This is a genomic window from Nitratireductor aquimarinus (assembly GCF_017255295.1).
In the GTDB taxonomy this organism is placed as follows: Bacteria; Pseudomonadota; Alphaproteobacteria; order Rhizobiales; family Rhizobiaceae; genus Nitratireductor; species Nitratireductor aquimarinus.
Genome location: NZ_JAFKDE010000006.1, coordinates 169,420 through 280,236, shown reverse-complemented (window position 1 = coordinate 280,236; position 110,817 = coordinate 169,420). Strand labels below are relative to the sequence as shown.

Genomic DNA, 110,817 nt, shown 5'->3' with positions numbered 1-110,817 from the left:
CCGACCGGCATCGAAGTGAAGCAGAAGACCGACACCGTGGCCTTCACGCCCTATGCGACCGTCAAGGACGCGTTCGCCATGGTCGTGTTCATGCTGCTGTTCGCCTACTTCGTCTTCTACATTCCGAACTACATGGGTCACCCCGACAACTACATCGAGGCTGACGCTCTGAAGACCCCGGCGCACATCGTTCCCGAATGGTACTTCCTGCCGTTCTACGCGATCCTGCGTGCGATCACCTTCAACATCGGACCGATCGACTCCAAGCTGGGCGGCGTTCTGGCCATGTTCGGCGCCATCGCGGTTCTGTTTGTCGTGCCCTGGCTCGACACCTCGAAGGTTCGTTCGGCTGTCTACCGTCCGTGGTTCAAGCTCTTCTTCTGGCTCTTCGTCGTGAACGCCGTCTTCCTCGGCTGGCTCGGCTCGCGTCCGGCAGAAGGCATCTATGTGGCGATGGCACAGGGTGCGACGCTGTACTACTTCGCCTTCTTCATCGTGATCATGCCGGTTCTCGGTCTGGTCGAGACGCCCCGCCGTCTGCCCAATTCCATCACGGAAGCGGTGCTTGAGAAGAAGTCCTCCGCCGGCGCGCCGGCCACCGAACAGGCAAAGGGCTGAGCGAGAGAATGCGCAAAGGGATTTTCGAAATGAAGAACGTCCTCAACGGATTGGCCGCGCTCGGTCTCGGTCTGGCTGTCGCTACGGCAGCCGACGCCGCCGAGTTCCCGATCAAGAAGCCGGTCGAGCAGGACTGGTCGTTTGCCGGCCCGTTCGGCACCTACGACAAGGGCCAGCTGCAGCGCGGCTTCAAGGTCTACCGCGAGGTCTGCGCGGCGTGTCACTCGATGAATCTTGTGGCGTTCCGCAACCTCACCGATCTCGGCTACTCCGACGCCCAGGTGCGTGCGATTGCAGCCGAGTATGAGGTCGAGGACGGTCCGGATGATGCCGGTGACATGTACATGCGCCCGGCAAAGCCGTCGGACCGCTTCCCGGCTCCGTTCGCCAACCCGCAGCAGGCTGCCGCCTCCAACAGCGGTGCAGTCCCCCCGGACTTCTCGCTGATTGCCAAGGCGCGCGCTGTCGAGCGTGGTTTCCCGACCTTCGTCTTCGACATCTTCACCCAGTATGCCGAGGCAGGCCCGGATTACATCCACGCCCTGCTGACCGGTTACAGTGACGATACCGAGGGACACGAAGTTCCGGCTGGCACCTACTACAACCCGTACTTCCTCTCCTCGGCTTCGCTGGCCATGGCGCCGCCGCTCTCCGAGGGCATGGTGACCTATGATGACGGTGCGCCCGAGACGGTCGATCAGTATGCGCGCGATATCTCCGCGTTCCTGATGTGGGCAGCCGAGCCGCACATGGAAGCACGCAAGTCCACGGGCTTCGTGGTCATGATCTTCCTTCTGCTCTTCGGCGGTCTGGTCTATCTGACCAAGCGCAAGATCTGGTCTGACGCACACTGACGCGCCGTCCACATAAAGAGATTTGAAAGGGCGCCGCCGGCGCCCTTTTCTTTTGCGCGATGATGCAGTTTACAGTCAGGTGAAAACGCCTGATCTCGCGCAGACAGGGCAACAGCAGACCATCTGCCGTTTCATCGTTCTGTGTGAAAGGTGAAGCGGACAATCAGGCGAAACAGGGCAGGGCACATGGCAGCTTCGCAGACACTTCAGGAAACCCTTCTTTCCGCAATCCGCACGATCCCGGACTATCCGAAACCCGGCGTGATGTTCCGCGACATCACCACGCTTCTGGGCAATGCACGCGCCTTCCGCCGTGCGGTGGATGAACTGGTGCACCCCTATGCCGGCACCAAGATCGACAAGATCGCCGGCATTGAGGCGCGTGGCTTCATTCTGGGCGGCGCCATGGCGCACCAGCTGTCGTCGGGTTTTGTTCCGATCCGCAAGAAGGGAAAGCTGCCGCACGACACCGTGCGCGTGGCCTACAGCCTTGAATACGGCATCGACGAGATGGAGATGCACAAGGACGCGGTGAAGCCGGGCGAGAAGGTTCTTCTGGTCGATGACCTGATCGCCACCGGTGGCACCGCCGAAGGCGCGGTGAAGCTTCTGACCCAGATGGGTGCGGAAATCGTCGCAGCCTGCTTCGTGATCGATCTTCCGGACCTGGGCGGCCGCGCCAAGCTCGAAGCGCTTGGGGTCGACGTCCACACCCTGATCGCCTTCGAAGGCGATTGAATACTGTTGTTCCTTGAAGTTTTTCAGTATACCCTCATAAGGAGTTGTTTTTATTTAATTATATTATAATTTAGATATATATAGATGAGATTGTCTTTTTTGTTGGTGCTCTTCGCTATTGGCGGAGAGCTCTCCACTGCGTGTTTGGCGCAGGAGGGGGCCGTCATTCATTTTCCTGTCGGCTCGACGGGAGACGCGGAAACCGATGCTCAGTGGGGGCTTGCCCGGATCAATGCCCACCTGGCTCACAGGGCCGGGTTCACGGGCGGGGGCATCCTGGTCGGCTTGCTCGACAGCGGAGCCGACGCTTCTCATCCAGAGCTTTTCGGGCGGGTTTCATCGAAGTCGTTTGATCTTCGTGGCCTCATGTATGGCAGCAGTGACCCTGTTGGACACGGCACGATGGTGGGGAGTGTTCTGGTCGGGAACAGGGACGGAAACGGTATGCATGGAGTGGCCTATGACGCCACGCTCATGTCCGTTCAGTTGTCGCACTCCGACCCTCTCGACCTCACATTCGCTTTCTCCTTCATGTATGCGCTGGAGATGGGGGTCGACCTCATCAATGCTTCGTTTGGGCTGCAGACCTACGTGCCTCTGTACCCCGACGATGATCCCGGGGTTCTCAGCCCTTTGAGTTACACTCTGTTTGCGGTGCATGAAGCCGCCGGTGCGGGGATCCTGACAGTTTGGGCGGCGGGCAATCATGGCCGTGGATCTGTTGCGCTTCTTCCGAGCCTCCCGCTTGTCTTTCCTGAACTGGAAAGCACCACGCTTGCCGTCACCGCAGTCAATACGGATGGGCGGCTCGCCTATTACGCCAACAAATGCGGCTTCGCCGCCCGTTGGTGTCTGGCCGCGCCTGGCGGAGAGGCCGGTGCATCAAATGGCATCTATGCGGCCCGGACAGGGGGAGGTTATCTCTCCGGCATGGGCACTTCGCTGGCTGCACCGCATGTCACCGGCGGGCTCGCAATCGCGCGTCAGATGTTTCCGCAGGCTGATACGCGCGACATACGCAAGCTGATCCTTCACACTGCGCTAGATATCGGTGATCCGGGCGTCGATCCGGTTTTCGGCTGGGGCCTGCTTGACCTGGGCAATCTGACGGAAACCATTTCCCCGGCCGGGCGCAGTATTTTTGCCGCTTCTTCCCGCAGCAGGCACATGGCGATGGCGCAGGCGGCACGCGCGCCTTTTGACACCATGCGGCGACGCGTGCCGCTAAACGACCGGCTCTGGATGAGTGGCAGTTTCTTGCATTCCAGAACTTCCGTCTCACCCGGTTTTCCAGAGGCGCGAGCGAGCATCAGGACGCTCTACACGGGTGTCGATCTGATCGATCAGGTCAATGTTACCGCCGGCTTTGGCGTTGGCTACGCTGAGGTGGACACCAGTGAGCGTGCCACTGCCAACACCGCGCATGCGAAAGGCGTGCATGGTTTCGCCTATGGGACCTGGGATATTGGCGACTGGCGCCTGCGGGCCAGCGCGGGCGTCAGCCGTTTCCGCCAGACCCACACGCGGCGCACCATCCCGGGGCTTGCCGGCACGGTGACCGCGCTGGGCCAACCGGTGGCGCAGTCGCACAATGTCGCCCATGGTGGCTTCGGAACGATGGAGACCGGTTATCGGCGGGCTTTCGGTTGGGGGGACGCAACGCTCTTTGCGCATTTGTCGGGGATCACCCAGCGCTTTGGGCCGGCACATGAAACGGGGCTGGAACTGCTCGGTCAGACTGTGAGCGCCGGCCGCACCACCACGGTTGAAACCGGCCCGGGCATCCGCCTGTCCGGCAGGTTCGGACTGGCGGACTGGGAGGTCGAGCCGGGGCTGGAGCTCGCTTACGCGCGTGCTCTCAAACCGGGCGCTTTCGCGGTCGATACCACGCTTCTCGGCCGTGTGCTGGAAGCGCGGGCCGAAGGGGTGGGGCGTGACAGGCTTGATATCGCGGCGAAGCTGGATCTGCATTTGCCGGAAACCGGTGCGTCCGCCAGAATTGGCTATGCCGGCGCGTTTTACGGGGCCGGCAATCAGCACCAGGTTTCGCTCGGCCTGTCGGTCAGCTATTGACTGCGGCCTTCATCAGAACGCCGTTGTCGAACTGCATCACCGTTTCGCCGTCGCCATTGCAGGCGGCGGCCATCAGCGTCACCAGATGCCAGCCGGGGCGTGAGGCGAGCGGACGATGCGCCGTTGCCGTGCGCGTGAAGGTGATCGTGTCGCCTTCAAAGACGGGCTTTAGCCATTTCAGGTTGGAGAAGCCGGGGGAGGGGCCGAATTCGGGTTTTTCGCCGGGGCCGTCCCATGCGCCATGGGCGTCGCGTTCAATGCCTTCGAGATTGTAGCGCATCCACATGGAGCAGGTGTGCCAGCCAGAGGCGCACAGCCGCCCGAACACGCTGTCGCGTGCGGCTTCCGGGTCCGTGTGGAAAGGCTGCGGATCATAGGCGCGGGCGAAGGCGATGATCTCCTCGGCGCTGAATGTGTGCGTGCCCAGCGTCACGGTTTCGCCAAGCCGCAGGAAACGGTCGATACTCATGCTGCCGCTCCCGTCGCACGCATCCTGAACATGATCGGGTTCTCCATCTCCATCACCGTCTCCCCGCGCTGGTTGGTCACCAGATGGCGAAACGTCACCAGGCCGATGCCCGGGCGCGATTTGAGCGGACGGCGCTCCAGCACCGTTGTCTGGCCGCTGAGCGTATCTCCGGCGATGACGGGGCGCTTCCAGCGCGCGTCGGTGATGCCGGGCGAGCCCTGAGACGTGGAATCGACCAGAAACGCGTCATAGAGCATCCGCATGAACATGGCGCAGCTGTGCCAGCCGGAGGCCGCCAGACCGCCCAGTATGCTGGCCTTGCCGGCTTCTTCGTCCAGATGCATGGGTTGCGCGTCGAACTGTCTTGCAAACGCGATGATCTCTTCTGCGCTCACGGTCTTCTCGCCGAACGGGATTGTCAGCCCCGGCTCAAGATCCTCGAACGCCCACTTCTTGTCTGTCATGATTGCTTCCTGTTCAGGCTTGAACCTTATGGCCGCAAGCGCGGCCTTCTTCAAGGACCTGGGGCTGAGGCATTTAGGGTCAGGACCCATTAATCAGGCCGACCATTGCGTATTAATGGGGGCCTGGCCCTAGAGCCAGCCGCGCCCCTTGAAATACCAGAAGGGAAGCACTGCCGAGAGGACCATCACGACAAGGGCCAGAGGGTAGCCATAGGTCCATTGGAGCTCCGGCATGAACTCGAAGTTCATGCCGTAGATCGATGCGACGAGGGTGGGCGGCAGGAACACCACCGCCACCACCGAGAAGATCTTGATGATGGCGCTCTGTTCGATGCTGATCATGCCAAGCGTGGCGTCGAGCAGGAAGTTGATCTTGTGGGAGAGGCTGGAAGCATGAACGGAAAGCGCTTCAACATCGCGCGACAGCGTCTTGATATGGGCGCGCAGCTCCTTGCTGTTCTTTGCCGATACGGCGCTGAAGAAGGTGGCAAGACGCTGCATCGTGAGCAGGCTTTCCTGCAGGTTGGCGAGCAGGTCTTCCTTGCCGCCGATCCTGCGCAGAATGATCTGAAAGCTGCGGTCGCGGCTGGACGCTTTCTTTTCCGACGGATGGAAAATGCCCTTGGAGAGTTCCTGAACTTCGCGGCCGGCGCGTTCGAGAATGTCCGCGAGCCGTTCCACCACGGCGTCGAGCAGGTTGATCAGAACCGCCTCGCCGGTGGCGCAGCCAAGGGCGCTCTTCTCCGCCCGTTGCGGAAATGTCTGGAACGCGCGGGGCTCGTGAAAGCGTACGGTGACCAGCGGCTTGCCCGGCGACAGGATGAACGTCACCGGCCCCATCTCGGGCTGATCCTTCTCGCTCTGTGCGGGCAGGGTGGTGGTCATGAAGTGCGCGCCGTCTTCGCTGTAGAGGCGGCTGGAGACCTCGATCTCCTCCATATCCTTGCGGTTTGGCACGTCGATGCCGAGCCAGTCCTCGACGGTTTTTTCTTCTTCGTCGGTCGGGGCGAGCAGGTCTAACCAGACGATTTTTTCACGCTCGGCGTCTGCAAATTCGACAGGCTTAAGGCGTTGGTTCTCAAAAATAAAAGTCTTAATCACATCTACTCTCCTGCAAAATCCCGGGGGCGACCATTTCCGGCTATTGTGACGCCGTCAAGACATGATGCCGGGATGTGCAGAAGACAGGGGGTGCAGCCTGTCGGCGACACCCCCGTTTTTCATTGTGGTCCGTGGTGCCTCAGGTGTTGAACTTGAACAGCATCACGTCGCCATCAACCACGACATATTCCTTGCCCTCGTCGCGCGCCTTGCCGGCGTCACGGGCGGCGACTTCACCGCCGAGGGTCACGAAATCATCATAGCCGATGGTCTGGGCGCGGATGAAGCCGCGCTCGAAATCGGTGTGGATCACACCGGCAGCCTGCGGGGCCTTGGCACCCTTGTGCACGGTCCAGGCGCGGGTTTCCTTCGGGCCCGACGTGAAGAAGGTGATCAGGTCGAGAAGTTCGTAGCCGGCCCGGATGAGGCGGTCGAGGCCCGGCTCTTCCAGTCCCATGGCGTCCAGATACTCGACGGCTTCTTCATCGGAAAGCTGGGCGACTTCGGCCTCGATGGCGGCGGAGATGACGACGGTGCCGGCACCCTGCGCAGCAGCCATCTCTTCCACGCGCTTTGTCTGGGCATTGCCCTCGGCTGCGTCGCCTTCCGCCACGTTGCACACATAGAGAACGGGCTTGGAGGTGAGAAGGTTCAGGCTGCGCAGGATCTTCAGATCTTCGGCTGCAATGCCGTCGAGCAGCACGCGCACCGGCTTGCCGTCCTGCAGCAGTGCAAGCGACTGCTCCATCATCGGCAGAAGCGTCTGGGCTTCCTTGTCCTTGCCGGTGGCGCGCTTCTGCATCTGCTGCGTGCGGCGCTCAAGGCTCTCCAGGTCGGCAAGCATCAATTCGGTCTCGACCGTCTCCGCATCGGCGACCGGGTCGATCCGGCCTTCCACATGGGTGATGTCGTCATCCTCGAAGCAGCGCAGCACATGAACGATGGCGTCCACTTCGCGAATGTTGGCGAGGAACTGGTTGCCGAGCCCTTCACCCTTGGACGCGCCACGCACCAGGCCGGCGATGTCGACAAAGGAAATGCGGGTCGGGATGACCTCCTTGGAGCCGGTCACGGCGGAGATCTTCTTCAGGCGCGGGTCGGGCACCGCCACCTCGCCCGTATTGGGCTCGATGGTGCAGAAGGGGTAGTTGGCGGCCTGTGCGGCTGCCGTCTTGGTGAGCGCGTTGAAGAGCGTCGATTTGCCAACATTGGGCAGACCGACGATGCCGCATTTGAAACCCATTTCCTATTCCTTCTGGCCGAGGAGTTTCTTCAGCATGGCCGCCATGGGGCCATTTTCCGGTATTGAGGCCGATGGCCCCTGTTGCCGCGCCTGGCGAATGTGGCTCTGCTTCCGGGCGGGCTTCTTTTCCTGTTTGACGGCCGGCTCAGCGCCGGACCCTTTCACCGCGAGGCTGACGCGGTTCATGAAACCCGACTCGTCACCCTCGGCCAGCATAGCGATGTTGTCTGCCACCGTGTCGAGAAGCGGTTCGAGCCAGGCCTGGTCCGCCTTGGCGAAATCACCCAGAACATGCGCATTCACACGCGCCTTGTCGCCGGGATGGCCAATGCCGATGCGCACGCGGCGATAGTCCTTGCCGCAATGGGCGTCGATGGACTTGATGCCGTTGTGTCCGCCCGAGCCGCCGCCGGTCTTCAGGCGCAGCTTGCCGGGGGCAAGGTCCAGCTCGTCATAAAAGACGATCAGGTCTTCAAGACCGACCTTGTAGAACCGCATGGCTTCGCCGATCGCCTGGCCAGAAAGGTTCATGAAGGTCTGTGGTTTGATCAGCAGCACCTTCTCGCCGCCGATGCGCCCTTCGGCCACCAGCGCGTTGAATTTCTTTGACCATGACGAAAAATTATGGCGGCGCGCAATCGCGTCCGCCGCCATAAAACCGACATTGTGCCGGTGCCGTTCGTATTGCTGGCCGGGATTGCCGAGCCCTGCAATAAGCAGCATGAGATCTTGCAGGAAAGGGGAGGATTACTCCTCGCCCTCGCCCTCCTTCTCTTCCGAACCGGCTTCTTCGCCCTCGGCAGCTTCTTCCGACTTGAGGCCGGCCGGTGCTGCGACGGTTGCGATGGTGAAGTCGCGGTCGGTGATGGTGGGTTCCACGCCTTCCGGCAGCTTGACTGCGGAGATATGTGCGGAATCGCCGATATCCATGCCAGCCAGATCAACCTCGATGTACTCGGGGATCGCCGTAGCCGGGCAGGTGAACTCGACTTCGTGACGAACGACGTTGAGAACGCCGCCGCGCTTGATGCCGGGTGCGGTTTCTTCATTGATGAAGTGAACCGGCACGTTGACGGTCACGACGGTGCCCTTGCCGATGCGCAGGAAGTCCACATGCATCAGGAAGTCGCGGACGGGATCAAGCTGGTAATCCTTCGGGAGGACCTTGATCTTCTTGCCGTCGACGTCGATCGTCGCGATCGTGGTGAGGAAGCCACCGGCGTGGATCTTCATGAACACTTCCTTGTAGGGAAGCGTGATGGAGATGGGGGCATCCTTGTCGCCGTAGATCACGGCGGGAATCTTTCCGTTGCGCCGAATAGCCCGGGCGGACCCCTTACCGACCCGTTCGCGCGCCTCGGCCTTCAGCTCATAGCTCTGGCTCATGGCCTGTCCTTTCATGTTGTGGAGCGCTTTCAGGCGAACCTGAAAACGTGAAAGCTGTCCGAAACGGCACCTGACGGCGCTACAAGCGCTGCCTGAAGACCGAATTGTATCGGGCGAACTTCCATCCGCGGTGCCTCCAAGGGTGTCTACGCGGACGGCGGGTCTATAGCCGATGGAGGGGGCGTGCGCAAGGGCGCAACGCCTTTTACGGCACGGCGGCGGGCTGTATCGGCTGTGTTTTCTGCCGGTCGGGCTTCTCGCCGCCCGTGCGTGCATCATATGCAGCGCGTGCGGCCTCCATCCGGCCCGCATTGTCGAGTGCGAACTGTTGCAGCACGGAAAGCGGTTCGGCGAGTTCGTGGCCGAACGGGGTGAGTCGGTATTCCACGCTGGGCGGCACCGTCGGATATTCGATGCGCTCCACGAAACCGTCACGCACCAGCGCGCGCAGCGATGCGGTCAGCACCTTCTGGGAGATGCCGTCCACGCGCCGTTTCAGCTCGTTGAAGCGTAGCGGTTCCCCGCGCAGGCGTCCGATGATGAGCGATGTCCACTTGTCGCCGATGAGGGACAGGATTTCGCTGATCGGGCGGCAGCTCTCGGATATGTGCCCATGACGCGGTTTCATAAAGGTGCCTTCTTGCAACGGGTTTCCTGCTGTCAGATATAGGCCTGGTTACCAAAGGATACCACCGGGATTTTGACCCCGGCCGGACAGAGGAATGAAAATGAAGAAAGTTTTGGTTCTCGTCGGCTCCAATCGCAGGGAGTCGATCAATCTCAAATTCGCGCAGGCGCTTGAGAAGCTTGCGGAGGGTCGGCTCGAATTCGAGTATTTCGACCTGTCCACGCTGCCGATGTACAATGATGACGACGCTGCGGATTATCCTGCGGCTGCTCAGCACCTCAAGGATCGAATCGGCGCAAATGACGGTCTTCTGATCGTCACGCCGGAGCACAACCGTTCCATTCCCGCCATTCTGAAGAATGCCATCGACTGGGGTTCGCGTCCCTGGGGCATGAACAGCTGGACCGGGCGGCCGACCGCCGTTGTGGGCGCCAGCCCGGGCGCAATGGGCGCCATCGCCGCGCAGATCCACCTGCGCTCCATTCTGGTAAGCCTTGGCGCAACGCTGATGACCAGCCCCGAGGTCTATCTGCAGATGAAGCCCGACCTCATCGACGGGAACAACGACATCACCAATGAGGACACCAGGGCCTTCCTGGCCGGGTTCGTCGACAGGTTCTCTGCGTGGGTCGGCGCTGATGCGGAGCGCGCCGCCGCCTGACTTCATCAGGCAAGAGCCATAAAAAAAGCCGGCCACAGGGGCCGGCTTTTTTGTGTCGATAGCATTGGTTCAGTCGAACAGGCTCGAAACCGATTCTTCCGATGCCGTGCGCGAGATCGCCTCGCCGATCAGGTCGGCAATGGTGATCGTGCGAATGTTTGGTGCTGCTTCCACCGCAGAGCTCGGCTGAATGGAGTCGGTGATGACCAGCTCCTTGAGCCGTGAGCCGCTGATGCGCGCTGCTGCGCCGCCCGAAAGCACACCATGGGTGATGTAGGCGGTGACGCTGGTTGCGCCATTGTTGAGCAGTGCGTCGGCCGCGTTGCACAGCGTGCCGCCCGAGTCGACGATATCGTCGATCAGCAGGCAGTCCTTGCCGCTCACATCGCCGATCACGTTCATGACTTCAGACTCACCCGGCCGGTCGCGGCGCTTGTCCACGATGGCAAGCGGCGCATCGATGCGCTTTGCCAGCGAGCGCGCCCGCACCACGCCGCCCACGTCCGGCGAAACCACCATGACGTTGGAGAGCGTGTAGTTCGCCTTCACGTCGCGCGCCATCACGGGCACGGCGAAAAGGTTGTCGGTGGGGATGTCGAAGAAGCCCTGGATCTGGCCTGCATGCAGGTCCAGCGTCAGAACGCGGTCAGCGCCTGCCTGGGTGATCAGGTTCGAGACCAGCTTTGCCGAGATCGGCGTACGGCCCGATGTGCGCCGGTCCTGCCTTGCATAGCCGAAATAGGGCAGCACCGCAGTAATGCGGCGGGCCGAAGAACGGCGGAAGGCATCGATCATGATGAGAAGTTCCATCAGGTGATCGTTGGCCGGATATGCGGTCGACTGCAGGACGAAGACGTCCTCGCCGCGCACATTTTCCTGGATTTCGACGAAAATTTCCTGGTCCGCGAAACGTTTGACCGTCGCTTTGCCAAGAGAAATGTTGAGATAGCGGGAGACGGCCTCTGCCAAAACCCGGTTGGAATTGCCCGCAAAGAGCTTCATGGAATGTCCTCGGAGAACGCCTTGACGCTTGCCCGCGCTTTTAACGGGGTGAGACTGTATTGCAAAGGGAATGACGGAAAAAAACGCATTTTAAGGCAGAACTGTGTGGAAATGTCCCACCTGCTGTTCTTCGCGTCTGTTATCCGGTTTTCTTCCCGAACCAGTTTTTGTCGGCTATCGAGTTGCAAAGGCAGTTTAGGCCCCTCGGAGGGCTTGGGGCTAGCCCTGCCGTTGCGCGAGCCAGGCGGTGAGCTGGCTCATCGTGGAGTCTGCCACAGCTTCCATCGTCGTGCTGGTAACGGAAGACCAGCCATCGCCGCTGCCGCCGGGAGCTGCCTGCTGGCCCTGAATGCGGTGGAGCCGGTTGCCGGACGGATCGAGCACATCCCAGACATAGATCACCGTGGTCTTGCCGCCATCGGCGATCGCCGAGAAATAGCCTTTCATCACCATCGGTGCGCTCGTGCCCTGCGGCACGATTGCTATGCCGCTTTGGCGGGCCCGCGCTTCCAGACGGCGTGAGAGCGCCGGTACGGCCTGCGCGGTCGCGCCGACAACCGGGGCGAACTGGATCCGCTGGTTGCCCGTGACGGCCTGAATGGGCGCTGCGGCAGCCTGTGTGGCGGGATCGGACGTGGCTGCGAGCGCAGTCGCCAATGGTGCTTCCTGTGGTGTCGCCGCCTGCTGCGTAGCCGCGCCGGGAACGGATGCTTCCGGCGTCGGCCCCGAATTCATGTCGAGTACGGAGCCCGTGTTGCAGCCGGCAAGGCTTGCAGCACCCAAAAGGGCAAGGCCCGTTATGATGCGCTTTGCGTGAATGCGACGGTCCCCCGGATACTCTTGGTTGTACATCGTCATATTGCCTCTACCGGGTGATCAGGTCCAGCCCGTAGCGCGAAAGCGGCTCGGGGGCTTCATCCGTTGTCAGGTAGGTGCGGCCAAGGCACATGGCGTTGCCGGATTCCGAATCCATGATGATCATGTGCGCGAACAGTGTCATGCCCGGCGCGATGGGTTCGCTGTTGCCGGCATAGAACATCTGCGGGTCCATCCACGAGGGCGAAAAGCGGGCACCAAGGGAATAGCCGCAGGCATTCAGCCGATGCTTGGTCAGGCCATGGGCCTCCATCACGCGGGCGTGCGCGTCAAACACGTCACCGAATGTGTTTCCGGGCATCATCGCCTTCTGCACGGCGGTCAGCGCATCGCGCGCGGCGTCGAACAGTTCCTGATGGCGCTTGGAGACCTTGCCGGTCAGCACGGTCTGCATCATCGCCGCGTGGTAATGGTGATAGACGCCGGCCCATTCCAGTGTGAGCTGGTCGTTCTTGTTGAGCTTGCGGCGGCCAGCCTTGTAGCGGCACAGAAGCGCATCTTCGCCCGAACCGATGATGAACTCATTGGCGGGGTAATCGCCGCCACCGGCCAGAACCGCACCCTGCATGGCGGCGAGAATGGCGGCCTCGTCGCCTCCCTGCTTGATCAGGGGGAGGGCGGCGTCCAGCGCCTCGTCACCGAGTTTGGCGGCCCGCTTCACCTTTTTGATCTCGGCCTCGCTCTTGAAGAGCCTGAGGCGGCTCACGAGGTCGGAAGCGTCTTCGATCTTGCCGAAGGTCTGGAGTTGTTCGTCCAGCAGGCGCGTGTTGCGACCGGTCAGGCCATGTGTGTCATATTCCACGCCGATGCGCGCGCCCAGAAGATCGAGATCATTGAGGAGATTGCGCAGGTCGGCGGCCGGGTTGGCGTCGTGCCGGTCGGTCCACAGAACGATGTTCTCGATGGTGGAGGTGTGCCGCGCCTGCCGCAGATCGGCCGAACGCGTGAGAAGCACCATCGAGCCATCGGCCTTCACCACAAGGCACTGGAAGAAGCAGAAGCCGAACGTGTCGTATCCGGTCAGCCAATACATGCTCTCCTGAGCGAAAAGCAGCATCGCATCGAGCTTGCGCTCGGCCATTTCGATAACGAGGCGATCGCGTCGGGAATCGAATTCTGCCTGTTCAAAATGAAGCGCCATCAAATGTCCTCCAAGACGATCGCTGAAATCTGGCGTCCGTAATCGGCTTCACCGCGATGCGTGGCGCGGCGATAGGAATAGAAATGCTCTTCTTCTTCATAGGTGCAGCGGCCAAGCTGTGCGGCGTTCACGCCCGCCGCCGTCAGCCGCGCCACCGTGTAGCCGTTGAGGTCGAACAGCGCGTGGCCCGGCTTGTCCGACGCGCGAAACCAGATCTGATTGGCCGGATTGTGGTTCACGAACCGCTCGACGAACTCCGGCCCCACTTCATAATTTGCCTGACTGATGGAGGGGCCGAGCACGGCGGTGATGTTCTCCCGCTCCGCGCCAAGCAGCTCCATCGCCGCAATCGTGTTTTCCAGAATGCCGGTCAGCGCGCCTTTCCAGCCGGCATGGGCGGCGGCGATGACCCGCGCCGTGTCGTCAGCAAACAGGATCGGCCCACAATCGGCGGCCAGCGCGCCAAGCGCAAGGCCCGGCCGGTTTGTCACCAGCGCATCGGCCTGCGGGCGTTCGGAACCGAATGCACCGTCGACGATGATCGCATGCGGCGAGTGAACCTGATGGACTGTCAGGAGATTGTCGGGCGCAACGCCCAGCCATTCGGCCACGCGGCGGCGGTTTTCCGTCACCGTTTCGCGCTCGTCGCTGGACCCGTAGCCGACATTCAGCCCGTCATAAAGTCCGGTCGAGACGCCGCCTGCACGGGTGAAGAACCCGTGCGCCACGCCATTTTTCCCGGCGCGGTCCAAAAGCGGCGACCGCAGGGGCTCCGGTCTCGTATTTTCGTGCATGCGCCGCCTTCTCAGATAGTCTCAAGCGGGCGGATCGTGAGGCAGGGGCGAAACCAAGTCAATGCGGCGAAACGAATGGTGGAACCGTCACTGTGGATGACGTTATGGCCAGAACCTTGAACAGCGTGCCCATCTGCTCAGGCCCGGCCAGCCGCTCCACGGCGTTGCGGATCGCCTGCTGTTCCGTGCCGTTCTTGTCGGCGCCCAGTCGCCCGGCGCGCTCCAGAATGCCAAGCCCGATGAGGAAGTCGCCCTGATCCATCAGCGCTGCGGCAAGCCCTTCGTCTCGTGCAGCGCGTGCAAGGGCGGAAAAATCCACATGCGCGGTCAGGTCAGCCTTGCCCTGGTCCTTCAGGATATTCGTGTAGGCATGGCTGCGCATGGCCTGAAGCGTGTCGCCCGGTGCGGGTTTGGCATAGCCGTAATCGATGAAGAGGGCCGCGCCGCCCTCAGTGCGAATGCGTTCCGCCATGCGTGTCAGCAGCGCGTTGCGTGCCGGTGCGAGCTCGACAATGGCTCCAGGGGGCGCTTCTTTTGCGCCGGGCGGCAGAAGCGTCTCATCGGCTGCGCCTGCGCCGGCCATGAATGAAAGCCGGTCATTGGCGTCGAGGCCGACCGTGCGTTCGCGCCAGCCCGAATCGGTCTTTACGTACTGGCGCACCGGAATGGCGTCGAAAAGCTCATTGCCGATGATGAAGAGCGGGCCGTCCGGCAGCGCGTCGATATCGGTGATCCACCGGGGAGAAGCGCCGGATGCCGCGAGCGTCTTGCGCTGCACCTCGCTCAGCCTTGGGCTCGCTTCGATCATGAAGAGGCGCATCTGCCGGCTGAACGCCGGGTCGATCTTTGCCCAGGTTCGCAGCATGTCCTTCATGAGCGTGCCCCGGCCGGGACCAATTTCCGCAAGAATGGGATTGCCCGGCGCACCGCTGGCCTTCCACGCGGTGTAGAGCCAGACGGCGCACAGTTCGCCGAACATCTGGCTGATCTCGGGCGCGGTGGTGAAGTCGCCTGCCGCGCCAAAAGGCTCGCGCGTCGTGTAGTAGCCCTGTTCGGGGTCGAACAGGCAAAGCGCCATGTAATCCGCGACGCTCATCGGCCCCGTCGTCGCGATCTGCGCCCTGATCCGCTCTTCCAGTGTTTTCATAGGGCTGTCGCCGGAGCGGCCTTGGCCCGTGCCCGCAGCATTGCCCAGACGCCCACCAGCACCATCGGCGTCGAGAGCACCATGCCCATGGTGAGCCAGTCGCCCGCCAGATAGCCGATATGCGCGTCCGGCTCGCGGAAGAATTCGACAATGATGCGCGACAGGCCGTAGCCGCACACAAACGCGCCGGCGACGAAGCCGGGCATCTTAAGCTTCAGCCCCTTATGGGTGAGAAGGCGCAGAACCACGAACAGCACCAGCCCTTCGAGTGCTGCCTCGTAAAGCTGGCTTGGGTGGCGCGGCTCCGGTCCGCCATTGGGGAAGACGAAGGCCCAGGGCGCGTCCGTCACCCGGCCCCACAGTTCCGAATTGATGAAGTTGGCGACCCGCACGAGGCCGAGCCCGATGGGCACAACGGCGGAAATCGTGTCGAACAGGCTCCATGCATTGATGCCGCGCTTTTTCGCAAAGAGAAGCATGGCGAGCGTGACGCCGATCAGCCCGCCGTGAAACGACATGCCGCCTTCCCACACGGCGAGAATGTCGAGCGGGTTCGCGATGTAGCGGGGGAGATCGTAGAAGAGAATGTAGCCAATGCGTCCGCCGGCCACGATGCCGATGGCGGCCCATAGAACGAAATCGTCGAGATCCGTGACCGTCATCGCCGGCTTGCCGCCGGCCCAGAGACGCTCGTTCGAAACCAGCCGGCGCGCATACCACCAGCCGAGCAGAATGCCGACCACATAGCCAAGCCCGTACCAGTGAATGGCAAGCGGTCCCACTTGTAGCGCCACCGGGTCTATGTTGGGAAAGGGCAGGGCGGCCAGCGGCGTCATCAGATAGTCGGTCAATCGGGCCTCCCGGCGCGTGAATTCAGACGCGGCAGGTATTGCGGAGCATCGGGGCGAGGTCAAGGCGCGCAGTGCCGCGGCTTCCCATCTTCAATCTGGAGAAGGCGCTAAGGCTTTCAGCCTAGTCGCTACCTCAAGTCCCGAGGCGTAGAATTCCGGCTCCTCAGTCTCGGCAACAGATTTCTCGATAAGGAGCAGTATCAACCCCGGGAGGTAATGATGACCGATACCAAGTGGATGATCAGGGGACGTGAATTTATTCACTGCAACTGCGCTTATGGATGTCCATGCCAGTTCAATGCCCGGCCCACACATGGAGGCTGTCACGCTGTCGGGGTGGTGCATATCGATGAAGGCCGGCATGGCGACGTCAAACTCGACGGTCTGAGCATGGCCATGATCGTGTCATGGCCGGGCGCCATTCACGAAGGCCATGGGAGTGTCGTGCCCATCATAGATGAGCGCGCGGATGAAAAGCAGCGCGAGGCAATGCTGCGGATCATGAGCGGTGAGGACACGGAGCCCGGCGCAACCTTCTTCCAGGTTTTCTCAACCACCTATGAGAAAGTGCATGATCCGGTTTTCGCAAAGATCGATTCCGATGTGGACGTCACTGGCCGCTCGGCGACGTTGAACGTGCCCGGCTTGATCGAGGCGCGCGGTGAGCCGATCATCAATCCGGTTAGCGGCCAGCCACACAACGCACGCATCAACCTGCCGAACGGCTTTGAATATGATGTCTGCGAGGTCGGACGCGGCTGGGCGGACACGCAGGGGCCGATTGCAATGTCGATACCCGACTCGCACGCCCACTTTTCCAGGGTCCACATGACCGGCGAGGGCGTTGTTCACTGACCTGATCCTTCGAGGAGGACAAAGGCATGGCTTCCACCGCACTGGAAATCACTCTGCGGCGTGATCGCCTGATTGTTGGCGCGGCCCTTGCCGCGCTGACGGTCGTTTCCTGGCTCTACATACTGTGGCTGGTCGAGACCATGGATATGGGCATGACCATGCCTGCAGGCGACATGACCTCGTCCATGCAGGACGCTGCGTCGATGAATGACATGGCGATGAGCGACATGGCCATGGGCGAGACGGTGATGGCGGGCCTGCATCCGTGGAGCTTCACCTATTTCGTCTTCATGTTCGTCATGTGGGCGGTGATGATGGTCGGGATGATGACGCCATCCGCCGCGCCTATGATCCTCATCTATGCCCGCGTCGGTCGCGCCGCTGAAGAAAAGGGCAGGCCGCTTGCGGCGACCGGTTTCTTTGCCAGCGGCTATCTTCTTGCCTGGACCGCATTCTCCCTTATCGCGACTCTCGGCCAATGGGCGCTGGAGCAGGCGCTTCTTTTGACACCCATGATGGCAAGCGCGAGCGCGCTCTTCAGTGGACTTGTGCTCATTGCCGCCGGTCTGTTCCAGTGGACCCCGCAGAAGGATGCCTGTCTGAGCCATTGTCAGGCGCCGCTTGCCTTTGTCCATGCCCATGGCGGCTTCCGGCGCGAGCCTCTGGGCGCGCTGGCGCTTGGCTTCCACCACGGGCTTTACTGCATCGGTTGTTGCTGGGCGCTGATGGCGCTTCTGTTTGTCGGCGGCGTGATGAACGTTCTCTGGATTGCCGCCATTGCGATCTTCGTGCTCGCCGAGAAACTGTTGCCGCCGCGCTGGCCGGTGTCGCGCGTGGCCGGTGGCGTTCTGATTGCGCTCGGCATCTGGGTGCTTGCCGGCGGCGCGCTTTAGGCTGCGTTCTTGATGGCGCTGCGACAGCAAATGACCTTGCATTCGGCGCGCGGGCCCACTACCTCAAATGGATCAACCTGAAAGGCGCGCCATGACCAACGGAAGCAACCGGATCCTCGACGAATTCGCCAAGCTGATGACCGATGCCGCAGGCGCGGCCCAGGGCGTGCGCCGCGAGGTGGAGACCGCATTTCAGGCGCAGGCCGAGCGGGCCCTGAACGCGATGGACGTCGTTCAGCGTGAAGAATTCGAGATGGTGCGCGAAATGGCGCTCAAGGCGCGCGAAGAAAACGCTGCCCTGACAGCGCGTATCGAAGCACTTGAGGCTCAGCTTGCTGACGCCGGAGCGTCCAAGGCTGCGAAAACTGATTCTAAGCCGGCGTCATCCACCCGGACGAAAAAATAATTTTTTATTACCGTCGCCTGTGTATGGCGTCGAAAAATCCTTGTTCGAGAGTCGCTTACGCCGCGTTGCCCTTGGCAGCGCGGCGTTTCTATCCACACGCCCCCGGTCCTTTCGGCAAAAAAGGTCTGGTCACGCGACTCTGCATCAATAGACTGAATTTACAGCGTGATTCGTAACTGGTCATGCAGTTGGGCAGGGGCGGGCCTGTAGTAGTTCCATGCGTTGTCGTTGTCGCTCCACAATGTGTTTCAGGTTTGAAACGTCTTGCGGGGGAACCCTCCCGCCGTGGATTCTTGCGGGGTGCTTCGGTGCCTCCAGATACGGGAAAGCAGATTAATGAGCCTTCTTGAACTCGACATGACCCGTGATGCGCATCCCGTGGATGTCATCGAACATGTCGCGAACACCAATGACTGGAGCTTCGAGCGCAATGGCGACGACGAGATCGCCATCGCCGTGGCCGGCACCTGGACCGACTACAACGTGTCCTTCTCCTGGATGGAGGAGTTCGAGGCGCTGCATGTGGCATGCGCATTCGATCTGAAGGTGCCGGCGAAGCGCACGCTCGAGGTCATGCGGCTCCTTTCGCTCATCAACGAACAGATGCTGTTCGGTCATTTCGATCTCTGGGAGCGTGAGAACGTCGTCATGTTCCGCCAGGCGCTCGTTCTGTCCGGTGGCGTTGAGCCCACGGGCCAGCAGGTCGAGACCATGCTGAACAGCGCCCTTGAGGCATGCGAATGCTATTATCAGGCATTCCAGTATGTCATCTGGTCCGGCAGCACCGCACAGGAAGCGCTCAACAGCGTCCTGTTCGAAACGCACGGCAACGCATAAGCTGCAGGGCAGGGGAGCGGGCATGTCCTCCGACAAGACACCGGAAATCACCTTTGACGATTTCCTGAAGGTCGATATTCGCATCGGCACGGTCGTCGAGGCAGAGCCCTATCCCGAAGCCCGCAAGCCGGCGATCAAGCTGAAGGTCGATTTCGGTCCCGAGATCGGCATCAAGAAATCGTCGGCGCAGATCACTGCTCACTACACGCCGGAGGCGCTCGTCGGTCGCCAGGTTGTGGCCGTGGTCAACTTCCCTCCGCGCCAGATCGGCAAGTTCATGTCCGAAATCCTAGTCATGGGTTTTTCGGATGAAGACGGCGCGATCGTTCTGGCAGGCTCCGACAAGAAGGTGCCGAACGGCAGCCGCCTGCACTAGATCGCCATGCGTCCGTTTGGGTGCATGAAGGACGATCCAGACTGCTGCCCGCGCATCTGGCGTCAACGGTCGCAGTCGCCGATTTTCTCTTCATTGCGGCGCCCTGAGCGCTCAGCCGATCACCGGTCTCTGGCTGATGCTGGCGAAGCCGGTTTTCTGATCCGCCAACTCCTTGCTGAACCGACCGTTCTTCGCGCATGAAAAAGGCCGTGCGGAGGTCCCATTCCGCACGGCCCCAGACGACCTTATGGGCCGAATGCAGTGATTTGCGTCAGGCGAGTTCTTCGTCGCGCTGGTTGACGAAAATCAGAACGCCGAGGATCGCGACGTAGAACTTGAAGGCAGCGTCCTGGCCGTTCCAGATCTTGGACTGCCACATCAGGAACCACTCGCCGCCAACAACCATGAAGCCGAAGAACCATACGAGGAAGCCGATGGTTGCACCCGCGATCATCAGCTTCTTCGAAGCGTTGAATTCTGCGGCGGAGCCGTTGCGGGCGCCGAGCATCTTCAGGCCGCCAAGCAGGAACAGGACGAAGGTCAGGCCTTCACCCGCGATGATAAGCCAGTAGCCGGCATGCCAGAACGCGGGCGTCGTGATCGCGCGGTACATGGCCGAATTGCCTTCGAACGTCGTGTCCATGCTGAACACGTGCTGCACGAACGCGAAGTTCGAGCCGTAGTCGGTGATGTTGTTGAACGTAACCATGAACGCGAAAGCCGCGAGGGCCAGCGTCATGGCGATTTTTGCGTAACGTGAGGTCATTTGCCCCTTCCCTCCGATAAGCGACCGGGCAAAACCATTCGTCTGTGGCCCGGGCGCGACTCAGTGTGTTAGACGAAAGGCGTAGGTGCAATCTTTTGTAAGCAAAACGTCAAGCGCGCGCGTATTTTTCGACAAAAGTTTCGACAGTCTGGAGCGGAATTCTTGAAAACGGCTATTGAATTGACCCAAACCGCGCGCCGGAAGGTGGACGCTGAAGGCCACGGTGACCGTGTCGCCGGGCTGGTGCTGGGCGAATGGGCGCAGACGGGAGACTTCGTGGAACTCGCAGGCGATGGCGGGGTTCTGGTCTTCATCATCCACGCGCGCCGCATCCGCATTGAGGCTGATGGCCGTCAGACGCTTGTCTTCAAACTGGATCATCCAGCGCGGCCGGTCACGCGCTGAACCGGACGGGGCGGGTCCTGCGGCCCGGCCTCAGGCCGGAACCCGGATCACCGCCCGCAGACCGCCAAGCGGACTGTCATCCAGCGACACGTCGCCGCCATGGCTGCGTGCAATGTCGCGCGCGATGGACAGGCCAAGCCCGGTGCCGCTCTCATCCTGATTGCGCGCCTCGTCCAGCCGCACGAATGGCTTGAACACGCTTTCACGCATGTCCTGCGGAATGCCCGGCCCGTCATCGTCCACGGTGATGGTCAGAATGCCGTTTGCATTGCGCGCCGTGATCTCCACCTTGTCGGCATAGCGGAACGCATTGCCGATCACATTGTTGAGCAGGCGGCTGAAGGCATTGGGCCGCACATGCAGAAGCGTGTCGCCCGTTGTCACGATCTTCAGCTCGCAGTCGCGCAGGCCTGCTTCTTCCTGCGCGCGCTCGAAGAAGGCGGCGAGATTGAATTCGCCCGGATCTTCCGCCGCCTCGCCACGGGCGAAGGCAAGATAGCCCTCCAGCATTGAGCGCATGTCCTCGATGTCCTGATTCATCGCCTCAATGTCTTCCTTGCTGCTGGCCACGGCCAGTTGCAGCTTGAAGCGGGTCAGGATGGTGCGCAGATCGTGGCTCACGCCGGTCAGCATGGCCGTGCGCTGTTCGATCTGTCTTTCGATGCGTTCGCGCATCAGCAGGAAGGCGCTGCCGGCGCGGCGCACTTCCTCCGCGCCGCGTGGGTGGAAGCCGCTTGGCGTCGGCCTTCCCTTGCCGAAACTGTCGGCAGCCTCTGCCAGTTGCAGGATCGGACGGATCTGGTTGCGCAGAAAGGCGACGGCGATGGCGATCAGGACAAGCGATGTGCCCACCATCCACAACAGGAAGATGTGCGTGTTCGAGGCATAGGCCTGGCTGCGCCGCGCAAAGACGCGCAGAACCCTGTTCTCGAGCTGGATGCGGATCTCGACAATGTTGGAATTGCCCACCGTGTCCAGCCAGAAGGGGCGGTTGATCTGCCGTGTGATCTCTTCGCCCAGCGTCTGATCCAGGATGGAGAAAAAGGGCTTGGGCCCGGGGGCGGGCAGGGGGTCGGGCGGCAGGAGGTCGATCTTCAGCGCCAGCCGCTCCTGCGCAATGCGGATCACCTGGGCATAGCCGTCATCGTCGGGATAGGTCTCGATCATGTCGATGATCGCGGAAATATCGCGTGTCACCGCCTGGCTGAGGCGCTGCGTGACGGTCTGCCAGTGACGTTCCATGAACACGAAGGCGATGACCGACTGTAAAAGCAGCATCGGCGCAATCACGATGATCAGCGAGCGCGCATAAAGCTGTTTTGGCATATAGCGCGAGATGACGCGCCAGAAGCGCCGCCATGGTCTGCGCATCGCCCCCAGTGCCTGCTTCAGGCGCGCCAGCGGCGTGATCTTTTCGTTCGAGTTAACCTGCAAGTTCGCCTTCCGCCCTGTGGGCGCCCATTCCCGAGATGCGATTTCGGTTTGATCGTAGAGCATCAGGCCGAAAAGTGGAATCCGGTCTTGCCACATCAGGTACCCGAAACACTGTCTTTCCAGCAGCGGGCAATCTCTGCGCTTGACTTCAAGTCGACTTGAACTCCGACACTCTGCCTGTCGGTGGATGGGCTGCCGGCATTTCAGAAGGAAAGATGCATGTCGACGATTTCGACAGATGCCGCGTTCGCACCGGTCTACCGGGTCGACAAGTTTGCCGTTCCGGCGGCCGGACGTCAGGAATTTCTGGAGCGCGTATCAGCGACCCACGATGCCCTGCGCAGGCAGGATGGTTTTGTGCGCGATGTCGTGCTGGAGCAGGCCTCGGGGCCGGGCGACTTCAATTTTGTCACGCTGGTGGAATGGCGCGATGAAGCAGCCTTTGCCGGAGCCTCACAGGCTGTCGCCAGCATGCACCAGGAAACCGGGTTCGACCGTCATGAAATGATGGAGCGTCTGGGTATCCGGGCGGACATCGCCAATTATCGGGCGTTGCCGGTCTAAGACTATTCCACGCTCAGCCGGTAGCCGATGCCGCGCACGGTCTGGAGATAGACGGGGTTGGACGGGTCGCGCTCGATCTTGCGGCGCAGGCGATTGATCTGCACGTCGATGGTGCGCTCGCCCACTTCCGAATCCTCGCCCACAAGCTCGTGCCGGGGCACGGTCTCTCCGGCGCGTTCGGCAAAGATGACCATGATGTCGCGTTCGCGATCTGTCAGCTTCACGAGCTTGCCCGTGTGCTTCAGTTCGCGCTTGGCAATCTGGAACGAGTAGGGGCCGAAAACGACCTGTTCCACCTTTGGCGTGGTTTGCGGGCTGCTGCGGCGCAGGATGTTGTTGATGCGCAGAACCAGTTCGCGCGGGTCGAAAGGCTTTGGCAGATAGTCGTCCGCGCCGGCTTCCAGCCCCGATACGCGGCTGTCGGTCTCCGAGAGCGCCGTCAGCATCAGGATGGGGGTTTCCTTTTCCTCACGCAGAGATTTGGTCAGCGAGACGCCGTCTTCGCCCGGCATCATCACATCGAGAACCACCAGATCGAAGTCGAGCCCGACGAGCTTGCGTCGCGCTTCGGCGGCATTGCTGGCGATGGTGACGCGGAAACCGTTTTCGCGCAGGAAGCGGTTGAGAAGGCTGCGAATGCGTGTGTCATCGTCCACGACCAGCAAATGCGGCGCATCATCGCTCAGGACCGTCTTGTCCTTTTCGAGATTGCCGGTTTCGCTCATCGTGATGACCTCCTGAACTCGTGGCGCCTGAATCGGTGCCTTACTTAGAACGCCCGTTTGGCAGTTTGTCCATCTGGGGGCGCAGTTCCGGGTTCACCATGGCGCGCAGGAAGCGCTCCACTGCGGCGACGTCGCCCGGCTCCGCCTCTTCAAGTGCCGCACGGATGCGGCGGGACTGTGGCAGGGCGAGCTCCATTGCCAGGTCACGCCCCTTCTGCGTGGGATAGAGCTCGCGCTGGCGGCGGTCGCGCGGGCCGGGAACCTGCACGATGTAGCCATCATCGATCAGCTGTTTCAGAACGCGCGCCAGGCTCTGCTTGGTGATCCTCAGAACATCCAGCAATTCCGCCACGGTCAGGCCGGGCAACCGGTTCACAAAGTGCAGCACCCGGTGGTGCGCCCGCCCGAAACCATACTCGGCAAGGATGGCGTCCGGATCGGCGGTGAAGTCGCGATAGGCGAAGAAGAGATGCTCGATAACGGCAAAATCCACGCCATCGTCCAGCGTCAGCGGGGTTTTGATCGGCTCATCGTCGATTGTGCTCATGGGCTGCTTGCAGTCGATTTCATTTGTTGGCGAAGAAATTATGTCAGCCTTATTGACATAATTTCGGCGCGTTGATAATTTTTGACAACGTTTTAGGTCTGTAGCGCACAAATTGGTATCTGGAAGAAGCTTTTACGGAACTTCCTTCAAATTCCTGTCCGCCACAGGTAGGCTAAGACGATTGAAGGCGCCGCCCGAGGGGCGGCATTTCGGTTTGTCCGGTCGTTGGAATACGGACCGGCAGGAGAGGTTACATGGCAGCGGTTCCTTTTGATCAGCTCGAGGGCTTTATCTGGCTCAATGGTGAATTCGTCAAATGGGCAGACGCCAAGATTCACGTACTGACCCATGGCTTGCATTATGCAAGCGCGGTGTTCGAGGGCGAGCGCGCCTATGATGGCGAGATCTTCAAGCTCACCGAGCACACAGAGCGTCTGCATGAATCGGCGCGGATTCTCGGCTTCACCATTCCCTGGTCGGTGGAAGAAATCGACGATGCGTGCCGCGAGCTTCTGGCGCGTCAGGGCTTCTCCGATGCCTATGTGCGCCCGATTGCCTGGCGCGGCAGTGAGCTGATGGGCGTTTCGGCCCAGCAGAACCGCATCAACCTCGCCATCGCCATCTGGCAGTGGCCGAGCTATTTCGATCCGGAGCAGCGCCTGAAGGGCATCCGTCTCGATATCGCAGAATATTGCCGTCCGGACCCGCGCACTGCGCCGTCCCGGTCCAAGGCTGCCGGTCTCTACATGATCTGCACCCTGTCCAAGCACGCCGCAGAGGCCAAGGGTTATGCCGACGCGATGATGCTCGACTGGCGCGGTCAGGTTGCCGAGGCGACCGGTGCGAACATCTTCTTCGTCAAGGACGGCGTTCTCCACACGCCGACCCCGGACTGTTTCCTGGATGGCATCACCCGGCGCACGGTGATCGAACTCGCGCGCCGTCGCGGCATCGAGGTTGTCGAGCGTGCGATCATGCCCGAAGAGCTGGAAGGCTTCGAGCAGTGCTTCTTATGTGGCACGGCCGCCGAAGTTACGCCGGTTGCAGAGATCGGGCCGTACCGTTTCGAAGTCGGTGAAATCACGCGTCTTCTGATGAACGACTACGCCAGCGAGGTTCGTCCGAGCCTGCGCGTCGCTGCGGAGTAAAAGGGATGCAATCAGAGGTTTACCCTCTGATTCTATACACCCTTTATTTGACATGGGCCGGATTCGCGTTTTCATGGGCGCGCCGGCCACGAACGGTCGGCTCTACATGAGGGACCGAATATGGAAGCTCTACTTCCGATTATCATTCAGGCGGTAACGGGTGTGCTCGGTGGCGAAGCCATCGGAACAGTTGTGAAGAAAGCCGCGATGGGCCATGGCGCCAAGATTTTGAGCGGCATCATTGGCGGTGTTGGCGGCGGTGCTCTGCTGTCGGGCATGGGCGGTGACGCCGGCGCGCTGAGCGGTCTGCTCGGCGATGCCGTTGGCGGCGCTGTCGGTGGCGGTGTGTTGACGGGCCTTGTCGGTGTCGTTATGGGCGCCATGAACAAGAGCTGAGTTCTGTCGAATTCTCGAAGCGGGCAGCCTTGCGGTTGCCCGTTTTGCATTTTTGCCGCATTGCGGCATCTGTAACCTGGAGGGCTTCATGGGAAATCTTCGCGCCGGTGTCATTCCCGTGACGCCATTTCAGCAAAACTGCACGATCCTCTTCGATGAAGAGACGAAGGTTGGTGTCGTTGTCGATCCCGGTGGCGAGGTGGATCGCATCCGTGCCGCGATTGAGGAAAACGGCATTGCCGTCGAGGCCATCTGGCTGACCCATGGTCATATCGATCATGCGGGCGGCGCGATGGACCTGAAAGAGGCGCTTGGCGTGCCGCTGATCGGGCCCCATGAGGATGACCGCGAACTCCTCTCCAATCTGGAAAATCAGGCGCGCATGTTCGGGCTGGATCAAAGTGTGCGCAACGTCACGCCGGATCGCTACCTGAACGAAGGCGAGACGGTTTCCTTCGGCGATCATGTCTTCGAAGTGTTTCACTGCCCGGGGCATGCGCCGGGCCATGTGGTGTTCTTCAATCGCGATGCGCGCTTTGCCCATGTCGGCGATGTGCTCTTCAATGGCTCCATCGGCCGCACCGACCTTCCGGGCGGCGATCACGACGCTCTGATCCGGTCGATCAAGGACAAGCTCCTGCCGCTGGGCGATGATATCGGCTTTCTGTGCGGGCATGGTCCCGGCGGACGGTTTGGGGACGAGCGCCGCAGCAATCCCTTCCTTGTCTAGTTCCAGGCAGCGTTTCGTGGAAACGCTGCTTACGCCATCTCTCCTTACTGCTCGCGCATTCCCGCGAGGGCCGGTTATCTGGCTGACTTGCGGGTTGCTTCGTACGTCAGGCCCGGTTCGGGTTCAGTCGTGCGAGGCCATATCCCGCCAGGGCAAGGGCGATGCCTGATGCAATCGTTCTCGTCTGGTTCCAGAACTGCCAGCGCGAAGAATAGTCGGTCCAGATTTCCCGCGCCGCATCCAGCTCCTTGGGCACGACGACAAGAGCCAGCGCTTCGTTCATCGGCACGTTGATTGCCGCTGTCAGCAACAGCCCCAGTGCGAGATAGACAAGCGCTCCGACGCCGAAAAAGGCTGCGGACGTCTTCTGCCCGCTGCGCAGGATCAGGAACGCGGCAAGCCCCATCACCACCGGCGTCAGAAAGAATGCCGGGAAGAAAACCGTGTTGCGCACGGAGGCGTTCATCGCCTGCATGGCCTGGATTGCCACGCGGGGATCTGCCTGATCGAGCCCCCACATGGTCGAGCAGACCCAGGCATAGAAGAAGCCGAAAATCGCCCCCGCAAACAGGATCGCGGTTACCGAAACGGCAGTGGTCAATGCGCGCATCATCATCTCCTTGATTTTCGTACACATATGTACGGTTTTGTAATTCCGTACATTCATGTACGATTTGAGTCAACGAGACCGGAGATTCGGATGCGGGACGAAACGAGGGCGCAGAGACAGCTCCAGATAGAAGAGGCTGCCTACGCGCTGCTTGGCGAGAAGGGGTATGGCGCAACATCGATGCTCAGTGTCGCCAGAGTGGCGCGGGCCTCGAATGAAACGCTCTATCGCTGGTATGGCGACAAGCGCGGGCTCTTCAAATCGATGGTCGAGACCAATGCGCGTGATATCCGGGCCGCGCTCCGCGATGCAATCGACAGCGGGGCTGATCCTCTGGCCAGTCTTGAGAAAGTCGCGCCGGTTCTCCTCACCATGCTTCTTGGAGAGAAGGCGGTTTTGCTCAACCGCGCGGCCGCTGCCGATGAAACCGGCGAGCTTGGAGCGGCGCTGGCAGAGGGAGGGCGCAATGCGGTTGCGCCGCTGATCGAGGCGCTGCTTCGCCAATCCATGGAAAGCGGTGCGATCCGGGCCCCTTCCGCTGCGACGGCGGCCGAGTGGTTTCTCGGGCTTCTCATCGGTGATCTGCAGATCAGGCGGATCATCGGGGTGCTGCCAGAACCCGGTGCGGACTTTGTTGCGGACAGGGTGGCTGGCGCTTTGGCTGCTTACAGGGTGCTATGCGTCAATGCGTCTCAGGGTTGAATTTTTTATTAAGAATCATCTATAGGTAAATTCTGCATCCTGAGAATGCAGAATTTGTTCCGAGGATCGTATTTGTCCCGAAAATCGCATTTGTCCGTGTTGGCGATTTCCGGAGTGGCGACGCGTAATCTGTCCCGCGTCAGTCTCTCGTGTTCTGATCTCGTTTTACGCATGCGTGTTATCCGGGCTGTGTCTTGACGCCCTGATCAGCTTTTTAATGAAGAAAGGCCGGGCAAAGCCCGGCCTCTTTTTCTGGAGCAGGGAAACTCCGGGTGTCTAGCGCGGCTGGCAGAAATGCCGGTTTCCATCATATCCCATGAAGGTGCCGGTCCGGCCGTCGAAGCTGCGGTAGCGGTTTGAGCAATAGCGGAACCATTCACGCGACCAGGGCTCCATGCTCGCCCGGTAATGAACGGGACGTTCGCGATAGGCCGGGCGTTCGCGGTAGGCGGGTGCGCTCGGATAGTAATCACGGTAGACCGGCTGGTAATCCGGGTAGCGCGGACGACGCGGCGGATCGATATAGACGCGCTCATTTCCGCGGCTCGATTCCGAGAGCAGACCGCCGACAATGGCGCCCGCAGCCAGGCCGAGTACGCCTGCGGCGATGGCGTCATTGTTGTTGTTGTGCCGGTGGCGATTGCGGTGGCCGGCGTCGGCCGTCGAGATCGCCCCAAGCGTTGTTGCAGCCACGGCAAGCGAAAGAATGCCCGTCTTCAGGATGCGTTTCATGACCTTACCTCTTCAAGTGTCGCTGCCGTGTTCAGGGGGAGGGGGGCAGCTGTCACAGAGGGTTTATTCATTGGCACCTGAATGCTGCCTGAATAAGGCTGCCATCTTGTGTTCAACCGTTATGAAGGGGCCACATATTCCGTGTTGCCGCGAGGATGGCTGTACGGGGGCGGTCGGTGCGGGTATCGCGATTGTCATTTCCGCGTCGTCGCGCCTGCGCTAGAATTCGATTCCGGTGCGGCCCGCGCCTCCTCCCTCCATCGGGAAAGCACAGTTCATGCAAGGGCGTTCCCGTTTCGAACCGACTGTTCGGGCAAGCGCATAAGGAGGGATTGCGAAATCCGCTCGCGATAGGAGGTTTCAGATGAAACTCACTGCACCGCTCTATGTCCTGAAACGCAGGGCGAAACTTATCTCCCGCCGTGATGGCCTGCCGCTTCATGCTGCTCTCGACCGCATTGCGAAAGAAGAGGGCTATGGCGCGTGGAGCCTGCTGGCAGCGAAAATGTCGGCGGCTTCGCCGGCCTCAAGGCTGTTCCCCGTCTTGCACCCCGGCGATTGCCTTCTGCTAGCTGCGCGTCCCGGGCAGGGCAAGACGCTTCTCGCTTTCGAGCTTGTAATCGAGGCGATGCGGAATGGACGCCAGGGCGTCTTCTTCACGCTTGAATACACGCAGCGGGATATTGTTGAGCGCTTCGGTTCGCTGGCGGCGCAGGCGGATGGCTTCGCAGATCGCTTCACTTTTGACAATTCGGACGGGATCTGCGCCGGGCACATCACGCGCGTGCTCGCCAATGCCGAGCCGGGCGCGCTTGCCGCCATCGATTATCTTCAGCTGCTCGATCAGAAGCGTTCCAACCCGGATCTTCTGGATCAGGTGCGTGCGCTGCGTGCTTTTGCGCGCAGGCGGGGCATCGTCTTTGTCTTCATTGCCCAGATTGATCGCTTGTTCGATCTTTCCGGTCGGGCCATGCCGGGCATGGCCGATATCCGTCTGCCAAACCGGCTTGATTTGGCCCTGTTCAGCAGAGCCTGCTTTCTGCATGACGGCGAGATCCGGTTTGAAACGCTGATGTGAAGTCGTGCCAGATCTGCTGGCGCGGGGTATTCGCATAACTGTTAAAAGGATGGGGCGTTTGGGCCGGGCACGGTTCGGGCTGACGCTGCCGCGATCTTCTCGCTCGCCTCGTCTTTACCGTCTTGATTTGGCCGGGCTTCGCTGAGGCAGCGCCTGAACTTCAACGCCTCAAGTTCAATGTGCTGGAGAAGCCCAAATCTGACCGAATAGAACCGTCGCGCGACCATCTGCCGGTCGTGCGTCTTCACCCTCTCCGGGTGCAGGTGGGCCTGCCACGGAGGGCAGGCAATACGGCGCCTCAGGCGCCGCAGGCCCTGGTCAGGAGGCAACCATCAGGTTGACGGCCTTGGGACCTTTGCCACGCTTGTCGGGCTCGGTCTCGAACGTGACCTTCTGCCCGTCTTCCAGTCCCGCCAGACCGGAAGCCTGAACTGCTGAAATATGAACGAAAACGTCCTTCTCGCCATCATCCGGGGTAATGAACCCGTATCCCTTGGCTTGGTTGAAGAACTTTACTGTACCACTCTGCGACATAGGAAGGAGTCCTTTCTCCCTTTATGCTGGTTTCGGCGGGCCAACCTCTTGAAGGGTTTTAGGCCCATGGCGTCATCGGTCGTTTACTGGGGGAGAAGAAACAGTCAGCTTCGCGCCTCGCAGTGGGGACCCGTGATTGTGGGCTCTTCGCCCGCACAAGCATATTGTCCTCTTACTATCGGTGCGACTTCCCAGACGGGCCTAAATGGACCCGCTATTGGGGCATGCCATTCCAGTCTCCGGGCCCGCAAATGCCCGAATGGCAGGGAGCTTCCCCGATTTTTTCAAGGGTATCAAGAGAAAGTTTTATGAATAATACGAATTGCGAAGGTGTCTGCGTCTGCAATTCCAGCGAGCAAAGAAAAAGCGCGGCGTTTGCACGCCGCGCTCAAACTCTACAACCGAGATAACCCGGTATTAGGCAGCCGAAAGGTTGACTGCCTTCGGGCCTTTGCCCATGCGATCGGGCTCGACCTCGAAGGAAACCTTCTGGCCATCGGTGAGCGTGGTCATGCCGGAGCGCTCAACTGCGGAGATGTGTACGAAAACGTCTTTCGCGCCATCGTCCGGGGTGATGAAGCCGAAGCCTTTGCTCGCATTGAAGAATTTAACGGTGCCTGTCTGGGCCATTGGGAAACTCCTTTTCCCTTTGAGAGTTCGCGCCTGCGCAACGTGCACAGATTAGCGGTGGTTCGAGAGTTTGAAGAAAATCGGGGAAAGGGGCCGTCCAAATCATAAAGCTTCCAGTCTCCGGGTCTGCAATCACCCGAGCGCGGGGAATCTATGACACGAAAGGGAAATGGCTACAAGACTGCGTGTACTAGCTAATTGTCTATGATTTACGCATGCTGAGCCGGCTTCAATCGCGGGCTGCGGCCTCCAGCAGCGCGATGTCGAGCTTCACCATTTCCAGCATTGCCTCCGTCACCCGTCTCGCTTTGGGGCGGTTGGGATCGCTGATGAGGGCGTTGAGCATTGCGGGAACGATCTGCCAGCTCAGTCCCCAGCGATCCCTCAGCCAGCCGCATTGCTCTGTCGCGCCGCCTTCGCTCAGCGCCTCCCAGAGCCTGTCGATCTCGGCTTGCGTTTCGCACTCGGCGACGATGGAGAAACTGTGGTTAAAACTGTCGAGCGGCCCGGCTTCCAGCGCCCGATAGCGCTGGCCTGCAAGTGTGAGTTCTGCGATTTTCACGCTGCCTGGAGGTCCGGCCGGCGTCTCTGCCGGCAGCGTGGTGACGTTGTCGATCCGGGAATTGGGTATCAGCGACGTGTAGAGGCCGATTGCGGCCTCCATGTCTTTCTCGAACCAGAGGTGTTGTGTGATGTTCATGGTCACGTCCTTTCCTTCTGGTTTGCCTTGGGGGGGGACCCCAAGGACGAAGGAGAGGGCGGTTTTCCGACAAAAGGATGCCCTGCCGGTCGTGGCTGATGTTGTTTCAGTCGCTGGCAGTGAGTGTCAGCAGGCTTTCGGCATAACCGTTGCCGGCAACCGATGAGCAGAGCGAAGTCCATTCGCAGCCAAGGCATGCCTGGCGTGTCGCGCCTCTGGCGAAGCTGGTCCGCATCCGGTCGAGGAGCTTTCGGTCGGGCGTCAGCAAATGGCCGATTTCGACTGGTTGTCCCAGCCAGCGTGTCAGCGCCCCTGCGGCGCGCCGGTCGCGTTCGCGGACGCTGCCATTCAGGCAATGCGGCGTTGCCTCTTCCGCGATGAGGGGCTGGCAGATGTCGTCCGGACCGTCGACGATCAGGATCTGCTCACCTGCGTTGAGGCGTTCGATGATCCGGTCGTAATTGGCGGTGAAGGCGGGGCTGTAGCCCCGCCCGACATAGGTCAGCATGCACAGGAGATGGTGTGCACGCAGCCGCACCGTCATTACGCATCGCCCCGTTTTGCGGTGCGCGAGAGCGCCACCAGCGACGCAGCGCCCAGTGCCGATTTCAGGATTGCGCCGATAATAAAGGGGGTGACGCCAAGCATGATTGCCTTTTCGAGGCCGATCATGCCGGCAAGCCACAGACCGCCCATGGCGAGGCAGAGGGCGTTCGCGGCCAGCATGGAGGTGAAGGCAAGGAGCGGGCGCTGCGCATTCCAGCCGCGTTCCGTGAGTGCGCCGACGAGCAGCGCCATAAGCGGGAATGAGGCGAGATAGCCGCCCGTCGGGCCTGCGAAATGCGCAAGGCCGCCTGCGCCGCCGGCCAGAACCGGCATGCCGATCATGGCTTCGCCGAGCCATGCGAGCACCGTCAGGGTGCCGAGCCTTGCGCCGTAAAGTGCGCCGATCATGGCGACGGCGAATGTCTGCATGGTCACGGGGACGGGCACCATTGGAACTTCGATGCGTGACGCCACTGCCAGAAAGAGCGTACCGAGCACGACTGCGCCGGCCTTGAAGGCGAGCGACTTCTCGTTGAGCCGGAGTGCGCCGGCATGGCCGATGAGGCCGGTGGTCTGCTGTGAAGCTAAGCTATGAGGCATGGTCTCTCTCAAATTATAGATAATTATGAGTGTTCATCTATTATTGAGTCCATATTCGCGCCGGCTTGGCAAGGGGGTGTGCAAAATCTCACGCATTGCGTCTTCTGCGCTGCGCCCAGACGCAATTGCGCCACGGCAGTGCAGTGTGACGCTCGGAGAACAGGTTGGACGCGATTTTGGTGGTGGCCGTCGGGCCGGAATGAGCCTTAATTAGCCTTCGATCACGAAGGCTTCGCGTCGCTTGCCGGATGCGGTTTCAACTGGCCTGCGTCCGATCCATTGCACATGCCGCGCGAGCACGGCCGAGGCCGCATCCACTTCGCCGCGCCGCAGGTGCTCAAGGATCGCGCGATGGTCGCGGTCCGTGCGGGTTTCCCAGTTCGAGCGCCAGGCCGAAAAAAGAAAGCGCGCGCTTGCCGCATGCAGATCGTCGATCGCCGCCAGCAGGCGGGGCATGCTGCACGGCGTGAGCAGAAGCCTGTGAAACCGCCGGTTTGCGGTCTCCCACGCGATCACGTCGCGCGCCTGATCGCCTTCAAGGATTGCCTCTTCCGCAGCTTTGAGGATTGCCGGTGTCAGGTGCTGTGCTGCGTTGCGCAGGGCGAGAACTTCGAGCGCGGCGCGCATCTCGGCCACTTCGCGCACCTGGTTCAGATCGAACGCCGCCACCCTCACGCCGCGGCGCGGTTCGCTCTTGGCGAGCCCCTGCGCTTCGAGCAGCCGAAAGGCCTCGCGCACGGGCACATGGCTTGCGCCAAATTCTTCGGCTATGTGGTCCTGCCGCAGGCGTGCACCCGGCTCCAGCGCGCCGGAGACGATGCGGTCGGCAAGCGTGCGCGCGATCTGTGCGGCTTTGGTCTCTTTGCGATCACTCATGATTATAGATAATTTGCTTCGCGCTGATTTGTCGAGCCATCTTTCTCGCTTCCCCGTTCGGCTTCGGATAGATGGGCGGCTCGCCCGACGCTTGACGGATTTCATATCCGGGATAATTTCTCAAATATGGATTCTATCTCGATACCCGACCCCGCGATTGATCAGCGCATTGCCGGGCGCCTGCGGGCGCTGCGTCAGGAGCGTGGCTGGTCGCTTGACGATCTTGCCGGTCGCAGTGGCGTCAGTCGCGCCACGCTTTCGCGGCTTGAGAATGCGGAGGTGAGCGCCACGGCCAATGTGCTGGGCAGGCTCTGCGCCGCTTATGGCATGACGCTCTCGCGGCTGATGCATCTCGTGGAAGACGATTTCCCGCCGCTGGCGCCACGCGCGGCGCAGGCGCTTTGGGAAGATGCGCAGTCCGGGTTCGTTCGCCGCGTCGTCTCGCCACCGGCCCGTGCGCTTGCCGGAGAGGTGATGGAGGGGTGCCTGCGTCCGGGCGCTTCCGTCTCATATGATGGTCCGCCGCGCCCGGGCCTGGAGCATCATCTCGTCATGCTTGAAGGTGCGCTCCGCATCACGGTCGATGGTGCTGTTCATATGGTTCATCCGGGCGATTGCCTTCGCTATCAGCTGCGCGGTCCCAGCCGTTTCGAGGCCGGGAAAGAGGGCGGCGCGCGCTATCTCCTCTTTACGGTGTGACCATGCAGGAGGCCGCCGCCTTTTCGATAGACCGTCTCGACGCTCCACAGGCTGAAGGAATGCTGCCCGAACTGGCGTCCCTTCTTCATGCATGCGTGCATGACGGGGCAAGCGTCGGCTTTGTCCTGCCCTTTGATGTGCATGAGGCGGAGGGCTTCTGGCGTGAAAAGATCCTGCCTGCGGTCAGATCCGGTGATCGCGTGCTGTTCGTGGCGCGACAGGGGGCGGTGCTCGCGGGAACGGTTCATCTTGTGGTGGACATGCCGCCCAATCAGCCGCACCGGGCAGAAGTCTCCAAGCTTCTGGTCAGTCCGGCGTTCCGTCGTCGCGGGCTCGCCCGCTCCTTGATGCTCGCGCTCGAGGCCGAAGCCCGCATGCGTGGCCGCAGCCTCATCACGCTCGACACCCGCACGGGCGACAGCGCCGAGCCGCTTTACGCAGCACTTGGTTACGCGGTTTCGGGCGTCATTCCGGATTTTTGCCGCGATCCCTTTGATGATCGTCTCGACCCAACGACGGTGATGTACAAGCGGTTGGAGGTCTAGGGTCAGGGCCCTGTTTTCCGTGGGCGGACGGTGCTCCACCTCACGCGCCTGACACCGTTGCGAACAGATCGTGATGGCGTTGATGGAACCCGCACATGGTACCCGCGCTTGTCCACGGGGGTGGTTCCAAGTCTGCGGAAGAGAATATGCGACGCCTGGAAATACTGGACGGCATGCGAGGATATTTCCTCGTCTTCATGGTGTTGAACCACCTGACCTTTGCCGGCGGATATCTGCTGGTCAAATTCAATCACGGCGAACTGGGATATGTGCAGGATGCGCAGGGCTTCGTGTTCCTGTCCGGCCTGCTTGTCGGCATGGTCTATGCGCGCCGCATGCTCCGCGATGGTTATGCTGCGGGTGCGGCGAAGGTGAGAAAGCGCGCTTTCGAGATCTATCGCTATGCGGTGGCCTGCCTCGCGATCGTCTTTCTGCTCGGCTTCGTGCTCAGCGCCTCTTCCACCTATTGGGAGCCGTGGCTCTGGGATCTCGCCGAACACAATCCGTTCTATGCGCTGGCCTCGCTGCTTCTGCTCTACCAGCCCACCTATATGGATATCCTGCCGCAATACATCGTCTACATGCTGGTGTCGCCGCCGCTGATCTGGCTTTGCGTCACCGGGCGCTGGATGTGGGTTGCGGCACTGTCCGCGTTTCTCTGGGCGGCCGTTCAGCTGGGCCTTCACTTCCCCGTTGCAGGCGGCATTCGCGCGCTGCTTGAGCGGGTGCATGAGGGCGAGATGTTTCGCACGGCCTTTAATGTGCTTGCCTGGCAGGCGGTCTTCATGTCGGGCCTCGTTCTCGGTGCGCTCACCGCTACCGGCAGGATCGACTGGGAAAAGGTGATGAACCCGAAGCGCACGGCGCTCGTCTGGCTGGCCTTCGCTCTGGTGCTGGTCTTCATGGGTTTCCGCTTCGGTTTCACTTTCAAGCTTCTGCCCGAGCCGATGATGGAGCGCTTCAGGAGCCTCGACAATCGAACCGAGTTCAGCTTCGTCTATCTGGTGAACTTCATGGCCACCGGTTACCTCGTGGCCTGGATGGTCATGGCGGGGTCACTCGCGGACAACCGGATCGTGCGGGCGCTCGGCAATGGCCTGCGCTGGATATTCAGCCTTTCCTTCCTGCGGCTGATCGGTCGCCATTCACTGCAGGTCTATGCCTGGCACGTGATCGTCATCTACCTCCTGAAAGGGTTCGAGCATCACTATGGTCCGTTCTCGGAGTGGACCAAGACGGCGATTGCGCTCTCGGCCATTACTTCGCTTGCCGTGCCGGCGCTTTATCGCGAGCGCGCAACCTATTTCGGCAGGGTTCCTTTTCTGCGTGACCGGGCCTCGTCTGATGACGTGAAAGCCCGGGCCGCACCCGCCAAGTGATCCGCCGTCCGGCGGTTCGCGCAATTTCACTCCAGCATTTCATGAATGAGCAAGGGACTGTACATCCATGACCGATCTTAACCGACGGGATTTTCTTTCGTTCGCGCTGTCGTCTTCTGTGGTCGCAGGACTGTCGGGCAGCGCGTTTGCCGCAGCCGAAGCGCCGGGGCTGACCTTCGGTCCCGCAAAGACCTTCAGCTTCGATGCACTGAAAGAAGAGGCCGGGGCGCTGGCCGCGGCCCCGTGGCAGGATGGCCGCTCGCCCCATGGCGAGATCCTTGAGCAGATCGATTACGACGCCTTTCAGAAGATTCGTTTTCGCAAGGATCATGCGCTCTGGGCGGATGGGAAAGGCGGCGCGCCGGTGCAGTTCTTCCATCTCGGGCGCTACTTTCAGGAACCGGTTCTCATGCATGTCGTGGAGAATGGCGAGGCGCGGGAAGTGCTTTACCGGCCGGATTATTTCGATCTGCCCGAAGATCATCCCGCGCGCGAACTGCCCGACAATATCGGTTTCTCCGGCTTCCGCCTGCATGAGCCGTCGCAGAAGACCGACTGGCTGGCATTCCTCGGCGCATCCTATTTCCGGTCTTCAGGCGAGCTGAACCAGTATGGTCTCTCCGCGCGTGGTCTTGCCATCGACACGGCCCTGCCGAAGCCGGAGGAGTTTCCCCGGTTCAGCCGCATCTGGCTTGAGCGCGTGGAGGGAGAGCCGGACCGCGTTCTGGTCTATGCGCTGCTCGACAGTCCCGGTATCACTGGCGCATATCGTTTTGACTGTGCGCGGGGCGACGGCCCGGTGATGGATGTCTCGTCCTGGCTCTATCCGCGCAAAACCGTCGAGCGGCTGGGCGTTGCGCCGCTCACCTCCATGTACTGGTATTCCGAAACGAACCGAAAACAGGCTGTCGACTGGCGGCCGGAAATCCACGATTCCGACGGGCTTGCCATCTGGATGGGTAATGGCGAGCGCCTCTGGCGGCCGCTCAACAATCCGCCCGAAACCGTCACCAATGCCTTCATGGATGAGCGCCCGCGCGGTTTCGGCCTGCTGCAGCGCGACCGTGATTTCGACCACTATCAGGATGACGGCGTCTTCTACGAGCGACGTCCCTCCGCCTGGATCGAGCCGGTCAATGAGTGGGCTTCCGGTCAGGTGCAGCTTGTCGAAATACCCACCGATGACGAGATCCACGACAACATTGTCATGTATTGGGTGCCGGATGCTCCGGTCGAGCCGGGCAAGCCGCTCCAGTTCGATTATCGTCTTTACTGGACGGCCGACGAGCCTTTCCCGGCAGAGCTCGGGCGCGTCATGGCGACCTATACCGGCACTGGCGGCATTCCCGGCCAGCCGCGTCCGGAAAACACGACCCGCTTCGTGGTTGACTATCGCGGTGGAGAGGTGGGCGCGCTGGAGCGCGGCGATGCCGAGCCGGTGGTTGATCTCTCACGCGGCGAGGTGACGCTGGCGGACGCCCATCCCGTTGTCGGTCAGCCGGGCCTCTACCGCGCTTTCTTCGATGCGCGGATTGAGGGTACGGACCCCGTCGATATGCGCATGTATGTGAAGGGCGGGGATGACCGCGCGCTGACCGAGACATGGCTCTATCAGTATTTCCCGAACCGGGATGATGTCAGAGGCGGGGCCTGATCCGGCTCATCCTCCGGTGAGCCAGTTCGTGCCAAGTGCGGCCAGATAAAGCCCGACACCGAAGGAGGTGTGGGCGATGAGGCTGCGCAGTCTTGCCGTGTTGGGCGCTGGTGTCTTCGCTGCGGCGATGCCCGCGCCCATGCCGGGCTGCAGGATGAGAAAGGGCGCAAGCACGGTTATGATGCCCATGGCGAGTGCGGGCAGAAAGCTTGGCTGGCGCGCCCAGCCCAGCCCTGCCATTGCGATCAGAATACCGGCGAAGAGCACGCCGATGGCATAGTGTGCGGCCCAGCCGATGGCGCGCTCGCCGGGGATGGGCCGGGCAGCGCCGATAGCCTGATGGCAAAGGGTTCCCGAGCCGAGATGTCCGATCCAGCGTCCCACCATTGCGTAGTTGAGGGCGGGAATGCCGAAGGCCCGTTTCTGAAACAGCGCCCATAGATCCATGAAGGCGGTAGCGCCCACGCCGATCAGAAATGCGCGTATGCTGAACTCGATTGCTTCGGCCGTCATGCTTGTTCCGTTTTCTCGTTGCCCTGACCGGGCGTTGCTTTTTTTTGCCGCACATGGCCGTGTCCAGCGTTTGGGTAGGCGCGCGCAGCAGCACATTTCACTTGGTGAAAGCACTTCATATAAACATTCAATTGTTTTATTGATTGATTGCGTAATGAAGGAGGACTTGTCAATGGCGGATCGAACCGGGCAGCAGCTTTATGCCCAGGCGGCGGAGCTTGCCCGCGCGCTCGCAAGCCCGCACCGCATTGCGCTCTTGGAGCATGTTGCTCAGGGTGAGCGCCCGGTGGAGCGGCTCGCCGCGCTGACAGGGCTTTCCATGGCCAATGCCTCGCAACATCTGCAGCATCTTCGGCGTGCCGGCCTCGTTCTGGCCCGGCGCGAGGGCAAGAATGTGCTTTATCGTCTGGGGGAGGGGCCGGTGGTGCCGCTTCTGGCAGCCCTGCGTGCGCAGGTGGCGCATACTCATGCCGAGGTTATGGCGCTGGTCACCGGGGGCGAAAACGGCATGGGGGCGGTGGAAACCGTCTCGCGTGACGAGCTTCTCTCGCGCCTGCGCGACGAGACGGTTCTTTTGCTCGATGTCCGCCCGGAGGAGGAGTTTGCGCAGGGGCATCTGCCCGGTGCGGTGAATGTGCCGCTCGATGCGCTGGAGAAGCGCCTTGCCGAATTGCCGCGAGACCGCGAGGTCATCGCCTATTGTCGCGGCCCCTATTGCATGCTGTCGCTGGACGCCGCCCTTCTGCTCCAGCGTGAAGGTCTGGCGGCCAGCCGTCTTTCCGATGGTTTCCCGGACTGGAAAGCGGCTGGCCTGCCTGTTGAACGACTGAACTGAGTTTCAGTTCGTGTCAAAGGCTGGCGCCGCCAAGCGCTCCAGATGTGTTCTGAGATCTTTCGGCCAGTTGCTGATCCGGCTCTTGAAGGTTTTTGCATCGCCTGCATAGAGCGCGCGCCGCTTCCTCGTAGCCGGGTTTGTCGCCGAGCATCGCCATCATGAACCTGTCGGCCGCGGTCTTCGCCCTGCGGATCTGCTCGCGCGGCATATCGGCTGTGCGGGCCGCGTCCACCAGTTTGCGCAGGGTTGCCGACGCGCCGCCGGGCTGTTCACTGAGCCATTCCCACTGGCGCGGCAGCAAGGTGATCTCACGGGCCACCACGCCGAGCCTCGGGCGCCCCGGCGCGCGCTTCTCGGGCGCTGCCTCCTGCGGTTTCGGGGCGAGCCGCTCCAGAACCTCGGCCTCGCTGCCCGTCAGGTTGAAGTCGGTCTGCCGGCCAGTCGCATCATTGAAGATAAGCACATCCGCGCCGGGATAGTCGCTGAGCAATGCTTTGGCTGCCAGGGCAACCTCGGTTGCGGTGCCGCTGGCGAGAAACTTCTCGCCATGAAAACCTGTGAAGCTGGACATCGGGGTGGGGCTCCGTTGAATGTCGAATAGCTTTTACCCGGGTATAATATTTCTGTCAATATACCCGGATAAAATACAGCCTTGACGCTGGCTGAGCCTCTGTGCCTAGCGTTCTGGCGCGCTTGAAGGCTGATTCAACGCGTTTCTTGGAGGGCGAATGAAAGAGCTTCTGCTTTTACGGCATGCGAAATCGAGCTGGGATGAGCCCGGCCTGAGCGATGCCGAGCGTCCGCTTGCGCCGCGTGGACGACGCGCCGCGCCACGCATGGGGCGAGAACTCGCGCAGCGTGGCTGGTTGCCGGATCTGGTGCTGGTGTCGCCGGCGCGCAGGGCGCAGCAGACATGGCGACTGGTCTCGTCAGCGCTGAAGGGGCCTGCTCCGGCGATTGGCGATGGAAGCGGGCTTTACATGGCAACGCCCGGGCAATTGCTGGCCGCTCTCCACAAAGTGCCGGAAGAGGCGGGGCGCGTGCTCGTTGTCGGGCACAATCCGGGCATGGAGGACTTCGCCAGCCTTTTGGCCGGAAACGGTTCCGGGGAAGACGCGCTGGAGCGCATGCGCGAGAAATTCCCCACCGCTGCGCTTGCCCGGTTCGCCTTTGATGGACAGTGGGACGCTCTGGCCTTTGGCGGTGCGCGACTGCTCCATTTCATGAAGCCGAAAGACTTCAGCGCATCGGCCTGAAAATCGGAACAGGTTTTCGGAAAGCACCATGCGCAGGTTCAACAGGTTAGAGCGTCCTTTGTGCGTTCGAATGGACGCACGGCGCTCTAGCTGACAGCCGGCGCAATCGAAAAACGATAGATCGTTTCGTCCGTGTCGCTGCTTTTCTCGATGTTCTCCGCACCGGCGGCAATGATCGCTTTTGGCCAGAAGATCTGTGCTGCCTGATTGCCGGCCATGATGCTGACCTCCCACGTGCCGGGGTGCCGGTGCATGGTGCTCACGGCCATCGACCGGCCAAGTCCTCTGCGGCGTGCGTTCGACAGAACCGCGAACTCCGCCATGGAGAAGGTGACGCCATCTTCCTCCAGCGCCCGCACGAACGCGAAACCGGTAACGGTCTCGCTGTCGCGGAAGAGATAAGGCCAGCGCCTGTCGGTCTCCTGCCAGTAGAGGTCCAGATAGGGATAATCGTCATCGACGCCGCCATGGGGCGAGAGTTCTTCAAGGTATTCCCGCAGCATCCGGTCGATCAGCGGCTTGTCGGTCTTTTTCGCGAGGATCAGTTGCATGAGAAGTGGCGCTCGACTGTTCTTGTGGCGCGCAGCATATCACCCTCACATGTCCGCGCGTGGCTTCTGCAAGCTTGCCTTTCCTACATGATCGCGCTAGATCGCGCCAAAATGTCTGGAGGTTTTATGTCCCGGTGAAGCGGGGGCGGGTCTCGCCCCGGAAATGGATGATGGATGGCGCAGTTCCGTCCCGCGCATCCGTTTCGCTTTCAAACCAAATTATTCTGCAGTGCGCGTGTCGTTGTCGACGCGCTTGATGCTGCATAGCTGGACATAAACGAAAATGATCAAGACCTATCAACCCGGCGTCGATGACGACGCCATTGTCGACATCTGGCTCAAGGCGAGCCGGCTCGCCCACGCGTTTCTGGATGATGATTTCCTGACGCGCGAAGCCGACAACATCCGCAATGTCTATCTGCCCATGGCTGACACCCGCACCGTTTGGGCGGATGACCGGCTTGTCGGCTTCATCTCGCTTCTGGGCAACCAGGTGGGTGGCCTCTTTCTCGACCCGGATTGTCACGGTCGGGGGCTGGGCCGGGCGATGGTGGACGATGCGGTTGCGCGCATGGGCGCGCTGGAACTCGATGTCTTCGTGAAGAATGACATCGGCAGGCGCTTCTATGAACGCTACGGCTTTGCGGAAGTGGAGCAGCGCATCGACGAACCCACGGGCGAGCCGGTTCTGCATCTGCGCTACCCGGCCTGATATCCGGACAGGCGGGGGCTCCTGACACCCTTGTGTCAGGAGCTGTGCGGGGTGATGCTTTCCCCATGCGTCACCCCTTTCCATTTGGGGGCAGCGATTCCATATTCAGGGCATGGCCAAATCATCCGAGAAGAAGAATGGCGGCTTCGCCGAAGCCCCGCAGCCCGAGCTTTCGGGCACGCCGCTGACCGGTTCCATCGCGGACTGGGCAAGCGAGATTGCGCAGGAAGCAGAGAAGCCCGCGCGGGCGAAGGCCAGGGACAAGGCGAAGAAACCGAAGAAAACGGCTGAGCGTTCCGCCGGCGGCTCGAAGACCGCGCGCGGCACCTCCATGGGCGGCGCGGCCTCTGCGCGAGAGCGCGCGGCTGCCGGCATGATGCCCGTCGCCGGTCTCGACGTCACGCTGGAGGAGGCCGAGGGGCTGTCTTCCTCGGGCGTTACCGCTACGGTCGCCGCTCTTTCGCGGCTGATCGAGGGGGGCGATCCCAACCTTCAGTCCAACTGGACCCCGCACCGCCCCTCCCGGCCAGCAAAGTCGGAAGGCGGCGTGCCGATCAAGATGGTCACGGAGTTTACGCCCTCCGGCGACCAGCCGACGGCCATTGCCGATCTGGTCGCGGGCGCGAACGAGAACGAGCGCACCCAGGTGCTGCTCGGTGTTACCGGCTCGGGCAAGACCTTCACCATGGCCAAGGTGATCGAGGAGACGCAGCGCCCGGCCATCATCCTCGCGCCGAACAAAACGCTGGCCGCCCAGCTCTATGGCGAGTTCAGGTCCTTCTTCCCCGACAATGCGGTCGAGTATTTCGTTTCCTACTACGATTACTATCAGCCGGAGGCCTACGTTCCGCGTTCCGACACATTCATTGAGAAGGAATCCTCGATCAACGAGCAGATCGACCGCATGCGCCACTCGGCCACGCGCGCGCTGCTCGAGCGCGATGACGTGATCATCGTCGCTTCCGTGTCCTGTATCTACGGTATCGGCTCTGTCGAAACCTACACGGCCATGACCTTCCAGATGCAGATTGGCGACCGGCTGGACCAGCGCCAGCTACTGGCCGATCTGGTTGCCCAGCAATACAAGCGTCAGGACATCAATTTCGTGCGCGGCTCCTTCCGGGTGCGCGGCGACACGATTGAAATCTTTCCTGCCCACCTTGAGGATCGCGCCTGGCGCATTTCCCTCTTTGGCGATGAAATCGAGACCATCACCGAGTTCGATCCGCTTACCGGCAAGAAGACCGGCGACCTGGAGTCGGTCAAGATCTACGCCAACTCGCACTATGTCACGCCGCGCCCCACGCTGAATCAGGCTGTGAAGGGCATCAATGCCGAGCTGAAACAGCGTCTGGCGGAGCTTGAGCGCGCCGGCCGTCTGCTGGAGGCGCAGCGCCTCGAACAGCGCACCCGCTTTGATCTGGAAATGCTGGAGGCCACCGGCTCCTGTGCCGGCATCGAGAACTATTCGCGCTATCTGACCGGCCGTGCGCCGGGCGAGCCGCCGCCGACCCTGTTCGAGTACATTCCCGACAATGCGCTGGTCTTCATCGACGAGAGCCACGTCACCATTCCGCAGATCGGTGGCATGTATCGCGGCGACTTCCGCCGCAAGGCGACGCTTGCCGAATACGGTTTTCGTCTGCCCTCCTGCATGGACAACCGTCCGCTGCGCTTCGAGGAATGGGACGCGATGCGCCCCGCCAGCGTCGCCGTTTCGGCCACGCCTGGAAACTGGGAGATGGAGCAGTCTGGCGGCGTGTTCGCCGAGCAGGTCATTCGCCCCACGGGTCTCATCGACCCGCCCGTCGAGGTGCGTCCCGCCAAGACCCAGGTGGACGATGTTCTGGGCGAAATCCGCGAGACCGCAGCCAAGGGCTATCGTACGCTGGTGACCGTGCTGACCAAGCGCATGGCGGAGGATCTCACGGAATATCTTCACGAGCAGGGCGTGCGCGTGCGCTACATGCACTCCGACATCGACACGCTGGAGCGCATCGAGATCATTCGCGATCTGCGTCTTGGCGCGTTCGACGTTCTGGTCGGCATCAACCTTCTGCGCGAGGGCCTCGACATTCCCGAATGCGGACTTGTCGCCATCCTCGATGCCGACAAGGAGGGCTTTCTCCGCTCCGAAACATCGCTCATCCAGACCATCGGCCGTGCGGCGCGTAATGTCGATGGCCGGGTCATGCTCTATGCCGACCGCATCACCGGTTCCATGGAGCGCGCGATGGAGGAGACCAACCGCCGCCGCGACAAGCAACTCGCCTATAATGAGGAGCACGGCATCACGCCGGCTTCCGTCAAGAAGAACATCGCCGACATTCTCGACTCCGTCTATGAGCGCGACCATGTCCGCGCCGATATCGGCGGTCGCGGCAAGGGCGAGGACCTCAACAACCTCGTGGGCAACAATCTTGCCGCCCATCTGGAGCATCTGGAGAAGGCGATGCGCGATGCGGCTGCCGATCTCGACTTCGAGGAGGCCGCGCGCCTTCGCGACGAGATCAAGCGCCTCAAGGAGACCGAGCTCGCCATCATGGACGACCCGCTGGCCCGCGACGCCGGTGTGGAGAACACCCAGAAGTCCCGCCGCGACAAGGCGCGCAGCAGGAAGGCACCGCAGAAGCAGGCGCAGGGTGAGGGGGGAGCGGCCTCCGCTTCCTCTCTCTTCCACAAGCCGGATCTTGATGAGATGGGCACGTCCGGCGCGCATGCAGTGCCGGCTGGCAAGGGGCTCTTCCGCAAGAACGATCTGGATGAAATGACGGTCGGGCGCACGGAAAAGCCGGTCCGCAAGCCGGTTCCGCAGAAGCCGGAGGATGACGCCAAGCCCGTTCGACGCCACAAGATCGGCCTTGGCTCTTATGAAGACCCAGCCGACGACCGCGCCCGCAAGCGCCGGCCAGGAAAGACTGGGCGGCCGGGACGGTAGGGAGCTGGGTTTTCGCTGCAGTGCATGGGGGCGGATGTTTCATCTGTGGTCGGTGCCTGGCTCTATCCAGTACGGACACCTATCGAACAGCGACTGAAATCGAGTGCATCATGAAACGTATTATTGCCTGCGCCTTCGCGCTTCTTCTGTCGGGCGCGGTGGTGGCGCAGCCGATTGATGATTTTGATTCACTGTCCACGCCGGAGCTGATTGACGTCGCGCCGGAGGCACATCCGGCTGCACTCTACGTTCTTTCTTCGCGCCTCATGGCGCAGGGGCGCGGACTGGAGGCGGCAAAGTGGATGTATGCCGGCCAGTTGCGCTACCGGTTTCTTGTAACGGCGCTCGGCGATGCCGGGCAGGATGAAAACATCCTGCTTTCCGCCCTGACGGAATCCGTCGGGCGTCCGGTGAACGAATATATCGCCGCCGATCCGGATGAATGGATCGAGGCGATGAAGTGGGCGCTGGACTGGGACGCCGCCCATGGCAATGCCCTGACCTCGAAAACGACCCATGCCTCGGATCTCGCCGCGATCCGCTCGGGACTGCGCGACTTGATCGTGCAGGTGGACGGAAACCGCGATCTTATCCGCAAGAGGCGCAGGGAAGCTGGTCTGCCTGTCCGATGAGGGACGGGCGCCGGATGCGGGGCCGGTTCAGTGTGGCTGGTCGTCTTCCCGGTTCCGCTCGTATCGTTCTTCAACCGGAAAGGGCGGGAGCCAGGCCTCGCGCCTGATGCTCCACAACTCATAGGAGGGGCTCAACTGGTTGGGTTCGTCCAGCGTGCCGAGATGCACCTCGGTTTCATCACCGGTCTTGGCGAAAACGGATGAACCGCAGCGCGGGCAAAAATGCCGCCCCTCATAATCGCGTGTCTCGCCGGTGATGGTCACCCTGTCCTGCGGGAAGACCGCCGCAGCATAGAACAGCGCGCCATGGTGCTTGCGGCAGTCAAGGCAGTGGCAGATCCCGACCCTGTCGGGCTGGCCCTTCGCTTCGACGCGCACGGCGCCACACAGGCACCCTCCTGCAAAATGATCCATGCCGCCTTTCCTTCGCTGTCGATACGTTGCGCGAACTCTGACGCCTGATCAGAAAGGCTGCAAGCGTTCACGGGGGCTGTGAGGCAGGGGGGGAGAGGGGCTGGTCTGTCTCAGCGCTTGCCCGCCAGCTTATGTAATCCTGAAGCAGATCGGCTGAACGGCTGAAAAACCGCCCGTCACCGCGCCTTTGCGCGCTGCGTATCGAGATCAGCGGGAAAGGGGCATTTGGCATTACCTGCCGGTGTTTTGGGGAATGACTGTCTTCGCCGGGCCAGAACTTGCCGAACATGAGGCCGGCTTTCGTGTAGTCCCGCTTCAATGGCCAGTGCAGCGCGCCGAGAAAGGATGCGTGATCGGTGTTCTCCGGCAGGCCGGCGAGAAGCACATTGTAGCAGAGCAGGCGTCCCGGAACGCGGTCAAGCCTGCTGCGCTCGGCAAGGAAAGTGTGGGTCAGACCGTGGAGAGCATCACGAAAGAGCTCCAGATGCGCCGTGCCGGCGGCGCATGTGGGGTCGTATGTGGGGTCGCATGCGGCGTCGCGCTGCGCCAGCTTGAACGTTCTGATCGTGCCCGCAGCCCGTGCCTGCTGGATGAAGGGGCAATAGCGGGCGGAGGCGGTGAGAAAGCCGTCAATCTCGGCTTCTCCCGTCTCCGCAAGTCGCATCCGTGCCCGGACTTTGCGCATTGCCGGGCCTACCCGCCGCGCGAGGAGGTTTTCTTGTCCTTGTCGCTGTCGCGTATCGGCTTGGGAGGTGCTGTCTTCCCGCTGTCCTTGCCGTCATCCTTTGGCCTGCGTTCCATCGGATCGGGCTGAAGCGGGCTGCAATCCCATGAGGCGATGACCATGCCTGTTTGCAGATAGTGGTCGCGGGCAGGGCGATCCACCACACCGCCCTCGTTCATGAACCAGATCTCGGGCAGTTTCCCAAACCGCTCTTCATATTCAGCAGTCCATGAAATCAGCCCGTGGCCCTTGCCTTCGGCGTGGATGATGCGCCGGCCGCATGCCTCGATGCAGAACCGGTCATAGGCTTCATGGGCTTTCGAAGAGGATGTGCCCGGCTCGGCGGTCTCGCTGCCGGGCAACATGTCGTGCCAGTGCCTGTCGATGCGCTCCGACCACATTTCGATCGGGCGGTCGAGCGCGACATGGAGTTGGAAGAAGCGCGCCAGTTCTTCGGCAGCTGCTGCGTGATGTGTGTCTTGTCCGGGCATTTTCATACTCCCTCAGCAGCCATTTCTTCCGGATCCACGCTGTAGAAGCGGGGCGCCACCAGTGTGAGGTGCAGGATGTGGGGATGGCTCACCGAGAGTGCGCCCAGATGCCAGTAATTGTGCGCGGCGAGGTGTTCCCACAGGGCTCCATAGGCCGGAAAGCGGCAACCGGATGGGGTTGGCTGGTCCCACTTGGCCACATCGAAGGCGTTCAGTGCAGCAATCGTTCGGTACTGCTCATTGGCGAAGGCGTTCTCGATCTCTCGCCTTGTGCCGAAGCGGTCGCGGTCTTCATCGTAAACGGCGCGCCCGCCCTTGAAGGCTTCGCGGGACGCGCGGTCGACCCTTGGTTCAACACCGCCAAAGACGCGGTTCCGCGCCCAGTCCTGCAGCGTAAAGAGATGTGTCAATGTCCAGGCCATGGAGCCGCCATTGGCGGGCTCATCGAAAAAGCCGTCGTCCGAAAGTGTCTTGGATACACGTAATAGCAGTGTTCCACTCGTGTCGATCTGACGCCTGATGGCATCCTTGATTCCGCTCAAATTCCCCTCCCATTGGATGTTCGCCCGGTTTTCCGTTTCCGGGTAAGCGTGAGGTTGCACCCCATGATTGAGGTGCCCCCCGGTAGAGGAAGTACTCTGGAGGCAATTTTACGGGTGCGTTACGCGCTCTGAATGGAGGAGGCAGGGCCGGAAAGCGTCGGCAGGGTTGTGCCAAAAATGCGCTGGAGCGGCGTCAGAAGCGGAGAGTGAAGCGGGTTTTCAGCGTCTGCTTTCTGCCGCTGCCGCGCGTGTCGGCGCTCAGGCCGTAATCCGTGGTCAGCGTTGCGCGCGGATTGAGCGCCCAGTCGAAGCCCGCCCGGGCCGTGATCTTTGCGCTGTCTTCCAGGCGGCGCACCTTCTGCGTTGCGACGGGCGCGGTGCGTTCGCTGCGGGCAGCGCTCCATTCCAGACCTGCGCGCGGCGTGACCCGTCCGCGCCGGGTTTCAATCCGGGTTTCGCCGGTCAGGCCGAGTTTCATCTTCGCCGCTTCATTGCGGTGGCCGCTGGCCGCGCCGCTGAAGCGCATGTGCGAAAACGTGGCTTCACCATAGCTGTGCAGCTTTAGCCGATCCAGTGTGAAGGCGCGGCTGGCGCGCAGCATGGCGAACAGTCGGTCGCCATCGCCGCCCGGAGCCCGGACGCCAAGCGAAGACCATCCTGAAAAGCTGCTGCGCGATGCGCCCAGCGCCACATCCAGATAGGTCCGGTCGCCGGTAAACAGCGTACCATAGAGGGTCTGGCTCAGGATGCGTGTTGAATAGGTCATGTCGGTGGCAAGCGGCGAGCGGTCATAGGCAAGGCCCGTTGCATGCCCGATCAGGAGCCGAGGGCTCACCCGGTAATCTGCGCCAAACGCCAGCCCCTTGGTGGAAAACGCCGAAGCGCGGCGGTCATTGGCGCGCGTCTCGCTCAGCACGGCCTTGCCGCCCATCCAGCGGGCGAGCCTTGGTGTGCGTCGCAGCTTCTCCGCCGCGACGATCCGGCGGGTGTCGAGCAGCCGGCTTTCAGCATCATGACCGTGCCTGCGCTTCACATGCAGCCGCACGAGGCTTGCCTCGGCATTGCCGCCACGCGCCCTGAGCTGGCGCGTATTGGCCATCCGCTCACGAACGATGGAGAGCTGCCGCGCTTCGCTGTCAGCCGCGCGCGCCCGCTGCCGCGCATGGATCGCCGTCATGTCGAACGACAGTTCCGCCGCACGTGCTCCTTCCGGAGGCGCGGATGATAATGCGACAGTCATGGCGAGCGCTGCCACCACGGGGGTGGAGCGTTTGCGGGCGAAGAACATTCCTGAAAGGCCCCGGTCATTGTTTGGGACGAACACGCCCACGAAGATAGAATGATCGGAGCGCGAGCGGAATGATCACGGCGTGTTTCTGTGTGAAATACTCCGTTTTCGCCCGGCCCTGTTGTCGATATGCCATAGGAGGCAATGCAGGGGCTCCTCAGCAGGCCCGGGGTCCCGGGGGGAAAGGCGGGAGTTCTCTTGTTCCGGGCAGGGGATGATCGCCTTCTTCGCATCGGTTGCCTGTTGGCGCATGGCGAAGAGCCTGATGTGCGGTCGCAATGGCTGGCGGCCGGACTGCGCCGTTACGCCATCGGAGTTTCTGAATCTGGAGTGCGTTTCGATTGCAGCGCTGCCATGGTTGCTGGCCGCACTGCTTGTAATTCTGGCCTGACGGCGGGCAAAGCGAGAGACGCAGTCATGGACAGCGTCCGCTGGTTCTCCGAGAGTTTTCGGGGGAGGAGCTGGGCGCAGCAAAACCCTTTCGCGCCACGGCGCGTCGGGCAGTCTCTGTTCGGCTGATGCTCTAGGCTTCCAGCCGCGTTCCGCCGTCCAGTCCGGCCTGAACCAGGTTGAGCGGTGTGCGGCGTCCATCGGCCCATGATCGCATGACATGTCCTGCCACACGTTCGCGGGTCTTGTTGTCGCTACGCTTTATGCCAAGTTCGCTGCAGACAGCTTCGATGGCGCTTTCCATTTCAGCCATCTCTGCTGCGTCATAGATGCCGGCGCTGATATGCGGTACTCCAGACTTGGCCATCGTCCGGCCCTCCTCTGTCGTTGAGCTGCGGTCGGCGTGCGTTACCTCCTCTGCCGCCGTCCACCTTCGCCCCACGCTATACGGTAACACGTTTATTTCCTCTTTCCATTATGGCGAATCTATGTTGCGCCCACGCGACAGCTCTGGAGGCAAAAAAATGCCCGGGCGCGTGAACCTTTTCGCTTACCTCCGCGACAGACGCATATCGGACGGCCGGGATGGCCGGCCCTTCATTGCAAAAGGAGGATGATGAAATGACCCTGACCCTGAAACGCACTGTTACCCGTGGCCTGCTGGCTCTCGCGCTCACCGCTTCCGCGCATTCGTTTGCGCCGTCTGAGAGCCGCGCCGGCAGCCTGTCTCCGGGTGAGGCGGCTGCGATTGCCGGGCTTGGCGGCTTCATCGCCGGTGGTCTGATCGCGGACTCCCGCGCCCGGTATTACGGCCCTGCACCTGTTTACGGCGTTCCTTCCGCCTGGGACCGCCATGTGGCGCGCTGTCATGCGCGGTACCGCTCTTATGACGCCTACAGTGATACGTTCCTTGGTTACGACGGCTACCGTCATCGCTGTCGCCTGTAACCCTCATTTCTGAAGTGCAACAAAGGAAAGGAGGTGCAAGCGGACGCCGGATGACCGTTTTATCCCTCTCTCCCATTCATCGCGGTCATTCGCGGGCCGGCGCTTCCCTCAGGCGCCGGCCCGATTCACGTGTCGGGTGCGTTCGGTAACCGTTGTTTATCGGGCTTTGCCCGAACGCGGAAAAACACGCGCGGATGTGATCGCGCATTTCATGGATTTTGTCCGCTTTGCAGCACGGCATGATTGAACCATTGGCGCTGTTGCGCGTTGTTCGGCGGTGAGTGCCCGCCGCAGGGGCGATTGCGGCAAAGCTTTGGCGCAGGCCGTGTTTTGGATGGTCACTCTGATTGATTTGAGATTGGCGGTGTTCCGCCCCATCTTTCTGTCCGTCGGCCTGGTTCCCGCTTCCCCCAAGAACTGTCACCGGGGACTGGGCCGACAGTTGAGCAACAAAGGGAGTTCTGTTGATGAAGAAGATCCTCGCAACCCTGGCCGCCACCGGTTTTCTCACGCTCTCGGCCTATGCCGCCGAAGTGCAGGGCACGGTGCAATCCGTGGATGCGGAGACCCGGACGATCGCGCTTGACGACGGCACGGTCTACACCGCTGGTGAGGGCGTCGATCTTGCCAGCATAGCGTCCGGAGCGGCGGTTACGCTGACCATCGATGACACGACCAATGAGGTGACGTCCGTAGACGCGCAAATGTAATCCTGCCCACTCTCACCTGAACGGAAAGCCGGTCTCCACGCGAGGCCGGTTTTCTTTTGTTTGTTGTTTCGGAACAAACTGTCATAAAACTTTGCTAAGGGGGCTCTCTGAAAGGGAATCGAATGGTTCCCATAGCCCGATGCTTTGATTACCGGAGGCAGAATTCCATGAAGATTGCAGTTCTTGGCGGCGATGGATTCGTCGGCTGGCCGACCTCGCTTCACCTGTCGGCACGCGGACATGATGTTCATATCGTTGACAATCTGTCCCGGCGCTGGATCGACACCGAGCTCGGTGTCCAGTCGCTGACCCCGATGGATTCGATCCAGGAGCGCACGCGCATCTGGCATCAGGAGACCGGACGGCGCATCCATTTCCACCTGATCGATCTTGCGCGCGATTACGATGTGCTGAAGGCGTGGCTCGATGAGCATCGCCCCGACGCCATCGTGCACTTTGCCGAGCAGCGCGCCGCGCCCTATTCGATGAAGAGTGACCGGCACAAGAATTACACGGTCAACAACAACGTCAACGCGACGCACAATCTGCTCAACGCGATGACGGAGATCGGCCTCGACGCGCATCTGGTGCATCTGGGCACGATGGGCGTTTACGGCTATTCCTCGGTCGGCGCAGCCATTCCCGAAGGCTATCTGCCGGTTGGCGTCGAGACGCTGTCGGGCGATACGGCTTCGCTCGATATCCTCTACCCGACCAATCCGGGCTCCATCTACCACATGACCAAGTCGCTGGATCAGCTTCTGTTCCAGTTCTACGCCAAGAATGACGGCGTGCGCATCACCGACCTGCACCAGGGCATCGTCTGGGGCACGCACACGGAAGAGACGAAGCAGCATCCGCAGCTCATCAACCGCTTCGATTACGACGGCGACTATGGCACGGTGCTCAACCGCTTCCTGATCCAGGCGGCCATTGGCTACCCGCTGACCGTTCACGGCACGGGCGGTCAGACACGCGCTTTCATCCACATTCAGGATTCCGTGCGCTGCGTGGAGATTGCGCTCGCCAATCCGCCCAAGCGCGGCGACCGCGTCGAGATCTTCAACCAGATGACCGAGACGCACCGCGTTCGCGATCTGGCCGAAATGATCGCCCGCATGACCGGCGCCGAGGTGGCCTATCTGCCCAACCCGCGCAAGGAAGCCGCTGAAAACGAACTCGTGGTCAAGAACGACAAGTTCCTTGCGCTGGGCCTCAACCCGATCACGCTTGAGGAAGGGCTCTTGGCCGAAGTGGTGGATGTGGCGAAGAAGTTCGACTACCGCGTCGACCGTTCGCGCATCCCTGCCGTTTCCGCATGGACCAAGGACATCGCGCCGACAATCGAGCGCGATCCCGAGGGCAAGCGCCTCAAGAGCGTCGGTTAAGCGGCGCTCCCAATGCCGAAACAGGCCTATGTGACGCTCGTCACCAATGCCGATTATGCAATGGGCGCACTGGCTCTGGTGCGCTCCCTGCGGCTGACGGGCACCGATGCCGATCTTGTGGTGATGCACACCGGCGGCACGCCGGCCGAGGCGCTGGAGCCGCTTGCGGCTCTTGGCGCGCTTCTGGTGCCGGCGGAGCTTCTGCCGACCTCTGATGCCTTCAATGAGCGGCATCAGCGGGCGCGGCTTCACGCCAATGCGCCCTTCACCAAGGGCAACAAGCCGGCCTTCCACACACCGCTCGACAATTTCGCCAAGCTGCGCCTGTGGCAGCTCACCGAATATGAGCGGGTGGTGTTCATCGACGCCGACGCCGTTGTCGTGCGCAACATCGACCGGCTGTTCGGTTATCCCGAATTCTCCGCCGCCCCCAATGTCTATGAGGGGCTGGCGGATTTTCACCGGCTGAACTCCGGCGTGTTTGTCGCGCAGCCTTCGCAGGCGACCTTCGCTGCGATGCTTGAGCGGCTCGACCGGCCCGACGCCTTCTGGCGGCGCACCGACCAGACCTTCCTGCAGGATTTCTTTCCCGACTGGCATGGCCTGCCGGTGTTCTTCAACATGCTGCAATATGTCTGGTTCAACCTGCCGGAGCTGTGGGACTGGACGTCCGTTTCCGTGGTTCACTACCAGTATGAAAAGCCGTGGGAGCGCGATCATCCCAGGGCGGGCGAGCTCAAGCCGCTCATCGATCTCTGGCACGCCTATCATTCGGGCGAGAACATTCCCGACATCGATACGCTGGCGAACCCTGCGCCATGAGCATGCCGCACAGCATCGTCTCCGGCGGAACCGGGCTTGTCGGCCGCTTCATCGTCGAGGCGCTGCTGACGGCCGGGCACCGGGTCACAATCATGGGGCGCAACGCTCCGCCGGATGGTTTCTTTTCTGAGCCCGTTGCCTTTGCTCCGCTTCGCCTCGAACCGGCGTCGATATCGACTGCCCTTTTCGAAGGGGCGGATTTCTTCGTGCATGCAGCCTTCGACCATGCACCCGGAAAATACCGGGGCGGCGAGGGTGATGACGCGGAAGGGTTTCGGCGGCGCAATCTCGATGCCAGCCTTGCCCTTTTTCGCGCGGCAAGGGCCGCTGGGGTTTCCCGAACGGTGTTCCTCTCCACGCGCGCTGTCTATGGGCCGCGCGCGCCCGGCGTGATGCTGGACGAGATGGAGACCTGCCTTCCCGATACGCTTTATGGCGAGGTGAAGCGCGCTGCCGAAGAGGCGCTTTCAGCGCTCTGCGATGATGGCTTTCACGGCATCAGCCTGCGGGTGACCGGCGTCTACGGGGCGGCTGGCATCGGCCGCCGGCACAAATGGGCAGGGCTCTTCGAAGACTATCTGGCCGGCCGTGAGATCGCACCGCGCGCGGCGACCGAGGTGCATGGCGAGGATGTCGGATCCGCGGTGCGGCTGATGCTGGAAGCACCGGTGGCGGCGCTTGCGCAGGGCCTCTTCAACGTGTCCGATCTGGTGCTCGACCGTCGCGATCTTCTGGCGCTGGTGGCGCGTGAAACGGGATGCGGCAATGCGCTGCCGGAGGCTGCCGACCGCAGTGCCGTCAACGCGATGCACACCGAACGGCTGCGCGCACTGGGGTGGAACCCCGGCGGCGAAGCGCTTCTGGAGCGCACCGTCAGTAAGTTGTTAAACGGCTATTAACCGTGTTGTGGTGAGATGGTGTTGTGTCGCCGTTCGGCATGAGCGGCGGCAGACCACCACCGAAATTTTCCCCGTGAAGCATTTCTGGTGAAAAGTGGCGAAACCGGCGGGCGCTGCCTGCGGTTATGCGAGTCGTTGCCGCACGTTTACGGTAAAACCTCATCCATCGATTCAAGATGTTGATGTATTGATTCATGTTTTTCGCGCAATGATTCACGTTGTTGCGCCAAGGCCTTGGCGCAGAATCGAAAAATCGCGCTGCATTCTTTGCGTAAAGGGGCGGCGTGCCGGATATCGGGGCGGAGTCATGCGGCAGGTTTCTTGACCTGTCATTGGCGCGCAGCTACGCCCGGTTCAGACAGGATGAAGGGACCAGGAACCATGAATGCACCGGAAAAACCCACCGGCGACCTGACGCTGCGCACACAGGCAATGCCCGGTGACGCCAATGCCGCCGGCGACATTTTCGGTGGCTGGGTCATGGCGCAAATGGACCTTGCCAGCGGCATTCGCGCTGCCGAGCGTGCGCATGGCCGCGTGGTCACGGCAGCGGTGAAGGAAATGGCCTTCGCCAAGCCCATGAAGGTGGGCGACACGCTGTGCATCTACACGCACATTGAAAGCGTGGGGCGCACATCGATCCGGCTCAAGGTGGAAGCCTGGGCGCAGCGTTATCTCTCGCCGACCATCGAGATGGTGACGCATGCGGATTTCGTGATGGTGGCGCTCGACGTCAATGGCAAACCGACGCCTGTCCCGCCGGAGGAGTGAGGCTTGGCGCATCGGCCCGAAAATCGGAATTGATTTTCGGAAAGCACGGTGCGCAGATTCAACAGGCTGGAGCGTCCTTTGTGCGTCCGAATGGACGCACGGCGCTCAGGCCTCCGGCGTCTCGTCGAGGCGGGTCGCCAGAACACGGTCGATGCGGCGATTGTCGAGATCCATGATCTCAAACCGCCAGCCCATCGCATCGGTGCTTTCGCCGGTCTTCGGCAGATGCGTGAACTCGGACAGAAGGAAGCCGGCGAGCGTCGTGTAGCTGCGGTCAAGCGGCAGGGTGAAGCCCAGATGGTCCGCCATTTCGTCGGCGGGCATGGAGCCCGGCAGCAGCCACGAACCGTCAGCGCGCTCGACAATGTCCATCTCGCCTTCTTCGGCATCGGCGCGGAACAGGCCGGCAATCGATTCCAGAATATCCGACGGCGTGACGATGCCCTCGAAATGACCGTGCTCGTCATGCACAAGCGCCATGGGCATGTCGGCTTCGCGCAGGATGGAAAGCACATCCAGCGCATCCGCCATGTCATGCACGACGGGGGCAGGGCGCACATGGGCGCGAATGTCGAGGGGGTCGCCCGCCAGATCGGACGCCAGAAGGTCGCGCAGTTTGACGACGCCCACAATCTCGTCGATCGAGCCTTCGCCGGCCGGCAGAAGTGAATGTCCCGAAGTCTTGAGGTTGGCCGCCAGCGCCTCTTCGCCCGCCGAAAGGTCCAACCAGTCGATTTCGCCACGCGGCGTCATGATGGCGCGCGCCTTGCGGTCGGCAAGACGCATCACGCCGGCGATCATGCGGCGTTCGTCGGATTCGATGGTGCCGCTGCTCTCTGCTTCGGCGATCAGGGTCCTGATCTCCTCGTCCGTCACGCGCTGGCTCGATTCCGCGCTCTGCCCGAGCAGCGCCAGAACCAGACGGCCCGACACGTCGAGCAGCCAGACGAGGGGCAGGGTGATGCGTGACAGGAGCCCCATGATCGGCGCGACCTTGACCGCAATGCCTTCGGCATTCTTGAGCGCGATCTGCTTGGGCACCAGCTCGCCGACGATCAGCGACCCATAGGTGATGAGCGCCACGACGATGCCGACGCCAAGCGGGTTTGCCACGTTGGTCGAAAAGCCCTGCGTAATCAGCCATTCCGAAAGCCGGGTGCCCAGCGTTGCGCCGGAGAAGGCGCCGGAAAGGACGCCGACCAGCGTGATGCCGATCTGCACCGTGGAGAGAAAACGGCCGGGATCGGCGGAAAGCGCCAGTGCGCGGGCCGCACCCCGCTGCCCCTGATCGGCGCGCGACTTGAGGCGCGCGGGCCTTGCCGACACCACGGCAAGTTCCGACATGGCCATGAAGCCGTTGAAGAGAATGAGGACGAACAGAATGACGATTTCAACGATGAGCATGGTTGCTCTTTAGCACCCCGGAAAGAACGGCGCGAGCCTTGGCGTGTGTGTATGACTGTTTCAGCGCACAGCTTTACTTGCAGGCGCGATAGCCGTTGCGGCGGCCCTTCAGGTCGAAGTGGAAATGATCGCGGTGATCGTAATTGTAGCCGGGGCCGAGAACGGTGGTGAAATAGTCGCAGCCTTCGGCGCGAACCGAGTTGAGCAGGCCGCGCTGGCGGAAGGCGAAGAAGCCGGGCTTGCGCACATCGACTTCGCGTCCGTTCTTCAGTTCCACACTCATCACGTCGAGCGCGTTGCCCTTGGAATGCTCCGAGGCGACGCTGGTTCCGGCGATCCGGCGGCACGAATAGCTCGAGCCCTGGCGGATCTTGCCGATGCCGGTGAAATAGCGGGTGCGTGCGGCTGGTGCGAGCTCGTTCTTTGTCCAGCGGGCGAAGGTTTCTGCCATCTGGCAGTTAAGCGTCGCGGCGGGCGCCATCTCGATGCCGCCGGACAGTCCGCTGACCTTGATCGGCCAGTCGATGCGGCATGCGCCGCCATCATTGATCGGCTCAAGATCCTGATACTGGACGCCCAGGCGTTTCAGACGTTTGCGGCATGCGACCTCTTCCGGCGGCATGACGCGCGCGGAGCTTTCGTCACGCGGTACGGTAAAACGCGGATAGGACACCATCATCGGATTGGACGGGACGAGCGCCTGAAGGCCCTGCGCCCTGGCCGGTGCCGGTGATGCAGCCGGTGATGCAGGTTGCACCAGCTGAGCCTGAACCGGTGCCGGCGGTGCAACCTGTTGCATGACTGGCGCTGGCGGTGCGATCTGGCTCACCGTGGCCGCGGGAACGGCAGCGGTGCGCGCACCGAGATCCACGGACGGGCGCGGCGACATCACATCGCTGACGGAACATGCGGAGAGGGTTGCAAGCGTCAGGCCGGCGAGCATGAGCCGCACGCGCGGACGCCGCACCGGTGCAACCAGCCTGTCAACTCGAATACCCGCCATGAACACGCCCCCGTCACCTCTCGAATTTGCTGAGAGAAGCTGAAGGTTAGCGCGTCAAGGTAAAGGAAGTATCAGTGACGCCGTTCAGACCTGTGACGTCTTTGTGGCGAGGGGGGAGGACCTATCGGCAATAGGGGCGGTCGTTGCGGCGCGATTTCATGTCCAGGTGAAAGTGATCGGCGTGGTCCGCGTCGCTGCCGGGACCGAGCACGGTGAGGAACGGGCCACAGGCCGCCTTGCGGAACGCGTCGAGAAAGCGCGCACCGTCGCTCTTGAGGTCTTCCTTCTTGGAGACGGTCAGTGTGGTGCCGTCTGCCAGCGTGAAGGCTGCAATGTCGAGCGCATTGCCGAAGGCGTGTTCGGAGAGCGTGTTCGTGCCGTTGCGCGCGCGGCAGACATAGGCGGAGGCGTGACGCACGGAACGAATGGGTTGCTTCAGGTGCTTGCGTGCAAGGGCTGGCACCTGCCCGGCGAAGAAGCGGGCCAGCGCCAGCGCAGTCGTGCAGTTGAGCGTGGCTTCAGGCTCCAGCGAAATCTTCCGCGACAGGTCTTTGATGACAAGGGGATGCGGGATGCTGCAGCCGATGTCCTTGTCCCCAATCGGCTCCAGATCCTCGAAGGTGACGCCAAGCTCGGACAGCGCCTTGCGGCAGGCTGTTTCTTCCTTCGGTGTGCTTTGTGGTCTGGGCTGATCCTTGCGCTGCGGTGCTGGCTGATCCTTTTTGGTCCCGGCCTTTTCTTTTTCTTTGCCTTTGTCTGTCGGGCGCGGAGAGGGGATCGGCACAACGACCGACATCTCCTGACGCTTTACCTCACCCCGCATATGCGGAATGGGTCCCGAAGGGGGAAGCGTGATGCGCCCGCCCTTTTCGGCAAGGACACTCTGCGCCGGAGACAGTGTCAGCGCGAAAAGACTGAGCAGAATGGGCCGAAAGGCGCGCCGGACGGCAGGTCTGTGGATCATGCGGGTTGATTGCATCAAAACCCGATAATCGGGAAATAAGCGCTTTTTCTGATCGGCATTTTATCGCGCGCCAATGGCGTCGAGGGCTTCATCCAGCCAGTCGCCGAGCATCGGCATGCCGAGAAGATAGGTGGCCACCCGTTTCGCGCCGTGCTGTTTGGCGTCATTGACGGCATTGGACCATTCGCTGATGTCGTAGTCGCCCCGACCGATCCAGGCGAGCGCCATCAGTTCGGCCGCTTCATCCACGTTGAGGTCGGCCACGAGTTCGCGGAACTCCTCTTCCGTCAGATCCTCTTCTTCCTCTTCAATGAGGCCGTCATGCTGGTGGGTGTCGCGCGCTTCGCCATCGATCTCCACTTCATGCTCATGGCCGTCGTCATAGTCGCTGTTGAGGCCGGCGCTGATGGCGCGCGCCTTGCCTGCGAGCAGGCGCACTGTGTCGGGATCGATCGACAGTTCCCATTCTCGTTCGACAGGCTTCTGCACGTCCATATCCTCCAGCAAACGCTGTCATGATAGCGCAGAAAATGTTGAAAGCGCGATGCCTGTCGATCGCTCCGTGAGAAAACGCTCAGGCCACGCTTCGCCGGCGGCTGCGGATGGCGGGAACGATCTCGACGGCAAGGATCGCCGCAAAGATCAGACCGCAGCCCGCAAGGCCGAGTGGCGGAAGCCGTTCGCCAAGGAAAATCGCGCCAAACAGGGCGGCAAACACGGCCTCGGTGGAGAGGAAAATGGCTGCCTGCGGCGCTGTCGTATAGCGCTGGCCGATGACCTGCAGCGTGAAGGCGATGCCGCCGGAAAAGACGCCCGCATAGAGGATTTCCGGCAGCGCGATGCGGATGGCGGCAAGATCGATGGGCTCTATGAATGAAGCGATGGCGAGCGCGATGACGGCAGTTACCCCGAACTGTGTCACGGACAGGGTGACGGGACGCCCCGTGTGGCTGGCGCTGCGCCCGATCATGATCACCTGAAGAGCCCAGAACAGGGCGCAGAGGATCGTGAGCCAGTCGCCGATCTGGAGCGAAACCTTGCCTGCGCCGGAAAGGAGCCAGATGCCGGCAAGGGCGGAAAGTGCTGCCGGCCAGACAATCCGGTGCGGCCATTGCCGAAACAGGAGGACGGCGAGAAAGGGGACCATCACCACATAAAGCCCGGTCAGAAAACCGGAATTGGTGACGGTCGTTGTAAGAAGCCCCACCTGCTGCGCAGCCATGCCGGCAAAGAGGAGCACGCCGATGACCACGAAATTGCGCTTGTCCAGAACCGTCAGGCTCGCTGTGCTGCGGCGGCTTTCCCACAGGGCGAAGGGCAGCACCGAGAGGCAGGCGATTGCAAAGCGCAGACCGATGAAAAGGAACGGGCCAATCGCATCCATGGCCGTGGACTGGGCAACAAAGCCCATGCCCCACATGGCGCCGGCAAGAAGCAGAAGAAGATTGGCCTGAACCCGTGTCATGCGCGTATCCGGATCGTAGAAAGAGCGTATTCCTTACGCAGCGCAACCCTGCGGCGCAAGGGCCGCAGGCCCGGCGGCCTATGGTCCAGAACGGCAGGAAAGTTTCGGGCTATTCCGGTCGGAATATGCGGATGATCTCACCCTTGCGCTTGTCGGTCAGAAGCCAGATCGAACCGTCAGGCGCGACATTCACATCGCGGATACGGCCGAACGCGCCCCGGAACAGGCGTTCCTCACCGGTGATTTCCCCGTCCTCATCGCGTTCGAGACGGGCAACGAGGTGGTATTTAAGGGCCGCAACCAGAAGATCGCCTTCCCATTCGGGGAACATTTCGCCTTCATAGACAGCCGCCCCCGACGGGGCGATGGAGGGGTCCCAGTAATATTCCGGCTGTTCGTAGCCGGGGGCTTCGGTTCCCTGGCCGATCTGCGTTCCGCTATAATTGACCCCGTAGGAGATGACCGGCCAGCCATAGTTCTTGCCGGCCTCGGGGCGATTGACTTCATCCCCGCCGCGCGCGCCATGTTCCACCGTCCAGATCGACTGGGTGACGGGATCGAAGACCATGCCCTGCGGGTTTCTGTGACCCATGGACCAGATCTCGTGCGCGGCGTCGGGCGTGTTTGCAAATGGGTTGTCCTGCGGGATGCTGCCGTCGCGATTGATGCGCAGGACGGAGCCGGCATGATCCGTGGGATCCTGCGCGCGGCCGCCTTCGCCGCGGTCGCCGATGGTGAAGAACAGCGTTCCGTCGGGATGCAGCGCGATGCGCGAGCCGAAATGCTGACCGGCCCCGGTTTTCCGGTTCATCGAAAAAATGGTGGTCACGTCTTCAAGTCGTGGGGTCTCGCCGTCCAGAACCAGCCGGGCGCGTGCGATGGCCGTGCCGGCTCCGCCCTCACCAGGTTCTGAATAGGAGAGGAAGATCGTTCCCGTCTCGGCAAAGTCCGGCGCGACTGCAACATCCAGAAGCCCGCCCTGTCCGGTTTCGGCGACGGCAGGCACACCCGGAATGGGAGCCGAGAGGGCGCCATCGGCGTAAAGGCGCAACTGGCCCGACCGCTCCGTGACGAGAGCGCTGCCGTCGGGCAGGAAATCGAGCCCCCAGGGATTGGAAAGACCGCGCGCGAGCGTTTCGGAGGAGACGGTCACCTTGTCCGTGGCAAACGATTTGGCAGCCGCAAATGAGGGCAGGGCCAGAAGGGCGGAAGCCAGAGCTGTTCGCAGGACCAGGTTGTGCATGAAACTTTCTCCCATTACGCGATTCCGTCAACAGACAGGATGTAGCCACATTCAGGCAAGACAGATTTGTTCGCGATTGGAGCAGTTGTACGTTCGGAACGCAAAAATTTGCGTGAAAAACGTCATGACCTTGTTATATTGACAGGGGGCATGAGAAGCGGTTCCGCAGGCAGAAGCTTTCGGACCGTTTCTTTTTATGTCTGCGCCTGTGGCAGGGCGGCGTTTCGCGCATCGCGTGCGGAAGCTGTTCCTGTTTTCATGTCTGGAAGGTGAATGAAATGATCAAGGTTCCGATGACGCTCGCCGGAGCTGCGGCGTTGAAGGAAGAGCTGCGTTGGCGTCAGCAGGAAGAGCGCCCGCGCATCATCGAGGCAATTGCCGAGGCGCGCGCGCATGGCGACCTTTCGGAGAATGCTGAATATCATGCAGCCAAGGAGGCGCAGAGCCTCAATGAAGGCCGCATCGGCGAGCTCGAGGATTACATCGCCCGCGCTGAAGTGATCGACGTGTCGAAGCTGTCCGGCGACACCATCAAGTTTGGTGCAACCGTGATGCTGGTCGACGAAGACACGGAAGAGGAAAAGACCTACCAGATCGTTGGCGATCAGGAAGCCGATGTGAAGGCCGGTCGTATTTCCATTTCCTCGCCCATCGCGCGTGCGCTGATCGGCAAGGCCGTTGGTGATTCCATCGAAGTGAATGCTCCGGGCGGTGCGCGGGGCTACGAAGTGATAGAAGTCCGCTACGGCTGACCATGTCCGGCAAAGTGCCCGCAAGCGCGAGCGGCCAGCCACTTCCCGTCAGAGACGTGGAAGTGGTGGCCCCGAACTTCAAGAAGCGGCTTTCGGGCGTCACCAGCACAATCGTGCAACTGGTGCCCAAACAGGCCGAGAGCCTGGCCATCACAACCGTGGGGCCGGGCCTTCCCGACACACTGCCGAAGCTGCGCTGGTGGCAGGTGCCGGGTCTTTTGCTGAAACCCGAAAACCGTCCGTTCCGTGTCTGGCATGCCCGGCGCAATCCGGAGATGCTGGCCGGTGTGGTGCTGCGTGATGTTTTCCGCGCGCCCCTGAAACTGGTCTTCACCTCCGCTTCCCAGCGTCATCACACGCGCTGGACGCGCTTTCTGATCAACCGCATGGACCGCGTGGTGGCGACGAGCCGCAAGACGGCGAGCTATCTCGAGGTCCCCAATCAGGTTGTGATGCATGGCATCGACACCACGCGCTTCTCGCCGCCGCCAGGCCCCGCCGAGGGGGCGGCGGCTGTTGGCATGCCTGAAGGGCAGCGCTATGTCGGTTGCTTTGGCCGGGTGCGGCATCAAAAGGGCACCGATCTCTTCGTCGATGCGATGATTGCCTTGCTGCCGGAGCGACCGGGCTGGTCTGCGATCATCGCCGGTCAGGCGACGCAGCCGCACGCCGCTTTCGAGGCAGGGCTGAAGGAAAAGGTGCGCGCTGCCGGACTTGCCGACCGTGTTCATTTCGTCGGCACCCGCGAAGACATTCCCGCCTGGTACCGTGCGCTTTCGCTTTTCATCGCGCCGCAACGCTGGGAAGGGTTTGGCCTGACGCCGCTCGAAGCGATGGCGACGGCGGTGCCTGTCGTCGCCACGGATGTGGGCGCATTCTCCGAGTTATTGGAAAATAGCGGTGCGGGCACGCTTGTTGCCGTTGATGATCTCGGAGCGATGGTTTCTGCGGCAGCGCATTACATGGATGACGACGCCTTGCGGGGCAGGGCAGCCGATGCAGCGCTTTTGCATGCACGGTCGCATTTTCCCCTTGAAGGTGAGGCAAAAACGCTGAACGGGATCTATGAGGATCTGTGGCGAAAGGCTTCAAAGTGAAGATCGAAGGCTTCATCATTCACCTTCAGCGCGCGACCGCCCGGCGACAGCAGGTGGATCATCTTCTGAAAGAACTGCCGGTCAAGGCCAGCGTGGTGGACGCGGTGGACGGTCAGGCAATGAGCGATGAAGAGATCGCAGGCCATTATGTGAAGGAGCTTCACAGGCCGGCTTATCCGTTCGCCCTGCGCAAATCCGAAGTCGCCTGCTTCCTGTCGCACCGCAAGGTGTGGCGCATGATCGTGGAGCGCGGGCTCGATGCGGGGCTGATCATCGAAGACGATGTGGCGCTCGACGTCGCGCTTTTCGGGCGCTGCTTTGAGATGGGGAAGGCCGCCTGCAAGGGGGCTGCCTATGTGCAGTTTCAGACGCGGCCTGTGAAAGGCGCTTTTCGCACTGTTGCACGCGGTGATGGGATTGACGTGGTTTCGCCCGAAATCACGCAATTGCGCACGTCTGCCCAGCTGGTTTCGCGCGAAACGGCGGAAAAACTGCTCGATCTCAGCGAACGTTTCGACCGTCCGGTGGACACGTTTCTGCAGATGCGCTGGCTGACGGGCATTACGCCGGTCTGCGTTGTTCCGTCTGGCGTTTCCGATCGCACGCAAGAGACGGGCGGCAGCACGATTCAGGGTGGCAAGACGCCCTGGCAGCGGGTCTCGCGTGAGTATCACCGTTTCATGTACAGGCAGGCCGTGCGACGCCTGTCGGCTGCAGACCGATGCTGATTCTGGTCATCAATCTCGACCGGGAGAAAAAGCGTCTTCAACACATGCGCAAGGAGTTCTCCGCGCATGGGCTCGCGTTTCAGCGTGTTGCGGCGGTTGATGCCGCCCGGCTTTCCGACGAGACCATTGCGGCGTATCGAAAGGGCAAACCGAATTTCTACGAACTCGGCGTCGGTGAGGTGGCCTGTTTTCTTTCCCATCGAAAATGCTGGGAAATCGCGGCGGAAAGTGCGGAAAACCACACGCTTGTGTGCGAGGACGACCTCTTTCTGGGCGAGAATGCCGGGGAAGTGCTGGCCAGTGGAGACTGGATGCCTGCCGACGGCGGGATCGTGAAGGTGGAAGCGTCACGCTTCAAGACCCTTGTGGGCAAGGTTCCCGTGGCGGAAATTGCGGGCCATGGCGTCTTCGCGCTTCATCGCGATTATGCCGGTGCGGGCGCCTACATCATCTCCCGCGACTGCGCGCGCGAACTGCTGGCGCTGACGGAGACGTTTTGCGATCCTGCGGATCAGTTTCTGTTCAACCGTACGGTGCCGGGGTGGCATGGCAGGCCGATCTATCAGCTGATGCCCGCAGTGGCGATCCAGGAAGTTTTTCTGAAACCGGCATCCGGTCAGGCGCTTGGCAGCGCTCTGCAGGGTGAGCGGCGCACCAAGCGGCGTACGGGCTTTGACAAGCTGCGCCGTGAAGCGGCGCGCCCCTTCGAGCAATTGGGTGGGGTGATCAGCGGCGTGGTAACCGGACTTTTCTCCGACCGTCGCTGGGTGCGTGTCCCTTTCCGCTGAAAGGAAGGGACGGATCTCACCAGAATGATGGGCCCTTGTTGATTAAATTAAATTCCGCCTAATTTACGTGGCAATTGCTGGTTTATAAGGTCGTTTATTGCGACTCAGGAGTCGGTTTAATCTGATTTCTGCAATAAATTGGCAGTGTCGAGTAAATGAAGCTATACCTGATAAACCTTCGCAGGGCAGAAGATCGCCTGGCGCTGCTCCGCGAGCGTTTCGGGGCGGCGGGGCTTGAGGTTACGCGCGTCGAAGGCGTCGACGGCAGATTGCTGGACCAGTCCGAGCTGGATCGGCACATTTCCGGGGAAGGGCGCTGGGGACGGCTGACGCCGGGCGAGGTCGGCTGTTTTCTGAGCCATCGGGCCTGCTGGCGCGCCCTGCTTGAGGATGGCGGGCGCTTTGGCGCTGTCTTTGAGGATGATGTTCTGCTTGGCGAGAATGCCGGCGCGGTTCTGGGCGACACTGCCTGGATCCCCGAGGACGCGGATATCGTGAAGATCGAGACGACCGCATCGCGTGTCTTTTTGGACGCAGAAGCCCGTGGCGCTGTCGATGGTCGAACGCTCCATCGTCTGCGTTCGTCGCACTATTGCGCGGCAGGTTACATCGTCTCGCGCGATTGCGCGCAGAGGCTTCTGTCGCAGAGCGAAGCATTCTGCGAGGCGCTGGACGATTTTCTCTTCAGTGGTCTCTCGCCGGTCTTCAAGTCATCGAGGATCTATCAGCTTTCACCGGCGATCTGCGTTCAGCAATGGGAAACGACGGGCGACGGCAGAACGCATGACCCGCACACCAGCATTGAAGGGCGCGACGACAAGGTGAAGCGCAGGCTGCCGCCAGGCGAGAGGCTGCGCGAGGTCTGGGGTAAGGAAAGCCGGACGCTGACAAACAAACTCATGGGACTTGCCGGTAAACGCCGGCGGCAGGTCGTGGAGTTCCGTTAAGATGCAGTATCCGTCTTCCTGGCTTTCCAGCCGTGATCAGATCGCACCTGATTGGCGAGACCGCATTTTCGTGTTCTGGCTGGGGCCAGTGGAGCTTTCCGAAACGCGGCTTGAGGGGCTGCGCACACTGACAACAAGCGAATGCAGGATCCATCTCGTGACCGAGCAGACGCTTGCGAGTTTTGTTCTGCCCGGTCGGCCCTTCCATGCGGCGTTCCAGTTCCTTTCGCCCATTCATCAGTCCGATTATCTGCGCGCTTATTTCATGCATCATTTCGGTGGCGGCTACACGGACATCAAGCGCTGCCACGCTTCATGGAAACCCGCATTTGAGGCAATCGAGCGGGAAGAAGCGCTTGGCGCGGGATATCGTGAAGTGCCGGGTGGCACGGCGCGTTTCCATAAGTCGAAAATCGCGGGCCAGCGGTATTTTCTGGATAGGCCGGCCGGTGCGCTGGAGATGGCCTGGCGCTATCACAGGACAAAGCGGCTGCGTGCGCATGTGATCGGCAACGGCGCTTTCATCTTCCGGCCTGACACGGAACTGACGGGCCGCTGGCTTTCGATTGTCGAAAAGCGGCTGGATATTCTTCTGCCACATCTCAAGGCCAATCCCGCGCGATACCCGAAGGAAGTGCCGGGCGTTGATTATGGCGACGGGCCTTCACGCTACCCGGTGCCGTGGAGCTTTCTGCTTGGGGATGTGCTTGCGCCGCTCACGCTCGAATATCACCGGCGCATTCTGCAACTGGTGCCCGCGCCCGATTTCGAAAACTACGAATAGCAATGCCGGGTAGGTGCAGGAAGTCGCGATATGCAGCTTCCGCGTGCCTAGTCTATGGCGACGAGGCCTTCGTCCTTGACCTGGCGGATGGTGAGCGCGGTGCGCACCGTGTCGACATTGGGCGCGGAGGTTAACTGCTCGATCACGAAGGTCTGGAAGGTGGTGAGGTCCGGGGCCACGCAATGCAGCATGAAGTCGGAATCTCCTGACACCATCCATGCGCGGCGCACGATTGGCCATTTGAGCGTGCGCTCGGCAAACGTCTTGAGCTCCGTCTCGGACTGGTAATGCAGCCCGATGAGGCAGAACGCCACCACGTCGAGACCAAGGGCCGGTGAATTCAGGAGGGCGCGGTACCCCTTGATGATGCCGCTCTCTTCGAGCCGTTTGACACGGCGAAGACAGGGCGGGGCGGAAATGCCGACGCGCCGCGACAGTTCCACATTGGTCATTTTGCCGTCGGCCTGAAGCTCGCGCAGAATTTTCCAGTCGATTGCGTCAAGATCGGCCTGTAGCGGCATTGTGTTTCCCAATTCTGTTGCCATATCGCCGTGCGTCCATCTCGGCGCACAAAGGACGATCTACATTTTACTGGAGCATCGGAACAGCCCGAAAAGCGGAAACGCCCCAGCGCGCGAGAATCTCTCCTGCACGCAGACCGAAATTAGGGCATGCGTCATGGCAAGCCAAGCAATGCATTTGTTTGCGACGGGCTCTATCCACCGTGTTTGAGGGTATGCAGACTGCGATAAACAGCGGTAGCGGCGTTCGGTAGCTGTTGGAAACGCATTCCTCGCCTTGCACAATCGGGTGGTGAATACTTAGATCATGTCACCGAATTGTCCGGATGGTGGCCTAATAGGTCGGCCGTCCAAAAAATGCGTATCGTTGGCGGGTGGCTGCTTTGATGCGCGCTGAGCCAGAATTGCAGCCGGCAAGCGACCAGATGTCAGCTTCTGCGGGCCATCGAGGAAGAAAGGATTCACTCCATGTCACGTCGTCATGCACCCGTTCTCATCATTGGTTCGGGTCCGGCCGGATACACGGCCGCCATCTATGCGGCGCGCGCCATGCTGAAGCCTCTTCTCGTTGCGGGCATGGAGCAGGGCGGTCAGTTGATGATCACCACCGAGGTGGAGAATTATCCGGGCTTTGCCGATCCGATCCAGGGCCCCTGGCTGATGGAGCAGATGCGCGGCCAGGCGGAGAATGTCGGCGCGGAAATCGCCAACGACCTGATCGTGGAAGCGGATCTTTCCTCGCGCCCCTTCCGGCTCAAGGGCGATTCCGGCACGGAATACACCTGTGACGCGCTCATCATCGCCACAGGCGCAAAGGCGAAGTGGCTTGGCCTGCCCTCCGAAGAAACCTTCATGGGCTTCGGTGTCTCGGCATGCGCCACCTGCGATGGCTTCTTCTATCGCGGGCGCGACGTCGTGGTGGTCGGCGGCGGCAATACCGCGGTCGAGGAAGCGCTTTATCTTTCCAATCTCGCCAAGACCGTAACGCTGGTTCATCGCCGCGACGAACTGCGCTCCGAGCGCATTCTGCAGGAGCGCCTGCTGGCGAAAGAGAATGTGAAGGTCATGTGGGACACGGTGATCGATGAAATCACCGGCACCCCGGCCAAGCCGCCAATGCCGGCATCGGTAACGGGCGTGCGCCTCAAGAATGTGCATTCGGGCGAGGTTTCCGAGCTGGCAACGCACGGCGTGTTCGTGGCCATTGGCCATGCGCCGGCGGTCGAGCTGTTTGAAGGCAAGCTGAAGCAGAAGCCGAATGGCTATCTGTGGACGCAGCCGGGCACGACGCAGACCGACGTGCCGGGTGTGTTTGCAGCGGGCGACGTTGCCGACGATGTCTACCGTCAGGCGGTCACGGCAGCGGGCCTTGGTTGCATGGCGGCGCTTGAAGCGGAAAAATACCTGGCGGCGCTGGAAACAGAAAAGGCGGCTGCCGAATAGAGCGGGAACAACACGCAACGACAGCCGGGTGGCAACGCCCATAACGGTACGAGCGCCTGACAGAGGAGAACGAGGCGTTGGACTGGGACAAGCTCAGAGTTTTTCACGCTGCCGCAGAGGCTGGCTCGTTTACGCACGCCGCTGAGATACTGCATCTTTCGCAGTCGGCGATTTCGCGCCAGGTGAGTGCGCTGGAGCAGGAAGTGGGCGTGCCGCTTTTTCATCGGCACGCGCGCGGCCTCGTTCTGACCGAGCAGGGCGAGATGCTCTACCGCACCGCGCATGAGGTGCTGATGCAGCTCGAAAGCGTGCGCGTACGGCTGACCGAGGCGAAGGATCGCCCATCCGGCCTGTTGAAGGTCTCCACCACGGTGGGGCTTGGCACGGGCTGGCTGACGGAGCGTCTGCCGGAGTTCATCGAACTCTATCCGGACATCGAGTTGCAGCTGATCCTCGACAATGAGGAGCTGGATCTGACCATGCGGCAGGCCGACTGCGCCATTCGCATGCGTCAGCCGCAGCAGCCGGATCTCATTCAGCGCAAGCTGTTCACCGTGCATTTCCACCTGTTCGCATCGCCATCCTATGTGAACAAGCATGGCAAGCCCTCGTCGATCGCGGATCTGGACAAGCACCGGATCGTGACGTTTGGCGAGGCAGTGCCGCCGCATCTGAGCGACATGAACTGGCTGGAGACCGCTGGCCGACCAGAGGGCCAAAAGCGCCAGACAGCGCTTCAGATCAACAACATCCTGTCGATCAAGCTGGCCGTTCAGCGTGGTGCCGGCATCGCGATGCTGCCTGATTATGTGGTCGGCAAGAGCAACGATCTCGTGCAGCTTATGCCCGAAACGGCGGTGCCATCCTTCGACACCTATTTCTGCTATCCGAACGTGATGAAAAATCAGGCAAAGCTGCATGCCTTCCGCGATTTCTTGATTTCAAAATCGCGTCATTGGGCATTTTGACGCAGTATTTCCAAAGAAATACGGCGTGTCATGCAAAATTGCATGGGTGAATTGCAAAATCATGTGGTTGTTATTTAGGCGGCGATTGCCCATATGAGAGGCACTCCCGGGGGCGTTCTCCTCCCATTTGCCCCCGCGAGTGTTCCCCTCTGGAGGTTTCGCCTATATGGCACTTCCAATGACTAAGCCGGATCTCTTTTGATCCGGCTCTTTTTTTATCTGCACCCCAAAATCGCGATTGTCAGCGATAGAGCTGTTCGTTTTCGAGCCCCGCATAAAGCGCGGCAACCTCTTCGCCATAGCCGTTGAAGAGCTGCGTGGGCACGGTCTCGCCCGTGTGGAGGACACGCTCTTCCGCCTGGCTCCAGCGCGGATGCGGAACCTGCGGGTTCACATTGGCCCAGAAGCCGTATTCGCTGGCCGCGATCTCTTCCCAGAAGCTGACGGGCCGCTCTTCCGTGAAGCTGATCCGCCGGATCGATTTGATGGACTTGAAGCCGTATTTCCAGGGCAGGGCGAGGCGCAGGGGCGCGCCGAACTGTTTTGCAAGCGGCTTGCCATAGACGCCCGTCACCATGAAGGCGAGGTCGTTGGCCGCTTCCTCCATCGTGACGCCTTCCACATAAGGCCAGGGATACCAGACCTGTTTCTGTCCGCCGGCAACGCTCGGGTCGTTGAACGTCTCGAAACGCACATAGCGGGCGGCTGAGAGCGGACTGGCGAGCGCCACAAGGGCGGAAAGCGGAAAACCCGTCCACGGAACGGTCATCGACCATGCCTCAACGCAGCGATGCCGGTAGAGACGTTCTTCCAGCGGCATGCGTTTGACCAGATCCTCGAAGGCGATGGTCATGGGCTTTTCCACCAGACCGTCGATCTCGATGTCCCACGGATGGGTGGGCAGCGCCTGTGCGGCGCGCGCGATCTGCTTGTGGGAACCGAATTCGTAGAAATTGTTGTAGGCGCTGCTGACGTCTTCCGGCGTCACGTCACGTTCGATCGTGTAGGCCGTGTTGCGCTCTGCCGGATAAAGCGCGGCGGTGCGGCCTGCGGCGTCATCCCCGCCCTGCGCCCGTGCCATCCCGGGTAGCAACCCGGCGCCGGCAATCGCGCCCATGCCAAGCCCCAGCCCTTTCAGAATGGTCCGGCGGTTGGCGAAAACGTCTTCCGGCGTGGCCGCATGTTCGGCGACCGCCCAGCGCGGGCGGCGGTGGATGGCGGGCATGGCTTTCTCCAGCTTGCTTTTCCAGTTTGTCCAAGTGGTAGGGCCAGATGCCCGCCTGTCAAAATCACACGACTTCACGATTGTGTGCCGCAGGGGCTGAAGCCCTGCGGCTGTTGCCGCTTACGCCGCCTTCCCCTGCGCGTTCATTGCGGCGTCTGCCAGCCGCCCCGTAAGCTCGGCCATATGATCGAAGCTTGCGCGATAGCCCGCCACGCCTGCCGTGGCCGAGCGCAGTTCGATGATCAGGTCGCCGGTCTCCGATGCCGGGATCATCGCTTCCACCACGTCCCAGCCGTTCCAGCCGGGGCGCGCGTCAAAACCGAGGATCTGCCCGCGTCGCTGAGAGAGGATGGCGGTCACCCGCGCCGTCGCATCGGACGGCGTGTGAACCTCCACCTTGAGGATCGGCTCCAGCAAAACAGGCGAACAGTCGCCAAGCCCTTCTTTCATGGCCAGCCTGCCGGCAAGCTGGAAGGCCATGTCGGAGGAATCGACGCTGTGATAGGAGCCGTCTGCAAGGTTCACCGCCACATCGATGACGGGAAAGCCAAGCGGCCCGCATTTCAGATAATCGACGACGCCGGCTTCCACGGACGGGATGTACTGCTTGGGCACCACGCCACCGGTGATCGTGTCGGTGAACTCGAAGCCCGAGCCGCGGGGCAGGGGGCGGATATCCAGAACCACATCGCCGAACTGCCCGTGCCCGCCCGACTGCTTCTTGTGGCGGCCACGCTGGGTGGTGTTCTTGCGGATCGTCTCACGGTAGGCGACGCTGGGCGGGGCCGTGGTGATCGGCACCTGGTATTTGCCTTCCAGCCGCTCGCGGGTGACGCGCAGGTGCATCTCGCCCTGGCCGCACAGCACCGTCTCTCCGGTTTCCTGCCGCTGTTCGAGGCCAAGTGCTGAATCTTCCTCCGCCAGCTTCTGCAGGCCGAGCGAGAGCTTTGCCTCGTCCTTTCTGTCGCCGGGCCGCACAGCCATGGAGTAGACGGGCTGAGGCGGCTCAAGCGCGATCAGCGGCGCAATCGGCGTCTTGCCGGTGGTGAGCGTATCGCCTGTCCGCACGTCGTCCAGCTTGCCGAGAGCAACCGTTTCGCCGGCCTGTGCGCTGGCGACCTTGTTCTGCTCGCGGCCAAGCAGCGTGTAGATGCCCGAGACCTTGTCGGATGCCTTCTCGTTGCGCACTTCCGTTCCGTCGGTGAGCGTGCCGCACAGCACGCGCGAGACCGAGAGCTTGCCGCCATGGGGCGTGTGGATGGTCTTCATGACCTGAAGAACCGTGTCGCCCGTCTCCTGCAGGCCAAGACGCTCGCGGGTGGCTTCGATGTCGGGTGAATCGTGCCGTATCGACTTCAGCAGCCGCAGGATGCCATTGCCCTTTTCCGCCGAGCCGATGAGAACCGGCGTAACACTGCCGTCGCGCAAATCGGCCGCCAGATCGTCGAAGATCGCATCGCGCGGCGGTTCGATCTCTTCGAGCAATTGCTCCATCAGCTTGTCGTCGTGGTCGGCCAGCGTCTCCAGCATGGAGAAGCGGGCCTCCACCTCGCGCGCCCTGTCGTCGTCGTCGATGGGCGCGATCTCGCTGCTGGCGTGTTCGCGGTAGATGTAGGCGCGCTCAAGCGCCAGATCGATGGAGCCGATGACAATGCCGTCCTTGCGCAGCGGGATCTGGCGCAGCATCAGCGGTGTGTCGCTGGTCGGCTGCAGCATCTTCAGCATGTCGCGCACGCCGAGCGTGGCATGCTCGATCTTGTTGAGAAAGATCATGCGCGGAATGCCCAGCTCGTCCAGCCGGTGGAGGGTGAGCTGAAGGGCGGCGATCTTCTTTTCGTCGGGTTCCGTCACGACGATGGCCATGTCGGCAGCCGCCAGAACGGGATCGGCCTCATGGGCGAATTCTATCGAGCCCGGGCAGTCGACGAAGGTCATGCTCTCGCCCAGAAACTCCGTCGTGGCGATGCTCGCCTCGACGCTCATCTGGTGCTCTCTGGCCTCTGCCGAATGATCGCCGACTGTCGCGCCGGAGCCGGTCGCAGCCTGTTTCATTATGGCGCCGGTACGTTCCAGAATGGCTTCAAGAAGGGTGGTCTTACCGCTTGCAAACGGACCGACAATGGCGATGCATTTCGGTCCGCGGCTTCTTTCTCCCGAGCGTGTTCCCATGGCTGGCGGTCTCCTGTCACGCGTTTCACCCACACGTTTCATGAGCGGCGGCCGGCCTCGGCGGCCGTCGCGCGGTCGTGGCGCGTTGACGGATGATCAGGAGCATTCTGCGCCCTTGAGAAACCCGTGCGTGGCATCTGCATGCCGGAGCGCCGACGTTCTCCGTGAAAATATCGTCACACGGCTGCGTGTTTTGGGCAAGGGGCGTCAGGCCGAGAGAGCTAGCGCCCGACGTTCAGTGAGGCCGGGCGCTTCTCGAAAAGGGGGCAGAGGCTGCGGTTTTCCCAGATAATAGCCTTGAAAGCGATTGCAGCCGGCCGAGCGGGCCAGCCGGAACTCTTCCTCTGTTTCGATCCCCTCCGCCACGATGACGAGATCCTGAATGCGCGCGATCTGGGTGAGGGCGGAGACGAACACCTGGGCGATGCGGTCATCGTCCAGATTGTGAATGTAGCTGCGGTCGATCTTGATCGCATCGATGGGCAGCGTCTTGATATAGTTGAAGCCGCAGTGACCCGTGCCGAAATCGTCGAGCGCAATGTGGAAGCCCATCTCGCGCAGCCGAACGATGCGGGCGATGATCTCCGGCGTGGCGGCGGTGGCCACGGTTTCGGTAATCTCGAGAATGAAGCGGTTGGCCTGCGCATCCGTCTCCTGCAGAACGCGGTCCAGCATGTGCACCAGACCATCACGCTTCAGCTGCTCGCCCGAGACATTGATGCTGATGCGGTTGTCGGGGAAGCGGTGCAGATCGAGGCAGGCCCGGCGGAAAACCCATTCGCCGATCATGTCGATCAGGCTTGACCGTTCGGCAATGGGGATGAACTCGCCCGGCGATATCATTCCGCGCACCGGGTGTCGCCACCGCACAAGCCCCTCCACGGCCGCGCGGTTTCGCTCCGTGTCGGTGATCACCTGATAGTGCAGCTCGAGTTCGTTTAGGTAGACAGCCGCCCTGAGTTCACGCTCGAGAAGTCGGCGCTGACGTTTCTCCGACAGCATGTCCGGATCGAAAACCGTCACCCTGCCGCGTCCTGCGCCCTTGCTTTCGTAAAGAGCCAGATCCGCCAGAAGTGGCAGTTCCTTGTGGCTGCTCGCGTGCTGTGGCGCGACGGCAATGCCGATGGAAGCGCTGAGCGGCACCTGATGTCCTTCGCAGGCGCGCCCGTCCTGCAGCATGGCAAGCAGCTTCTGGGCGCGCGTGCGGCAGCGGTTGAGGTCATTGCCGTACATCAGGATGGCGAACTCATCGCCGCCCAGTCGGCCAATGGCGCAGTCGGGAAAGCAATGCCGCGCGCAGGCGACCAGATGCGCAAGCGCCTCATCGCCGAACTGGTGGCCGAAACCGTCATTGAGCTGCTTGAAATGGTCGAGATCGACGAGCAGGAGCATGATGCGTCGCGGCTTGGACAGCGTGCCGATGCTTGCGCTCAGTTCGTCAAGAAAACGGCCGCGTGTGAGCGCGGTTGTCATGAGGTCGGTTTCGGTGACCCTGTGGCGCTCGGCTTCGATGCGCACGGCATCCTGAAGCTGCTGTGAAACGGTGCGTCGCAGATAGGTGAGCAGGGCCAGGCCTGCGACACTGAGCACCATGCAGGTCAGCAGCAGCCAGGTCGTGAAAGCGCTTTCCTCAGGCGGCGCAAAATAGGCGATGGCCACCATCGCCGTCGCCGAAATCAAAAGCGCTTGAACGCCGCTGTAAAACCGTTCGCCATTACGCTGCACGGTGGAGAGGATGCTCATGCCCCCGCTTTCTCCCCAAGGCCCCTGGAGACGGAGAGAACAATACGAAACTCTAAGGGGGCGTTAAGAATGTTGCGCGGCAAAAAAGATATTTTGCCGCGCAATCAAAACACCCCCTAAGGCAATTACTTCAGCGATGCGGTGAAGCGCTGAATCCGGTTGCAGGCTTCTTCAAGAAGCTCTTCCGACGTGGCGTAGGAAATGCGGAAGTTCGGGCCAAGACCAAAGGCCGAACCATGCACCACTGCAACGCCCTCGGCTTCCAGAAGCTCGGACACGAAGTCTTCGTCGGTCTCGATGACCTTGCCCGAAGGCGCGGTCTTGCCGATCAGCTCGGCGCAGGACGGATAGACGTAGAATGCGCCTTCCGGCACCGGGCAGTTGATGCCCTTCGCCTGGTTGAGCATGGAAACCACCAGATCGCGGCGGCCCTGGAAGATCGCCTTGTTTTTGGTGATGAAGTCCTGCGGACCGTTGAGCGCCTCGACGGCGGCCCACTGTGCGATGCTGCATGCGCCCGAGGTCTGCTGACCCTGGATCATGTCCATGGCCTTGATGAGCTCGATGGGGCCGGCCGCATAGCCGATGCGCCAGCCGGTCATGGCATAGGCCTTGGAGACGCCGTTCATGGTCAGCGTGCGGTCATAGAGCTTCGGCTCCACCTCGGCGATGGTGAAGAATTTGAAGTCGCCATAGGTGAGGTGCTCATACATGTCGTCCGTCAGCACCCACACATGCGGATGCGCCATGAGCACGTCGGCGAGCGCCTTGAGCTCGGCTTCGGTGTAGGCTGCGCCCGACGGGTTGGACGGCGAGTTCATGATCAGCCATTTGGTCTTCGGCGTGATGGCTTTTTCAAGCGCATCCGGGGTCAGCTTGAAGCCGTTGTCGATGCTGGTCTCGGCGAAGACGGGCGTGCCGCCGCAGATGGAAACCATCTCGGGATAGCTGACCCAATAAGGGCTCGGGATGACAACTTCATCGCCGGGATTGAGCGTCGCCATCATGGCGTTGAATAGGATCTGCTTGCCACCGGTGGCGACGATGGTCTGCTTCCAGTCATAGTCGAGATTGTTCTCGCGCTTGAACTTGGCGGCAATCGCCTCGCGCAGCGGCTGGATGCCGGAGACCGGCGTGTATTTCGTTTCGCCGCGATTGATCGCGTCGATGGCTGCATTCTTCACATTGTCCGGCGTGTCGAAATCCGGCTCGCCTGCGCCAAGACCGATAACGTCGCGGCCCTGCGTTTTCAGTTCGCGCGCTTTCTGGGAAACCGCGATGGTAGCGGAGGGTTTTACGCGTGAAAGGGCATCGGCAAGGAAAGCCATAATGGAAGACTCCGGTTCCTGTGAGATTTTACGCTGAGGATCAGCGTTTCCCTTCTTGTCCGATCACGAGCAAAATCGCAAGCCGCCAGCGAATTTGCAGCGTTAAACCAGTCGTTAACCGCGAATAAAGGCTGGGGTGCCATTCTGCCGGGATTGAATGACGACTTGCAAGGAAGCGCAGAATGTCGCGCAGCATCGGCCTGGCCCACATCGTCCGACAGGCGGACGCAAGTGCAGTGGGTGTCTGGGGTGGCTACACATTAAGAACCGCCTTCCAGCCGATCTTCTCCTTTCGCGGTGGACGACTTCTGGTGAGCGCCTATGAGGGGCTGTTGCGCCCTTTTCGCGATGGCCAGCCCGTGGGGCCGGGCATTTTCTTCTCCAGCATACCCGAAGTCGACCGTTTTCACGTGGAGACGCTGGCGCGAACCGTGCATCTTCTGAATGCCGGTGTATGCCTGAACCGGGGGGCTTCCCTGTTCGTCAATTTCGACCCGTCGCATTTCGTGGATGCTGCTTCTGCGACAATCGCCCTGCGGGACATTCAGACAGTGCTGGCCGAGGCAGGCGTCGAGCCGCACCGCGTGGTCTGTGAGATCACCGAGCAGGAAACCGGTTCCGATGCGTCCCTGCTTGAGTTTGTGCGCGCCCTGAAAGGCTTTGGTTACCGCGTGGCGGTGGACGATTACGGCGCCGACAATTCCGACATGAAGCGGATTGAGGCTCTGGGACCGGACATCGTGAAGTTCGACGGGGCGTGGACGGCGCGCCTGCTCGCTTCCGCCTCCGGCGTCAGCCTGCTCACCGACATGGTCAGCGCGTTTTCCGAAAAAGGCATTCGCACGGTTTTCGAAGGCATCGAAAACGGCGAGCAGCTTCAGCTGGCCGAGCGCTGTGGTGTTTCGATGGTGCAGGGTTTTGCGCTGGCGAAACCGCAGCTTGCGCCGGGTGCGTTCGATGAATTCGAAGTTGCGCGCGAGACTGCGCGCAAGGAAATCCTTTCCAATGCAGCGGCCCGTCTGGAGCGGAGCAAGCCAGCGGACGACACTTCGTCTGCGCCTGCTGCGCGTGCAAGGCGCACATTTGGCCGGCGCGGAGCGTAATGTCATGGGAGCCGTGACTGTCCCCGGCGCGCCTGCCGGATCCATCATCGCCGACGAAATCGGTCTGGAGACAGGATTCCATGGAGCCTACCGGCTGAAATCCTTTTATCAGCCGGTCTTCCGTGTCTCCGGCGAGAGCCTTGAGCCGGAGGCGCTGGATGCCTGCGCAAAGCCAATGCTCGATGGACAGTCCGTCGAGACAGAAATGTTCCTGCTGTCGGTCGCCCCGGAGCGCGAGTGGCAGGTGCGAACACTTTGCAGTCTCCTGCACATTGGAAACTGCCACCAGATGCGTGAGGACGGTCTGTCGCTGCATCTGGGGTTCGACACAGAGCGGCAGAGCGACGCGGATGCGATGAGCCATCTTGCCTTCATGCTCGCGCGGCTTGCGCAGACCGGCGTTGCGCCTCAGGCGCTTGTCTGCGGTTTCCGGGCTGCTCCGGATCCGCTGGCAGAAGTGTCGGAGCGCCTTCTGGAGACGATGCGCAGCAGCGGTGTGCGCCTTTCGGTCGATGGTTTCGGACCGGGGCAGAGCGCGCTTGAGCGCGTCGAGAAGCTGCGGCCTGAAATCGTCAAGATTGATGGGGGCTGGTTCCGCCGGATCGCGCCCGTTGCGCCTGCCAGACGCCTCCTTGCAAAGCTCGTGGAAGGGCTGAAGCGGCAGGGAGCCAGCGTTCTTGTGAAGGGTGTGGAGACACCCCCGCAGCTCGAAGCGGCGCTGGATGCCGGGGCAGATCTGGTGCAGGGCGATCTGCTTGCAAGGCGGGCAATGGCCGGGTCGGTGCAGGAGCTTGGCCCACTCGAAATCGACCGCTTTTTCCGGGATCCTGAAAAGGTTGTCGTTTCATTGCGTTAGAGCATCGGGCCGAAAAGTGGAATCCGGTTTTCGGCGCCCCGATGTTCCATCACGCGCCTGTATCGTTCCTCGGCTTCCAGAGAAGCGACCGGCGATCCAGGCCCGGCTTGTACCGCGCCTGTAACTGAGAGCAGCTACGCGCCTGCCTTGTCTCTTGCCGGCGGTGCATCGTAGGCTTCGTTCTCGCCATAGGCGGCGGTGGCCGATGCCAGATCCGTCGTGCCTTCCCGATGGTTCTGCATCAGCACGATGCTTTCTGATGCCTCCGGTTTTGCAATGCGCGAGAGCATGGAGGCAAACTGTTCGTTTCTCTGCACCTCGACTGCGGCACGTCTTGCCCATGCTTCAACAGCTATGTCGTCATCGGCCTTTGCCGGTGCGAAGTTTCCGGAACTCGCCTGATATGTGGAGGGGCCGCCGCGCGCATGTGACGCCGCCGCTGGCTGCGCGCCCGGTCTTGCGCCTGATGCCGGTATGCCGGACGTGTCCGCCGCCGCCGGCGACTGGCTGGTTCCACCCTGTGCTGGCGTGGCGGAAGACGGTTCGGAAGTGGAGGGCGCGGGGGCCGGTGGCCTGGAGGTGTGTCCGCCAATCAGCGGCAGATTCAAGATATTGCCGAGCAACAGGGTCTATCCTCTTTTCTGGTCGATGCGTTTGGGCGGCTGGTTGCGCCCGTTGTTCTCTTGCTACCAGAGGAGGATTTTGAAACCGTGTCTGCCTTCTCTACAATTTGATGAAAAAGCCCTTCTTTCAGGGCTTTCCTGTTGTTCAGGCCGCTGCCTGAGAGTCAATATCCGGACGCTGGCTCGAAGCGCTTCCGGCTTTTGCTGCATTCGTGCTGGCATGTTTGCGCACGACACGCAGGACGGCATTCAAGAGGTCAACGTCGATGTAATACAGCTGGGAGAGCTCGGCGGGGACCTGATCGAGCTTTATGCCGCTGGACAGGAGGCGTTTGACCTCCGCAACCATCTCGGAAGGTTCGGTCAGGCGGTCCTTGATACCGTTGTCGGTTGAATGGCGCATGGAATTCTCGTCGGTTTGAATGACACTGACGCAAAAGAGACCCAACGCTGAACAAGAATACCGCCAAGAAATCGACCGATTGGCGGCAAGATTGTGGCTGTCCCCACTAACCACCGGGACCGCCAGAATCGCTGTAATTATGCGCGACCTGTGTTTGTGCGCAAGAGCAAGATTCAACCAGAGGCTAGGGCCCTGACCCTGGAGCCCGGCTAGAACGAGAATGACGCCTGGGCTGGCTCCGCATTCGGAGAGCGGGCGTTCTCCATGGCCAACATCTTCTGCTTGGTGGCGATGCCGCCATGAGCCGAAAATCCGCCGATCTTGCCACCGGCTGCCAGAACACGATGGCAGGGTATGATGAGCGGCATGGGATTACGCCCCATGGCTGCGCCCGTTTCTCGGGTGGCCCTGGGAAAGCCGACGCTCTCGCAAAGCGCGCCATAGGTCGTGGTCTCGCCATAGGCGAGCCTTCGCATGGCCGTGTAGAGCGTGCGGTGAAACGGGCTGATGCCCGAGAGATCGAGGGTAAACCCGGAAAAATCCTCTTCGCTTCCTGCGAAGTAGCGCTGCGTTGCCGCCACAAGCCCGGCCATCGCGCCGGATGGGGTGGAAGTCGCGGCATCCGGCAGCCGGGCTTTCAGCTGCTGCTCAACCGCGTCAGGCTCTGGCGTTGGCAGGACAAAGCGCACGAGGCCGGCATCGCTCCAGCCCGCGCCGCAAAAGCCGAAGGCGGTTTCAAACACATGATGGCCGGGCACGGACATGGCGCTTCCATTCCGATCGTTTCGCGGCCCAGCTCTAACATGGATACATTCTGGCACGAAGAGTGAACGAAGGGTCACCTGACAAATGATTGCCTTACCCAAGGTTGCGCGATAGAAGGCGCGCGGGTGGGGACTCGTTGATCGAAGGAATGCGCCTTGCCTCTTTTCTCCCGTTATCTCGTTGCCGGACTTGTGATCGCGCTGCCGTCGCTGGCTGCATGCACGACCGCGGGGAGCGACGTTCAGGTGAAGGCTGATGCCGCTGAAAGCCGTGCCGATGCGCAGCTTGTGGCAAACAGCCTGGTGGCAGAGCAGGACGCCCAGATCAGCGATGGAGATGTGACGCCGGACGCCTTTGCGGGCCAGCGTCCGCCCAGTGCTGCCCTGACGGCGCTGGAGGCTGGCGGAAAGGTGTCGCCGGTTGCTCCGCGCAGCGCCGAGCTCGATGCACTGATCGCGCAATATGCCGGCATTTACGAGGTGCCCGAGCGGCTGGTGCGGCGTGTCGTCAAGCGCGAGAGCAATTTCAACCCGGCTGCCCGCAACCGTATCTACTGGGGTCTCATGCAGATCCGTCACGATACCGCGCAGACCATGGGCTACCGTGGGCCTGCTTCCGGTCTTCTGGATGCGGAAACGAACCTCAAATACGCCGTCAAATATCTGCGCGGCGCTTATATGACGGCCGACGGCAATGAGGATAAAGCCGTTCGTTTCTATGCAAGCGGCTATTATTACGACGCAAAGCGCAAGGGTATCCTTAAGGAAACCGGCCTGCGCAACTGACGTCAGCTGACGGCAAGAGATGTCAGCAAACCTGCCCGCTTCCCGCGAAATGCGGTTCAGGGCAATTGCTCATTGGTGTATTTCTCCGCGCTGTCGGATTCCGCCCCCCGGATCCGTCTTGCAGCTGACAACAGGCTGCCGGAGGAACAGGCATGAACGATACTTTACCGGTTCAGACCGGTTCAGCGGCGCAGGACGCCGCGCAGCTCGCCATTTCAGTGCGCGGGCTGATCAAGCGTTTCGGTGACGTCAAGGCGCTGGACGGGATCGACCTCGACGTGCCGCGCGGCATGATTTTCGCCATTCTCGGCCCCAATGGCGCGGGGAAGACAACGCTCATACGATTGCTGGCGACGCTGGCGCAGCCTGATGGTGGAACCGCGCGCGTCATGGGGCACGATCTGGCGACCGAGCCGCATGCCGTGCGCGGCGCAATCGCGCTGACCGGGCAGTTCGCCTCGCTGGATGAGGATCTCACGGGGCGCGAAAATCTGATCATGCTGGCGCGGCTCTGGGGCTTTGCCGGGCGCACCGCAAAGGCGAGGGCGGATGAGCTGCTTTCCGCCTTCGAGCTTTCCGATGCGGCGAAGAAGCAGGTGAAGTCCTATTCGGGCGGCATGCGTCGGCGTCTCGACATCGCCGCGTCCCTGATCGTAACGCCGGGCGTTCTCTTTCTCGATGAGCCGACCACTGGTCTTGATCCCAAGGCGCGCCAGGGTGTCTGGAAGATGATCCGCGCGCTGGCGAAGTCGGGCGTCACCATTCTCCTGACAACACAGTATCTGGAGGAAGCCGACCAGCTCGCCGCCCGCATTGCCGTGATCGATCACGGCCGCAAGATCGCCGAGGGCACGAGCCGCGAGTTGAAGTCGGCAATCGGCTCGGGCTTTCTGCATGTGGCCGTTGCCGATACGGAGCGTCTGGATGAGGCCGAGGCCATTCTGGAGCATGCGCTGGACGGTACGGCGCAGCGCAGCGCCGAGGGGGCGACGCTCTCCATTGTCGCCGGGTCTCCGAAAGCCGCCAATGAGGCAATCGCCAGGCTGCTTGCGGCTGGCATTGAACTTTCCGATTTCTCCATGGGCTCGCCCAGCCTTGATGAAGTGTTCTTCGCGCTGACAGGCCAGCCCATCGAAGAGGATGCACAGGGAGACGTGTCATGAGTTCCGCAGAGACTGGTCCTGCCATAGAGACTGGCCCTGCCATGCTTTCCAATGTGGCGCGGCCGCCGCGGCCTTCGGCCTTGGCAAATGCGCTGACCTTTGGCTGGCGGGCGGTGCTGAAATTCAAACATGTACCCGAGCAGCTGTTCGATCTGATCATGACGCCGCTCATGTTCACGCTGCTTTTCACATTCGTGTTTGGCGGCGCGCTCGCGGGCTCGACCAGCGATTACCTCCAGTTTTTCCTGCCGGGCATTCTCGTGCAGACGGTGGTGTTCAATTCCGTCTATTCGGGCATGGGGCTTTCGACAGATCTGTCGAAGGGGCTTTTCGAACGTTTTCGCTCACTCCCCATCTGGTCCCTGTCACCCTTTGCCGGATTGATGGTCGGAGATGTCCTGCGTCACACGATTGCGGGCCTCATCATCCTGACTGTCGGGCTGGTTTTGGGATATCGGCCCGAAGCGGGGCTGACGGGCATCGTCGCCTCTTTCCTGCTGCTTATCGCAATCGGGTTTGGCACGGGCTGGATCTTCATCGTGCTCGGGCTTCTGATCCGCACGCCGATGACGGTGATGACAATCGGCTTCACCTTCATCTTCCCGCTGGTCTTCGCCTCTAACATCATGGTGCGTCCCGAAACAATGCCTGGCTGGCTGGAGGCCTTTGTGGTCCGGAACCCGGTTTCGCATATGACGACGGCTTTGAGGGGGCTGATGGCGGGAACGGCCACAGGTGGTGAAGTGCTCCTGGCGCTTCTTGCACCGGCATTGCTGACGGTCGTTCTTTCGCCAGTCGTTCTGTGGCTTTACCGTCGCCGTTAGGCGGTGCATTCTTTGCGTGAGAGAATAGAGCGCGCCCTTTGGAAGGGCGCGCTCTGCTTCATTCAATCTGCCTTGGCCTTCACCTTTTGCGGGACAAGGTCAAACCCTTCGTCCTGATACTGGTAGAGAAGGCAGTCTTGGCCTTCAGCGCAACCGCTGAAGTGGTCCAGTCGTCCCGGCAGGAAGTAGAATGATCCAGCCGGATATTCTGTACGCTCGCCGTCGACCACGGCGTAAAATGTGCCCTGCATCACCACCGTCGAAATGTCCCGACTGTGATAATGATACGGATTGCTCTTGCCGGCCGGAAACAGGACGAAAGCCTCGTAAGGGCTCTCGCCTGCAAGGTCGCCGCGAACATTCGCGTATTTTATGCCACCCGAATCCGGGAGCTCGATCCATTCGAGTTCGGATACGGGAAAGGAAATCATCCTTTTCTTGATCAATGCCTGGTCCGTACAGGCTGCTATCACAGCCAGCATTGCCACAAGAGGCAGGGCATGTCTTGCAAAGCGCTTCATTTCAGAAAAGTCCTTGGTGCTTTAAATGTGTGCGCGGGGCCTTGAAATACGGAGCCCCGGATTCGCGCTCTAACGGGTTTTCAGAGCGAGAATGGCCTTCGTGTCGAGGATTTCGGCAAAGGTGTCGGAAAGCGTCACCAGCGATGCCTCGTGTAGAACGTCGTGGGAAATCACCTTGCCATCCGGTCCGGTGATGTCGCGTGTAGCGCAGGCGTCGGAGGCAACGATCACGTCATATCCGAGCGGAACCGCATCACGCGCCGCTCCCGAAACGCAGGCATGGGTCATCAGTCCGGCAATGACGAGCGTGTCGATCCCATCCACCTTGAGACGGGCATCGAGATCGGTGCTTGGGAACACGCTGACGGACGTCTTGCAAAGGACATGATGATGCTTTGCCGGCTCGATTTCCGGGTGAAATGCGACCGTTTCTCCATCTTGCGCGAAGATTGGCGCACCTTTCGGCGTTACATGCTGTATATGATAAACAGCAATCTTGTTCGCGTCGGCCCATGCGATCAGCTCAAGCGCTTTGGACAGCGCTGCTTCGCCATTGGGGACAGGCATTCTACCGGAAAAATATTCTTCTTGAAAATCAATAACAATAAGTGCTGTTTTTCCCGGATTTATCACCTCTTATGGCGTGCTTCCTGTCATGGTTCTAATGGTCGGATGCAATGCTTCGGTCATCAATCTGCCTCTCGTTTACAGGCTCAGTTACGATAATTCGCTGCGTGATTACCAGTCGATTTGTAACGATCCGGAAAATCGTTTAACTGCCTTTCAGTCACAAGTGTCCCGGACGACAAAGAGCGATGGATTTGGGCCATGAAGGGGAGTGAAGGGGTGCACAGGATTGCGGTCGTGGCTTTCGAGGGGATCAGCCCGTTCCACCTTTCGGTGCCCTGCATGGTGTTTGCCGACGACCTGGCGCGCCTGACAGCGCCGCGTTACGCGTTGATCGTGTGCGCCGAGACACCGGGGCGGATCGGGACCACCTCGGGGATTTCATTGTTCGTGGAACACGATCTTTCGGCGCTTGAGACTGCGGATACAGTGATCGTACCGGCCTGGCCAGGGCCAGAGATCAGACCGCCTGAGGCGCTTCTCGAGGCTCTTCAACGTGCCCATGCACGCGGCGCGCGGCTGGTGGGGCTGTGCGTCGGGGCCTTTGTTCTGGCCGAGGCGGGCCTTCTCGATGGGCGACGGGCTTCCACCCACTGGGTGTTTGCGGAGGATTTCGCCGAGCGCTATCCGCATGTGTTTCTGGATCGCAGCGTGCTCTATGTGGATGAAGGCGATGTTCTGACCTCGGCGGGAACGGCTGCGGCCATCGATTGCTGCCTGCACCTCCTGCGGCGTGACCACGGGGCAGAGACGGCCAATCGCGTTGCCCGGCGCATGGTGGTGGCGCCGCATCGCAGCGGCGGACAGGCGCAGTATATCGAACAGCCGCTGCACAAGACGCTTCAGGGCGATCTTCTGAAGGAAACGCTGGAGTGGGCCGCCGGTAATCTCAGCGAGCCGCTCTGCCTTGACCGTCTGGCCGCGAAGGCGGCAATGAGCCGGCGCAACTTCTCGCGCCGCTTTCGTAAGGAAACCGGCACAACGGTGTCGCAGTGGATTCTTGCGCAGCGGCTGGCGCTTGTTCAGCGCCTTCTCGAAACCACGGACAGGCGGATGGAAACCATTGCCGAGGCGGCGGGTTTCGGGTCGGCCGTCACCATGCGGCAGCGCTTTGTTGATGCGTTCCGCATTTCACCCATAGCCTATCGACGGCAGTTTCGCACTGCCGGGGCGGATGAGCGCGCGCTTCCATAAGGAGAGCAAGGCGCAGCCGCCTGTCATTTGCGGGCGGCTGCGTAGTGTTGCTTGCGGTTAGCCGAAATAGCTCTGCAGCGGGCGGACTTCGAGGCTGCCGGCCTTGAGCGCCAGAATGGCCTCGGCCACGGCTTCAGCGCCCGCCATCGTGGTGTAGTAGGGCACCTTCTGCATCAGCGTTGCGCGACGCAGCGACTTGGAGTCCGACATGGCCTTCTGGCCGTCCGTCGAGTTGAAGACGAGCTGGACCTGACGGTTGCGGATGGCGTCCTCGATGTGCGGGCGGCCTTCCAGAACCTTGTTGATCTTCTCGGCTTCGATGCCGTTTTCACGCAGGAAGCGGGCTGTGCCGCCGGTGGCCAGAACATGCCAGCCGGCATCGGCCAGACGCTTGACGGCCGGCAGGACGCGAACCTTGTCGTCGTCACGCACCGACACGAACAGCGTGCCTTCGCGCGGCAGGTCGACGCCGGCACCGAGCTGCGCCTTGGCAAAGGCGAGCGCGTAATCGGTGTCGAGGCCCATCACCTCGCCGGTGGACTTCATTTCCGGTCCAAGCAGCGTGTCGACGCCCGGGAAACGGGCAAACGGGAACACGGCTTCCTTGACGGCGATGTGGCCCAGCTCGCGTGCATCCGGCATGGAGCCGTAATGCGAGAAGGCGTCTCCCAGCGTCTCGCCGGCCATGATGCGGGCTGCGATCTTGGCAATCGGGCGGCCGATGGTCTTGGCGACGAAGGGCACCGTACGCGAAGCGCGCGGGTTGACTTCAAGAACGTAGACCTCGCCGTTTTTCACGGCGTACTGCACGTTCATCAGGCCGCCGACCTTGAGCGCGCGGGCTAGGGCTGCCGTCTGGCGCTCCAGTTCGCTGACCAGTTCTGCGTCGAGCCCGTGAACCGGCAGCGAGCAGGCGGAGTCGCCGGAGTGAATGCCAGCTTCCTCGATGTGCTCCATGATGCCCGACACATAGGTCTGGCTGCCATCGGACAGGCAGTCCACGTCGATCTCGATCGCTTCGGTCAGATAGGTGTCGAACAGAAGCGGGTTCTTGGAGAGCAGCGTGTTGATCTGGCCCGTCTTGTCGGCCGGATATTTCTGGCGGATCTCCTCGGGCACCAGGCCGGGCACGGTGTCGAGCAGATAGGTCTGCAGCATCGTGTCATTGTGGATGATCTGCATGGCGCGGCCACCCAGAACATAGGACGGGCGCACGACCAGCGGGAAGCCGAGTTCGGAGGCCACGACACGGGCCTGCTCGACCGAGTAGGCGATGCCGTTTTTCGGCTGCTTGAGGCCAAGCTTGATAAGCAGCTTCTGGAAGCGGTCGCGGTCTTCGGCCAGATCGATCATGTCGGGCTCGGTGCCGAGGATCGGGATGCCGGCCTTTTCCAGCGCGTCGGCAAGCTTGAGCGGCGTCTGGCCGCCAAACTGCACGATCACGCCATGCAGCGTGCCCGCCGCCTGTTCGGCGCGCAGGATCTCCAGAACGTCTTCAGGCGTCAGCGGCTCGAAATAGAGGCGGTCGGACGTGTCGTAGTCGGTGGAAACCGTCTCCGGGTTGCAGTTTACCATGATCGACTCGTAACCGGCGTCGGCCAGCGCGAAGGCGGCGTGACAGCAGCAATAGTCGAACTCGATGCCCTGGCCGATACGGTTGGGGCCACCGCCAAGGATCACCACCTTCTTGCGGTCCGAAACGCGGGCTTCATCGGCCACTTCGCCCGCAAAGGGAAGCTCGTAGGTCGAGTACATATAGGCGGTGGGCGCCGCGAACTCGGCCGCGCAGGTGTCGATGCGCTTGTAGACGGGGTGCACGCCAAGCGAATGGCGTTGCTTTTGAATCTCTTCCGCCTCTTTCTTCGTGAGCGACGCGAGGCGTGCATCCGAGAAGCCCATGGACTTCAGCAGGCGCAGGTTTTCCGCGTCTTCCGGCAGGCCATGTTCGCGCACGCGTTCTTCCATGGCGAGGATCGCGGCGATCTGCTCCAGGAACCACGGGTCGATGCGGCACATCGTGTGCACGTCTTCAAGGCTGGTGCCGAGACGGATCGCTTCGGCCACCATGCGCAGGCGGTCCGGCGTGGGCGTGCCAAGGGCCGCGCGAATGGCGTTCTTGTTTTCCGACGGATCGCCATCGACGACATAGCCGGGGATCTCGATCTCATCGAGACCGGTCAGGCCCGTCTCAAGGCCGCGCAGCGCCTTCTGGAAGGATTCAGCAAAGGTGCGGCCAATGGCCATCACTTCGCCGACCGACTTCATCGCCGTGGAGAGAACCGGCTTGGAGCCCGGGAATTTCTCGAATGCGAAGCGCGGGATCTTGGTGACCACATAGTCGATGGATGGTTCGAAGGATGCCGGCGTCGCGCCGCCCGTGATGTCGTTCTCCAGCTCGTCCAGCGTGTAGCCGACGGCGAGCTTGGCCGCGATCTTCGCGATCGGGAAGCCCGTCGCCTTGGAGGCAAGTGCGGAGGAGCGCGACACACGCGGGTTCATCTCGATGACGACGAGACGGCCATTCTCCGGATTGACGGCGAACTGAACGTTCGAGCCGCCGGTTTCCACACCGATCTCACGCAGCACCGCAATCGATGCGTTGCGCATGATCTGGTACTCCTTGTCCGTCAGCGTCAGGGCAGGGGCCACGGTGATCGAATCGCCCGTGTGCACGCCCATCGGATCGACGTTCTCGATGGAGCAGATGATGATGCAGTTGTCCGCGCGGTCGCGAACCACTTCCATCTCATACTCCTTCCAGCCGAGTACGGATTCCTCGATCAGCACTTCCGTGGTCGGCGAGGCGTCGAGACCGGAAGAAACGATCTCGAAGAACTCTTCGCGGTTGTAGGCGATGCCGCCGCCCGTGCCGCCCAGCGTGAAGGAGGGACGGATGATTGCCGGCAGGCCGACGAAGTCGAGCGCCTGCGCGGCCACGCCCATGGCGTGGTTCATGTAGCGCTGCTTGCGGTCGCTCTCGCCGAGGTTCCACTCGTTTTCCAGATCGTCCAGCGCTGCGTCGAGCGCTTCGTCGGAGAGCGTGTCTTTCAGCTCCTGGCGCTTGACTTCGTGCTTCTGGCGGTCGGCGTTCTTGACGTCGGATGCATTGGCCAGCATCGAGCGCGGCGTCTCGAGGCCGATCTTGGCCATGGCCTCACGGAACAGCGAGCGGTCCTCGGCCTTGTCGATGGCGTCGGGCTGCGCGCCGATCATCTCGACATTGTAGCGCTCGAGCACGCCCATGCGGCGCAGGCTGAGTGCGGTGTTGAGCGCGGTCTGGCCGCCCATGGTGGGGAGCAGCGCGTCGGGGCGCTCCTTGGCGATGATCTTGGCGACCACTTCCGGCGTGATCGGCTCGATATAAGTGGCGTCGGCAAGCTCCGGGTCGGTCATGATGGTGGCCGGGTTGGAGTTCACCAGAATGACTCGGTAGCCCTCTTCTCGCAGCGCTTTGACGGCCTGGGTGCCGGAATAGTCGAACTCGCAGGCCTGGCCGATGACGATGGGGCCGGCCCCGATGATCAGGATCGACTTGATGTCGGTGCGTTTGGGCATGGAAGTACACTCGCGCGTAGAAGCCGTCGCCGCACGGGCGGATGCCGCGCGCAGGCCGGGCAAAAAATTGTCGGGCTAGGCGCGCCTTATAGGCAATGGGCGGCCCTGACGGAACCCCGAAAATGACGATTTCAACGCGACCAGAGGTTACGAAGGCATATTGTACACGGCAAGTTGCGCTTGTGAGGGGCGGGTGGCACCGTATCGGAGCGGGGGACGCTCATTTCTGCTGCCCCGATTCTCGCAGGCGCGGCATCTCAAGCCGGCATCAAACCGTTGGGAGCAGGCCATGGGCGCACATGAAGAAACAGCCACCTATCCGCCGCTCAACACGCTGAAGCCGGTGACGGAAAATCTTTGGATTGTTGACGGCCCGACAATTCCCTTTGGTCCGCCCGGTCTAAAAATGCCGTTCCCCACGCGCATGACGATCATCCGGCTGCGCGGTGGCGGTCTTTTCGTGCATTCGCCGACGCATATGACGGAGGATCTGCGTGCGGCCGTGGAGACGCTGGGGCCGGTTCGCTTCATCGTCGCGCCGAACCGCATCCATTACTGGTGGGTGCCGGTGTGGCGCGCTGCCTTTCCCGATGCTGAAATCTGGATGGCCCCGCGCATTCGCGAACAGGCCAGGGGCCACATCGACTTCCCGACACGCGAACTCACGGACGAGAACGGCTATCCGTGGGATGATGAAATCCGCACCCTGCCGGTTGCGGGCAGCTTCATGACGGAGGTGGAGTTCTTCCACATCGAAAGCCGAACGCTGATCCTGACGGATTTCATCGAGAATTTCGAGCCGCAGAAACTCAACTGGTGGCGGCGCATCATGGCGCGGCTTGGCGGCGTTCTTGCGCCGCAAGGCGCGATGCCGCGCGACATGCGCCTCACCTTCGCCAGCCAGCGCCCCGCGTTGAAACGGGCCGTGGAAACAATGATCGGCTGGGGACCGGAGCGTGTCATCATTGCACATGGCCGCTGGTTCGAACGTGATGGTGCGGAAGCGCTGAAGCGGGCTTTCAGTTGGCTTCTGCGTTGACCGGACGGATTAGCGCCTCACCGCCTATGGTTGCTTTACTTGGGTGGAAAGCTTGGCTGTAATGCTGTCTTTGAAGCCTTCCGCGCTTCCCGCGCTTCTGGAGGGCATCGGGGAGAGGAGCCAGCTTGATGGGAATGCGCGACTTGGGAATGTCAGGCATGAACCGCAGGCGCTTTATGGTCGGGGCAGGGGCCTTGGGAGCGGCAGGCCTGATCGGGCTGGAAGTGGCCGCAGAGCAGGTGCTTAAGGACATCAATGCGCTGAAGCCCGGTGAGTTCACCTGGCACCCGGACCGTCAACCTTCAGGGCCGGTTGCGGTGGTCGTGTCGCTGCCGGAGCAGCGCGTGCATGTCTACCGCAACGGCATCCGCATCGCTGCCTCCACCTGCTCGACGGGCAAGCAGGGGCATGAGACGCCGACCGGTGTTTTCGTGGTTCTTCAGAAAGACAGGGACCATCGCTCCAGCACCTACAACAATGCGCCCATGCCGAACATGAACCGGCTGACCTGGTCGGGCATCGCGCTTCACGCAGGCAATCTGCCGGGATATCCCGCCTCGCATGGCTGTGTGCGCCTGCCGATGGCCTTTTCCGAAAAACTCTTTGAGGTTACCCATCTGGGCACGCCGGTCATCATTTCCGGCGCGCATGGAGACCCCTGGGAATTGACGCATCCGGGCATGGTCCTGTCCGGTTATGCCGAGCATGAGTTCGAGAAGATCGAAGCCTCACTGGACGGCAAGAAGCACCCGAAGGACTGGAGCGCGGCCGAGCAATATCCCGTTACCTCGGTGATTGCCTCATCCGCCGACCGGCGCATCATGCTTGTCGAGAATGGCCGCGTTCTGGCCGAGGGAGATCTGAACATCTCCGGGCGCGGGAAGCTTGGCAGCCACGCCTTTGTGCTTCACGGCGCTGATGGAGAGGCGCAGGGCATGAGCTGGTATGTCATCAGCCATGACAGTGGCGCGGATGGCAATTTCCAGCCCGAGCAGCGACTTCTGTCGCGGCTGACCACGGACAATGCCTTTTCCGCGGCCATGCATGACCGCATGCATCCGGGCATGGTGATGATTTTAACTGACGCCCCGCTTCATCCGGAAACACGTTCGGGCAAGGACTTTGTCATCATGTCCTAAGCCGCTTCGGATATGATTCTGACGGGAAACAATCTCTGGCGTTGTGGTGTATAAGCCGATAACTAGAGTTCACTGAAGACAACTGGGAATTGCACGCATGCGCTGGAAAGGCCGCCGTCAAAGCAGCAATGTCGAAGACCGCCGGGGCCGCTCGAGCGGCGGTGGTTCTTTACCGGGTGGGTTTGGTCGATCCGGCGGGCGCATAAGGTTGCCTTCCGGTGGTAGCAGGCGCGCTGGCGGCGGCTTGTCCGGGATCATTGTTCTTGTCGTCCTGTTCTTCGTTCTGCGGGCCTGCGGGATTGATCCGCTGGGCATGCTCACTGGCGAGCCGGGCGGTGGTAGCCAGACGACCACGACACAGCGTCAGGAAACAGGCGGCGCAAGCGACGAGATGAAGCAGTTCGTCAGCGTCGTTCTCGCCGAGACGGAAGACACCTGGAACGGCATCTTCGAGTCCCAGGGCCTCGATTACAAAGAACCTTCGATGGTTCTGTTCAGCGATTCCGTGCGTTCGGCCTGCGGTTTTGCTTCGGCGGCGACCGGGCCATTTTATTGCCCGGGCGATGAGAAGGTCTATATCGACCTGAGCTTCTTCGATCAGCTTGCCCGGCGTTTCGGGGCGACCGGCGATTTTGCCCAGGCCTATGTCGTGGCGCATGAGGTTGGGCATCACGTGCAGAACGTGACCGGCATCCTGCCGCGCTTCAACCAGATGCGCCAGCGCATGAGCCAGGCCGAGGCCAACGCCATGTCCATCCGTGTCGAATTGCAGGCGGATTGCTTCGCCGGCATCTGGGCGCATTACACGGCCCAGAAAGGGCTTCTGGAAGATGGCGATATCGAGGAAGCGCTGAACGCTGCCAACCAGATTGGCGACGACACCTTGCAGCGCCGCACCCAGGGATATGTGGTGCCGGAGAGTTTCAATCATGGCACGTCGCAGCAACGGCGGACATGGTTTGCGCGGGGGCTCAAAAGCGGACGGCTGGCCGATTGCGATACGTTCAACGATCCGATCTAAGCCGAAGCCGGCTGTTCTGCTGCCACCCAAGAGGTAGATCTGAACATGTTTGGAACAGGACGAATTCTCGGCCTTGCCGTGGCTTTGGCATGTGGAGCCGCAACCTCGCAGGCGCCGGAGTTCGCACAGCAATACCGCCAGCGCCTCAATGGCGCCCTGCATGAACTGAGGTTGGTGGTTTCGGCTTTCGATGCCGACGCCACCCGGAACAACCTCACCCGTGAGAGAGCGATTGTCGTCTACGAAGAGGCTGGAAGCGACTTTCTGCGTGACCGCGCCACGTCCGTTCGTGTCGCGATCGGGCGGCTTGGCGATCTGGAGCGGCAGTCGGCTGCATTTGACGAGGCTTCGCCCGTTCTGCGGCCGCTTATCGTCGCGCGTTCTCCCGATGGACCGCTTCTACAGGGCGCGCTGGATGATTATGAGCCAGCCGTGCCACTGACGCTGCACGGATTTATCTGGACAGGCGTGGGCGTTCTATTTGGCTTTTCTGTAGTCTGGCTCCTGGGACTACTGTTCCGTAGAAAAAAGCATTACCCGGCTCACAATTTACGCGTGTAAAATTTACAACTCGCGTTTAACGTGTTTTTAAAAGCAGAGAAATAGATTGCCCCAAACAATAAAAGCTTGGGTGGGCATATGATTTCTCTTTTAGAACGCTTTTTGCGTTCCGGGACGCGCTTGTGTGAGCGTTTCGGAGCGGACCGATCCGGCAATTTTGCAATGATCACGGCTCTGTCGGCGATGGCCCTCATCGGGGGCTCTGGCTTTGCCCTGGACTACGCGAATATGAGCCGCGTGCGCGCAAGTCTCCAGAACAGTCTGGACAGCGCAGCACTTGCTGTCGCGCAAAAGGGCAAGACGATCACGGATACCGAGGCGCGCGCGATCGCCGAATCCTATCTTGCGGGCAATCTTCCCGTTGTTTTCAAGAATCTGGACGTTGACCGTGTCGGTGAATCCGTCACCGTAACGGCGGACGTGGACGTCAAGCTGTTCTTCGGCGGTATTCTGGGGAAGGAAAGCATGCCGGTTTCCGCCCTGTCGAAGGCGGATGTGGCGCTGATTTCCTATGAAATCGCTCTGGTTCTGGACACGACGGGCTCCATGAGCGGACGCAAACTCCGCGACATGAAAACGGCGGTCGAGGGACTGGTCGACAACATCTCTGCGCAGGTCAAGGATCCCGAGCGCCTGCGGTTTTCGCTTGTGCCATTCTCGACTTTCGTCAATGTCGGTCCGCAATTTGCACCGGATTTCGACAAGAACGGCAAGATCGTCAAGGATACTGGCGCTCCATGGCTTGATCTCGAAGGCGTCAGCGAAATCCCGCAGCTTGAGCTGGAAGCCGGGGTTAGCCGCTTCGAAGCCTATCACAATATGGGGCTTGAATGGAAAGGTTGCGTTGAGACACGCATGCCCGATGGCGACAAACGTCACGATGTCGCCGACACCGAGGCCGTTCAGACGCATCAGGCGTCACTGTTCGTACCCACGTTTGCGATTGATGAACCTGAGGATTATCGCAACGATTACATCGAGTCCGAGGTCGACCCGCGCGGCAATGACCGGGAAAAGAAGCTCAAGAAATACGGTTACAACGGCTACAAGCAAATCTTCAAGCGCGTCGCGCTGGAAGACCTGGAGGACAATCGCGGTCCGAACTATATGTGCGTTTCCGAGCCCCTGACGCCTTTGACGAACGACTACGCCGATCTGAAAACGAAGGTTAAAAAGCTCAAGGCAAGCGGCAACACCAACATCATGGAAGGTGTGGCGTGGGGCACGCGGGTTCTCTCGCCGCACGAGCCCTTTGCCGGCGGCGATCCGAATGACGGCATCATCAAGGTGATGGTTGTGCTGACCGACGGCAAAAACATTTTCGGTGTTCGTGATGACAGGCTGCGGTCGCGCTACTCGAGCTTTGGATACATGGTCGACGGCCGCCTTGATGGTGAAGTGAACGCCAGCTCCAGCAAGTCGACCAAGCTGATGAACAGCAAGACGCTTGAAGCCTGCACCTATGCCAAAGCGGACGGGATCGACATCTATACGATCCGGCTTGAAGAGGACGACTCCGATACAGGTACGCTGATGAGCGCCTGCGCGAGCCGGCCGGACCAGTATTACGACACCCCCTCCAGCAGTCAGCTCAAGAAGGTGTTCGAGAACATTGGCGAGAAGATCGTCCGGCTTCGTCTGTCGACCTGACGGAAGCCGGAGTGCTGAAAAAGAAAGGGCGGCCTGTGAGCCGCCCTTTTTGCTGTGTCGTTATTCCGCCAGTGCGGGCTCGCCGCGCCGTTCGCGGATCAGATTGGCGAAGCGGCGGAAGAGATAGTGTGAGTCCTGCGGGCCGGGCGAGGCCTCCGGGTGGTGCTGCACCGAAAAGACCGGGCGTCCGGCGATGGTCAGGCCGCAATTGCTGCCGTCGAACAGCGAGACATGGGTCTCTTCCACACCTTCCGGCAGCGTGTCGCCATCCACCGCAAAGCCGTGGTTCATGGACACGATCTCCACCTTTCCGGTGGTGAAGTCCTTGACCGGGTGGTTTGCGCCATGATGACCCTGATGCATCTTCACCGTCTTGCCGCCAAGCGCCAGGGCAAGCATCTGGTGGCCGAGGCAGATGCCGAAGACCGGAATGTCGGTTTCAAGCAGTTCACGGATCATCGGTACGGCATAATCGGCGGTTGCCGCCGGATCGCCCGGGCCGTTGGAGAGGAAGATACCGTCGGGCTTCATGGCGAGGATGTCTGCGGCGCTGGTCTTGGCGGGCACCACCGTCACCTTCGCGCCGAGACCGGCCAGAAGGCGCAGAATGTTGCGCTTCGCGCCATAGTCGACAGCGACGATGTGGTGGGTCGGCTCGTCCTGCGCGCCAAACCCTTCATCCCAGACCCACGGCGTTTCCGTCCAGCCCATCGACTGGCCGGAGGTAACCTCCTTGGCGAGGTCGAGGCCGACCAGACCCGACCATTCGCGCGCCTTGCTCTTCAGGGCTTCGATGTCGAACGCGCCATCGGGATTATGTGCGATCACCGCGTTGGCCGCACCCTTTTCGCGCAGAAGCGCGGTCAGCGCACGCGTGTCCACGCCGCTGATGGCCACGATGCCGCGGCGCTTCAGCCAGCCATCGAGATGGCCGCCGGAGCGGTAGTTCGAGGGGTTGGTGATGTCAGCGCGGAAAACAGCGCCGACCGCGCCAGCGCGCGCCGCCGGGTGCAGGTCTTCGATGTCTTCGTCATTGGCGCCGACATTGCCGATATGCGGGAATGTGAAGGTGACGATCTGCCCGGCATAGGACGGATCGGTCAGAACCTCCTGATAGCCGGTGAGCGCGGTGTTGAAGCAGAGCTCGCCAATGGCCTCTCCGCCAGCGCCAATGCCTTTGCCCTCTATGACAGTGCCATCGGCAAGCACGATGAGAGCCGTTGGCCGGGTCGTGCTCCATGGGGCGGTCTTGGTCGCCATTGGGAAGTCTCCATCCTTCGTGTGCCCGGGCGCGATCACGGTCATATGACCGGGCGCTTCGTTCAGGTTCCTTTAGCATGATCTGCGAGCAGACCGGTTCTCACTTTTTGCCGCCGAGCGCAAGAGGCTTGCGCCCGAGGGGCCTTGAAAGAAAGTGCCTTATAGGCCATATGGCCCATCGACATGGGTCCAGCCCCGGGCGAAATCGCCGGTGGATTCAGGCCGAAACGGAAATTGTCCATGCAGGTCGCGGACAATAGGCAAAGGCTCAAAAACGGTCAATCTGTAGCAAATAAATATTTATGCCAATGTTTCCAATGACTTATGGGGGCGTTGCGGCTTGCTTCGAGATTCGGCCGGGGCTATGTTCATCCTAGTGACTGGAGACAGGTGTTATGATGCGCGAGAAACTCGCCAGGGCGTTGAACGATGCCGTCAAACAGAAGGACAAACGCCGCGTTTCGACGCTGCGTCTGGTTCAGACCGCTATCAAGGACCGCGATATAGCCAATCGCGGAGCCGGCAAGGATCCTGTGAGTGATGAGGATATCCTCCAGATTCTCTCGAAAATGGCCAAGCAGCGTCAGGAATCGGCAAAGGCTTTCGAAGAAGGAAACCGCCTCGAGCTCGCAGAGCAGGAGCGCGAGGAGATCGTGGTGATCACCGAGTTTCTGCCAAAACCCCTTGGCGAAGACGATCTGAAGCAGGCCTGCGCCCAGGTGGTGCAGGAAGTCGGCGCAGACGGTTTGCGCGACATGGGGCGCTGCATGAACGTTCTGAAGGAAAAATTCCCCGGCCGTATGGATTTCGGCAAAGCCAGCGGCATCGTGAAGGGCATGCTGCGCTAGCGCCTTTCACATATTGCGGGAAACAGGATGTCAGGGCGGCTCGATCGGGTCGCCCTTTTTGCATTGAGGCGAAGAGGGGTTTGACCTTCCAGCGGCTGGAAGGAGTAACGCAGGAGCGAACACATATCTCTGGAGGTGTGCAATGGCCGATGCGCATAAACATGATCACGCTGAAAAAGCCTGCTGCGGCGAACACGAAACGGCTCACGCCGAAGCCACGGCGCGTGACCCGGTTTGCGGTATGGACGTGACGATAGAGGGAGCCGGGCACACGCTGGAGCACGGCGGTGAGCGTCACTATTTCTGTTCGCAGCGCTGTCAGGACCGGTTCGAAGCTGATCCGGAGCGGTATCTGGATGGCGCGCGGCAACAGGAGCCCATGCCCAGGGGTACCCAATACACCTGTCCCATGCATCCCGAGATCATTCGCGACGAGCCGGGTTCATGCCCCATCTGCGGCATGGCGCTGGAGCCCATGGGCGTGCCCACCGGAGAGGAGGGGCCCAATCCCGAACTCGTGGATTTCACCCGCCGTTTCAAGGTAAGCGCAGTTCTGGCGGTTCCGCTGCTGCTGATCGCGATGGGGCCGATGGTTGGCTTGCCTTTCCGCCACTGGATCGGTGAGCCGCTTGCGGTCTGGCTGGAATTCGCGCTGGCAACGCCCGTGGTTCTGTGGGCGGCGCTGCCGTTTTTCCGTCGCGGCTACGATTCCATCGTCAATCGCAGCCCCAATATGTGGACGCTCATCTCCATCGGTGTGGGCGCGGCCTATGCCTACAGCGTCGTCGCCACCCTGATGCCGGATATCTTCCCAGCCCAGTTTCGCGGCGAAGGCGGTGTGGTGCCGGTCTATTTCGAGGCAGCGGCCGTCATCGTGGCGCTGGTCTTTCTCGGTCAGGTGCTGGAGCTGAGAGCGCGTGAGCGTACCGGCTCGGCCATCCGGGCCCTGCTCGATCTTGCGCCAAAAACGGCGCGGCGCATTGCCGAGGATGGTTCTGAGGCCGATGTGCCGCTGGATGACGTGCGTGAAGGCGACCGGTTGAGGGTGCGCCCCGGCGACAGCATTCCCGTCGACGCCACGGTCGAGAAGGGGCGTTCCTCCGTCGATGAATCCATGATTACCGGCGAGCCCGTTCCCGTCGAAAAGGCCGAAGGGGACCCGGTAACGGGCGGCACGATCAACAAGAATGGCACGCTGATCGTGCGCGCCGACCGGGTCGGTTCGGAAACGGTCCTGTCGCAGATCGTCGACATGGTGGCCAAGGCCCAGCGCTCGCGCGCCCCCATTCAGGGGCTGGCAGACCGGGTTTCGTTCTATTTCGTGCCAACGGTGGTGCTGGTCGCCATCATTGCCTTTGTCGTCTGGGCGATGTTCGGTCCTGCGCCTTCAATGGTCTTCGCCATCGTCTCGGCGGTCTCGGTGCTCATCATTGCCTGCCCCTGTGCGCTTGGGCTTGCCACGCCCATGTCGATCATGACGGCGACGGGCAGGGGCGCGCAGGCGGGTGTCCTCATCAAGGACGCCGAGGCGCTGGAGCGCTTTGCCAGGGTGGACACGCTGATCGTGGACAAGACCGGAACCCTGACCGAGGGGCGTCCGAAACTGACCGATGTGGTGGTTGCCGAGGGGATCGACGAAAAACGCTTCCTCAAACTGGCGGCAAGTCTTGAGCGAGGTTCCGAACATCCGCTGGCCGAGGCAATCGTCGCTGGCGCGGAACAGCGTGGCGTCACACTCGAAACGGCTTCCGATTTCGAGGCAATCACCGGCAAGGGTGTTTCCGGCACGGTCTCGGGCAACCATGTCGCACTGGGCAACAGGGCGATGATGGAAGAGGCCGGCGTCACGGTTGACGCTCTGGTTGAACAGGCCGACGCACTGCGCAGCGATGGCAAGACAGCCATGTTCGTTTCTGTCGACGGAAAGGCAGCCGGCCTCATTGCCGTCGCCGATCCGGTCAAGGAGACGACGGCCGATGCGATCCGCGCGCTTCATGATCTCGGCCTCACCATCATCATGGCGACCGGCGACAATGCCCGCACGGCGAAGGCGGTCGCAGAACGCCTCGGCATTGATGAAGTGCGCGCCGACATGCTGCCGGAGAGCAAGCAGGCGCTGATCGAGGAGCTGCGCGCCAAGGGAGCCAGCGTGGCGATGGCGGGCGATGGCGTGAATGATGCGCCTGCACTCGCCGCTGCCGATGTGGGCATCGCCATGGGGACCGGTGCAGACGTGGCTATGGAAAGCGCCGGCATCACGCTGGTGAAGGGCGATCTGAACGGGATTGTGCGGGCGCGCGCTCTGGCGCGGGCAACGATCCGCAACATCAAGGAGAACCTGTTCTTTGCCTTTGTCTACAATGCGCTCGGTGTGCCGGTCGCCGCTGGCATTCTCTACCCGGTCTTTGGCACGCTTCTGTCACCGATGATCGCAGCAGCGGCGATGAGCCTGTCTTCGGTTTCCGTTATCGCGAACGCCCTGCGCCTTCGCACCGTGAAGCTCGGATAGATCTGGTTCTTCGCGAAGGCTGAAATGAAAAAAGCCCCGTCCTGAGCGGGGCTTTTTGTTGAGATCTCTCAGGCTGCGTTCGCGTCGGAGCGCTTTTGCTCCCCCGTTTCGAACTCCCGGAGCACATCCTCGATCGGGCTGGGTCGACCCAGATAATAGCCCTGTCCGATCTGACAGAACTCGCTGGCGAGAAAGCTGAGCTCGCCGGAGGTCTCCACACCTTCCGCCAGCACCGGCAGGCCGAGGCCGCGCCCGATGCCCAGAACCGCTTTCACAATGGTTGCGGCCTGTTCGTTGGTGTCCACCTGACGAATGAAGCTGCCGTCGATCTTGATCTTGTCGAACGGGAAGGCGCGCAGGTTGGAGAGCGAGGAATAGCCGGTGCCGAAATCGTCCATCGCCACCTTGATGCCGAGCGCCTTGAGCTGGCGCAGCGTGGTGAGCGCACGGTGCATGTCGCGCACCAGGGCCGTTTCGGTGATCTCGATCTCCAGGCGATGCGGAGAGAGGCCGGTTTCCAGAAGCACGCGATGTACGGTCTGCGGAAAGTTCACACTGTGCAGCTGCACGGCGGAGACGTTGACCGCGATCATGAGATCGTCTTTCCAGCTGGCCGCTGCGCTACAGGCAGTCTGCAGAACCCATTCGCCGATCGGCACGATGGCGCCGCTTTCCTCGGCAACCGGAATGAAGACGCCCGGAGAAATGTTGCCGCGCTCGGGGTGTTTCCAGCGCAGAAGCGCCTCGTATCCGATCAGCTCGCCCGTATCGAGCTTCTTCTGTGGCTGGTAGACGAGGTGAAACTCTCTGCGGCCCACCGCATGGCGCAGCTCATGCTCCATGATGCGCCGCGCGCGCGCTTCCTGCCCCATTTCGTGTTCATAGAAGCGATAGGTATCGCGGCCCTCGGACTTTGCGCGGTAGAGCGCGGTGTCTGCGTGGTTGATCAGGGCCTCCTGATCTCTGGCGTCCTGCGGATAAAGCGCAATGCCGATGCTGGTGGACATCAGGCCATCATTGCTCGCCTGCTCGTTTTCCTTGCGGAAAGCGTGCAGGATTTCCTCAGCGAGTGCCGCAGCCTCGCGCGGATCAGAAAGCCCCGGTGCAATGATCGCGAACTCATCGCCGCCAAGGCGCGCGAGCATCTGCCCATGGCGAAGCGCACGGCCAGCATTGTCGGCGACCTTGCGCAGCATCGTGTCTCCGGCTGCATGGCCAAACAGGTCGTTGACCTCCTTGAAACGGTCAAGGTCGAGACAGAGAAGCGCGATGGATTTGCCTTCCGGGAGCGCTTCCATCTCTTCTTCCAGCCGGGCGGTGAAGTTGCGCCGGTTGGGCAGGTTGGTCAGCGTGTCATGCATGGCGAGCCGGCGGATATCGGCCTCCGCCTTCTTGCGCTCGCGCAGGTCGCGCACAGCGACGACGGTGTGCGGCTTGCCGCTGTAATCGATGACGCGCGAAAGAAGTTCAACAGGCTGCGTGGTGCCGTCCGCATGTTTCAGCGTGGTCTCCCAGACCGGTTCATCGGCAAGGACGCCATTCTTCTCGATGGAGGTGAAGAGCTTGGTGAAGTCCATGCCGATGAGCTCATCGAGCGGGCGGCCGCTCAGTGTGCAAAGGCTTTGGTTTGCGGTGATGATGGTGGTGTCATCGCATACCAGAAGCCCTTCCATGGCGGCGTTGGCGAGGCCGCGCATGCGGCGTTCTTCGGTGATTGCACGGCTGCGGTCACGGATGTCGACCCACAGCGCTACGGCCGTCATCAGGAAGATCATGAAGGCTGCGAACGCGACCGCCATGGCCAGCCACATGGACGGTATGGAGAAGGGCGAGATGGTGATCGTCGGGTCGGGAATGATCGAAACGGCGCCCATCGCGGTGAAGTGCATGGTGCAGATGGCCAGCGTGAGCGTCAGGCTCGCGGCGATGGTCTTGGCTTCATTGCTGCGGGAGAGCGCAATGCGCATCGCCAGTGCGCCAAGAACGACGCCGGCAATCAGTGAAGCGGCGACCAGCCCCATGTCCCACACGAGACGGCCTTCAACCTCGAGCGCTGCCATGCCCGTAAAGTGCATGACGGCGATGCCGGAGCCGACAATCGCGCCGCCGACCAGATGATGATCGAGTTTCTGGCGGGCTGCGACCGACATGCCAAGTCCGCTGAAGACGATGGCGAGCAGAAGGGAGACGGCTGTGAGCGGCACGTCATATGCCGTAGGAAGGCCCGGAGCGAAGGCGAGCATGGCAATGAAATGCGTCGCCCACACGCCAAAGCCGAAGCAGATTGCGGCAACGGCGGTCCATAACCAGCGCGTGCGGCCGGTGGATTTACATAAATGCTGGAGCAGGATGATCGCTGCAAAGGATGCGATGGCTCCGATGACCCCGGCGAGAAGCACCATTCCCGGGTCGTGTTCATTGACGATGCAATTGTAAACCGTAAGCACTTTGTGTCCCGCCACCTGATCGTTTTGTCAGTCGCTGGCCGTGCATTCGGGCGCAGCGCGCTGTTCTTTGAACCAGCGTTTAGCATCACTGTTTTGAATAATCGGTTAAGTTGTATGGCGGTTATGAAGTACCAGCCTGACGGGGCAGGGCTGTGAATACCGTGAAGAAGCCGGATCTCGATTCGCCGTCGCCGACGAACGTGCTTATATGGAGCGGCTAGAGGCTCTGAACTGAACAATGCGCTTTCCGAATTCCTTTCTTGATGAGATACGCGACCGCGTTCCGATTTCGCAGGTGATCGGCACACGTGTGACGTTTGACAGGCGCAAGACAAACGCCTCGCGCGGCGACTATTGGGCCTGCTGTCCCTTCCATGGCGAGAAGTCCCCGAGTTTTCACTGCGAGGACCGCAAGGGGCGTTACCACTGTTTCGGCTGCGGCGTGTCGGGCGATCATTTCCGCTTTCTCTCCGAGCTCGATGGAATAAGCTTCCCCGAAGCGGTCGAGCGTATTGCCGACATGGCCGGTGTGCCGATGCCGCAGCGCGATCCGCAGGCGGAGCGTCGCGAGCAGAAGCGCGCCTCACTCTCCGAGGTCATGGAAATGGCGGCAGGCTATTTCCAGAGCATGCTGCAGGAGCAGCAGGGCGCCGAGGCGCGGGCCTATCTGCGTTCGCGCGGGCTCTCCAGCGCCACGCAGCAGAGCTTCCGCATCGGTTACGCACCGTCGAGCCGCAATGCGCTCAAGGAGTTTCTTGCCGGCAAGGGCGTTGGGAAGGATCAGATCGAGGCCTGCGGTCTTGTCGTGTTCGGCCCCGATATCCCGGTTTCCTATGACCGTTTCCGTGATCGCATCATGTTTCCCATCGAGGATGCACGGGGACGGGTGATCGCTTTTGGCGGTCGCGCCATGTCCAAGGATGTGCCTGCCAAATATCTGAACTCGCCCGATACCGAGCTCTTCCACAAGGGAACGGTGCTCTACAATCTGGCGCGCGCGCGCCGTGTGTCCGCGAAGGGCGACACCGTTATCGCGGTGGAAGGCTATATGGACGTGATCGGGCTTGCGCAGGCGGGCTTTGAAAACGCCGTTGCGCCGCTCGGAACGGCGCTCACGGAAAACCAGCTCGAACTGCTCTGGCGCATGACCGGTGAGCCGGTCCTGTGTTTCGACGGCGACGAGGCGGGGCTGCGCGCTGCCTGGCGCGCTGCCGATCTCGCCCTGCCGGTGGTGCAGCCGGGGCGCAGCCTGCGCTTTGCGCTTTTGCCCGAGGGCAAGGATCCCGACGATCTGGTGCGCGAGGAGGGGCCGGACGCATTTGCGGCGGTTCTGTCCGGCGCGCGCCCGCTGGCCGACATGCTCTGGATGCGCGAAACCTCCGGCAAGGTGTTCGATACACCCGAACGCCGCGCTGAGCTGGAGCGCAATCTGCAGGCGCTGACGGCGCAGATCCGCGACGAAAACCTCAAGCGCCACTACAGCCAGGACATGCGTGAGCGTGCGCGCACCTTCTTTGGGGGCGAGCAGTCGAAGCGTGGCGGCCAGCGTGGCTACCGCGATGGCGGCGGTGGTGGTGGGCGCAATCGCGGTTTCAGCGGCAGGCCCGGTGGGGCGTCAGGACGGCTTGCGGTTTCCGAAAGCCTGGCCCGCTCGGCTCTGGTGCGCAGTTCCAAACCCGCAATGCCGCTGCGCGAGGCAACCCTCCTCGTGACGCTGGTGAACCATCCGGGCCTTCTGGATGAGTATTTCGATGCGCTCGATCAGATGCTTCTGGCCAGTGCCGATCTCGGCCGGCTGCGCATGTCTCTTCTGGATGCAGTGGCGCACAACCCCGCGCATGACCGGGACATGATCCTCAAAAAGATCGAGGATGACGGACTGGTCGGGATCTGGAAGCAGGCGGAGGCGCGCGTGAAGGGCGCTTACATGTGGCCGGCCCTTGAGAATGCTGCTCTGGACGATGCGCGGGAGGCTTTTGCGCAGACCCTCTACTTGCACCGGCGCGCAGGCTCTCTACATAAGGAGCTGAAAGCGGCCGAACTGGCGCTCGCAAACGATTGGAATGAAGAGGATGCGCGGCATCTGACTGAGATCCAGGCGGAGCTGAGCAATCTGCAGGCAACTGAAGCGCTCATTGAAGGCTTCGGTCTTCTATCAGGGCGTGCGAATCGATCTTGAGCGTGACAAACCTATCTGGTTGGCTAAAAACCGGCCGAAACGGGAAAAAGCACGAGAATCACCCTCTGATTCGCTTTTTTACTCCGAATCAGGGTGCTTCGGCTTGACGTTGCGCCGGAATGCAGGAATCAGGTTCGATTCGAGAATGGGCTGTGCCGACGCCGCGAAAAGCGCGGCACGCAAGAGAAAAGATACTGAAATTGGACACGATAGGGAGTCCACCTAAGTATCAGGGTTAATCCGACATTAACGCGGCCGGCGCTAGACCACGAATCAGGTTGCGGGATGTCGTGACGGACAGCCGTTGCAGCGGCGGCGACGGGGTGGCATGGAACCCCGCTCGGTTGGAGAAGGCAAAGCATGGCGACAAAAGAGAAGGAAGAGGTCGAAACCGAACGCGAGGGCACCGACGGCCCTTTGCTCGACCTTTCCGATGACGCAGTCAAGAAGATGATCAAGGCCGCGAAGAAGCGCGGCTATGTGACAATGGACGAGCTTAATGCCGTTCTTCCTTCTGGCCAGGTCAGTTCCGAACAAATCGAAGACACCATGGCGATGCTCTCGGATATGGGCATCAATGTGGTCGAGGATGAGGAAGCTGCGGAAGACAACGATTCCAATGACAGTGAGGAAAGCAGCGAGCTGACCACGCAGTCGGGAACGGCTGTCGCCACGACGACCAAGAAAGAGCCGACGGACCGTACCGACGATCCGGTGCGCATGTATCTGCGCGAAATGGGCTCGGTCGAGCTTCTGTCGCGCGAAGGCGAAATCGCCATCGCGAAGCGCATCGAGGCTGGCCGCGAGACGATGATCGCGGGGCTTTGCGAAAGCCCGCTGACCTTTCAGGCGCTCATCATCTGGCGTGACGAACTCAACGAAGGCAAGATCCTGCTGCGCGAGATCATCGATCTCGAAGCGACCTATGCCGGCCCGGAAGCCAAGCAGGCGCCGGTCGTTCAGCGCCCTGATGAAGAGAACAAGCCTGCTGATGACAAGTCCGCGCGTTCGCGCAGCGACGACGTCACCAATGTAGGCGGCGAGGGCCAGAGCGAGGAAGAGGACGACGAAGAGGATGAGGCCAACCTGTCGCTTGCCGCGATGGAGGCCGAACTCAAGCCCGGCGTCATGGAGACGCTGGACTTCATCGCCGACACCTACAAGAAACTGCGCAAGCTGCAGGACCAGAAGGTGGAATCGAGCCTGGCCGACGCCGACAGCCTGTCGAGCAGCCAGGAGCGCCGCTACAAGCAGTTGAAGGGCGAGCTGATCACTTCGGTGAAGTCGCTTTCGCTCAACAATGCGCGTATCGAGACGCTGGTCGAGCAGCTTTACGACATCAACAAGCGCCTTGTGCAGAACGAGGGCCGTCTGCTGCGGCTCGCCGAAAGCTATGGCGTGAAGCGCGAATCCTTCCTCAAGGAGTATCAGGGGTCCGAGCTCGACACGAACTGGACCGAGCGCGTTGCAACGCTTTCCGGCAAGGGCTGGAAGGAGTTCTCGAAGAACGAAGCCAAGGCGATCGAAGATCTGCGCACCGAGATCCAGAATCTCGCGCAGGAAACCGCGATCTCCATCGGCGAGTTCCGTCGCATCGTGAACCAGGTGCAGAAGGGCGAGCGCGAAGCTGCAATCGCCAAGAAGGAGATGGTCGAGGCCAATCTGCGTCTCGTGATCTCCATCGCCAAGAAGTACACGAACCGCGGCCTTCAGTTCCTGGATCTGATCCAGGAGGGCAATATCGGCCTGATGAAGGCGGTGGACAAGTTCGAGTACCGCCGCGGCTACAAGTTCTCCACCTACGCGACCTGGTGGATCAGGCAGGCAATCACCCGTTCGATTGCCGACCAGGCCCGCACGATCCGCATCCCGGTCCACATGATCGAGACGATCAACAAGATCGTCCGCACCTCGCGCCAGATGCTGCACGAGATCGGCCGTGAGCCGACCCCGGAAGAGCTGGCCGAAAAGCTGGCCATGCCGCTGGAGAAGGTGCGCAAGGTGCTCAAGATCGCCAAGGAGCCGATCTCGCTCGAAACCCCGGTGGGTGACGAGGAAGATTCGCATCTCGGCGACTTCATTGAGGACAAGGGCGCTGTCCTGCCGATCGACGCGGCCATTCAGGCGAACCTGCGTGAGACCACCACCCGTGTTCTCGCTTCGCTGACCCCGCGCGAGGAACGCGTGCTGCGCATGCGTTTCGGCATCGGCATGAACACCGACCACACGCTGGAAGAAGTCGGCCAGCAGTTTTCGGTGACGCGTGAGCGTATCCGCCAGATCGAGGCGAAGGCGCTGCGCAAGCTCAAGCACCCGAGCCGCTCCAGAAAGCTGCGGAGCTTCCTGGACAGCTAATCAGAGGTCACTTACGACCTGCGATAAAAACCCGGCTGCAAAGCCGGGTTTTTTGTAATCTGAATTTGTAATACAATAATTCTATATTCGTCCGTGATCGTCTTTCCTTTCTGATCTATAATTTGATTTGTTCTGTTTATTTAAGCGGGGCCCTTGGCGTGCTCGGCGTTTTCATTGAGCCGGGAGAGCGTGATGAGAGCTTTGAAAGCCTCGCGGCTGTCTTTCCTGGCAAGGTGCAGGGCAGTGCGTGGGTTGCGGAGGTCGACCCGGGCGGGCTCTTGCCGGACGACCTTGCCTATTGGTTCTATGAGGGCTCGCTCACGACGCCGCCTTGCGCCGAAATCGTCGACTGGATGGTTTTGCGCACACCAAAGCGGGTCGCGGCTGAAGACATTCGCCGGTTCACGGCGCTCTATTCGGGCAATGCAAGGCCCGTGCGCCAGTCAAACCGGCGCTTCATCCTCGCTTCGCGGTGATTGGCATCAGGTTCTTTCGCCGGCATGCGCGGGCATATTCGGAATGATGAGGGCCGGGCTTCGTGTCCGGCCTCCTTCATTCTCCGTAAGGTCCTGTTTTACCTCCAAAGCCCAGCTTGCAACGCCAGTGTGGCAGGCGGCAGGATTTGTTGCAGGCGGTATGGGCGATGAAGGGCGCATCCGGTCGGTGGCCGGTGTGCGTCGCAGGGAGGTGTGACATGACCACCTACATCATTCTCATCAACTGGACCGACCAGGGCATCAAGAATGTGAAGGATTCGCCAAACCGGCTGGAAAGCGCGAAGGCTGCGCTTTCCAAAATGGGTGGCACCCTGCGGGCGTTCTATCTGACCATGGGTGAATACGACATGGTCGCCGTGTCCGAGGCCCCTGACGATGAGGTTGCGGCGCGCTTTGCGCTGACGCTCGGCATGGGCGGCAATGTGCGCACGAAGGTGGTGAAGGCCTTCCCCGAAGCCGCCTATCGCGACATCATCGGCTCGCTCGGTTAGGGATAAGCTCGCTCCGGTGCGCTTGACAGGTTCGGCTCGCCGGGGCACCACCTCCGGATGCGACAGGCAATTCTCTCCGTGTCGACCATGGGCGCGGGGCTTTACGAATTTACCGATCGGGTTGAGGATTTCGTCAGGGAGGCAGGTGTTGAGGCCGGTCTCCTGACGGTCTTCGTGCGTCATACATCCTGCTCCCTGACCATTCAGGAAAACGCGGACCCGGATGTGAAGCGGGATCTGGAGGTGTTCTTTCGCCGTCTCGTGCCGCCCGCGGATGATGCTTCAATGAGCTGGGTGGTTCACCGTCTGGAAGGTCCCGACGACATGCCGGCCCACATCAAGGCGGCGCTGACACAGGTTTCCATCGGTATTCCGGTGGTGCGGTGGCGTCTGGCGCTTGGAACCTGGCAGGGGATCTACCTCTTCGAGCACCGCACACATCCGCACCAGCGCGAGGTGGTATTGCACCTCTCCTGAGGAGAGAGTGTTCGCAATGGTTTCGCAGCAATGCTTCTGCGGGTAAAACGATATCAAATATCGAATTTGACGGGAGTAAGCGTATGTCATTCTTGAAGCGGCTTTTCGGGGGCGGGGGCAGCGCGCCGGAAACGGGTGAGGCAAAGCCTGTCGGAGACGCGGTGGAGCACAAGGGCTTCACGATCCAGCCGACGCCCTTCTCCGAAGGCGGCCAGTTCCAGACCTGCGCGCTTATCTCCAAGGACGTGGATGGCGAACGCAAGGAACACCGGCTGGTGCGCGCGGACCGTTTCCCCAGCGCTGAATTCGCCGCCGATCAGTCGATCCGCAAGGCGCGGCAGATGATCGATGAGCAGGGCGAGAAGATCTTCACCTGATCTTCAACGAACGGGTCTGGTTCGCTGGTTCTTTGTGCTGAAAGGGATTGCACGTTGACGCTCGCGGCATCGCTGTTTCCGATCCTGTGCTGGATCTTCTACACCGTCTTCGCCAGCTGGCTGGAGAAGCGCCGGCCGTCTCTGTCCATCATCATGGGCGCGCAGCGCCATCGCTGGGTGCGCAATGCCGTCCGTCGCGAAACGCCCATGGATGCAATCCTGTCGGGCAATCTCATGGGGGCGGTGTCTTTCTTCGCCTCCACGACGGTGCTGATCATTCTGGCGATGATTGCCGTCTTCGGGCAGGTCAATGCGGTGCTGGACGCGGTGACGGTGATGCAGCCGGCGCTCGATGTCGACAAGGCGGCGGTCGAGCGGCATCTGGTGATCTTTCTGCTGATGTTCGTGATGGCGTTTCTGTCGTTCACGCTTTCGCTGCGCCAGTTCAACCATTTCTGCATCATGCTTGGCGCTGCCGACGATTCCGAGGAAAGCGACCCGGAAGAAATCTACATCATGGCCGCGCTCAACACGATTGCGGCGCGCAACTTCAATCAGGGCATTCGCGCCTACTACTTCTCGATCGGCATGATTGCGTGGTTTGTCTCCGCCTGGGCGGCGATTGCGGTCAGTCTCGTCATCTTCGCCTCCATTCTCTACCGGGAATTCTTCTCCGCCGCACGCGAGCTCGTGGCGGGTCTCAAGGTCGAAGTCATCGAACCGGCTGGGAAAAAGGGCCAAGTGGGCGCGAAGACGGTGGGCGCGAAGACGGTGGGCGCGAAGACGGTGGGCGAGAAGACGGGTGCGCAGAAGCCCTGACCGGCTTCTGTTCAAAGCTGGCTATGCCTGTCCGGTTTTCCGTCTGGCAGCATCAGCCCATTGGCTGAGTACTGCGAACGTATCGGCCTCGCGCGTTCGGTCGATGGTCATGCGCACCAGTCCATTGTTCCAGATCTTGCAGGGCAGGTCTTCAAGAAGTCTGCGCGGCAGGATTTCCTTGCCATCCGGCGTGCGGTTTTGAAAGCTCACGAAATTCGCGTTGGCCGGATAGACCTTCAGCCCCCGTATCGTTTCAAGCAGATTTTTGAGTCTGACTGCCGCCTGATGGACAAGCCGGCCCTCCTGGATAGCGAGTGCGTACCAGTTCTCCTCAAACAGGGTCCCGAGCGCCGTGATCTGCGCAAAATCCAGCATGTAGCGTGGCTGGTTTCTCGAAATCCTCTGCAACAGAGTTGCCGGAGCAATGATCGCCCCGAGCCGCATGCCGGCCACCCCAAACGCTTTTGAAAACGACAGGAGATTGATGAAGCCGTATGCCAGATAGGATCTGAAGAGCGCCGGGCCGAAGTCGGGCCGGAAAAACGCATACGTGCTGTCGATGGCGATGTGGCGTCTGGTCGATACGGGGATGGCATGCAGATCCTCTGCGCACAGCCAGTCGCCTGTCGGATTGTTCGGGTTGCAGACCAGAAGGTGGCTGTTGGCGTCGGGAACAAAGTTCATGAGGGACGCCGGGTCGTAATGCTCGACGGCCAATCCGCTCGCCTGCATGATCGTCCCGTATGCAAAATAGCCGGGGGAGGGCAGCGCCACGCTTGCAGCTTCGGTCGCTGCAAAGCGTGCCAGCAAATCCAGTGCCTCCGTGCAGCCATTGGTTGGAAGCACATTTTCTGGAGCCATGCCGAACCTTGCGCCGATGCATTGCCGCGCGGCCATGGCGGAATTCGCGGGATAGCGCCGCCAGTCCAGGTTGCGCAGGCGTGACGCCACCGCCTCCTTGAATGCATCGGGGAAGGACCAGTCTGACAGGGTCATGTCGATGCCCCCGGGTGGTTCTTCATAGATCTTGGTTGTCATGTCTCGTCTCCTCCTCAACGGTCGGGCAGGGTGCGCGGTGCCAGTAAGCCATTGCTGGCTTGAAGTTGAAGCAGGCAGGCAAACAGAAGGCGTCCGAAGAGGAGGGTGAGCCAGGTGGCTTCAAGTGTCAGGCGACCGGTGAACCACAGCCCTCCGACAATGGGCAGCACAAAGCCCCAGAGCGAGCCGGCAAGCGCCAGCAGAACCTGAAACGGCGACATCGTGACCTTCATCACTGCGGCCCTGAATGCCGCACAGGGTTCGATCAGGAACTGTATGGCGATGGCGCACAGGATGAGTGGTCCGCTTGTCGTCCAGAAGCAGCTCGTGCTGAACGGAGACAGGCCCGCATTCCAGGCTGCTATTCCCAGAAGTGTCAGTGAGAGAAGCGCGCAGATCGAAACAATCGCCATGAACATGGAGCGCTCGGTGGCTTCAAGGTTCTCTGTTCTGTCGAGGGAGCGCAGCATTCGCCCTGCGACCACGCCGAAAGACTTGAGCGGCACGATGAAGGTGCGAACAATCGTGAAGCCGATCGACGTGTAGGTGGCGGCGGCGGGGTCGGTTGCGCGCAGGGCTGTCAGTACAAGCCAGAATGTCGAGGAGAGAACGATGATATCGCTGCCGGAAGCGAGCGCCTGGCCGGAGATCGCGTAGCCTGCGCGCCATGAGCCTGTCGGCTGGAACAGGGTTCTGAGGTGATTGGTGATGCGCAGCGCTATGCAATAGCGCAGGCTGATGTAAATCTGCGTCGTGAGGCTGATCATCCCCACAAAGCTGAGCAGAAGTGCGGGATTTGCTGGAAGAAACTGAAGGGCGCTTGCTGCCGTCAACTGCAGGAGAATTGCCTGAAAGGTGACGGCGAGCTGAGTGTTTTCCATCTGTGCACGTACCAGATAGCCTCCCATGAGTGCGTTCAGGCCGGTGACGGGAAAACCAATCGCGCAGAAGACAAGATAGGCTGGGAGCAGCGAAGACAGATCGTCCGAGATGAGGAGAATGGTCGTTGATGTCACGCCGAACAGAAGCAAAAGGCTTCCGCAGAGGAGATAAAAGGCTTCTGCCATTCCCTTGATTCTGAAAGGGCGGGACTGCTTTCTGCGTTGAGAAATCACAACGATCCGAAAGCCGGAGAGTGGGACGGAGAAGGCGGCGCAGAGAAACCACCCCATGCCATGCGCGGCTGCGGCCTGGGTGCTGGTTGTCGCCAGCGCGACCGAGAATATAAGTCCGCTGATGCCGGCTGCAAATATCGCGAATGAAAGTTGGCCGCCTCTCTTGAGAAAATCGCGCGTCGTGCGCTGCAGGAATCGTGTGTTCATTTTTCGCCAGATTGAGGCGGTGGGATTTCCTGCGCCTGCTTTGAGCCGATATCATTGATTTGAGCCAGTGAAAGGCCGAGTTCGTTTTTGAGAAAACGACATATGGTCCAGTAGTCGGATATTTTATCGGTAAACGGTCCAAATCTATTTATGTATTTTGGTAGCCATTCGAGCATCTGATCTACCATTTGTTCTTTTCCTACCTTCTTGCTGTATTCCTCCATGCTGATGGTTTCGTGGTGTATGAAGCGCTTTCCGGGGAGTTTCTTGCAGAGGTTGTCGTAGGACGCGGTCTGCATGATGAACTCATGCCAGATGTCATCAACTTCGGCGTTCAGCGGGATGAAGGATGTGTCTTCATCCGAGGCAATCGTCATGAACTTCAAGAACTCTTCAACCTGTAGAACGAGCACGGCGTCACTGCGTTCGGGAAGGTTTTCTTTCAGGACATCCCACATTTTCGCAGTTACATATTTTTCGGCAAGCATATGACTCTCCTGCGTTGTCGGAGACAGGGCGCTTGAAAGCGCCCTGTCTTTGCACTCATACAAATTGGTATTCTTCTTCCTGATTAACGGCGCAGCATGAGTGTCCGTAGGACAGAAGCTTCAGGAAGTGGCGCTTCAGGATAACTTCGCGGATATTTTCGTAGGTCATTTTCGTCTCCACTAATTTTCACGCGTCTCGTCTGAGGCGCGTATTTATTTAAATATTGTTTTCGTTTGATTTCAACATCTATAAATAAAAAACAATGTAAGTGATATACTATATTTGTTATACTTACTTTGATTTGTAAAAGTTATTTTTAATGATTGCATTGTTATGGTGAATGTATTTCAAAGTAATTCTTTGGTGAATTTGAAATTTCTGGCAGGCGAGCAGTGATGTGGTGCGCCTGGCGCCCCGACCGCGTGTTGCGGGGGCGAAGCTATGGCGGCCAGAAGCGCTGCAAGGCGCGATGCACCGCGCCTTGCAGAGAGCCGTCAGGGGGGAGGGGCTGGCGCCCCGATATGAAAGTCGGGTTATGTCAGGCTTGCCGAGTGGGGGCCGGAGTGGGGGCCGGAGGGGAGACCGGAGCCGGGGCTGTGGCGAGGCCTTCGATAAGCCCGTTCAGGGCCGCGATCTGCGCATCCGCATCGCTGCCCGCGTCGATGGCAAGGGCTGCCCGATCAAAGGCGGCTGCCAGCAGGCCCGTCAGTGCATCCAGTGGCAGGCTGCGCAGCGCGCCTGCCTCCATAGCTGCGTGGAGCCCTTCACACAGGATGCATTGCCGCAGTAGTGGCGGGCATATGGGGAGCCGCGGCGCTTTTGCGGCGGCGGCTCCCGGCCGGCTCAATCAGCCGGCGACGACTTCGACGATCTCGATCTCGAAGACCAGGTCGTGCCCAGCCAGCGGGTGGTTGGCGTCGACGGTGATCTCGGCTTCGGAAACGCCGACAACCGTCAGCGAAATCTGGTTGCCGTCCGGGGTGGTGGCCTGAAGGTTGGAGCCGACCTGCACTTCCATCTCCGGCGGAAGCGCCGTGCGCGGAACCACCTGAACCTGGTTTTCGTCCCGTG

The 110,817-nt window shown here is 61.2% G+C and carries 114 protein-coding genes and 3 pseudogenes (2 of these 117 cut by a window edge); 60 read left to right on the top strand and 57 right to left on the bottom strand.

Going from position 1 to position 110,817, the window contains the following annotated elements; all coding sequences use genetic code 11:
- From JYP46_RS12370 to JYP46_RS12355, 4 genes are all read left to right on the top strand, one after another.
- Positions 1-618: the 3' end of a cytochrome b gene (locus JYP46_RS12370; protein ID WP_113155822.1), read on the top strand. Its footprint begins 669 nt before the window's first position; 618 of the gene's 1,287 nt are visible here — the last part of the coding sequence; its start codon lies off the left edge, out of view; it ends in the stop codon at positions 616-618.
- Positions 619-647: 29 nt separating this feature from the next.
- Positions 648-1,472 carry a cytochrome c1 gene (locus JYP46_RS12365; RefSeq protein ID WP_206544031.1) on the top strand — a complete coding sequence of 275 codons (825 nt, stop codon included), beginning with the start codon at positions 648-650 and terminating at the stop codon, positions 1,470-1,472.
- A gap of 186 nt (positions 1,473-1,658) precedes the next feature.
- A complete protein-coding gene (locus JYP46_RS12360) occupies positions 1,659-2,210 on the top strand; it encodes an adenine phosphoribosyltransferase (protein ID WP_113155821.1) in 552 nt (183 codons plus the stop codon).
- Positions 2,211-2,294: 84 nt separating this feature from the next.
- Positions 2,295-4,283 carry a S8 family serine peptidase gene (locus JYP46_RS12355; protein ID WP_236042186.1) on the top strand — a complete coding sequence of 663 codons (1,989 nt, stop codon included), beginning with the start codon at positions 2,295-2,297 and terminating at the stop codon, positions 4,281-4,283.
- On the opposite strand, the gene JYP46_RS12350 is transcribed toward JYP46_RS12355, so the two are convergent.
- From JYP46_RS12350 to JYP46_RS12320, 7 genes are all read right to left on the bottom strand, one after another.
- A complete protein-coding gene (locus JYP46_RS12350; RefSeq protein ID WP_206548249.1) occupies positions 4,273-4,752 on the bottom strand; it encodes a MaoC family dehydratase in 480 nt (159 codons plus the stop codon). The two genes, JYP46_RS12355 and JYP46_RS12350, sit on opposite strands and share 11 nt — an antisense overlap.
- On the bottom strand, positions 4,749-5,216 hold the full coding sequence (locus tag JYP46_RS12345) for a MaoC family dehydratase (RefSeq protein ID WP_113156391.1): 468 nt from the start codon (positions 5,214-5,216) through the stop codon (positions 4,749-4,751). The genes JYP46_RS12350 and JYP46_RS12345 overlap by 4 nt, the downstream gene beginning before the upstream one ends.
- A gap of 129 nt (positions 5,217-5,345) precedes the next feature.
- Entirely contained in the window at positions 5,346-6,317 is a 972-nt protein-coding gene (corA, locus tag JYP46_RS12340) for a magnesium/cobalt transporter CorA (protein WP_113155818.1), read from the bottom strand.
- Between the two features lie 139 nt (positions 6,318-6,456).
- The gene (gene ychF / locus JYP46_RS12335; protein ID WP_113155817.1) at positions 6,457-7,560 is read right to left on the bottom strand and encodes a redox-regulated ATPase YchF; all 1,104 of its coding nucleotides are present in this window, start codon (positions 7,558-7,560) and stop codon (positions 6,457-6,459) included.
- Positions 7,561-7,563: 3 nt separating this feature from the next.
- A complete protein-coding gene (gene pth, locus JYP46_RS12330; RefSeq protein ID WP_206548248.1) occupies positions 7,564-8,283 on the bottom strand; it encodes an aminoacyl-tRNA hydrolase in 720 nt (239 codons plus the stop codon).
- 24 nt (positions 8,284-8,307) lie between these two features.
- Complete coding sequence (locus JYP46_RS12325) at positions 8,308-8,946, bottom strand: 50S ribosomal protein L25/general stress protein Ctc (RefSeq protein WP_206544027.1); 639 nt, start codon at positions 8,944-8,946, stop codon at positions 8,308-8,310.
- 205 nt (positions 8,947-9,151) lie between these two features.
- Positions 9,152-9,574: a winged helix-turn-helix transcriptional regulator gene (locus JYP46_RS12320; RefSeq protein WP_206548247.1), complete on the bottom strand. Its 423-nt coding sequence runs from the start codon at positions 9,572-9,574 to the stop codon at positions 9,152-9,154.
- A gap of 100 nt (positions 9,575-9,674) precedes the next feature.
- Between JYP46_RS12320 and JYP46_RS12315 the strand changes: the two genes are divergently transcribed.
- Positions 9,675-10,235 (top strand): NADPH-dependent FMN reductase, encoded by a 561-nt coding sequence (locus JYP46_RS12315; protein ID WP_206548246.1) that lies wholly within the window; start codon positions 9,675-9,677, stop codon positions 10,233-10,235.
- Between the two features lie 69 nt (positions 10,236-10,304).
- Here the strand turns inward: JYP46_RS12315 and JYP46_RS12310 are convergent, their stop codons facing one another.
- The 6 genes from JYP46_RS12310 to lgt all read right to left on the bottom strand — a co-directional run bounded on the left by JYP46_RS12310 (position 10,305) and on the right by lgt (position 16,031).
- Positions 10,305-11,237, bottom strand: a complete 933-nt coding sequence (locus JYP46_RS12310; protein WP_206544024.1) for a ribose-phosphate pyrophosphokinase — start codon at positions 11,235-11,237, stop codon at positions 10,305-10,307.
- A 219-nt stretch (positions 11,238-11,456) separates the two neighbouring features.
- Entirely contained in the window at positions 11,457-12,095 is a 639-nt protein-coding gene (locus JYP46_RS12305; protein WP_222474080.1) for a hypothetical protein, read from the bottom strand.
- A gap of 7 nt (positions 12,096-12,102) precedes the next feature.
- A complete protein-coding gene (locus tag JYP46_RS12300; protein ID WP_206548245.1) occupies positions 12,103-13,254 on the bottom strand; it encodes a M24 family metallopeptidase in 1,152 nt (383 codons plus the stop codon).
- Positions 13,254-14,048: a peptidoglycan editing factor PgeF gene (gene pgeF, locus JYP46_RS12295; protein WP_206548244.1), complete on the bottom strand. Its 795-nt coding sequence runs from the start codon at positions 14,046-14,048 to the stop codon at positions 13,254-13,256. The genes JYP46_RS12300 and pgeF overlap by 1 nt, the downstream gene beginning before the upstream one ends.
- 58 nt (positions 14,049-14,106) lie before the next feature.
- A complete protein-coding gene (locus JYP46_RS12290) occupies positions 14,107-15,195 on the bottom strand; it encodes a class I SAM-dependent methyltransferase (protein WP_206548243.1) in 1,089 nt (362 codons plus the stop codon).
- Positions 15,192-16,031: a prolipoprotein diacylglyceryl transferase gene (gene lgt / locus JYP46_RS12285; RefSeq protein ID WP_222474103.1), complete on the bottom strand. Its 840-nt coding sequence runs from the start codon at positions 16,029-16,031 to the stop codon at positions 15,192-15,194. The genes JYP46_RS12290 and lgt overlap by 4 nt, the downstream gene beginning before the upstream one ends.
- 234 nt (positions 16,032-16,265) lie before the next feature.
- On the opposite strand from lgt, the gene JYP46_RS12280 reads away from it, so the two are divergent.
- The 5 genes from JYP46_RS12280 to JYP46_RS12260 all read left to right on the top strand — a co-directional run bounded on the left by JYP46_RS12280 (position 16,266) and on the right by JYP46_RS12260 (position 19,413).
- Positions 16,266-16,901, top strand: a complete 636-nt coding sequence (locus tag JYP46_RS12280) for a DUF1326 domain-containing protein (RefSeq protein WP_113156387.1) — start codon at positions 16,266-16,268, stop codon at positions 16,899-16,901.
- Positions 16,902-16,927: 26 nt separating this feature from the next.
- The gene (locus tag JYP46_RS12275; RefSeq protein ID WP_206548241.1) at positions 16,928-17,794 is read left to right on the top strand and encodes a DUF2182 domain-containing protein; all 867 of its coding nucleotides are present in this window, start codon (positions 16,928-16,930) and stop codon (positions 17,792-17,794) included.
- 91 nt (positions 17,795-17,885) lie between these two features.
- On the top strand, positions 17,886-18,200 hold the full coding sequence (locus JYP46_RS12270; protein ID WP_113155809.1) for an accessory factor UbiK family protein: 315 nt from the start codon (positions 17,886-17,888) through the stop codon (positions 18,198-18,200).
- A gap of 336 nt (positions 18,201-18,536) precedes the next feature.
- The gene (locus JYP46_RS12265) at positions 18,537-19,037 is read left to right on the top strand and encodes a type III secretion system chaperone family protein (protein WP_113155808.1); all 501 of its coding nucleotides are present in this window, start codon (positions 18,537-18,539) and stop codon (positions 19,035-19,037) included.
- Positions 19,038-19,059: 22 nt separating this feature from the next.
- Complete coding sequence (locus JYP46_RS12260) at positions 19,060-19,413, top strand: tRNA-binding protein (protein WP_113155807.1); 354 nt, start codon at positions 19,060-19,062, stop codon at positions 19,411-19,413.
- Between the two features lie 271 nt (positions 19,414-19,684).
- On the opposite strand, the gene JYP46_RS12255 is transcribed toward JYP46_RS12260, so the two are convergent.
- A complete protein-coding gene (locus JYP46_RS12255; RefSeq protein ID WP_113155806.1) occupies positions 19,685-20,179 on the bottom strand; it encodes a DUF2165 family protein in 495 nt (164 codons plus the stop codon).
- Positions 20,180-20,341: 162 nt separating this feature from the next.
- Between JYP46_RS12255 and JYP46_RS12250 the strand changes: the two genes are divergently transcribed.
- The gene (locus JYP46_RS12250) at positions 20,342-20,584 is read left to right on the top strand and encodes a hypothetical protein (protein WP_206548240.1); all 243 of its coding nucleotides are present in this window, start codon (positions 20,342-20,344) and stop codon (positions 20,582-20,584) included.
- 30 nt (positions 20,585-20,614) lie between these two features.
- On the opposite strand, the gene JYP46_RS12245 is transcribed toward JYP46_RS12250, so the two are convergent.
- The gene (locus tag JYP46_RS12245) at positions 20,615-21,955 is read right to left on the bottom strand and encodes an ATP-binding protein (protein ID WP_206548304.1); all 1,341 of its coding nucleotides are present in this window, start codon (positions 21,953-21,955) and stop codon (positions 20,615-20,617) included.
- A 282-nt stretch (positions 21,956-22,237) separates the two neighbouring features.
- On the opposite strand from JYP46_RS12245, the gene JYP46_RS12240 reads away from it, so the two are divergent.
- Positions 22,238-22,582: an antibiotic biosynthesis monooxygenase family protein gene (locus JYP46_RS12240; protein ID WP_206548239.1), complete on the top strand. Its 345-nt coding sequence runs from the start codon at positions 22,238-22,240 to the stop codon at positions 22,580-22,582.
- Between the two features lie 2 nt (positions 22,583-22,584).
- Here the strand turns inward: JYP46_RS12240 and JYP46_RS12235 are convergent, their stop codons facing one another.
- Complete coding sequence (locus JYP46_RS12235) at positions 22,585-23,307, bottom strand: response regulator (protein WP_113155803.1); 723 nt, start codon at positions 23,305-23,307, stop codon at positions 22,585-22,587.
- A gap of 40 nt (positions 23,308-23,347) precedes the next feature.
- The gene (locus JYP46_RS12230) at positions 23,348-23,854 is read right to left on the bottom strand and encodes a MarR family winged helix-turn-helix transcriptional regulator (protein WP_113155802.1); all 507 of its coding nucleotides are present in this window, start codon (positions 23,852-23,854) and stop codon (positions 23,348-23,350) included.
- Positions 23,855-24,108: 254 nt separating this feature from the next.
- On the opposite strand from JYP46_RS12230, the gene JYP46_RS12225 reads away from it, so the two are divergent.
- From JYP46_RS12225 to JYP46_RS12215, 3 genes are all read left to right on the top strand, one after another.
- Positions 24,109-25,002 (top strand): branched-chain amino acid aminotransferase, encoded by an 894-nt coding sequence (locus JYP46_RS12225; protein ID WP_113155801.1) that lies wholly within the window; start codon positions 24,109-24,111, stop codon positions 25,000-25,002.
- A gap of 120 nt (positions 25,003-25,122) precedes the next feature.
- On the top strand, positions 25,123-25,398 hold the full coding sequence (locus JYP46_RS12220) for a hypothetical protein (RefSeq protein ID WP_113155800.1): 276 nt from the start codon (positions 25,123-25,125) through the stop codon (positions 25,396-25,398).
- Positions 25,399-25,486: 88 nt separating this feature from the next.
- Positions 25,487-26,128, top strand: coding sequence for an MBL fold metallo-hydrolase (locus tag JYP46_RS12215; protein ID WP_206548238.1), 642 nt, complete (start codon positions 25,487-25,489; stop codon positions 26,126-26,128).
- A 106-nt stretch (positions 26,129-26,234) separates the two neighbouring features.
- Here JYP46_RS12215 and JYP46_RS12210 read toward each other — a convergent pair whose 3' ends face one another.
- Positions 26,235-26,738, bottom strand: a complete 504-nt coding sequence (locus JYP46_RS12210) for an anthrone oxygenase family protein (RefSeq protein WP_206548237.1) — start codon at positions 26,736-26,738, stop codon at positions 26,235-26,237.
- Between the two features lie 90 nt (positions 26,739-26,828).
- Here JYP46_RS12210 and JYP46_RS12205 point away from each other — a divergent pair, with 90 nt between their 5' ends.
- Entirely contained in the window at positions 26,829-27,440 is a 612-nt protein-coding gene (locus JYP46_RS12205) for a TetR/AcrR family transcriptional regulator (RefSeq protein WP_206548236.1), read from the top strand.
- Positions 27,441-27,716: 276 nt separating this feature from the next.
- Here the strand turns inward: JYP46_RS12205 and JYP46_RS12200 are convergent, their stop codons facing one another.
- Entirely contained in the window at positions 27,717-28,172 is a 456-nt protein-coding gene (locus JYP46_RS12200; RefSeq protein ID WP_206548235.1) for a BA14K family protein, read from the bottom strand.
- 364 nt (positions 28,173-28,536) lie between these two features.
- On the opposite strand from JYP46_RS12200, the gene JYP46_RS12195 reads away from it, so the two are divergent.
- The gene (locus JYP46_RS12195; RefSeq protein WP_206548234.1) at positions 28,537-29,250 is read left to right on the top strand and encodes a DNA helicase; all 714 of its coding nucleotides are present in this window, start codon (positions 28,537-28,539) and stop codon (positions 29,248-29,250) included.
- Positions 29,251-29,568: 318 nt separating this feature from the next.
- On the opposite strand, the gene JYP46_RS12190 is transcribed toward JYP46_RS12195, so the two are convergent.
- The 6 genes from JYP46_RS12190 to JYP46_RS12165 form a co-directional block, all read right to left on the bottom strand.
- Positions 29,569-29,784: a cold-shock protein gene (locus JYP46_RS12190; RefSeq protein ID WP_113155796.1), complete on the bottom strand. Its 216-nt coding sequence runs from the start codon at positions 29,782-29,784 to the stop codon at positions 29,569-29,571.
- A gap of 417 nt (positions 29,785-30,201) precedes the next feature.
- Complete coding sequence (locus JYP46_RS12185) at positions 30,202-30,414, bottom strand: cold-shock protein (protein WP_113155795.1); 213 nt, start codon at positions 30,412-30,414, stop codon at positions 30,202-30,204.
- 229 nt (positions 30,415-30,643) lie between these two features.
- On the bottom strand, positions 30,644-31,114 hold the full coding sequence (locus JYP46_RS12180) for a VOC family protein (protein ID WP_206548233.1): 471 nt from the start codon (positions 31,112-31,114) through the stop codon (positions 30,644-30,646).
- A 106-nt stretch (positions 31,115-31,220) separates the two neighbouring features.
- Positions 31,221-31,658, bottom strand: coding sequence for a DUF1284 domain-containing protein (locus JYP46_RS12175; RefSeq protein WP_206548232.1), 438 nt, complete (start codon positions 31,656-31,658; stop codon positions 31,221-31,223).
- Entirely contained in the window at positions 31,658-32,260 is a 603-nt protein-coding gene (locus JYP46_RS12170) for a biotin transporter BioY (protein ID WP_206548231.1), read from the bottom strand. Before JYP46_RS12170 ends, JYP46_RS12175 begins: the two co-directional genes overlap by 1 nt.
- A gap of 210 nt (positions 32,261-32,470) precedes the next feature.
- The gene (locus JYP46_RS12165) at positions 32,471-33,136 is read right to left on the bottom strand and encodes a GntR family transcriptional regulator (RefSeq protein ID WP_113155791.1); all 666 of its coding nucleotides are present in this window, start codon (positions 33,134-33,136) and stop codon (positions 32,471-32,473) included.
- A gap of 126 nt (positions 33,137-33,262) precedes the next feature.
- Between JYP46_RS12165 and JYP46_RS12160 the strand changes: the two genes are divergently transcribed.
- The 4 genes from JYP46_RS12160 (at position 33,263) to JYP46_RS12145 (ending at position 37,413) form a co-directional block, all read left to right on the top strand.
- On the top strand, positions 33,263-33,835 hold the full coding sequence (locus JYP46_RS12160; RefSeq protein WP_206548230.1) for a helix-turn-helix domain-containing protein: 573 nt from the start codon (positions 33,263-33,265) through the stop codon (positions 33,833-33,835).
- A gap of 2 nt (positions 33,836-33,837) precedes the next feature.
- Positions 33,838-34,380, top strand: coding sequence for a GNAT family N-acetyltransferase (locus tag JYP46_RS12155; RefSeq protein ID WP_206548229.1), 543 nt, complete (start codon positions 33,838-33,840; stop codon positions 34,378-34,380).
- A gap of 95 nt (positions 34,381-34,475) precedes the next feature.
- On the top strand, positions 34,476-35,759 hold the full coding sequence (locus JYP46_RS12150; RefSeq protein ID WP_328850450.1) for an OpgC family protein: 1,284 nt from the start codon (positions 34,476-34,478) through the stop codon (positions 35,757-35,759).
- A 67-nt stretch (positions 35,760-35,826) separates the two neighbouring features.
- Positions 35,827-37,413, top strand: coding sequence for an OpgD/OpgG family glucan biosynthesis protein (locus JYP46_RS12145; RefSeq protein WP_206548227.1), 1,587 nt, complete (start codon positions 35,827-35,829; stop codon positions 37,411-37,413).
- Between the two features lie 6 nt (positions 37,414-37,419).
- On the opposite strand, the gene JYP46_RS12140 is transcribed toward JYP46_RS12145, so the two are convergent.
- Entirely contained in the window at positions 37,420-37,926 is a 507-nt protein-coding gene (locus JYP46_RS12140) for a DUF2938 domain-containing protein (protein WP_206548226.1), read from the bottom strand.
- Between the two features lie 172 nt (positions 37,927-38,098).
- On the opposite strand from JYP46_RS12140, the gene JYP46_RS12135 reads away from it, so the two are divergent.
- Positions 38,099-38,761 carry an ArsR/SmtB family transcription factor gene (locus JYP46_RS12135; protein WP_206548225.1) on the top strand — a complete coding sequence of 221 codons (663 nt, stop codon included), beginning with the start codon at positions 38,099-38,101 and terminating at the stop codon, positions 38,759-38,761.
- Between the two features lie 3 nt (positions 38,762-38,764).
- Here the strand turns inward: JYP46_RS12135 and JYP46_RS12130 are convergent.
- Positions 38,765-39,332 (bottom strand): annotated as a pseudogene (locus JYP46_RS12130) (DUF2239 family protein).
- A gap of 157 nt (positions 39,333-39,489) precedes the next feature.
- Between JYP46_RS12130 and JYP46_RS12125 the strand changes: the two are divergent.
- Positions 39,490-40,017 carry a SixA phosphatase family protein gene (locus JYP46_RS12125; RefSeq protein WP_206544001.1) on the top strand — a complete coding sequence of 176 codons (528 nt, stop codon included), beginning with the start codon at positions 39,490-39,492 and terminating at the stop codon, positions 40,015-40,017.
- A gap of 86 nt (positions 40,018-40,103) precedes the next feature.
- Here JYP46_RS12125 and JYP46_RS12120 read toward each other — a convergent pair whose 3' ends face one another.
- Positions 40,104-40,568, bottom strand: a complete 465-nt coding sequence (locus tag JYP46_RS12120) for a GNAT family N-acetyltransferase (protein ID WP_206548224.1) — start codon at positions 40,566-40,568, stop codon at positions 40,104-40,106.
- Positions 40,569-40,851: 283 nt separating this feature from the next.
- Here JYP46_RS12120 and JYP46_RS12115 point away from each other — a divergent pair, with 283 nt between their 5' ends.
- The 3 genes from JYP46_RS12115 to JYP46_RS12105 all read left to right on the top strand — a co-directional run bounded on the left by JYP46_RS12115 (position 40,852) and on the right by JYP46_RS12105 (position 44,850).
- On the top strand, positions 40,852-41,280 hold the full coding sequence (locus JYP46_RS12115; RefSeq protein WP_113155783.1) for a GNAT family N-acetyltransferase: 429 nt from the start codon (positions 40,852-40,854) through the stop codon (positions 41,278-41,280).
- 112 nt (positions 41,281-41,392) lie between these two features.
- Positions 41,393-44,218, top strand: a complete 2,826-nt coding sequence (gene uvrB, locus JYP46_RS12110) for an excinuclease ABC subunit UvrB (RefSeq protein ID WP_206548223.1) — start codon at positions 41,393-41,395, stop codon at positions 44,216-44,218.
- 110 nt (positions 44,219-44,328) lie between these two features.
- Complete coding sequence (locus JYP46_RS12105) at positions 44,329-44,850, top strand: hypothetical protein (RefSeq protein WP_206548222.1); 522 nt, start codon at positions 44,329-44,331, stop codon at positions 44,848-44,850.
- 27 nt (positions 44,851-44,877) lie between these two features.
- Here the strand turns inward: JYP46_RS12105 and JYP46_RS12100 are convergent, their stop codons facing one another.
- From JYP46_RS12100 to JYP46_RS12075, 6 genes are all read right to left on the bottom strand, one after another.
- Positions 44,878-45,264 carry a GFA family protein gene (locus JYP46_RS12100; RefSeq protein ID WP_206548221.1) on the bottom strand — a complete coding sequence of 129 codons (387 nt, stop codon included), beginning with the start codon at positions 45,262-45,264 and terminating at the stop codon, positions 44,878-44,880.
- A 67-nt stretch (positions 45,265-45,331) separates the two neighbouring features.
- Positions 45,332-45,949, bottom strand: coding sequence for a DUF6875 domain-containing protein (locus JYP46_RS12095; RefSeq protein WP_206548220.1), 618 nt, complete (start codon positions 45,947-45,949; stop codon positions 45,332-45,334).
- A gap of 8 nt (positions 45,950-45,957) precedes the next feature.
- Entirely contained in the window at positions 45,958-46,479 is a 522-nt protein-coding gene (locus JYP46_RS12090) for a glycine-rich domain-containing protein (RefSeq protein WP_206543994.1), read from the bottom strand.
- A gap of 2 nt (positions 46,480-46,481) precedes the next feature.
- Positions 46,482-47,021 carry a DinB family protein gene (locus JYP46_RS12085; protein WP_206543993.1) on the bottom strand — a complete coding sequence of 180 codons (540 nt, stop codon included), beginning with the start codon at positions 47,019-47,021 and terminating at the stop codon, positions 46,482-46,484.
- Between the two features lie 193 nt (positions 47,022-47,214).
- Positions 47,215-48,261, bottom strand: a complete 1,047-nt coding sequence (locus JYP46_RS12080) for an autotransporter outer membrane beta-barrel domain-containing protein (protein ID WP_206548219.1) — start codon at positions 48,259-48,261, stop codon at positions 47,215-47,217.
- Between the two features lie 571 nt (positions 48,262-48,832).
- Positions 48,833-49,066 carry a hypothetical protein gene (locus JYP46_RS12075; protein WP_113155775.1) on the bottom strand — a complete coding sequence of 78 codons (234 nt, stop codon included), beginning with the start codon at positions 49,064-49,066 and terminating at the stop codon, positions 48,833-48,835.
- A 254-nt stretch (positions 49,067-49,320) separates the two neighbouring features.
- Here JYP46_RS12075 and JYP46_RS12070 point away from each other — a divergent pair, with 254 nt between their 5' ends.
- From JYP46_RS12070 to JYP46_RS12045, 6 genes are all read left to right on the top strand, one after another.
- Positions 49,321-49,647: a BA14K family protein gene (locus JYP46_RS12070; RefSeq protein WP_222474076.1), complete on the top strand. Its 327-nt coding sequence runs from the start codon at positions 49,321-49,323 to the stop codon at positions 49,645-49,647.
- Between the two features lie 467 nt (positions 49,648-50,114).
- Entirely contained in the window at positions 50,115-50,357 is a 243-nt protein-coding gene (locus JYP46_RS12065; protein ID WP_113155773.1) for a DUF1344 domain-containing protein, read from the top strand.
- A 167-nt stretch (positions 50,358-50,524) separates the two neighbouring features.
- Complete coding sequence (locus JYP46_RS12060) at positions 50,525-51,745, top strand: NAD-dependent epimerase/dehydratase family protein (RefSeq protein WP_113155772.1); 1,221 nt, start codon at positions 50,525-50,527, stop codon at positions 51,743-51,745.
- A gap of 12 nt (positions 51,746-51,757) precedes the next feature.
- A complete protein-coding gene (locus tag JYP46_RS12055) occupies positions 51,758-52,567 on the top strand; it encodes a glycosyltransferase (protein WP_206548217.1) in 810 nt (269 codons plus the stop codon).
- A gap of 2 nt (positions 52,568-52,569) precedes the next feature.
- Complete coding sequence (locus JYP46_RS12050; RefSeq protein ID WP_222474100.1) at positions 52,570-53,466, top strand: NAD-dependent epimerase/dehydratase family protein; 897 nt, start codon at positions 52,570-52,572, stop codon at positions 53,464-53,466.
- A gap of 381 nt (positions 53,467-53,847) precedes the next feature.
- Positions 53,848-54,237, top strand: coding sequence for an acyl-CoA thioesterase (locus tag JYP46_RS12045; protein WP_206548215.1), 390 nt, complete (start codon positions 53,848-53,850; stop codon positions 54,235-54,237).
- 105 nt (positions 54,238-54,342) lie between these two features.
- Here JYP46_RS12045 and JYP46_RS12040 read toward each other — a convergent pair whose 3' ends face one another.
- The 6 genes from JYP46_RS12040 to JYP46_RS12015 form a co-directional block, all read right to left on the bottom strand.
- The gene (locus JYP46_RS12040; RefSeq protein WP_206548214.1) at positions 54,343-55,641 is read right to left on the bottom strand and encodes a hemolysin family protein; all 1,299 of its coding nucleotides are present in this window, start codon (positions 55,639-55,641) and stop codon (positions 54,343-54,345) included.
- Between the two features lie 73 nt (positions 55,642-55,714).
- Positions 55,715-56,644, bottom strand: a complete 930-nt coding sequence (locus tag JYP46_RS12035; RefSeq protein ID WP_222474075.1) for an extensin-like domain-containing protein — start codon at positions 56,642-56,644, stop codon at positions 55,715-55,717.
- A gap of 121 nt (positions 56,645-56,765) precedes the next feature.
- The gene (locus JYP46_RS12030) at positions 56,766-57,608 is read right to left on the bottom strand and encodes an extensin-like domain-containing protein (RefSeq protein ID WP_206548213.1); all 843 of its coding nucleotides are present in this window, start codon (positions 57,606-57,608) and stop codon (positions 56,766-56,768) included.
- A gap of 60 nt (positions 57,609-57,668) precedes the next feature.
- Positions 57,669-58,097, bottom strand: coding sequence for a DUF3775 domain-containing protein (locus JYP46_RS12025; protein ID WP_206543986.1), 429 nt, complete (start codon positions 58,095-58,097; stop codon positions 57,669-57,671).
- Positions 58,098-58,182: 85 nt separating this feature from the next.
- Complete coding sequence (locus tag JYP46_RS12020; RefSeq protein WP_113155767.1) at positions 58,183-59,073, bottom strand: DMT family transporter; 891 nt, start codon at positions 59,071-59,073, stop codon at positions 58,183-58,185.
- A 109-nt stretch (positions 59,074-59,182) separates the two neighbouring features.
- Entirely contained in the window at positions 59,183-60,316 is a 1,134-nt protein-coding gene (locus JYP46_RS12015) for a PQQ-dependent sugar dehydrogenase (protein ID WP_206548212.1), read from the bottom strand.
- A gap of 278 nt (positions 60,317-60,594) precedes the next feature.
- On the opposite strand from JYP46_RS12015, the gene greA reads away from it, so the two are divergent.
- The 6 genes from greA (at position 60,595) to JYP46_RS11985 (ending at position 65,412) form a co-directional block, all read left to right on the top strand.
- On the top strand, positions 60,595-61,068 hold the full coding sequence (greA, locus tag JYP46_RS12010) for a transcription elongation factor GreA (RefSeq protein WP_113155765.1): 474 nt from the start codon (positions 60,595-60,597) through the stop codon (positions 61,066-61,068).
- 2 nt (positions 61,069-61,070) lie between these two features.
- Positions 61,071-62,165 carry a glycosyltransferase family 4 protein gene (locus JYP46_RS12005; RefSeq protein ID WP_206548211.1) on the top strand — a complete coding sequence of 365 codons (1,095 nt, stop codon included), beginning with the start codon at positions 61,071-61,073 and terminating at the stop codon, positions 62,163-62,165.
- Entirely contained in the window at positions 62,144-62,893 is a 750-nt protein-coding gene (locus JYP46_RS12000; RefSeq protein ID WP_206543982.1) for a glycosyltransferase family 25 protein, read from the top strand. The genes JYP46_RS12005 and JYP46_RS12000 overlap by 22 nt, the downstream gene beginning before the upstream one ends.
- Positions 62,887-63,681 carry a glycosyltransferase family 25 protein gene (locus tag JYP46_RS11995; RefSeq protein ID WP_113155762.1) on the top strand — a complete coding sequence of 265 codons (795 nt, stop codon included), beginning with the start codon at positions 62,887-62,889 and terminating at the stop codon, positions 63,679-63,681. The genes JYP46_RS12000 and JYP46_RS11995 overlap by 7 nt, the downstream gene beginning before the upstream one ends.
- A gap of 155 nt (positions 63,682-63,836) precedes the next feature.
- Complete coding sequence (locus JYP46_RS11990) at positions 63,837-64,628, top strand: glycosyltransferase family 25 protein (RefSeq protein WP_206548210.1); 792 nt, start codon at positions 63,837-63,839, stop codon at positions 64,626-64,628.
- A gap of 1 nt (position 64,629) precedes the next feature.
- Complete coding sequence (locus JYP46_RS11985) at positions 64,630-65,412, top strand: glycosyltransferase family 32 protein (protein WP_206548209.1); 783 nt, start codon at positions 64,630-64,632, stop codon at positions 65,410-65,412.
- A 47-nt stretch (positions 65,413-65,459) separates the two neighbouring features.
- On the opposite strand, the gene JYP46_RS11980 is transcribed toward JYP46_RS11985, so the two are convergent.
- On the bottom strand, positions 65,460-65,933 hold the full coding sequence (locus JYP46_RS11980; RefSeq protein ID WP_113155759.1) for an Lrp/AsnC family transcriptional regulator: 474 nt from the start codon (positions 65,931-65,933) through the stop codon (positions 65,460-65,462).
- Between the two features lie 468 nt (positions 65,934-66,401).
- Between JYP46_RS11980 and trxB the strand changes: the two genes are divergently transcribed.
- Together trxB and JYP46_RS11970 are read left to right on the top strand one after the other, a co-directional pair.
- A complete protein-coding gene (gene trxB / locus JYP46_RS11975) occupies positions 66,402-67,376 on the top strand; it encodes a thioredoxin-disulfide reductase (RefSeq protein WP_113155758.1) in 975 nt (324 codons plus the stop codon).
- 77 nt (positions 67,377-67,453) lie between these two features.
- Positions 67,454-68,344: a LysR family transcriptional regulator gene (locus JYP46_RS11970; RefSeq protein WP_113155757.1), complete on the top strand. Its 891-nt coding sequence runs from the start codon at positions 67,454-67,456 to the stop codon at positions 68,342-68,344.
- Positions 68,345-68,585: 241 nt separating this feature from the next.
- Here the strand turns inward: JYP46_RS11970 and msrP are convergent, their stop codons facing one another.
- The 4 genes from msrP to JYP46_RS11950 all read right to left on the bottom strand — a co-directional run bounded on the left by msrP (position 68,586) and on the right by JYP46_RS11950 (position 74,809).
- The gene (gene msrP, locus JYP46_RS11965; RefSeq protein ID WP_206548208.1) at positions 68,586-69,569 is read right to left on the bottom strand and encodes a protein-methionine-sulfoxide reductase catalytic subunit MsrP; all 984 of its coding nucleotides are present in this window, start codon (positions 69,567-69,569) and stop codon (positions 68,586-68,588) included.
- A gap of 120 nt (positions 69,570-69,689) precedes the next feature.
- Complete coding sequence (locus JYP46_RS11960) at positions 69,690-71,738, bottom strand: elongation factor G (RefSeq protein ID WP_206548207.1); 2,049 nt, start codon at positions 71,736-71,738, stop codon at positions 69,690-69,692.
- Between the two features lie 207 nt (positions 71,739-71,945).
- A complete protein-coding gene (locus JYP46_RS11955; protein ID WP_113155754.1) occupies positions 71,946-73,481 on the bottom strand; it encodes a putative bifunctional diguanylate cyclase/phosphodiesterase in 1,536 nt (511 codons plus the stop codon).
- A 125-nt stretch (positions 73,482-73,606) separates the two neighbouring features.
- Positions 73,607-74,809, bottom strand: coding sequence for a pyridoxal phosphate-dependent aminotransferase (locus JYP46_RS11950; protein WP_113155753.1), 1,203 nt, complete (start codon positions 74,807-74,809; stop codon positions 73,607-73,609).
- Between the two features lie 182 nt (positions 74,810-74,991).
- Here JYP46_RS11950 and JYP46_RS11945 point away from each other — a divergent pair, with 182 nt between their 5' ends.
- Both JYP46_RS11945 and JYP46_RS11940 read left to right on the top strand, forming a co-directional pair.
- The gene (locus JYP46_RS11945; RefSeq protein ID WP_206548206.1) at positions 74,992-75,912 is read left to right on the top strand and encodes an EAL domain-containing protein; all 921 of its coding nucleotides are present in this window, start codon (positions 74,992-74,994) and stop codon (positions 75,910-75,912) included.
- A gap of 4 nt (positions 75,913-75,916) precedes the next feature.
- The gene (locus JYP46_RS11940) at positions 75,917-76,768 is read left to right on the top strand and encodes an EAL domain-containing protein (protein WP_206548205.1); all 852 of its coding nucleotides are present in this window, start codon (positions 75,917-75,919) and stop codon (positions 76,766-76,768) included.
- A 134-nt stretch (positions 76,769-76,902) separates the two neighbouring features.
- Here JYP46_RS11940 and JYP46_RS11935 read toward each other — a convergent pair whose 3' ends face one another.
- From JYP46_RS11935 to JYP46_RS11925, 3 genes are all read right to left on the bottom strand, one after another.
- A complete protein-coding gene (locus JYP46_RS11935) occupies positions 76,903-77,391 on the bottom strand; it encodes a hypothetical protein (protein WP_206548204.1) in 489 nt (162 codons plus the stop codon).
- Positions 77,392-77,536: 145 nt separating this feature from the next.
- The gene (locus JYP46_RS11930; protein ID WP_113155749.1) at positions 77,537-77,794 is read right to left on the bottom strand and encodes a hypothetical protein; all 258 of its coding nucleotides are present in this window, start codon (positions 77,792-77,794) and stop codon (positions 77,537-77,539) included.
- Positions 77,795-78,003: 209 nt separating this feature from the next.
- Positions 78,004-78,558, bottom strand: a complete 555-nt coding sequence (locus tag JYP46_RS11925; protein WP_206548203.1) for a methylated-DNA--[protein]-cysteine S-methyltransferase — start codon at positions 78,556-78,558, stop codon at positions 78,004-78,006.
- A 426-nt stretch (positions 78,559-78,984) separates the two neighbouring features.
- Between JYP46_RS11925 and JYP46_RS22380 the strand changes: the two are divergent.
- The 3 genes and pseudogenes from JYP46_RS22380 to JYP46_RS11910 all read left to right on the top strand — a co-directional run.
- A pseudogene (locus JYP46_RS22380) lies at positions 78,985-79,335 on the top strand (transglycosylase SLT domain-containing protein); the annotation flags it as partial.
- 161 nt (positions 79,336-79,496) lie between these two features.
- Complete coding sequence (locus tag JYP46_RS11915) at positions 79,497-80,507, top strand: ATP-binding cassette domain-containing protein (protein WP_206548201.1); 1,011 nt, start codon at positions 79,497-79,499, stop codon at positions 80,505-80,507.
- The gene (locus JYP46_RS11910; protein ID WP_206548200.1) at positions 80,504-81,331 is read left to right on the top strand and encodes an ABC transporter permease; all 828 of its coding nucleotides are present in this window, start codon (positions 80,504-80,506) and stop codon (positions 81,329-81,331) included. Before JYP46_RS11915 ends, JYP46_RS11910 begins: the two co-directional genes overlap by 4 nt.
- Before the next feature lie 62 nt (positions 81,332-81,393).
- Here the strand turns inward: JYP46_RS11910 and JYP46_RS11905 are convergent, their stop codons facing one another.
- Together JYP46_RS11905 and JYP46_RS11900 are read right to left on the bottom strand one after the other, a co-directional pair.
- The gene (locus JYP46_RS11905) at positions 81,394-81,852 is read right to left on the bottom strand and encodes a cupin domain-containing protein (RefSeq protein WP_206548199.1); all 459 of its coding nucleotides are present in this window, start codon (positions 81,850-81,852) and stop codon (positions 81,394-81,396) included.
- 69 nt (positions 81,853-81,921) lie between these two features.
- The gene (locus JYP46_RS11900; RefSeq protein ID WP_206548198.1) at positions 81,922-82,485 is read right to left on the bottom strand and encodes an isochorismatase family protein; all 564 of its coding nucleotides are present in this window, start codon (positions 82,483-82,485) and stop codon (positions 81,922-81,924) included.
- Positions 82,486-82,680: 195 nt separating this feature from the next.
- Here JYP46_RS11900 and JYP46_RS11895 point away from each other — a divergent pair, with 195 nt between their 5' ends.
- Positions 82,681-83,673 carry a GlxA family transcriptional regulator gene (locus JYP46_RS11895; protein WP_206548197.1) on the top strand — a complete coding sequence of 331 codons (993 nt, stop codon included), beginning with the start codon at positions 82,681-82,683 and terminating at the stop codon, positions 83,671-83,673.
- 57 nt (positions 83,674-83,730) lie between these two features.
- On the opposite strand, the gene carB is transcribed toward JYP46_RS11895, so the two are convergent.
- Positions 83,731-87,228: a carbamoyl-phosphate synthase large subunit gene (gene carB / locus JYP46_RS11890; RefSeq protein WP_206548196.1), complete on the bottom strand. Its 3,498-nt coding sequence runs from the start codon at positions 87,226-87,228 to the stop codon at positions 83,731-83,733.
- 289 nt (positions 87,229-87,517) lie between these two features.
- Between carB and JYP46_RS11885 the strand changes: the two genes are divergently transcribed.
- The 5 genes from JYP46_RS11885 (at position 87,518) to JYP46_RS11865 (ending at position 92,638) form a co-directional block, all read left to right on the top strand.
- Positions 87,518-88,267 (top strand): DUF4336 domain-containing protein, encoded by a 750-nt coding sequence (locus JYP46_RS11885; protein ID WP_113155741.1) that lies wholly within the window; start codon positions 87,518-87,520, stop codon positions 88,265-88,267.
- 158 nt (positions 88,268-88,425) lie between these two features.
- Complete coding sequence (locus JYP46_RS11880) at positions 88,426-89,406, top strand: L,D-transpeptidase (protein WP_222474074.1); 981 nt, start codon at positions 88,426-88,428, stop codon at positions 89,404-89,406.
- Between the two features lie 97 nt (positions 89,407-89,503).
- Positions 89,504-90,427 (top strand): KPN_02809 family neutral zinc metallopeptidase, encoded by a 924-nt coding sequence (gene ypfJ / locus JYP46_RS11875; RefSeq protein WP_206548195.1) that lies wholly within the window; start codon positions 89,504-89,506, stop codon positions 90,425-90,427.
- A gap of 45 nt (positions 90,428-90,472) precedes the next feature.
- Positions 90,473-90,988 (top strand): DUF2937 family protein, encoded by a 516-nt coding sequence (locus JYP46_RS11870; RefSeq protein ID WP_206548194.1) that lies wholly within the window; start codon positions 90,473-90,475, stop codon positions 90,986-90,988.
- 162 nt (positions 90,989-91,150) lie between these two features.
- Positions 91,151-92,638 carry a TadE/TadG family type IV pilus assembly protein gene (locus tag JYP46_RS11865; protein ID WP_206548193.1) on the top strand — a complete coding sequence of 496 codons (1,488 nt, stop codon included), beginning with the start codon at positions 91,151-91,153 and terminating at the stop codon, positions 92,636-92,638.
- 60 nt (positions 92,639-92,698) lie between these two features.
- Here the strand turns inward: JYP46_RS11865 and carA are convergent, their stop codons facing one another.
- Positions 92,699-93,898 carry a glutamine-hydrolyzing carbamoyl-phosphate synthase small subunit gene (gene carA / locus JYP46_RS11860; RefSeq protein WP_206543964.1) on the bottom strand — a complete coding sequence of 400 codons (1,200 nt, stop codon included), beginning with the start codon at positions 93,896-93,898 and terminating at the stop codon, positions 92,699-92,701.
- A gap of 398 nt (positions 93,899-94,296) precedes the next feature.
- Between carA and JYP46_RS11855 the strand changes: the two genes are divergently transcribed.
- Entirely contained in the window at positions 94,297-94,746 is a 450-nt protein-coding gene (locus JYP46_RS11855) for a GatB/YqeY domain-containing protein (RefSeq protein ID WP_113156380.1), read from the top strand.
- Positions 94,747-94,888: 142 nt separating this feature from the next.
- Positions 94,889-97,255: a heavy metal translocating P-type ATPase gene (locus JYP46_RS11850; RefSeq protein ID WP_206548192.1), complete on the top strand. Its 2,367-nt coding sequence runs from the start codon at positions 94,889-94,891 to the stop codon at positions 97,253-97,255.
- Positions 97,256-97,323: 68 nt separating this feature from the next.
- On the opposite strand, the gene JYP46_RS11845 is transcribed toward JYP46_RS11850, so the two are convergent.
- On the bottom strand, positions 97,324-99,702 hold the full coding sequence (locus JYP46_RS11845; protein WP_206548191.1) for a bifunctional diguanylate cyclase/phosphodiesterase: 2,379 nt from the start codon (positions 99,700-99,702) through the stop codon (positions 97,324-97,326).
- 238 nt (positions 99,703-99,940) lie between these two features.
- Between JYP46_RS11845 and dnaG the strand changes: the two genes are divergently transcribed.
- The 7 genes and pseudogenes from dnaG to JYP46_RS11810 all read left to right on the top strand — a co-directional run bounded on the left by dnaG (position 99,941) and on the right by JYP46_RS11810 (position 106,897).
- Positions 99,941-101,881: a DNA primase gene (dnaG, locus tag JYP46_RS11840; RefSeq protein WP_206543961.1), complete on the top strand. Its 1,941-nt coding sequence runs from the start codon at positions 99,941-99,943 to the stop codon at positions 101,879-101,881.
- Between the two features lie 360 nt (positions 101,882-102,241).
- A complete protein-coding gene (rpoD, locus tag JYP46_RS11835; protein WP_206548190.1) occupies positions 102,242-104,236 on the top strand; it encodes an RNA polymerase sigma factor RpoD in 1,995 nt (664 codons plus the stop codon).
- Between the two features lie 143 nt (positions 104,237-104,379).
- Positions 104,380-104,712, top strand: a pseudogene (locus tag JYP46_RS11830) (carbonic anhydrase family protein); the annotation flags it as partial.
- A 218-nt stretch (positions 104,713-104,930) separates the two neighbouring features.
- A complete protein-coding gene (locus tag JYP46_RS11825) occupies positions 104,931-105,224 on the top strand; it encodes a GYD domain-containing protein (protein WP_113155731.1) in 294 nt (97 codons plus the stop codon).
- Positions 105,225-105,281: 57 nt separating this feature from the next.
- Positions 105,282-105,701, top strand: coding sequence for a secondary thiamine-phosphate synthase enzyme YjbQ (locus JYP46_RS11820; protein WP_206543959.1), 420 nt, complete (start codon positions 105,282-105,284; stop codon positions 105,699-105,701).
- A gap of 83 nt (positions 105,702-105,784) precedes the next feature.
- The gene (locus JYP46_RS11815; RefSeq protein WP_206548189.1) at positions 105,785-106,078 is read left to right on the top strand and encodes an HlyU family transcriptional regulator; all 294 of its coding nucleotides are present in this window, start codon (positions 105,785-105,787) and stop codon (positions 106,076-106,078) included.
- A 54-nt stretch (positions 106,079-106,132) separates the two neighbouring features.
- A complete protein-coding gene (locus JYP46_RS11810; RefSeq protein WP_206548188.1) occupies positions 106,133-106,897 on the top strand; it encodes a DUF599 domain-containing protein in 765 nt (254 codons plus the stop codon).
- Positions 106,898-106,918: 21 nt separating this feature from the next.
- Here the strand turns inward: JYP46_RS11810 and JYP46_RS11805 are convergent, their stop codons facing one another.
- The 4 genes from JYP46_RS11805 to JYP46_RS11790 all read right to left on the bottom strand — a co-directional run.
- Positions 106,919-107,935 carry an aminotransferase class I/II-fold pyridoxal phosphate-dependent enzyme gene (locus JYP46_RS11805; RefSeq protein ID WP_206548187.1) on the bottom strand — a complete coding sequence of 339 codons (1,017 nt, stop codon included), beginning with the start codon at positions 107,933-107,935 and terminating at the stop codon, positions 106,919-106,921.
- A 14-nt stretch (positions 107,936-107,949) separates the two neighbouring features.
- Entirely contained in the window at positions 107,950-109,002 is a 1,053-nt protein-coding gene (locus JYP46_RS11800) for a hypothetical protein (protein WP_206548186.1), read from the bottom strand.
- Between the two features lie 251 nt (positions 109,003-109,253).
- Entirely contained in the window at positions 109,254-109,745 is a 492-nt protein-coding gene (locus JYP46_RS11795) for a hypothetical protein (RefSeq protein WP_206548185.1), read from the bottom strand.
- Positions 109,746-110,593: 848 nt separating this feature from the next.
- Positions 110,594-110,817: the 3' portion of an FKBP-type peptidyl-prolyl cis-trans isomerase gene (locus JYP46_RS11790; protein ID WP_113155724.1), read on the bottom strand. 211 nt of this gene lie beyond the right edge of the window; only the last 224 of its 435 coding nucleotides appear in the window; its start codon lies beyond the right edge, outside the window; the stop codon is at positions 110,594-110,596.

Bases quoted from the DNA above. Each gene is read 5' to 3' on its own strand.
- JYP46_RS12020 (WP_113155767.1), bottom strand. From the start codon at position 59,073: ATGACACGGGTTCAGGCCAATCTTCTTCTGCTTCTTGCCGGCGCCATG.
- JYP46_RS11910 (WP_206548200.1), top strand. From the start codon at position 80,504: ATGAGTTCCGCAGAGACTGGTCCTGCCATAGAGACTGGCCCTGCCATG.
- JYP46_RS12230 (WP_113155802.1), bottom strand. From the start codon at position 23,854: ATGAGCACAATCGACGATGAGCCGATCAAAACCCCGCTGACGCTGGAC.
- JYP46_RS11950 (WP_113155753.1), bottom strand. From the start codon at position 74,809: ATGGCTTTCCTTGCCGATGCCCTTTCACGCGTAAAACCCTCCGCTACC.
- JYP46_RS12255 (WP_113155806.1), bottom strand. From the start codon at position 20,179: ATGACCTCACGTTACGCAAAAATCGCCATGACGCTGGCCCTCGCGGCT.
- JYP46_RS12265 (WP_113155808.1), top strand. From the start codon at position 18,537: ATGAGCCTTCTTGAACTCGACATGACCCGTGATGCGCATCCCGTGGAT.
- JYP46_RS11960 (WP_206548207.1), bottom strand. From the start codon at position 71,738: ATGGGAACACGCTCGGGAGAAAGAAGCCGCGGACCGAAATGCATCGCC.
- JYP46_RS12355 (WP_236042186.1), top strand. From the start codon at position 2,295: ATGAGATTGTCTTTTTTGTTGGTGCTCTTCGCTATTGGCGGAGAGCTC.
- JYP46_RS11825 (WP_113155731.1), top strand. From the start codon at position 104,931: ATGACCACCTACATCATTCTCATCAACTGGACCGACCAGGGCATCAAG.
- JYP46_RS12100 (WP_206548221.1), bottom strand. From the start codon at position 45,264: ATGGATCATTTTGCAGGAGGGTGCCTGTGTGGCGCCGTGCGCGTCGAA.
- JYP46_RS12155 (WP_206548229.1), top strand. From the start codon at position 33,838: ATGCAGGAGGCCGCCGCCTTTTCGATAGACCGTCTCGACGCTCCACAG.
- JYP46_RS11930 (WP_113155749.1), bottom strand. From the start codon at position 77,794: ATGCGCCATTCAACCGACAACGGTATCAAGGACCGCCTGACCGAACCT.
- JYP46_RS12120 (WP_206548224.1), bottom strand. From the start codon at position 40,568: ATGCAACTGATCCTCGCGAAAAAGACCGACAAGCCGCTGATCGACCGG.
- JYP46_RS12135 (WP_206548225.1), top strand. From the start codon at position 38,099: ATGGCGGATCGAACCGGGCAGCAGCTTTATGCCCAGGCGGCGGAGCTT.
- JYP46_RS11855 (WP_113156380.1), top strand. From the start codon at position 94,297: ATGCGCGAGAAACTCGCCAGGGCGTTGAACGATGCCGTCAAACAGAAG.
- JYP46_RS12160 (WP_206548230.1), top strand. From the start codon at position 33,263: ATGGATTCTATCTCGATACCCGACCCCGCGATTGATCAGCGCATTGCC.
- JYP46_RS12210 (WP_206548237.1), bottom strand. From the start codon at position 26,738: ATGCGCGCATTGACCACTGCCGTTTCGGTAACCGCGATCCTGTTTGCG.
- JYP46_RS11905 (WP_206548199.1), bottom strand. From the start codon at position 81,852: ATGAAGCGCTTTGCAAGACATGCCCTGCCTCTTGTGGCAATGCTGGCT.
- JYP46_RS12225 (WP_113155801.1), top strand. From the start codon at position 24,109: ATGGCAGCGGTTCCTTTTGATCAGCTCGAGGGCTTTATCTGGCTCAAT.
- JYP46_RS12305 (WP_222474080.1), bottom strand. From the start codon at position 12,095: ATGACGATGTACAACCAAGAGTATCCGGGGGACCGTCGCATTCACGCA.
- JYP46_RS12350 (WP_206548249.1), bottom strand. From the start codon at position 4,752: ATGAGTATCGACCGTTTCCTGCGGCTTGGCGAAACCGTGACGCTGGGC.
- JYP46_RS11800 (WP_206548186.1), bottom strand. From the start codon at position 109,002: ATGGCAGAAGCCTTTTATCTCCTCTGCGGAAGCCTTTTGCTTCTGTTC.
- JYP46_RS12280 (WP_113156387.1), top strand. From the start codon at position 16,266: ATGACCGATACCAAGTGGATGATCAGGGGACGTGAATTTATTCACTGC.
- JYP46_RS12180 (WP_206548233.1), bottom strand. From the start codon at position 31,114: ATGAACATCACACAACACCTCTGGTTCGAGAAAGACATGGAGGCCGCA.
- JYP46_RS11805 (WP_206548187.1), bottom strand. From the start codon at position 107,935: ATGACAACCAAGATCTATGAAGAACCACCCGGGGGCATCGACATGACC.
- JYP46_RS12030 (WP_206548213.1), bottom strand. From the start codon at position 57,608: ATGATCCACAGACCTGCCGTCCGGCGCGCCTTTCGGCCCATTCTGCTC.
- JYP46_RS12245 (WP_206548304.1), bottom strand. From the start codon at position 21,955: ATGCGCAGACCATGGCGGCGCTTCTGGCGCGTCATCTCGCGCTATATG.
- JYP46_RS12170 (WP_206548231.1), bottom strand. From the start codon at position 32,260: ATGCCTCATAGCTTAGCTTCACAGCAGACCACCGGCCTCATCGGCCAT.
- JYP46_RS12035 (WP_222474075.1), bottom strand. From the start codon at position 56,644: ATGGCGGGTATTCGAGTTGACAGGCTGGTTGCACCGGTGCGGCGTCCG.
- JYP46_RS11815 (WP_206548189.1), top strand. From the start codon at position 105,785: ATGTCATTCTTGAAGCGGCTTTTCGGGGGCGGGGGCAGCGCGCCGGAA.
- JYP46_RS12270 (WP_113155809.1), top strand. From the start codon at position 17,886: ATGACCAACGGAAGCAACCGGATCCTCGACGAATTCGCCAAGCTGATG.
- JYP46_RS12185 (WP_113155795.1), bottom strand. From the start codon at position 30,414: ATGGCCCAGACAGGCACCGTTAAATTCTTCAATGCGAGCAAAGGCTTC.
- ychF (WP_113155817.1), bottom strand. From the start codon at position 7,560: ATGGGTTTCAAATGCGGCATCGTCGGTCTGCCCAATGTTGGCAAATCG.
- JYP46_RS12235 (WP_113155803.1), bottom strand. From the start codon at position 23,307: ATGAGCGAAACCGGCAATCTCGAAAAGGACAAGACGGTCCTGAGCGAT.
- JYP46_RS12055 (WP_206548217.1), top strand. From the start codon at position 51,758: ATGCCGAAACAGGCCTATGTGACGCTCGTCACCAATGCCGATTATGCA.
- JYP46_RS12365 (WP_206544031.1), top strand. From the start codon at position 648: ATGAAGAACGTCCTCAACGGATTGGCCGCGCTCGGTCTCGGTCTGGCT.
- JYP46_RS11990 (WP_206548210.1), top strand. From the start codon at position 63,837: ATGAAGCTATACCTGATAAACCTTCGCAGGGCAGAAGATCGCCTGGCG.
- JYP46_RS11885 (WP_113155741.1), top strand. From the start codon at position 87,518: ATGGGCGCACATGAAGAAACAGCCACCTATCCGCCGCTCAACACGCTG.
- carA (WP_206543964.1), bottom strand. From the start codon at position 93,898: ATGGCGACCAAGACCGCCCCATGGAGCACGACCCGGCCAACGGCTCTC.
- JYP46_RS12175 (WP_206548232.1), bottom strand. From the start codon at position 31,658: ATGACGGTGCGGCTGCGTGCACACCATCTCCTGTGCATGCTGACCTAT.
- JYP46_RS12095 (WP_206548220.1), bottom strand. From the start codon at position 45,949: ATGCGCAAAGTCCGGGCACGGATGCGACTTGCGGAGACGGGAGAAGCC.
- JYP46_RS11795 (WP_206548185.1), bottom strand. From the start codon at position 109,745: ATGCTTGCCGAAAAATATGTAACTGCGAAAATGTGGGATGTCCTGAAA.
- JYP46_RS11915 (WP_206548201.1), top strand. From the start codon at position 79,497: ATGAACGATACTTTACCGGTTCAGACCGGTTCAGCGGCGCAGGACGCC.
- JYP46_RS11820 (WP_206543959.1), top strand. From the start codon at position 105,282: ATGCGACAGGCAATTCTCTCCGTGTCGACCATGGGCGCGGGGCTTTAC.
- JYP46_RS12125 (WP_206544001.1), top strand. From the start codon at position 39,490: ATGAAAGAGCTTCTGCTTTTACGGCATGCGAAATCGAGCTGGGATGAG.
- JYP46_RS12310 (WP_206544024.1), bottom strand. From the start codon at position 11,237: ATGAAGCTCTTTGCGGGCAATTCCAACCGGGTTTTGGCAGAGGCCGTC.
- JYP46_RS12300 (WP_206548245.1), bottom strand. From the start codon at position 13,254: ATGGCGCTTCATTTTGAACAGGCAGAATTCGATTCCCGACGCGATCGC.
- JYP46_RS12220 (WP_113155800.1), top strand. From the start codon at position 25,123: ATGGAAGCTCTACTTCCGATTATCATTCAGGCGGTAACGGGTGTGCTC.
- JYP46_RS12105 (WP_206548222.1), top strand. From the start codon at position 44,329: ATGAAACGTATTATTGCCTGCGCCTTCGCGCTTCTTCTGTCGGGCGCG.
- JYP46_RS12145 (WP_206548227.1), top strand. From the start codon at position 35,827: ATGACCGATCTTAACCGACGGGATTTTCTTTCGTTCGCGCTGTCGTCT.
- JYP46_RS12090 (WP_206543994.1), bottom strand. From the start codon at position 46,479: ATGCCCGGACAAGACACACATCACGCAGCAGCTGCCGAAGAACTGGCG.
- JYP46_RS12165 (WP_113155791.1), bottom strand. From the start codon at position 33,136: ATGAGTGATCGCAAAGAGACCAAAGCCGCACAGATCGCGCGCACGCTT.
- JYP46_RS12290 (WP_206548243.1), bottom strand. From the start codon at position 15,195: ATGAAAACACTGGAAGAGCGGATCAGGGCGCAGATCGCGACGACGGGG.
- JYP46_RS12005 (WP_206548211.1), top strand. From the start codon at position 61,071: ATGTCCGGCAAAGTGCCCGCAAGCGCGAGCGGCCAGCCACTTCCCGTC.
- JYP46_RS12115 (WP_113155783.1), top strand. From the start codon at position 40,852: ATGATCAAGACCTATCAACCCGGCGTCGATGACGACGCCATTGTCGAC.
- pth (WP_206548248.1), bottom strand. From the start codon at position 8,283: ATGCTGCTTATTGCAGGGCTCGGCAATCCCGGCCAGCAATACGAACGG.
- lgt (WP_222474103.1), bottom strand. From the start codon at position 16,031: ATGACGCCGCTGGCCGCCCTGCCCTTTCCCAACATAGACCCGGTGGCG.
- carB (WP_206548196.1), bottom strand. From the start codon at position 87,228: ATGCCCAAACGCACCGACATCAAGTCGATCCTGATCATCGGGGCCGGC.
- JYP46_RS11980 (WP_113155759.1), bottom strand. From the start codon at position 65,933: ATGCCGCTACAGGCCGATCTTGACGCAATCGACTGGAAAATTCTGCGC.
- JYP46_RS12075 (WP_113155775.1), bottom strand. From the start codon at position 49,066: ATGGCCAAGTCTGGAGTACCGCATATCAGCGCCGGCATCTATGACGCA.
- JYP46_RS12195 (WP_206548234.1), top strand. From the start codon at position 28,537: ATGAAACTCACTGCACCGCTCTATGTCCTGAAACGCAGGGCGAAACTT.
- JYP46_RS12050 (WP_222474100.1), top strand. From the start codon at position 52,570: ATGCCGCACAGCATCGTCTCCGGCGGAACCGGGCTTGTCGGCCGCTTC.
- JYP46_RS12215 (WP_206548238.1), top strand. From the start codon at position 25,487: ATGGGAAATCTTCGCGCCGGTGTCATTCCCGTGACGCCATTTCAGCAA.
- uvrB (WP_206548223.1), top strand. From the start codon at position 41,393: ATGGCCAAATCATCCGAGAAGAAGAATGGCGGCTTCGCCGAAGCCCCG.
- JYP46_RS11865 (WP_206548193.1), top strand. From the start codon at position 91,151: ATGATCACGGCTCTGTCGGCGATGGCCCTCATCGGGGGCTCTGGCTTT.
- JYP46_RS12240 (WP_206548239.1), top strand. From the start codon at position 22,238: ATGTCGACGATTTCGACAGATGCCGCGTTCGCACCGGTCTACCGGGTC.
- JYP46_RS12260 (WP_113155807.1), top strand. From the start codon at position 19,060: ATGTCCTCCGACAAGACACCGGAAATCACCTTTGACGATTTCCTGAAG.
- JYP46_RS12275 (WP_206548241.1), top strand. From the start codon at position 16,928: ATGGCTTCCACCGCACTGGAAATCACTCTGCGGCGTGATCGCCTGATT.
- JYP46_RS12320 (WP_206548247.1), bottom strand. From the start codon at position 9,574: ATGAAACCGCGTCATGGGCACATATCCGAGAGCTGCCGCCCGATCAGC.
- JYP46_RS12345 (WP_113156391.1), bottom strand. From the start codon at position 5,216: ATGACAGACAAGAAGTGGGCGTTCGAGGATCTTGAGCCGGGGCTGACA.
- dnaG (WP_206543961.1), top strand. From the start codon at position 99,941: ATGCGCTTTCCGAATTCCTTTCTTGATGAGATACGCGACCGCGTTCCG.
- JYP46_RS12325 (WP_206544027.1), bottom strand. From the start codon at position 8,946: ATGAGCCAGAGCTATGAGCTGAAGGCCGAGGCGCGCGAACGGGTCGGT.
- JYP46_RS12045 (WP_206548215.1), top strand. From the start codon at position 53,848: ATGAATGCACCGGAAAAACCCACCGGCGACCTGACGCTGCGCACACAG.
- rpoD (WP_206548190.1), top strand. From the start codon at position 102,242: ATGGCGACAAAAGAGAAGGAAGAGGTCGAAACCGAACGCGAGGGCACC.
- ypfJ (WP_206548195.1), top strand. From the start codon at position 89,504: ATGCGCTGGAAAGGCCGCCGTCAAAGCAGCAATGTCGAAGACCGCCGG.
- msrP (WP_206548208.1), bottom strand. From the start codon at position 69,569: ATGCCCGCCATCCACCGCCGCCCGCGCTGGGCGGTCGCCGAACATGCG.
- JYP46_RS11850 (WP_206548192.1), top strand. From the start codon at position 94,889: ATGGCCGATGCGCATAAACATGATCACGCTGAAAAAGCCTGCTGCGGC.
- JYP46_RS12070 (WP_222474076.1), top strand. From the start codon at position 49,321: ATGACCCTGACCCTGAAACGCACTGTTACCCGTGGCCTGCTGGCTCTC.
- JYP46_RS12150 (WP_328850450.1), top strand. From the start codon at position 34,476: ATGGTACCCGCGCTTGTCCACGGGGGTGGTTCCAAGTCTGCGGAAGAG.
- pgeF (WP_206548244.1), bottom strand. From the start codon at position 14,048: ATGCACGAAAATACGAGACCGGAGCCCCTGCGGTCGCCGCTTTTGGAC.
- JYP46_RS11940 (WP_206548205.1), top strand. From the start codon at position 75,917: ATGGGAGCCGTGACTGTCCCCGGCGCGCCTGCCGGATCCATCATCGCC.
- JYP46_RS11925 (WP_206548203.1), bottom strand. From the start codon at position 78,558: ATGTCCGTGCCCGGCCATCATGTGTTTGAAACCGCCTTCGGCTTTTGC.
- JYP46_RS11945 (WP_206548206.1), top strand. From the start codon at position 74,992: ATGTCGCGCAGCATCGGCCTGGCCCACATCGTCCGACAGGCGGACGCA.
- trxB (WP_113155758.1), top strand. From the start codon at position 66,402: ATGTCACGTCGTCATGCACCCGTTCTCATCATTGGTTCGGGTCCGGCC.
- JYP46_RS11895 (WP_206548197.1), top strand. From the start codon at position 82,681: ATGAAGGGGAGTGAAGGGGTGCACAGGATTGCGGTCGTGGCTTTCGAG.
- JYP46_RS12015 (WP_206548212.1), bottom strand. From the start codon at position 60,316: ATGCACAACCTGGTCCTGCGAACAGCTCTGGCTTCCGCCCTTCTGGCC.
- JYP46_RS12360 (WP_113155821.1), top strand. From the start codon at position 1,659: ATGGCAGCTTCGCAGACACTTCAGGAAACCCTTCTTTCCGCAATCCGC.
- JYP46_RS12065 (WP_113155773.1), top strand. From the start codon at position 50,115: ATGAAGAAGATCCTCGCAACCCTGGCCGCCACCGGTTTTCTCACGCTC.
- JYP46_RS11870 (WP_206548194.1), top strand. From the start codon at position 90,473: ATGTTTGGAACAGGACGAATTCTCGGCCTTGCCGTGGCTTTGGCATGT.
- JYP46_RS12080 (WP_206548219.1), bottom strand. From the start codon at position 48,261: ATGACTGTCGCATTATCATCCGCGCCTCCGGAAGGAGCACGTGCGGCG.
- JYP46_RS11995 (WP_113155762.1), top strand. From the start codon at position 62,887: ATGCTGATTCTGGTCATCAATCTCGACCGGGAGAAAAAGCGTCTTCAA.
- JYP46_RS12205 (WP_206548236.1), top strand. From the start codon at position 26,829: ATGCGGGACGAAACGAGGGCGCAGAGACAGCTCCAGATAGAAGAGGCT.
- JYP46_RS12200 (WP_206548235.1), bottom strand. From the start codon at position 28,172: ATGAAACGCATCCTGAAGACGGGCATTCTTTCGCTTGCCGTGGCTGCA.
- JYP46_RS12190 (WP_113155796.1), bottom strand. From the start codon at position 29,784: ATGTCGCAGAGTGGTACAGTAAAGTTCTTCAACCAAGCCAAGGGATAC.
- greA (WP_113155765.1), top strand. From the start codon at position 60,595: ATGATCAAGGTTCCGATGACGCTCGCCGGAGCTGCGGCGTTGAAGGAA.
- JYP46_RS11955 (WP_113155754.1), bottom strand. From the start codon at position 73,481: ATGAGCATCCTCTCCACCGTGCAGCGTAATGGCGAACGGTTTTACAGC.
- JYP46_RS12060 (WP_113155772.1), top strand. From the start codon at position 50,525: ATGAAGATTGCAGTTCTTGGCGGCGATGGATTCGTCGGCTGGCCGACC.
- JYP46_RS12315 (WP_206548246.1), top strand. From the start codon at position 9,675: ATGAAGAAAGTTTTGGTTCTCGTCGGCTCCAATCGCAGGGAGTCGATC.
- JYP46_RS12140 (WP_206548226.1), bottom strand. From the start codon at position 37,926: ATGACGGCCGAAGCAATCGAGTTCAGCATACGCGCATTTCTGATCGGC.
- JYP46_RS11880 (WP_222474074.1), top strand. From the start codon at position 88,426: ATGAACCGCAGGCGCTTTATGGTCGGGGCAGGGGCCTTGGGAGCGGCA.
- JYP46_RS11985 (WP_206548209.1), top strand. From the start codon at position 64,630: ATGCAGTATCCGTCTTCCTGGCTTTCCAGCCGTGATCAGATCGCACCT.
- JYP46_RS12040 (WP_206548214.1), bottom strand. From the start codon at position 55,641: ATGCTCATCGTTGAAATCGTCATTCTGTTCGTCCTCATTCTCTTCAAC.